Annotated in this window: 83 protein-coding genes and 2 pseudogenes; 44 read left to right on the plus strand and 41 right to left on the minus strand. The window is 71.8% G+C overall.

All coding sequences use genetic code 11. The features are described from left to right. A pseudogene (locus ACIBZJ_RS00005) lies at window positions 1-119 on the minus strand (ABC transporter ATP-binding protein); the annotation flags it as partial. Window positions 120-450: 331 nt separating this feature from the next. Between ACIBZJ_RS00005 and ACIBZJ_RS00010 the strand changes: the two are divergent. From ACIBZJ_RS00010 to ACIBZJ_RS00070, 13 genes are all read left to right on the plus strand, one after another. Continuing rightward, complete coding sequence (locus ACIBZJ_RS00010; RefSeq protein ID WP_395923711.1) at window positions 451-1,506, plus strand: Rieske 2Fe-2S domain-containing protein; 1,056 nt, start codon at window positions 451-453, stop codon at window positions 1,504-1,506. A gap of 5 nt (window positions 1,507-1,511) precedes the next feature. After that, entirely contained in the window at window positions 1,512-1,691 is a 180-nt protein-coding gene (locus ACIBZJ_RS00015; RefSeq protein WP_395923713.1) for a hypothetical protein, read from the plus strand. Then, window positions 1,684-2,625 (plus strand): PDR/VanB family oxidoreductase, encoded by a 942-nt coding sequence (locus tag ACIBZJ_RS00020; protein WP_395923715.1) that lies wholly within the window; start codon window positions 1,684-1,686, stop codon window positions 2,623-2,625. Before ACIBZJ_RS00015 ends, ACIBZJ_RS00020 begins: the two co-directional genes overlap by 8 nt. Next, window positions 2,622-3,398: an IclR family transcriptional regulator gene (locus ACIBZJ_RS00025; protein ID WP_395923717.1), complete on the plus strand. Its 777-nt coding sequence runs from the start codon at window positions 2,622-2,624 to the stop codon at window positions 3,396-3,398. The genes ACIBZJ_RS00020 and ACIBZJ_RS00025 overlap by 4 nt, the downstream gene beginning before the upstream one ends. 150 nt (window positions 3,399-3,548) lie before the next feature. Next, window positions 3,549-4,538, plus strand: coding sequence for a LacI family DNA-binding transcriptional regulator (locus ACIBZJ_RS00030; RefSeq protein ID WP_395923719.1), 990 nt, complete (start codon window positions 3,549-3,551; stop codon window positions 4,536-4,538). A gap of 128 nt (window positions 4,539-4,666) precedes the next feature. Beyond that, entirely contained in the window at window positions 4,667-6,022 is a 1,356-nt protein-coding gene (locus tag ACIBZJ_RS00035; protein ID WP_395923721.1) for an ABC transporter substrate-binding protein, read from the plus strand. Further along, a complete protein-coding gene (locus tag ACIBZJ_RS00040; RefSeq protein WP_395923723.1) occupies window positions 6,022-6,933 on the plus strand; it encodes a carbohydrate ABC transporter permease in 912 nt (303 codons plus the stop codon). Before ACIBZJ_RS00035 ends, ACIBZJ_RS00040 begins: the two co-directional genes overlap by 1 nt. Continuing rightward, complete coding sequence (locus ACIBZJ_RS00045) at window positions 6,930-7,754, plus strand: carbohydrate ABC transporter permease (RefSeq protein WP_395923725.1); 825 nt, start codon at window positions 6,930-6,932, stop codon at window positions 7,752-7,754. The genes ACIBZJ_RS00040 and ACIBZJ_RS00045 overlap by 4 nt, the downstream gene beginning before the upstream one ends. Further along, a complete protein-coding gene (locus ACIBZJ_RS00050; RefSeq protein WP_395923727.1) occupies window positions 7,751-8,644 on the plus strand; it encodes an SGNH/GDSL hydrolase family protein in 894 nt (297 codons plus the stop codon). Before ACIBZJ_RS00045 ends, ACIBZJ_RS00050 begins: the two co-directional genes overlap by 4 nt. Window positions 8,645-8,762: 118 nt before the next feature. Further along, entirely contained in the window at window positions 8,763-9,017 is a 255-nt protein-coding gene (locus tag ACIBZJ_RS00055; RefSeq protein WP_395923729.1) for a hypothetical protein, read from the plus strand. Window positions 9,018-9,030: 13 nt separating this feature from the next. Continuing rightward, window positions 9,031-10,557 carry a sensor histidine kinase gene (locus tag ACIBZJ_RS00060; RefSeq protein WP_395923731.1) on the plus strand — a complete coding sequence of 509 codons (1,527 nt, stop codon included), beginning with the start codon at window positions 9,031-9,033 and terminating at the stop codon, window positions 10,555-10,557. A gap of 39 nt (window positions 10,558-10,596) precedes the next feature. Then, on the plus strand, window positions 10,597-11,256 hold the full coding sequence (locus tag ACIBZJ_RS00065; RefSeq protein WP_395925952.1) for a response regulator: 660 nt from the start codon (window positions 10,597-10,599) through the stop codon (window positions 11,254-11,256). 87 nt (window positions 11,257-11,343) lie between these two features. Next, on the plus strand, window positions 11,344-12,021 hold the full coding sequence (locus tag ACIBZJ_RS00070; RefSeq protein ID WP_395923733.1) for a FadR/GntR family transcriptional regulator: 678 nt from the start codon (window positions 11,344-11,346) through the stop codon (window positions 12,019-12,021). Here ACIBZJ_RS00070 and ACIBZJ_RS00075 read toward each other — a convergent pair. The 18 genes from ACIBZJ_RS00075 to ACIBZJ_RS00160 form a co-directional block, all read right to left on the minus strand. Further along, on the minus strand, window positions 12,008-13,000 hold the full coding sequence (locus ACIBZJ_RS00075; RefSeq protein WP_395923735.1) for an aldo/keto reductase: 993 nt from the start codon (window positions 12,998-13,000) through the stop codon (window positions 12,008-12,010). The two genes, ACIBZJ_RS00070 and ACIBZJ_RS00075, sit on opposite strands and share 14 nt — an antisense overlap. Beyond that, entirely contained in the window at window positions 12,997-13,821 is an 825-nt protein-coding gene (locus ACIBZJ_RS00080; RefSeq protein WP_395923737.1) for an amidohydrolase family protein, read from the minus strand. Before ACIBZJ_RS00080 ends, ACIBZJ_RS00075 begins: the two co-directional genes overlap by 4 nt. Continuing rightward, the gene (locus ACIBZJ_RS00085) at window positions 13,818-14,150 is read right to left on the minus strand and encodes an L-rhamnose mutarotase (RefSeq protein ID WP_395923739.1); all 333 of its coding nucleotides are present in this window, start codon (window positions 14,148-14,150) and stop codon (window positions 13,818-13,820) included. The genes ACIBZJ_RS00080 and ACIBZJ_RS00085 overlap by 4 nt, the downstream gene beginning before the upstream one ends. Further along, on the minus strand, window positions 14,147-15,334 hold the full coding sequence (locus ACIBZJ_RS00090; protein ID WP_395923741.1) for a mandelate racemase/muconate lactonizing enzyme family protein: 1,188 nt from the start codon (window positions 15,332-15,334) through the stop codon (window positions 14,147-14,149). The genes ACIBZJ_RS00085 and ACIBZJ_RS00090 overlap by 4 nt, the downstream gene beginning before the upstream one ends. Before the next feature lie 19 nt (window positions 15,335-15,353). Next, window positions 15,354-16,232: a carbohydrate ABC transporter permease gene (locus ACIBZJ_RS00095; RefSeq protein ID WP_395923743.1), complete on the minus strand. Its 879-nt coding sequence runs from the start codon at window positions 16,230-16,232 to the stop codon at window positions 15,354-15,356. Between the two features lie 3 nt (window positions 16,233-16,235). After that, window positions 16,236-17,168 (minus strand): carbohydrate ABC transporter permease, encoded by a 933-nt coding sequence (locus tag ACIBZJ_RS00100; protein ID WP_395923745.1) that lies wholly within the window; start codon window positions 17,166-17,168, stop codon window positions 16,236-16,238. After that, window positions 17,165-18,532, minus strand: coding sequence for an ABC transporter substrate-binding protein (locus ACIBZJ_RS00105; RefSeq protein WP_395923747.1), 1,368 nt, complete (start codon window positions 18,530-18,532; stop codon window positions 17,165-17,167). Before ACIBZJ_RS00105 ends, ACIBZJ_RS00100 begins: the two co-directional genes overlap by 4 nt. Window positions 18,533-19,819: 1,287 nt before the next feature. After that, window positions 19,820-21,325 (minus strand): MFS transporter, encoded by a 1,506-nt coding sequence (locus ACIBZJ_RS00110; protein ID WP_395923749.1) that lies wholly within the window; start codon window positions 21,323-21,325, stop codon window positions 19,820-19,822. 34 nt (window positions 21,326-21,359) lie between these two features. Next, window positions 21,360-22,088, minus strand: coding sequence for an SDR family NAD(P)-dependent oxidoreductase (locus ACIBZJ_RS00115; RefSeq protein ID WP_395923751.1), 729 nt, complete (start codon window positions 22,086-22,088; stop codon window positions 21,360-21,362). 88 nt (window positions 22,089-22,176) lie between these two features. Continuing rightward, window positions 22,177-22,335, minus strand: coding sequence for a hypothetical protein (locus tag ACIBZJ_RS00120; protein WP_395923753.1), 159 nt, complete (start codon window positions 22,333-22,335; stop codon window positions 22,177-22,179). Between the two features lie 53 nt (window positions 22,336-22,388). After that, window positions 22,389-22,616 carry a hypothetical protein gene (locus ACIBZJ_RS00125; protein WP_395923755.1) on the minus strand — a complete coding sequence of 76 codons (228 nt, stop codon included), beginning with the start codon at window positions 22,614-22,616 and terminating at the stop codon, window positions 22,389-22,391. Between the two features lie 63 nt (window positions 22,617-22,679). After that, the gene (locus ACIBZJ_RS00130) at window positions 22,680-23,540 is read right to left on the minus strand and encodes an SMP-30/gluconolactonase/LRE family protein (protein WP_395923757.1); all 861 of its coding nucleotides are present in this window, start codon (window positions 23,538-23,540) and stop codon (window positions 22,680-22,682) included. Then, window positions 23,537-24,502, minus strand: a complete 966-nt coding sequence (locus tag ACIBZJ_RS00135) for a hypothetical protein (protein WP_395923759.1) — start codon at window positions 24,500-24,502, stop codon at window positions 23,537-23,539. The genes ACIBZJ_RS00130 and ACIBZJ_RS00135 overlap by 4 nt, the downstream gene beginning before the upstream one ends. Then, on the minus strand, window positions 24,499-25,464 hold the full coding sequence (locus ACIBZJ_RS00140; RefSeq protein ID WP_395923761.1) for an ABC transporter permease: 966 nt from the start codon (window positions 25,462-25,464) through the stop codon (window positions 24,499-24,501). The genes ACIBZJ_RS00135 and ACIBZJ_RS00140 overlap by 4 nt, the downstream gene beginning before the upstream one ends. After that, window positions 25,461-26,954, minus strand: coding sequence for a sugar ABC transporter ATP-binding protein (locus tag ACIBZJ_RS00145; protein ID WP_395923762.1), 1,494 nt, complete (start codon window positions 26,952-26,954; stop codon window positions 25,461-25,463). Before ACIBZJ_RS00145 ends, ACIBZJ_RS00140 begins: the two co-directional genes overlap by 4 nt. After that, a complete protein-coding gene (locus tag ACIBZJ_RS00150; RefSeq protein WP_395923763.1) occupies window positions 26,951-27,988 on the minus strand; it encodes a sugar ABC transporter substrate-binding protein in 1,038 nt (345 codons plus the stop codon). The genes ACIBZJ_RS00145 and ACIBZJ_RS00150 overlap by 4 nt, the downstream gene beginning before the upstream one ends. A gap of 10 nt (window positions 27,989-27,998) precedes the next feature. Then, entirely contained in the window at window positions 27,999-28,532 is a 534-nt protein-coding gene (locus tag ACIBZJ_RS00155; protein WP_395923765.1) for a cupin domain-containing protein, read from the minus strand. A 16-nt stretch (window positions 28,533-28,548) separates the two neighbouring features. Beyond that, window positions 28,549-30,150, minus strand: a complete 1,602-nt coding sequence (locus ACIBZJ_RS00160) for a long-chain fatty acid--CoA ligase (RefSeq protein WP_395925954.1) — start codon at window positions 30,148-30,150, stop codon at window positions 28,549-28,551. Between the two features lie 160 nt (window positions 30,151-30,310). Between ACIBZJ_RS00160 and ACIBZJ_RS00165 the strand changes: the two genes are divergently transcribed. The 8 genes from ACIBZJ_RS00165 (at window position 30,311) to ACIBZJ_RS00200 (ending at window position 39,216) form a co-directional block, all read left to right on the plus strand. After that, entirely contained in the window at window positions 30,311-32,137 is a 1,827-nt protein-coding gene (locus tag ACIBZJ_RS00165) for a helix-turn-helix domain-containing protein (protein ID WP_395923767.1), read from the plus strand. Window positions 32,138-32,329: 192 nt separating this feature from the next. Further along, a complete protein-coding gene (locus ACIBZJ_RS00170; protein WP_395923769.1) occupies window positions 32,330-33,952 on the plus strand; it encodes a tannase/feruloyl esterase family alpha/beta hydrolase in 1,623 nt (540 codons plus the stop codon). Beyond that, window positions 33,949-34,707, plus strand: coding sequence for an ABC transporter ATP-binding protein (locus tag ACIBZJ_RS00175; RefSeq protein WP_395923771.1), 759 nt, complete (start codon window positions 33,949-33,951; stop codon window positions 34,705-34,707). Before ACIBZJ_RS00170 ends, ACIBZJ_RS00175 begins: the two co-directional genes overlap by 4 nt. Beyond that, complete coding sequence (locus tag ACIBZJ_RS00180) at window positions 34,700-35,392, plus strand: ABC transporter ATP-binding protein (RefSeq protein WP_395923773.1); 693 nt, start codon at window positions 34,700-34,702, stop codon at window positions 35,390-35,392. The genes ACIBZJ_RS00175 and ACIBZJ_RS00180 overlap by 8 nt, the downstream gene beginning before the upstream one ends. A gap of 22 nt (window positions 35,393-35,414) precedes the next feature. Next, window positions 35,415-36,653 (plus strand): ABC transporter substrate-binding protein, encoded by a 1,239-nt coding sequence (locus ACIBZJ_RS00185; RefSeq protein WP_395923775.1) that lies wholly within the window; start codon window positions 35,415-35,417, stop codon window positions 36,651-36,653. After that, window positions 36,650-37,522, plus strand: a complete 873-nt coding sequence (locus ACIBZJ_RS00190; protein ID WP_395925956.1) for a branched-chain amino acid ABC transporter permease — start codon at window positions 36,650-36,652, stop codon at window positions 37,520-37,522. The genes ACIBZJ_RS00185 and ACIBZJ_RS00190 overlap by 4 nt, the downstream gene beginning before the upstream one ends. Next, on the plus strand, window positions 37,519-38,511 hold the full coding sequence (locus ACIBZJ_RS00195; protein ID WP_395923777.1) for a branched-chain amino acid ABC transporter permease: 993 nt from the start codon (window positions 37,519-37,521) through the stop codon (window positions 38,509-38,511). The genes ACIBZJ_RS00190 and ACIBZJ_RS00195 overlap by 4 nt, the downstream gene beginning before the upstream one ends. A 15-nt stretch (window positions 38,512-38,526) precedes the next feature. After that, window positions 38,527-39,216, plus strand: a complete 690-nt coding sequence (locus ACIBZJ_RS00200; RefSeq protein ID WP_395923779.1) for a TetR/AcrR family transcriptional regulator — start codon at window positions 38,527-38,529, stop codon at window positions 39,214-39,216. 45 nt (window positions 39,217-39,261) lie between these two features. Here ACIBZJ_RS00200 and ACIBZJ_RS00205 read toward each other — a convergent pair whose 3' ends face one another. Further along, complete coding sequence (locus ACIBZJ_RS00205; protein WP_395923781.1) at window positions 39,262-40,962, minus strand: IlvD/Edd family dehydratase; 1,701 nt, start codon at window positions 40,960-40,962, stop codon at window positions 39,262-39,264. Between the two features lie 16 nt (window positions 40,963-40,978). Here ACIBZJ_RS00205 and ACIBZJ_RS00210 point away from each other — a divergent pair, with 16 nt between their 5' ends. Further along, complete coding sequence (locus ACIBZJ_RS00210; protein ID WP_395923783.1) at window positions 40,979-42,013, plus strand: zinc-binding dehydrogenase; 1,035 nt, start codon at window positions 40,979-40,981, stop codon at window positions 42,011-42,013. On the opposite strand, the gene ACIBZJ_RS00215 is transcribed toward ACIBZJ_RS00210, so the two are convergent. Further along, a complete protein-coding gene (locus tag ACIBZJ_RS00215; protein ID WP_395923785.1) occupies window positions 42,010-42,831 on the minus strand; it encodes an SDR family NAD(P)-dependent oxidoreductase in 822 nt (273 codons plus the stop codon). The genes ACIBZJ_RS00210 and ACIBZJ_RS00215 overlap by 4 nt on opposite strands. A 65-nt stretch (window positions 42,832-42,896) precedes the next feature. Between ACIBZJ_RS00215 and ACIBZJ_RS00220 the strand changes: the two genes are divergently transcribed. Then, complete coding sequence (locus ACIBZJ_RS00220; RefSeq protein ID WP_395923787.1) at window positions 42,897-43,487, plus strand: TetR family transcriptional regulator; 591 nt, start codon at window positions 42,897-42,899, stop codon at window positions 43,485-43,487. 97 nt (window positions 43,488-43,584) lie between these two features. Here ACIBZJ_RS00220 and ACIBZJ_RS00225 read toward each other — a convergent pair whose 3' ends face one another. Continuing rightward, on the minus strand, window positions 43,585-44,271 hold the full coding sequence (locus ACIBZJ_RS00225; protein WP_395925958.1) for a FadR/GntR family transcriptional regulator: 687 nt from the start codon (window positions 44,269-44,271) through the stop codon (window positions 43,585-43,587). A gap of 145 nt (window positions 44,272-44,416) precedes the next feature. Here ACIBZJ_RS00225 and ACIBZJ_RS00230 point away from each other — a divergent pair, with 145 nt between their 5' ends. The 6 genes from ACIBZJ_RS00230 (at window position 44,417) to ACIBZJ_RS00255 (ending at window position 52,600) form a co-directional block, all read left to right on the plus strand. Beyond that, the gene (locus ACIBZJ_RS00230; protein WP_395923788.1) at window positions 44,417-45,712 is read left to right on the plus strand and encodes an enolase C-terminal domain-like protein; all 1,296 of its coding nucleotides are present in this window, start codon (window positions 44,417-44,419) and stop codon (window positions 45,710-45,712) included. 61 nt (window positions 45,713-45,773) lie between these two features. Beyond that, entirely contained in the window at window positions 45,774-46,823 is a 1,050-nt protein-coding gene (locus tag ACIBZJ_RS00235; RefSeq protein ID WP_395925960.1) for a sugar ABC transporter substrate-binding protein, read from the plus strand. Beyond that, window positions 46,813-48,318, plus strand: a complete 1,506-nt coding sequence (locus tag ACIBZJ_RS00240) for a sugar ABC transporter ATP-binding protein (protein ID WP_395923790.1) — start codon at window positions 46,813-46,815, stop codon at window positions 48,316-48,318. The genes ACIBZJ_RS00235 and ACIBZJ_RS00240 overlap by 11 nt, the downstream gene beginning before the upstream one ends. Then, entirely contained in the window at window positions 48,308-49,456 is a 1,149-nt protein-coding gene (locus tag ACIBZJ_RS00245; RefSeq protein WP_395923792.1) for an ABC transporter permease, read from the plus strand. The genes ACIBZJ_RS00240 and ACIBZJ_RS00245 overlap by 11 nt, the downstream gene beginning before the upstream one ends. After that, window positions 49,453-50,403 carry an aldo/keto reductase gene (locus ACIBZJ_RS00250; RefSeq protein ID WP_395923794.1) on the plus strand — a complete coding sequence of 317 codons (951 nt, stop codon included), beginning with the start codon at window positions 49,453-49,455 and terminating at the stop codon, window positions 50,401-50,403. Before ACIBZJ_RS00245 ends, ACIBZJ_RS00250 begins: the two co-directional genes overlap by 4 nt. 10 nt (window positions 50,404-50,413) lie before the next feature. Continuing rightward, a complete protein-coding gene (locus ACIBZJ_RS00255) occupies window positions 50,414-52,600 on the plus strand; it encodes an acyl-CoA dehydrogenase family protein (RefSeq protein WP_395923796.1) in 2,187 nt (728 codons plus the stop codon). Window positions 52,601-52,674: 74 nt separating this feature from the next. Here the strand turns inward: ACIBZJ_RS00255 and ACIBZJ_RS00260 are convergent, their stop codons facing one another. Then, window positions 52,675-54,423, minus strand: a complete 1,749-nt coding sequence (locus ACIBZJ_RS00260; protein ID WP_395923798.1) for a sensor histidine kinase — start codon at window positions 54,421-54,423, stop codon at window positions 52,675-52,677. 64 nt (window positions 54,424-54,487) lie between these two features. Between ACIBZJ_RS00260 and ACIBZJ_RS00265 the strand changes: the two genes are divergently transcribed. After that, on the plus strand, window positions 54,488-56,257 hold the full coding sequence (locus tag ACIBZJ_RS00265) for an FtsX-like permease family protein (protein WP_395923800.1): 1,770 nt from the start codon (window positions 54,488-54,490) through the stop codon (window positions 56,255-56,257). Between the two features lie 7 nt (window positions 56,258-56,264). Here the strand turns inward: ACIBZJ_RS00265 and ACIBZJ_RS00270 are convergent, their stop codons facing one another. Genes ACIBZJ_RS00270 through ACIBZJ_RS00285 form a run of 4 tightly spaced genes read right to left on the minus strand, consistent with a single transcriptional unit; the run spans window position 56,265 to window position 60,055 of the window. Then, window positions 56,265-56,903, minus strand: coding sequence for a response regulator transcription factor (locus ACIBZJ_RS00270; RefSeq protein ID WP_395923802.1), 639 nt, complete (start codon window positions 56,901-56,903; stop codon window positions 56,265-56,267). Then, window positions 56,900-58,207, minus strand: coding sequence for a sensor histidine kinase (locus tag ACIBZJ_RS00275; protein WP_395923804.1), 1,308 nt, complete (start codon window positions 58,205-58,207; stop codon window positions 56,900-56,902). The genes ACIBZJ_RS00270 and ACIBZJ_RS00275 overlap by 4 nt, the downstream gene beginning before the upstream one ends. Before the next feature lie 13 nt (window positions 58,208-58,220). Then, window positions 58,221-58,895 (minus strand): response regulator, encoded by a 675-nt coding sequence (locus ACIBZJ_RS00280; RefSeq protein ID WP_395923806.1) that lies wholly within the window; start codon window positions 58,893-58,895, stop codon window positions 58,221-58,223. Then, window positions 58,892-60,055, minus strand: a complete 1,164-nt coding sequence (locus tag ACIBZJ_RS00285) for a sensor histidine kinase (protein ID WP_395923808.1) — start codon at window positions 60,053-60,055, stop codon at window positions 58,892-58,894. The genes ACIBZJ_RS00280 and ACIBZJ_RS00285 overlap by 4 nt, the downstream gene beginning before the upstream one ends. 104 nt (window positions 60,056-60,159) lie before the next feature. Between ACIBZJ_RS00285 and ACIBZJ_RS00290 the strand changes: the two genes are divergently transcribed. Next, window positions 60,160-60,822, plus strand: coding sequence for a class I SAM-dependent methyltransferase (locus tag ACIBZJ_RS00290; protein ID WP_395923810.1), 663 nt, complete (start codon window positions 60,160-60,162; stop codon window positions 60,820-60,822). 35 nt (window positions 60,823-60,857) lie between these two features. On the opposite strand, the pseudogene ACIBZJ_RS00295 reads toward ACIBZJ_RS00290, so the two are convergent. From ACIBZJ_RS00295 to ACIBZJ_RS00305, 3 genes and pseudogenes are all read right to left on the minus strand, one after another. Beyond that, window positions 60,858-61,034 (minus strand): annotated as a pseudogene (locus ACIBZJ_RS00295) (endonuclease/exonuclease/phosphatase family protein); the annotation flags it as partial. Between the two features lie 251 nt (window positions 61,035-61,285). Then, a complete protein-coding gene (locus ACIBZJ_RS00300; RefSeq protein WP_395923812.1) occupies window positions 61,286-61,963 on the minus strand; it encodes a hypothetical protein in 678 nt (225 codons plus the stop codon). A gap of 58 nt (window positions 61,964-62,021) precedes the next feature. After that, complete coding sequence (locus ACIBZJ_RS00305; RefSeq protein WP_395923814.1) at window positions 62,022-64,373, minus strand: HelD family protein; 2,352 nt, start codon at window positions 64,371-64,373, stop codon at window positions 62,022-62,024. 135 nt (window positions 64,374-64,508) lie between these two features. Between ACIBZJ_RS00305 and ACIBZJ_RS00310 the strand changes: the two genes are divergently transcribed. The 7 genes from ACIBZJ_RS00310 to ACIBZJ_RS00340 all read left to right on the plus strand — a co-directional run bounded on the left by ACIBZJ_RS00310 (window position 64,509) and on the right by ACIBZJ_RS00340 (window position 71,131). Continuing rightward, window positions 64,509-65,300 (plus strand): MerR family transcriptional regulator, encoded by a 792-nt coding sequence (locus ACIBZJ_RS00310; RefSeq protein WP_395923816.1) that lies wholly within the window; start codon window positions 64,509-64,511, stop codon window positions 65,298-65,300. After that, window positions 65,297-66,004 carry a hypothetical protein gene (locus tag ACIBZJ_RS00315; protein ID WP_395923818.1) on the plus strand — a complete coding sequence of 236 codons (708 nt, stop codon included), beginning with the start codon at window positions 65,297-65,299 and terminating at the stop codon, window positions 66,002-66,004. Before ACIBZJ_RS00310 ends, ACIBZJ_RS00315 begins: the two co-directional genes overlap by 4 nt. Before the next feature lie 183 nt (window positions 66,005-66,187). After that, on the plus strand, window positions 66,188-67,165 hold the full coding sequence (locus ACIBZJ_RS00320) for a glycosyltransferase family 2 protein (RefSeq protein WP_395923820.1): 978 nt from the start codon (window positions 66,188-66,190) through the stop codon (window positions 67,163-67,165). Continuing rightward, window positions 67,162-68,628, plus strand: a complete 1,467-nt coding sequence (locus tag ACIBZJ_RS00325; protein ID WP_395923822.1) for an O-antigen ligase family protein — start codon at window positions 67,162-67,164, stop codon at window positions 68,626-68,628. The genes ACIBZJ_RS00320 and ACIBZJ_RS00325 overlap by 4 nt, the downstream gene beginning before the upstream one ends. A 9-nt stretch (window positions 68,629-68,637) precedes the next feature. After that, complete coding sequence (locus ACIBZJ_RS00330; RefSeq protein WP_395923824.1) at window positions 68,638-68,787, plus strand: hypothetical protein; 150 nt, start codon at window positions 68,638-68,640, stop codon at window positions 68,785-68,787. Continuing rightward, window positions 68,784-70,001: an MFS transporter gene (locus ACIBZJ_RS00335; RefSeq protein ID WP_395923826.1), complete on the plus strand. Its 1,218-nt coding sequence runs from the start codon at window positions 68,784-68,786 to the stop codon at window positions 69,999-70,001. Before ACIBZJ_RS00330 ends, ACIBZJ_RS00335 begins: the two co-directional genes overlap by 4 nt. Window positions 70,002-70,123: 122 nt before the next feature. Continuing rightward, window positions 70,124-71,131 carry an RNA polymerase subunit sigma-70 gene (locus ACIBZJ_RS00340; RefSeq protein WP_395923828.1) on the plus strand — a complete coding sequence of 336 codons (1,008 nt, stop codon included), beginning with the start codon at window positions 70,124-70,126 and terminating at the stop codon, window positions 71,129-71,131. Window positions 71,132-71,179: 48 nt separating this feature from the next. Here the strand turns inward: ACIBZJ_RS00340 and ACIBZJ_RS00345 are convergent, their stop codons facing one another. Then, the gene (locus ACIBZJ_RS00345) at window positions 71,180-71,764 is read right to left on the minus strand and encodes a dihydrofolate reductase family protein (protein ID WP_395923830.1); all 585 of its coding nucleotides are present in this window, start codon (window positions 71,762-71,764) and stop codon (window positions 71,180-71,182) included. A 156-nt stretch (window positions 71,765-71,920) separates the two neighbouring features. On the opposite strand from ACIBZJ_RS00345, the gene ACIBZJ_RS00350 reads away from it, so the two are divergent. Continuing rightward, a complete protein-coding gene (locus tag ACIBZJ_RS00350; RefSeq protein WP_395923832.1) occupies window positions 71,921-73,123 on the plus strand; it encodes a CaiB/BaiF CoA transferase family protein in 1,203 nt (400 codons plus the stop codon). 152 nt (window positions 73,124-73,275) lie between these two features. After that, window positions 73,276-74,325 carry a dihydrodipicolinate reductase gene (locus tag ACIBZJ_RS00355; protein ID WP_395923834.1) on the plus strand — a complete coding sequence of 350 codons (1,050 nt, stop codon included), beginning with the start codon at window positions 73,276-73,278 and terminating at the stop codon, window positions 74,323-74,325. A gap of 40 nt (window positions 74,326-74,365) precedes the next feature. Here ACIBZJ_RS00355 and ACIBZJ_RS00360 read toward each other — a convergent pair whose 3' ends face one another. From ACIBZJ_RS00360 to ACIBZJ_RS00370, 3 genes are all read right to left on the minus strand, one after another. Continuing rightward, window positions 74,366-75,442, minus strand: a complete 1,077-nt coding sequence (locus tag ACIBZJ_RS00360) for a hypothetical protein (RefSeq protein WP_395923836.1) — start codon at window positions 75,440-75,442, stop codon at window positions 74,366-74,368. Window positions 75,443-75,569: 127 nt separating this feature from the next. Beyond that, window positions 75,570-76,400: a formate/nitrite transporter family protein gene (locus tag ACIBZJ_RS00365; RefSeq protein WP_395923838.1), complete on the minus strand. Its 831-nt coding sequence runs from the start codon at window positions 76,398-76,400 to the stop codon at window positions 75,570-75,572. An 80-nt stretch (window positions 76,401-76,480) separates the two neighbouring features. Beyond that, window positions 76,481-77,314 carry a hypothetical protein gene (locus tag ACIBZJ_RS00370; RefSeq protein ID WP_395923840.1) on the minus strand — a complete coding sequence of 278 codons (834 nt, stop codon included), beginning with the start codon at window positions 77,312-77,314 and terminating at the stop codon, window positions 76,481-76,483. A 228-nt stretch (window positions 77,315-77,542) separates the two neighbouring features. Here ACIBZJ_RS00370 and ACIBZJ_RS00375 point away from each other — a divergent pair, with 228 nt between their 5' ends. Next, window positions 77,543-80,182, plus strand: a complete 2,640-nt coding sequence (locus ACIBZJ_RS00375; protein ID WP_395923841.1) for a CHAT domain-containing protein — start codon at window positions 77,543-77,545, stop codon at window positions 80,180-80,182. Here ACIBZJ_RS00375 and ACIBZJ_RS00380 read toward each other — a convergent pair. Together ACIBZJ_RS00380 and ACIBZJ_RS00385 are read right to left on the minus strand one after the other, a co-directional pair. Next, window positions 80,171-80,413: a hypothetical protein gene (locus ACIBZJ_RS00380; protein WP_395923843.1), complete on the minus strand. Its 243-nt coding sequence runs from the start codon at window positions 80,411-80,413 to the stop codon at window positions 80,171-80,173. The genes ACIBZJ_RS00375 and ACIBZJ_RS00380 overlap by 12 nt on opposite strands. Before the next feature lie 55 nt (window positions 80,414-80,468). Continuing rightward, window positions 80,469-81,077, minus strand: coding sequence for a TetR/AcrR family transcriptional regulator (locus ACIBZJ_RS00385; protein ID WP_395923845.1), 609 nt, complete (start codon window positions 81,075-81,077; stop codon window positions 80,469-80,471). An 83-nt stretch (window positions 81,078-81,160) separates the two neighbouring features. On the opposite strand from ACIBZJ_RS00385, the gene ACIBZJ_RS00390 reads away from it, so the two are divergent. Beyond that, the gene (locus ACIBZJ_RS00390; RefSeq protein ID WP_395923847.1) at window positions 81,161-81,892 is read left to right on the plus strand and encodes an SDR family NAD(P)-dependent oxidoreductase; all 732 of its coding nucleotides are present in this window, start codon (window positions 81,161-81,163) and stop codon (window positions 81,890-81,892) included. Here the strand turns inward: ACIBZJ_RS00390 and ACIBZJ_RS00395 are convergent. Next, complete coding sequence (locus ACIBZJ_RS00395) at window positions 81,881-82,468, minus strand: DedA family protein (RefSeq protein WP_395923849.1); 588 nt, start codon at window positions 82,466-82,468, stop codon at window positions 81,881-81,883. The genes ACIBZJ_RS00390 and ACIBZJ_RS00395 overlap by 12 nt on opposite strands. A 9-nt stretch (window positions 82,469-82,477) precedes the next feature. Then, entirely contained in the window at window positions 82,478-83,887 is a 1,410-nt protein-coding gene (locus tag ACIBZJ_RS00400) for a diguanylate cyclase (protein WP_395923851.1), read from the minus strand. A 101-nt stretch (window positions 83,888-83,988) separates the two neighbouring features. Between ACIBZJ_RS00400 and lexA the strand changes: the two genes are divergently transcribed. Then, window positions 83,989-84,606: a transcriptional repressor LexA gene (gene lexA, locus ACIBZJ_RS00405; protein WP_395925962.1), complete on the plus strand. Its 618-nt coding sequence runs from the start codon at window positions 83,989-83,991 to the stop codon at window positions 84,604-84,606. On the opposite strand, the gene ACIBZJ_RS00410 is transcribed toward lexA, so the two are convergent. Then, a complete protein-coding gene (locus ACIBZJ_RS00410) occupies window positions 84,563-85,963 on the minus strand; it encodes a pyridoxal phosphate-dependent decarboxylase family protein (RefSeq protein ID WP_395923853.1) in 1,401 nt (466 codons plus the stop codon). The genes lexA and ACIBZJ_RS00410 overlap by 44 nt on opposite strands. Continuing rightward, window positions 85,963-86,229 (minus strand): helix-turn-helix transcriptional regulator, encoded by a 267-nt coding sequence (locus tag ACIBZJ_RS00415; protein ID WP_395923855.1) that lies wholly within the window; start codon window positions 86,227-86,229, stop codon window positions 85,963-85,965. The genes ACIBZJ_RS00410 and ACIBZJ_RS00415 overlap by 1 nt, the downstream gene beginning before the upstream one ends. Before the next feature lie 65 nt (window positions 86,230-86,294). Here ACIBZJ_RS00415 and map point away from each other — a divergent pair, with 65 nt between their 5' ends. After that, window positions 86,295-87,065 (plus strand): type I methionyl aminopeptidase, encoded by a 771-nt coding sequence (gene map / locus ACIBZJ_RS00420; protein ID WP_395923857.1) that lies wholly within the window; start codon window positions 86,295-86,297, stop codon window positions 87,063-87,065. 129 nt (window positions 87,066-87,194) lie between these two features. On the opposite strand, the gene ACIBZJ_RS00425 is transcribed toward map, so the two are convergent. Further along, complete coding sequence (locus tag ACIBZJ_RS00425) at window positions 87,195-88,142, minus strand: DUF3500 domain-containing protein (protein WP_395925964.1); 948 nt, start codon at window positions 88,140-88,142, stop codon at window positions 87,195-87,197. Window positions 88,143-88,400 lie beyond the last annotated feature (258 nt).

Consider the following 88,400-nt stretch of genomic DNA (forward strand, 5'->3'; position numbering starts at 1 on the left):
CCTTGGAGGGCTTGTACCTCGATGGGTCCGGTTTGGTAGATCCGGACGAGGCTTTCGCAGACGATCAGCGAGTCGGCGCCGAATTCGGGCGCCCGGGGCGGCGGAGCAGGTAGCGCGATCGGGGCCGTCACCGGGCAACCTCCGAGGCAGGTAGGGGTATGACGGGTCTCATCCGCGGCTGCGGCATCCGAGGTGTACACCCACCGGCGGGCGGTGGGGAGTGAGCACACGATCACGAAGACGTAACATTGCTCGGATGGTTAGAGCGCTCTCCCGTCATATTGGCCGCGAAATATTTCGATCGCAGCCCGATTCCTAGGAGGTTTCCCGGCACCCGGGCTCTTGATCGAGCAAGCCTGCCCACCGCTTCCGCATCGTGGAAGTGCCCGCCCGCCGGCCCGGGCCGGCGCCCACACTGGCGGCGTCCGGGACGTGGGCGGAGGGCTGACGATGACGTCGATCGTGCGAAACCAGTGGTACGTGGCCGCCTACGGCCGGGAGATCGGGCGGGACCTGTTCTCCCGGACGATCTGCGGCGAGTCGATCCTGTTCTGGCGGACGGAGGCCGGGGCGGTGACCGCGATGTCGGATCGGTGCGTGCACCGTCGCTTCCCACTCGCCGAGAAGCCCAGCCATCTCGTCGGCGACACCGTCGTCTGCGGTTACCACGGCTTCACCTACGGCGCCGACGGGGTGTGCGTCGCCGTCCCGGGCCAGACCCGGGTGCCGCGGACGGCCCGGTTACGTTCCTATCCGGTCGTCGAGCAGGACTCGTTCGTCTGGGTGTTCATCGGCGATACCGTGCTGTCGTCGTCCGTGCCGGTACCGCGCGCCCCGTGGCTGGCCCGGGACGGCTGGACGACGGTCTCGGGCCGGGAGCCGCTGGCCGCCCGGGCGAGCCTGCTGGTCGACAACCTGATGGATCTGTCCCACGAGACCTATCTCCACGGTGGCTACATCGGGACGCCGGAGGTAGCCGAGACGCCGATCACCACCGAGGTGGACGACGAGGCCGGTGTCGTCCGGGTGTCCCGGCGGATGGCCGACGCCGCCTGCCCACCGTTCTACGCGAACTCCACCGGCCTCACCGGGCGGATCACTCGCTGGCAGGACATCGAGTACCGGCCGCCGTGCCTCTACACGCTTCACTCGCGCATCGCCCCGGCCGGCGTGCTCCCGAACGACGACGGAACCGACCCGGACGCCTTCCACGTGGAGGTCGTCTACGCGATCACCCCGGAGACCGAACACTCGACCCACGACTTCTGGGCCGTCGCCCGTGACTTCGCCCTGGACGACCAGGGGGTGTCGGACTTCCTCGCCGAGAGCAACCGGACCGTGGTGCTGCAGGACGTGACCGCGTTGGACGTCCTCGAACGGGTGATCGCCGCGGAGTCCGACGGCTACCAGGAGTTGTCGATCAACATCGACACCGGCGGCCTCGCCGCCCGGCGGATGATCGCGCGCCTGGCCGCGGCGGCGGATCCGGCCCCGGCCGGCCGATGAGCCCGGTGCGCCGGCCCCTCCGGGTGAGCTGGGTACCCGGCTCGGACCTGCTCCACGGGCGATGCCACTGCGGAGCCGAGACGACCGGCGACGAGCCGGGCGCACTCTGGGACTGGCTGCTCGGCCATCCCGACCATCCCGCGGACGGTCCGGCCGGCGCCCGTCCGGAGGACGCACGTGCCTGACGAGATCGATCTGCGCCTCCGCATCGGGCGCCGGGAGGCCGCGGCCGACGGCGTCGTGCTGCTCGACCTCCACGATCCCGATGGCGCGAGGCTTCCGGACTGGGCCCCGGGCGCACATGTCGACCTCGTGCTCGGGGAGTACACCCGGCAGTACTCGCTCTGCGGCGACCCGGCAGACCGGTCGCGCTGGCGGATCGCGATTCTCCGGGACGCGGCCGGCCGCGGCGGATCGGTCTTCGCCCACGACCGGCTCGCGACCGGGGACGTCGTCGGAGTGCGCGGACCCCGCAACCACTTTCCCCTCGACCGCTCGCCGCGCTACCTGTTCGTCGCGGGCGGTATCGGTATCACACCGATCGTCCCGATGGTCGCGGCCGCGGCCGCGGCGAACGCCGACTGGGAACTGCACTACGGCGGCCGGTCCCGCGCCTCGATGGCCTTCCAGTCCCGCCTCACCGAGGAGTACGGCCCCCGGGTCCGGGTCCGCGCGGAGGACGAGACCGGTCCGCTCGACCTGGACAGCATCCTGTCCGAGCCCCGCTCCGACACGCTGATCTACTGCTGCGGGCCGGAGTCCCTGCTGCGGGCGGTCGAGGAGCGGTGCACGTCCGGAGTTCTGCGGGTCGAGCGGTTCTCGCCCCGGGCCCGGCCGGAAACCCTGGGGGACGGGTCGTTCGAGGTGGTGCTGCGCCGCAGCGGGCTCACGCTGACCGTCGCACCCGGCCGGTCGATCCTCGACGTCGTCGAGGCGGCCGGCCTGCCCGTCCTCTCGTCCTGTCGTGAGGGCACCTGCGGGACGTGTGAGACCACGGTGCTGGCGGGCCGGGTCGACCATCGCGACAGCCTGCTCACGCCGGAGGAGCAGGCAGCCGACGACACGATGTTCATTTGCGTGTCGCGCGCGGCGTCGTCGCCGCTGATACTCGATCTGTGACGCGAGGATCGGCCGGTCGGAGCGCCCACGGCCTCGCGGTCCGGCGAGCGACCCAGCTCCTCGCGGCTTTCGGCCCGGAGCGGCGCACGATGACGCTCACCCAGCTGGCCCACCGCACCGGCCTCCCGCTCACCACCGCACATCGGCTGGTCGGCGTCCTGGCCGAGTGCGGTCTGCTGGAACGCGACGACGCCGGCGCGTACCACGTCGGCCTGCGCCTGTGGGAGATCGCCTCGCTCGCGCCGCGCGGCCTCGGGCTGCGCGAGGTCGCCCTGCCGTTCATGGAGGACCTGTACGCGGTCACCCAGGAGAACGTGCAGCTGAGCATCCGGGACGGGCTGGAATCGGTGTTCGTCGAACGCCTGGCCGGACGCACGGCGGTGCCGGTACTGACCCGGGTGGGGGGCCGGTTCCCGCTGCACCCGACGGCGGTGGGCCGGGTGCTCCTCGCCTACGCGCCGCCGGACGTGCAGGACGCGGTGCTGGCTCGACCGCTGGCGGCGTACACGCCGAAGACCGTCACCGATCCGCGCACGCTGCGAAGGATCCTGGCGGAGGTGCGGGCGCTCGGCTGGGCGGTCAACGATCGCCAGGTGACGCTGGATTCGCTCTCGGTCGCCGCACCCGTGCGGGCGGCCGACGGCAGCGTCGTCGCCGCGGTCTCGGTCGTCGTCTCCGCCGGGTCGGCCACGGCGAACGCGCTCGCGCCCATGGTGCGGGCCGCGGCGCGCGGCATCTCCCGGTCGCTGGGCAGCGACGCCCGGTCCGACTGATGGTCCCCCTGACGACATCGGGGCCGAGGAGACTCCGTGCGGGTGACCCGCTCTCCGGACGGCTGCCGTGGTGCGGCCTAGAGTGCTTCTGGTAAAACACTTTTAGGCCGGTTGGCGAATCGCCGGCACGCGCGAAGCGAGGTGACGGTGGTGGAGGATCACCGGGTCACGATCTACGAGGTCGCCGAGCGCGCGCAGGTGAGCATCTCGACGGTGTCGAACGTGCTGAACAAGCCCGACCGGGTCAGCCCCGCGACCAGGGCACGGGTGCTCGCCGCCGCCGACGAGCTGGGATTCGTCCCGAAAGCGCAGGCCGTCAGCCTGGCCCGGCGCGCGACCGGCCGGATCGGGGTGATGGCGCCGTTCACGTCGTACGGGTCCTACCTGCGCCGGCTGGCCGGGGTGCTGTCCGCCGCGGCCGAACTGGAGATCGACGTCGTCGTCTTCGACCACGAGTCGGCCGCCTCGGCGTCGTCGCCGGTCCTGGCCAGCATGCCCATCCACGGCAGGCTCGACGGGCTGATCGTGATGGGCCTGCCGATCGAGGACGCCATCGCCGAGCGTTTCCGCGAGCGGAAGCTGCCGACGGTGGCGGTCGACGCGAACAGTGCCCTGTTCAGCCGCATCGTGGTCGACGACCACGAGGGTGGCCGGCTGGCGGCGGCGCATCTGCGTGACCGCGGCCACCGGCGCGTCGGGTACCTGCTGGAACGCCAGGCCACCGACTACGAGTCCCAGGCGATCACCCGGCTGGCCGGATTCGAGCAGGTCATGGAGGCGGCCGGGGGGTCGATCGTGGTGGCGACCAGCGAGAACTCGGTCGACGGCGCCCGCCGGGCGGCGTCCGCGCTGCTGGAGACCGAGCATCGGCCGACCGCGATCATGGCGCACCACGACCTGCTCGCCGTCGGCGTACTGCTGGCCGCCCGCGACCGAGGCTTGCGCGTGCCCGCGGACGTCGCCGTCATGGGGTTCGACGACGGGGAGGTCGCGACGGCGGCCGACCTGACGACCGTCCGGCAGCCGTTCGAGGAATCGGGCAGCGCCGCGCTGAACATTCTCCTCGGCCACATCGAGGGCTCCCGGGTGCGCTCGACCACCGTGCTGGACGTGCAGGTGGTCGAGCGCTCCACCACCTGACCACCGGCGCGTCGCCGTCAATAAAAGTGCTTTTATGGAAACACTTGACAGGCGCTCGCGCGATGCGGTTTCGTGCTTGTTACGCGAGCGTGGCGTGGCTCCCGCTCCCCCTTTCCTGGAGGCCTGACGTGGCTTACAGATCCATCCGCCGACCCCTGCTCGCCGCGCTCACCCTCACCGGTCTGCTGGCCGCCTCCGCGTGCAGCGGGCCGGGTAGCGACGCCGGAAACACCGGGTCGAGCGCCAGTGCGGCTCCGGTGACCAACGCGTCCTGCGGCACCGAACCGGTCACCATGAAGGCGTACTTCGAGACCGGCTTCCCGGTGCCCAAGGCGCTCACCACCGAGTTCACCAAGCAGTTCCCGAACGTCACCTGGGACATCCGCGAGGACCAGTTCGCGGTGATCACCCAGAACGCGCCGCGGGTGCTGGCGGACGACCCGCCGGACCTCATGCGCCTGCCTCAGGTCTCCGAGCTCACCAAGGACGGCCTGCTCAAGAACCTGGACGGGTACGCGAAGGCGTTCGGCTGGGACAAGTGGCCGGCCTCGCAGCTCGAACAGATGCGGGTGGCCGACAGCGGCGAGCGGGGAGACGGCCCGCTCTACGCGATGGGCCTGAACTTCAGCATGACGGGGGTCTTCTACAACAAGAAGCTCGCCGCTCAGGTCGGGATGACGCAGCCGCCGGCCACGCTCGCCGAGCTCGACGCGGTGCTGCAGAAGGCGAAGGCGGCCGGGCTCGTCCCGATCAACCAGTTCAACGGGGGCGCCACCGGGGGTCTCGCGTTCCCGCTGCAGAACCTGATGGCGGCGTACGGTGATCCGGCGGCCATCAACGACTGGATCTACCAGAAGTCGGGCGCGACCATCGACACCCCGACCAACCTGCAGGCCGCCCAGCACCTGGAGAAGTGGCTGAAGGCGGGCTACTTCGCCCCGGACATCAACTCGCAGGACTACGCGACGATGATGAGCCGCTTCATCGGAGGCAAGAACCTGTTCATCTTCGACGGCGACTGGGAGTCGGGCAACCTCGACAAGCAGATGGCCGGCAACGTCGGGTTCTTCCTGATGCCGTCGGCGACGGCCGGGGGCAAGCAGGCCGCCATGTCCGCACCGTTGACGTTCGGGATCGGCAGCAAGTCCAAGCACGCCGACTGTGCCGCGTTCTTCCTCAACTGGGTCGCCACCAACCAGCAGGCCCGCGACATCGACGTGAAGGTCGGCGGATCCCACCCGATGGGGCCGGCGGACGCCTTCATGCCCGAGATCGCCAAGGACACGGTCACCGCGGCCACGCTGACCGCCGGCGCCACGATCGGTGAGGACAACGGCGCGATGGACTTCATCGCCAACGCGACCGGCGCGATCTACGCCAAGAGCTGGACCCCGCAGCTGCAGAAGCTGGCCGCCGGTCAGCAGAAGCCGGCCGACCTGCTGAAGTCGGTGCAGAAAGACTACGAGAGCCAGGTCAAGCGCTGATGTCGCACGGTGCTCCCGGGCGGCGCGCGCCTCGCGCGCGCCGCCCGCGGCGCTCGTGGGTCGGCTGGTTGTTCGCCGCACCCGCGGTACTCGTGTACGCGACGTTCGTGCTGCGCCCGCTGCTGCTCACCGTGCAGTACTCGTTCTACGACTGGAACGGCATCGGCGCGAGCACCTGGGTGGGGCTGGACAACTACCGGCGCCTGGTGACCGATCCGGAGCTGTACACGACGATCCTGCACGCGCTCGAGCTGATCGTGTTCTTCAGCTTCGTTCCGGTGCTGCTCGGGCTGTTCGTCGCGGCCACGATCCGGGGCATCGCGACGAGCCGGCTGGCGACGGTGGCCCGTACGGTGTTGTTCCTGCCCCAGGTCATCCCGCTGGTCGCGGCCGGCATCATGTGGAGCTGGCTGCTGTCGACCACCGGCCTGGTGAACGAACTGCTCTCCGCCGTCGGGCTCGGGAGCCTGACCCGGGCCTGGCTGGGGGAGTTCGACACCGCGCTGCCCGCGGTCGGCGTCATCGGGGCCTGGGTCCTCGTCGGCCTGTGCACGCTGTTGCTGCTGGCCGGCATGAGCAAGATCGATCCCGCGCTGTACGAGGCCGCCCGCCTGGACGGCGCCGGCCCGGTCCGCGAGTTCGTGTCGATCACCCTGCCGAGCCTGCGCCAGGAGATCGGGGTGTGCGTCACGGTCACGGTGATCGCAGCGCTCGCCAGCTTCGACATCATCTTCGTGTCCACCCAGGGCGGCCCCGGCGGCTCCACGTCGGTTCCCGGCCTGGAGATCTACTACCTCGCGTTCTCCGAGCGGGAGGTCGGCATGGCCTCCGCCCTCGCCGTCGCCCTGGTGGTGCTCGTGCTCGCCTGTGTCCTGCCCATCCAGCGCTTCACCCGGGACGGTTCGCGTTGATCGTCAAACGTGGGGAGACGGTGACCGGGCGCGTCCTGCTCGTGCTGCTGATGGCGGTCACCATCGTGCCCTTCCTCAGCCTCTTCGTCACCGCGCTGCACCCCGCCGGCACGTACCCGTCCGGCCTGTCGTGGCCGGAGAGCCCGCAGTGGGGCAACTTCGTCGACGCGTTCCGCGTCGCGAACATGGGCGTGCTCCTGGTGTCCAGCGGCCTGATCGTGCTCGGCGTCGTACCGATCTCGCTCGTGCTGGGCACGATGGCGGGCTTCGCCTTCGGGCACCTGCGGATGCCCGGCCACCGGGTCGGATTCCTGGCCTTCGTGCTCGGCCTGACGCTGCCGTTCGAAGGCATCATCACGCCGCTGTACTACCAGGTCCGCGACCTCGGGCTGCTCAACACCCGCTGGGCGATCATCCTCCCGCTCATCGGTCTGTTCATGCCGTTCTCGGTGGTGTGGATGCGGGCCCACTTCGTCACGATGCCCGACGAGCTCTCGGAGGCCGCGCGCATCGACGGCGCCAGTACCTGGCAGTTGTTCTGGCGCGTGCACGTGCCGCTGGCCATGCCCGCCCTCTCGTCGCTGGCGATCCTGCTGTTCCTCTGGACGTGGAATCAGTTCCTGCTGGCCATCGTGCTCGTCGACGATCCGGCGAAACGGACGATGGCCGGTGCGCTCGGCGCGTTCCAGGGACAGTGGGGCACCGACGTCCCGCTGCTCTGCGCCGGCGCGCTGCTGATCCTCGTGCCGACGCTCGCCGTCTTTCTCGTCTTCCAGCGGCGCTTCGTCGCCGCGCTGCTCCAGGGCTCGAGCAAGGGGTGATCAACACCAGCGTCTACAGCGACGAGGAGCGTCGGCACTTCCTGCGTTACACCCGGACCCGGCAGTGGCCGATGCTCGGGCGCTTCCCGGTGGCGGACGCCGCACACACCGGGCTGCTCGCCGAGATGCTGGCCTGTGCGCCGGGCGTCGTCGACGAGCTGATCTCGTCGCTGGAGGACGAGCTTCGCACGGTGGCCTCCCAGCTCCTGGACGACGAGGCCTACCGCGACGCGATCCGGTCCCTGCCGTGGAGACCGGAGGAGCGGGTCGTCGCGGTCGGCGATTCGATCACCGCCGATCGGCTCGGCTGGTTCGAGCTGCTCGCGGCGACGCTCACCCGCGGCGACCGGCCGACGCCCACGCTCGTCAACCTCAGCGTCAGCGGAAACACGACCGCGGACGTGATCGAGCGATTCGACCTGCTGGAAGCGGCCGCGCCGAGCCGGGTGCTGCTCATGCTCGGCACCAACGACGCCCGCGCGCACGGCCGGGCCGGTGGCCATCGGATGGCGACCCCGGGGGAGACCGGGCGCAACCTGCTGGCCCTTCGCCGGCTCCTCGGCGACGACCTCGGCGCGGAGGTCACGATGATCACCCCGACCGCGGTCGACCAGGGCCGGGTCGACGAGTTCTTCGCCGACGCCCCAGTGCACTGGAGCGCCTCCGCGGTGGCCGAGGTCGCGGCCGTCGTCCGGCAGGCCGATCCGGACGCCATCGACCTGCACGACGCCACCCGCGGTGCGGCGACGAGCAACCTCGAGGCGGACGGGGTGCACCCGACGGTGGCGGGCCAGCGTTTCATCCTGACCCGCGTTCTCGAGCGGCTCTCCGTCCGGCCCGGTGCTCCCCGCACCGGCGGCGGCCGGCAGGTTCCCGCCCCGTCTTCCTGAACCGGTCTCGACCGCGGCCCGCGCCGGACGCACGTCAACCAAAGTGGTAGTGGCCGCGGGCCGATGTCAGTCTTCCGCCAGAAGCGCGGAACGGGTGTTCGTCGGCATGCTTCCGGCCATGACACTTCCCGTTATTCTCGCCATCGGCGCCGTCGGCGTCGGCATGATTCTCATCGCGGTCGTCCTCGACCGGCGCGCGCGGCGCGCCCGGATCGGCCGGCCGATCGACCGGGAGGTCCTGCGCGTCGATGTCCTGGCGGCGATCGACCGCAACGACTTCGTCGAGGGCGTCCGCATCTACCGCCGCGCGACCGGGGCGGGGCTGGTGGAGGCCAAGGAGGCCGTGGAGGGACTCGCCCTCAACCGCCGCTGACGAACGGGGAGTCGTGAAGCGCGACCTGCTTCGCACCGCCGGTGCCTGGCGCCTGACCTACGAGGTCGCTCTGGCGTTGCTCCTGACCGGCGGTGCGACGTACGGGGCGGCGGCCGACCCGGTCTACCCGCTCGCACCCTGGCTGCTCGGCCCGACCGTCCCGATCGTCTGGCTGCTGCGTCTGACCAGGCCCACTACCGCCTACGTCGCGGCGGCGCTGATCGGCCTGGGCACCGGCGGCGAGAGCATGCTGCTGCTCGCGGTGTTCAGCGCCACCTTCGGCTACCGCGCCGGGACTGCGCGGCACCTGTCGGCCGGGCTGGCCGGAGCCTGGATCTGCTGGGTGGGGTCGGGCTGGTGGTGGAGCGAACCGGACGCCCTCTTCCTGTCGGGGATCTTCGTCGTCGTCGCGCTGTTACCGGCCGGTGTCGCCCGGCTCGTGCGCCGGCAGCGCGCCCTGGTCACGACCATGCATCGCCGCAACGAGCAACTGCACCGCCAGCGCAGTGAGATCGCCCGGCGGGCGCAGGCCCGCGAGCGGACCCGCATCGCGCGGGACCTGCACGACTCCCTCGGACACAAGCTCACGTTGATCTCGCTCTACGCCGCGATGCCGCGGGGCACGGAGCAGGAGGCCCGCGATCACGCGGACCTGCTCCGGGAGACGTCGTCGTCGGCGATGACCGAGCTGCGCCAGATCCTCGGCATCCTCCGGCAGGACGACGAACAGCCGTCGGTGCGTCCGCTCAGCGGTCTGGACGAGCTGGCCGCGAACGCTCGTGCCTCCGGCGCCCAAGTCCGGTTCGAGCCCGCGGTCCAGGCCCGTCCGCTCTCGTCGCTGACCGAACACGCGGCGTACCGGGTGATCCAGGAGGGCCTGACGAACGCGCTCCGGCACGCCCACGGCGGGGAGATCGTGCTGACGCTGCGGTACGAGCCCGACGCGCTCATCGCCGCGGTCGTCAACTCGGCCGGCCGGCGCGTCGCGGGGACGACGTCCGGGCAGGGGTTGCTGGGCCTGGCCGAACGGGTCCGGGTGGCCGGCGGCGTGCTGCACCACGGTCCCACCCCGGACGGTGGCTTCCGGCTGGCGGCGACGCTGCCCTATCCGGTGCCGGACGGCGCCGCCGGAGAACCGGAACCTCTGCCGCCCGGTTCGGACTTCGCCGACGTGATGGACCGCACCCGCCGCAGATCCCGGCTCGCGCTCATCGCCACCGCGCTCGGCATCTGTGGTCTGCTGGCGTTCTGCGTCGCCGGAGCCTGGATTTCCACGGCGCTGGTGACCGTGGACCGGCACACCTATGACTCCGTGCACCTGGGTCAACCGGAAGACGACGTCCGGTCGGTGCTGCCCGACGAGGACGCCGGCGATCCCGGTGTCACCGGTGGCCGTCCGGTGCCGGGCGCCACCTGCATCGACTACCAGGCGTCCCTGCGGGAGCAGCTCGACGCGGCGGTCGGCGGAGGACTCGTCTACCGCTTTTGCTACCGCGGTGGCCGGCTGGTAGATAAGCAGGCCTTCCGGGCGTCGCGGTGACGACTGCGCCCACACGCTGAAGGGCGACGCATGAACGACGTGATTCGGGTGGTGCTCGCCGACGACGACGGCCTGGTCCGCGCGGCGATCGGTACGATCCTGCGGTCGGCGGACGGGATCGAGCTCGTCGCGCAGGCCGTCGACGGCCGGGAGGCGGTCGGCCTCGTGCTGCGCCACCGGCCGGACGTCGTCCTGCTGGACGTGCGGATGCCGACGCTCGACGGCCTGGCCGCGCTGCGAGAGATCCGGCGGTTCGCACCCGGCGTCGGGGTCGTGATGCTGACGACGTTCGGCGAGGACGAGTACGTCGCCCGGGCGCTGCGCGACGGGGCGTCGGGATTCCTGCTGAAGGAGTCGGCGGTCGACGAACTGGCTCCGGCCATCCGGGCGGCCGCCGCCGGTGAGGCGTTCCTGTCGCCCAAGGTCACCCGGCAGGTGCTCGACCGCCTGCCCGCGACGTCCGCCGGGCCGGGTTCCGCTCTGGCCGCACTCGAGTCGCTGAGCCCCCGGGAGCGGGAGATCCTGGTGCTGTTGAGCCAGGGACTGTCCAACGCGGAGATCGCCGACCGGCTCACCGTCACCGAGGGGACGGTGAAAACCCACGTCTACCGGGTCTTCGGAAAGCTGGACTGCGACAACCGGGTGAAGGCGGCCATGATCGCGCAGCGTGCCGGCCTCCTGGACGACTTCCACCCCTGACCGCGCACGTATATTGCGTTCATGGTTGCCCGACCCGATGCGTTCGGATTCCCCCCTCGCGGCCGAGCGGAACGGCTCGGAGTTGCGGTGACGAGCGAACTCGTCGAGATGATCGTCACCGGTGAGATCGCCGAGGGCGAGCTGTTGCCGCCGGAGGCCCCGCTCAGCGAACACTTCGGCGTGAGCCGCACGGTGATCCGGGAGTCGGTCAAACGGCTCGAGGAGAAGGGCCTCGTCGTCGTGACCCAGGGTCGCGGCACTCAGGTGAGCCGATCCGGCTCGTGGAACATGCTGGATCCGATCATCCTGTCGGCGCTGATCGACAACGACGAGTCGCTGGGCATCCTCGACGAGCTGACGATCGTGCGCGGTCATCTGGAGTCGGCGATGGCCGGTTCGGTGGCCGCGCGGCACACGCCCGAGGAGCTCGAACGCATCACGCACGTACTCGACACCATGCGCGCGATGCAGCAGGAGAGCGACGCGTCCCGGCAGGAGGACGTGGTCTTCCACCTCACGATCATGGAGATCTCCGGCAACCGGCTGGCGGAGAACATCGCGAAGCGCCTCTACCGGCGTGCGCTGGAGAGCAACCGGTATCAGGGGGCCGGTTACCAGGGCGCGTTCGAGTCGACGATCGAGGAGCACACGAGGGTGGTGGAGGCGATCGGCCGCAACGACGTCGAAGGGGCGGAGCGGGCGATGCGTGACCACATCGTCAGTTCGTGGCAGCGCCGGCGCCTCGCCGACCCTACGGCCGGCTGACCTCCCGTTCCGGCGGCACCGCGCCCGCCGGCAGCAGCCCGGCCGAGACCAGATCGCGCCAGAGCCCGGCCGGGACGTCGGTGGCGAACCGGCGCACGTCCTCGTCGACCTCCTCCGGTGAGCGCATCCCGACCGCGACCGCGGTGACGGCCGGGTGCAGCAGCGGGAACGCGAGAGCGGCCGTGGGGAGCTCGACGCCGTGGTCCTCGCAGATCGACGCGATCCGCCGGGTCCGTTCGAGCACGGCGGCATCCGCGGGCCGGTAGTCGAACGTCGCCCCGGCGGCCGGTCGGACCGTCGACAACAGGCCGGTGGCGAAAACTCCCACCGCCACGACCGCGACGCCGGCGTCCCGGGCCGGCCCGAGCACGGTCTCCAGCGCGCTGTGGTCGAGAAGCGAGTAGCGGTTGGCCAGCATGATCACGTCGATCAGGCCTTCGCTGATCAGCGCCGGAAGGCCCGCGGTCGAGTTCGTCCCGATGCCGATCGCCGAGACGAGGCCCGCCTTCTTCAGTTCCGCCAGCGACGCCAGCGCTTCCCGGGCGGCGGAATCCCACGCCTGGTCGGGGTCGTGCGCGTAGAGGATGTCGACCCGGTCGAGCCCGAGCCGGCCGAGGCTCTCGGTGAGCGAGCGCTCGACACCGGCGGCGGAGAAGTCCCACTGCCGCCGCACGTCGCCGGGGACCAGAAAGCCGTCGTCGTCCCATTCGCGCGGCGGTACCTGCGGGACCAGCAGCCGGCCGACCTTCGTCGAGACGACGAACTCCTCGCGCGGCCGTCGACGCAGTGCGGCGCCGAGGCGGCGTTCGGAGAGCCCGAGCCCGTAGTGCGGGGCGGTGTCGAAGTACCGGACGCCGCGGTCGACGGCCCGGTTCACCGTGCGGGCGGCCTGCTCGTCGTCCATCGCGGTGACGAAGTTGCCCAGCGGAGCACCGCCCAGGCCGAGCGCTCCGGCCCGGCCGGACAACTCGGGGGTCATCCGTCCACCCCGTACCACGCCGAGGCGGTTCCCGCCCCGATCGCCGCCTGCTCGCCGGGGCTCAGATCGCTGATCAGGTCGTCGACCGCGGCGCGCCAGGCGACCGGCCCGGCGCCGAGGTGCGCCAGCGGCCAGTCCGACCCGTACAGGAGCCGGTGCGGCCCGAACGCGTCCACGGCGACGCCGACCACCCGCTGCAGCCGGGCGGCATCGGGCACCATCCGGGCCAGGCCGGAGATCTTCGCGGCGACGTTCGGAAGCGCGGCGAGCGCGCGGAGGCCGCGTTCCCACCCGGCGTCGTCGTCGCACTCGGCGACGCCGCCGAGGTGGTCGAGGACGAAGCGCACGTCGGGATGCGCGCCGGCGACGATCGCCGCCGGCTCCTGTTGCCACCAGCGCACGACCAGGTCGACGGTGAGGTCCTGGGCACCCAGCTCGTCCAGGGCCTCGCCGACGTCGGCCCGGCCGAGCCACTGCGGGTCGGGATCCACGTGGACCAGGTGCCGGATCCCCACCAACCGGCCGGGCACGCCGGGCCGGAGCGCGTCGACCTGCTTGCGGACGTCGGCGGTGAGGTCGACCCAGCCGACGACTCCGGCGACGGCGGGCGTCGAGTGGCTCAGGAGCCGCCTCGTCTCACCGAGGTCGTTGCGGGTCTGGACGACGATCGCGGTGCCGATGCCGGTCTCCGCGAGCATCCGCGCGAGGTCGCCGGTCGCGAAGTCACGATCGATCGCCGGCATGGTGATCGGATCGATCCAGCTCTGCGGGTCGGTGGCCCGGTCCCACAGGTGCACGTGGGCGTCGATCCGGCCGCTCACGGCAGGTGCCAGATCTCGTCGAGGGGCTGCCACAACGCGCCCGGGATCCGTTCCTCGACGATGCGTTCCTGACAGGGGTCGGTGTGGGTCCACCACTCGCGGGTGACCGGGTCCTCCGCGATCCGGGCCAGGTCGGCGTCGTGGTCGTCGCCGACGTACTCGTAGTAGGCGAACAGGGTGTCGCCGGTCACGAAGATCGAGTAGTTGGTGACGTTCGCGTCCCGCAACGTCTGCTCGACCTGGGGCCAGACCGTGCGGTGCAACGTCAGGTACTCCTCGCGTCGCTCGGGACGGAGACCGACGACCAGCGCGTGCCGCTCCACCGTCATGCCGTCCGGCCCGACGTGGCGGCCGCACCGACGGGCGCCGGCCGGGCCGGATCCGGAATCAGGCGCAGCCCGGCCCGCTCCGGACGCACGTGCGGTCCGGCGGTCCCGGCGATCGGCGGCGCGGTCTTCGCCGCGTGGATGCGCGCTTCGTCGACCTCGATGCCGAGGCCGGGCGTGTCCCCGAGCACGATGCCGCCGTCGGCGAACTCCTGATCGATGACGAGTCCGACCGGCGAGTGCAGTTGCTGGACCTCGAACGACAGGTGGTTCGGGAGCGCGGCGGCGGCGTGCGCCAGCGGGTTGCCGTGGTACGCGACCGGGCTCACCGGCAGATCACGGCTGTGGGCCACCGCCGCGACCCGGAGGAAGTGCGTGATGCCCCAGACGTTGCCGACCTGGACGACGTCGACGGCGTCGGCGTCGAACAGTGGCCGGTACTGCTCCAGTCCGGTGAGGTTCTCGCCCGTCGCCACCGCGGTCTTGACGTGCTGGCGCACCGACGCGAGGCCGGCCGAGTCCCACCGGCGTACCGGCTCTTCGATCCAGGCGAGGTCGATCGTGCGCTCCAGTTCGCTCACGTAGCGGACCGCCTGCGTGCGGTTCCAGGACTCGTTGGCGTCGAGCATCAGGGCGGGGCGGGCCGAATTGCGGGCCAGGACGTCGCGGACCGCCAGGAGCCGGCGCAGGTCGTGCGTGACGTCGTGGCCGCCCTTGAGCTTGGCCGCGCCGAAGCCGCGCTCGGCGTAACGCTCGTACAGTTCGACCAGCGTGTCGTCGTCGAGGGAGATGTCGATCCCGGACGCGTAGCCCGGCACGTGGCGGTCGAGCGCCCCCAGCGTTCGCCACAGGGGCTCTCCGGCCGCTTTCGCCTTCAGGTCCCAGAGCGCCATGTCGATCGCGCCGATCGCGCCGAAGACGGACCCCGCGTGCCCGGACTTGAAGACCCGGTTCAGCATGCGGTCGTAGAGCGCGGTGACGGCCCGCGGATCCTCGCCCTCGACGGCGTCGAACACCCGGCCGATGTCGGAGTGCGCGCCGACGCCGACTCCCTCGAGACCGCTGTCGGTCTCGAGGATCAGCACGTGGACGTCGGTCCGCGGCTCGGGCATCACCCCGTTGGCGTCACCGGTCGTCCTGCCCCACTCGTGTGTGGTCAGCAGACTGCGATAGCCGGTGACCTTCATCGTGACTCCTTAGTGAAACTCACTCTTTGGTTCCGCCCGCGGTCATGCCGGCGACCAGAAAACGTTGCGAGACGAGGAAGACGATCAGCACCGGGAGAACCGACACGACGGTCGCCAGCGCGAGCGTCGGCAACTGCACGGACTGCGCACCGGCCGAACTCGGGTTGAACGCCGGCGTCGAGGCGAGGAGGGACGTCAGCCCCACCTGCACCGGATAGCCGTCGCTCGAGGGCAGCATCACGAAGGGCAGGAAGAAGTTGTTCCAGTTCTGCACGAAACTGAAGAACGCGACCAGGGCCACGACCGGCGCGGCCAGGGGGAGTGCGACCTTCGTGAAGACCTGGAACTCCCGGCAGCCGTCGATGCGCGCCGCCGCGAGCAGATCCCGCGGAATGCTCGTCGAGAAGTAGATATAGGTGAGGTATACCCCGAACGGGAAGAACGACATCGGGAGAATCACCGAGAGCGGGCTGCCGATCAGACCCACGACGTTCAGTTCGAGGAAGATCGGCAGGACCAGCGCGGTGTTCGGGATCAGCATGACGATCAGCGTCAGCACGAGCAGGAGCCGCCGGCCCCGGAACTCGGTGAGCGCCAGCGCGTAGCCGGCCGGGATGCTGGCGACGAGCGTGATGACCAGCGCGCCGGCCGAGTACATCGCCGAATTCGCCATCCAGGTGGTCACCGCGCCGTCCTGGAACGCGAACAGCTGGCTCCAGTTCGTCGACAGGTCGCCGATGCCGCCGGGCGCGAACGGGTTGCCGACGATCAGCCCTCGGGGCGTCTTGGCGGTGGCCAGTAACAGCCAGACGATCGGGATCGCGAAGAACAGGACGAACACCGCCACCATGACGGTGACGATCGTCCGTCCGCTCCAGCCGCTGATGCTGGTTCTCATGATTCAGTCCCGCTCGAACAGGCCGCCGCGCGTCACGAAGACGGCCGACAGCGCGAGGGCGATGACGAGCAACAGCAGCGAGATCGCCGCCGCGCCGTTGAAATCGTTCTGCTGGAACGCGTACTGGTAGGCGAGCTGGTTGAGCGAGTAGTCGTTCGGCACGATCGCGTTGCTCGCCTGTGAGAGCAGCTGCGGCTCGACGAAGAGCTGGGTGCCGGCGGCCAGCGACATGATGCCCATGTACGAGATCCACTTGCGCAGCATCGGCAGCTGGATGTTCCAGGCGATCTGCACCGGGCTCGCGCCGTCCATCCGCGCGGCCTCCATCACCTCGTCGCTGATGTTGTTCAGAGCGCCGTACATGATGACGATCCAGCCGCCGGCCCCGGTCCAGAACGCGACGATCGCGAAGATCACCGGCAAGTTGCCCGGGTTGATGACCTCCACGAAACTCTCGAAGCCGAACAGGTGCAGCAGGCCGGCGACCGGACTGACCGTCGGGTCGAGCACGAACAGCCACAGCAACACGCTCGACGCACCGGCCAGGGCGCCGGGCAGGTAGAAGACGAACCGCAGCGTCCGGCTCAGCCAGCGGACCGCGATCGCGTGCACCACGATCGCCAGCAGCGTCACCAGCACCACCAGCGAGACGAGCCAGATGAGCAGGTAGAACGCCACGTGGGTGACCGCGGGCCAGAAGCGGAAGTCGTCGACCACCTTGGAGAAGTTGGCGAGCCCGGCGAAGCCTCCCTCGGCGTCGGTGAAGGCCAGGAAGATCGCGTAGGTCGCGGGCAGCACGCCGAACGCCAGCGCGAGGATCGCGTAGATCGAGATGAAGCCGTAACTCATCGTGTTGCGGCGCCGGGCGGGCGGCCGGCCGGCCACCCGCCCCGTCGCCGCGGCGACCCCGTGGGCCGCCTCGTCGACTACCGTCATTTGACCGTGTAGCCGTTCACCTGCGCCTGGTTCTTGATCGCCGTCTCCCACTCGGGGAGCAGCGAGACCAGGGACTTGCCGTCCGCGATCGCCGGCGTGATCGTCTTCGCCCAGACGGCTTCCTGGCTGAAGACCCCGGATCCCCAGCCGTCCCAGATCGACGTCCCGGCCGTGACCACGGCCTGCAGGTCGGTGGCGTAGTAGCCACTGGTCTCCTGCTTCTGCACCCACTTCGCCGCGGCCGGTGCGTACGCCGGGTAGCCCGGAGCCACGTTCACCTGGTAGTCGTCGGCTGTCGTCACGAACCGGACGAAGGACTCGGCGGCCTTCAGGTTCTTCGAGTGGCTGCTGACGAACCAGGTGCCGCCGCCGACGTTGCCGGTCACGGCCTTCTCGCTGCCCCAGGCGGGCGGGGCGGCCACGCCGAGCTCGCCCTTGGGCACGTTGAGCGACTCGGGGTTGTTGAAGATCGCACCCGCGTACCAGGCCGGGCCAGGCATGAGGAGCACCTTGCCGGAGTACTTCTGCACGAACTCCGGAGTGAACACGCTGACGTTCGGCGTCGTGCCGTTCTTGATCAGCATGTCGAGCATCGTGGCCGCGCGCTTGCACTGCTCACTGCTGGTGTCGACGGTGACCGACTTCGGACCGGTGATGCCGTTCGCCTGGCACTTGCTGGCCCAGAAGAAGACCTCGGGCGTCCAGGCGTCGCCGACCGTGCCGACGATGTATCCGGGGTGGTCCTTGGCGACCTTCTCGCCCAGCGCCTGGTACTCCTCCCAGGTCTTCGGAACCTGGTAGCCGAACTGGTCGAGCAGCTTCTTGTTGTACCAGAGCACGGCCTGGGCGAGGTCGTTGCGCAGGCAGTACACCTTGCCTTCGACGGTGCACGGGTTCAGGGCGCCGGTCGTGAACTGGTCGAGCGTCTCCTTCTTGACGAGCCCGTCGTTCAGCACGGCGGCGAAGGCCTGCTTGCCGTTGCTCTTCTGGCTGGCCCAGGCCGCGTCGTTGTTCTGCGACGAGAAGACGACGTCGGGCCACCCGCTCTGCGCGCGGTCGAAAAGCTGCACCTTCGTGCGGAACGAGTTCGAGCCGTTCGCGGACCCGTCGTAGGTGACGACCTTGATCGGGGTGCCGGGGTTGGCTTTCGTGAAGGCGTCGGCGGCCTTCGTGCGGTCGGCGTCGACCCAGACCGTGATCGTGGCCTTGTCGTCCTGCTTGACCTGCGGGAAGCCGTAGGTCCCCTCGGTGGCACCGCCGCCGCTGTTGCACGCGGTGAGCCCGAGGACGAGAGCGAGCGCTCCGGCGCTGCCGAGGGTCGCTAACCGGGAACGGGAACGCTGAGCGGCTCTGAGCCGAACCATGTCGCTGTCCTTTTCTGATCGTCGTCCTTGACGCCAAGATCGCGGGGCCGAAATATAAGGTCACACGTATGATGTTTGCAAGTAGGGGGAGGTGGGGGCGGTGCGAAACCGGTTTGCGGCCGTGTCGGGGGCTCGGGAACGCCGGGGTCCTCGGGATCGCCGGGATCCTCGGGATCGCCGGGATCCCCGCCGTTCGTGGGGCCCCCGCCGTTCGTGGGCCCTCGCCGTCCTTGGGTCCGGCTCCGGCGGCGAGGCGCCCGTGATCCGGCCCGCACGCCGTGGACCGACCTGGCCGGGCGCGCCGCCTGGGCGCGGTTCGAGGGAAGGCGTCCGGGGAAGGCCCGGGCGCGTGCCCGGCGTCCTCCGCAGCCGGCGGGTCTCGACCCGACGCCGGGCCGGTGCCTGCCGCGCCGCTCCTGGCGGCTCCGCGGGGTCGTCGGCCCCGGCGCCGCGATGCTGATCCACCCGGGTGGCGCGGGGTGACCTCGTAGGCGGCGATCCGGACGAGATCGGGTCTGACGTGCCGCCGGTCGGGCCGGACCGACCCACCCGCCCGACGTCGTCCGGGCCCGCGACCCCACCGGCCGCCCGGGTATCCAGGCGGCGGGCGGGTGCCTGCGGAGCCCGAGTCGCTAGCGCCGGGTGACCTACGCCCCGCGGTCCACCCCGGCAGGCTGCGGGTTCGGTGGCGGCGGGCGGGTGCCTGCGGAGCCCGAGCCGCTAACGTCGCCGGGCGCTCCGCGGCCTGCCTCCGCGGCCTGCGGTCCGCTGGCGGGAGGCGGGTGCCTGCAGGGGTCTGAGCCGCCGACGTCGACGGCGGCCCACGGTCTGCGTCCGTCGGCGACGCTCCGCGGTCAGCGCCCCGCGCGGCCGACGACCCGTGACCGGTGGCCCCGCTGCCCGCGCCCTGCGGCCGGTCGGCCCACGGCCCGCTGCCCGATGCCGGCGGCCCGCAGCCGGCGGCCCGCAGCCGGTGGCCGGTGCCCCCGCCCGTGACCTGCGGCCGGTGGCCCTACTGCGCGCTGCGCGGCCCGCTGTCCGCGACCTGCGACCCCGCGACCCGCGTCCCCCGAAGAATGCGCGGCTCGTTGCCGTCGGGACGACGGCGGCGGTGGGGTGTCCGCGACGGCCGCGTCCGGGCCGCGCCGACCGGCGGCTGCTACGTCCGACAGCCGGTCGCGCCGGTGGCGCCGCAGCCCACGGTGACGACCACGGCGGAGCGCACGGGCCACCACCCGCCGTAGGCACCGGCCCACGCGGGCCGGAACCGACGGCGGGTGGCGCTTGTCAGGCGATCCCGGCCACGGACTGCGGCTCGGCCACGCCGTCGGCCGCGGCGCCGGCACCCGCGGCGCCGGCACCCGCCTCGCCGTCGGCCGCCTCGGCCGCCTCGGCCGGGTCGGTGCGGTCACGCGGAACGAGGAACGCGACCGGGACCGACAGCACGGCGATCGCGCTGCAGACCCACCAGGCGTAGTGGAATCCTTGCGTCAACGCGAACGGCAACGCGGCTCCGCCGGCCAGCACCGTGGCGGTGTGCGTCGTGGCCACGGTGCTGGCGATCGCGACTCCGAGAGCACCCCCGATCTGCTGAGCCGTGTTGAGCAGACCGGACGCGACTCCGGCCTGCGGTTCGGCGACTCCGGCGAGACCGGCGACCGAGATCGGGATGAATCCGAACGCGGTCCCGGCGCCCGTGAGGACGAGCGGCCCGGCGAGGTCCGGCCAGAAGTGGCCGTCGACGGGAACGCGGGTGATCCAGGCGATGCCGCCGGCGATCATTCCCATTCCGACGGCCATGACGGCTCCGGCGCCGATCCTGGTCGTGAGGAACTGGGAGACCCCCGCCAGCGCGATCGACATGAGCGACGTCGCCAGCCACGCCAGACCCGTCTGCAGCGCGGTGAAGCCCAGCACCTGCTGCAGGTAGAGCGTCCCGATGAAGAGGAAGGCGTAGAAGCTGCCACCCAGCGCGAGCCCGACGAGGTTGGCGCCGCCGACGGAGCGGTTCGCGAGCAGGCGCAGCGGCAGCAACGGCTCGGCCACGCGGGCTTCGATCACGAAGAACGCGAGCAGGAGGAGCCCGGACACCGCGAGCAGGCCGAGGGTGCGTGCCGTCGCCCAGCCCTCGTCCGGTGCGGTGGAAATCGCGTACACCCCCAGGAGGAGACCGGCGGTGACGGTAGCGGCGCCGCGCAGGTCGTAGTGACGGGTCGCGGTCTCCCGCCGGGACTCGGGCACGACCCGGAAGGCCAGTGCGATGGCGGCGAGCCCGATGGGGACGTTGAGGTAGAAGATGTACTCCCAGCTGCCGTAGCGGGTCAGGGCGCCACCCGCGAGCAGACCGACGGTGGCACCGGCAGCGGCCAGCGCCCCCCAGACGCCGAGCGCCCGGTTCCGCTCCGCGCCCTCGCGGAAGATCGTGAGGACGAGGGAGAGCCCGGCCGGGAGGACGACGGCCGCACCGGCGCCCTGGACCGCCCGGAAGACGACGAGAAGCAGCGAGTCCTCACTGAGTGCGCAGGCCAGCGAGGCCGCGGTGAACAGGGCCATCCCGGCGATGAACATGCGGCGCCGGCCGAGGAGGTCGGCGGCGCGGCCTCCTAGGAGGAGCAGCCCACCGAAGGAGAGCCCGTACGCGGTGACGACCCACTGGAGGCCGGACTCGGAGAACTCGAGGTCGTGGCCGATGGTGGGCAGGGCGACGTTGACGATCGTCAGGTCGACGATCGTCATGAAATATCCGAGGGCGAGTACGCCGAACGCACGCCAGCGGTGAACCGAGGTGGTCATGGGAGGTTCCTCCGCGTCCGGCGCGGGCGCGGCGTCATCGACCGGCCCCGGCGAACAGGGCGAGGTTCGCTCGCTCCAGGTTCTTGACCTGACCGGCGTCCCACCCGGCGGTCGCGCCCGCGGAGAGGGGGTCGGGAAAGATGTCTTCCGCACCGGCTTCGAATCCGTTGAGGATCGCGCGGGCGACCTCGTCGGCGGGGGTCTTGGGCAGGTCGAGATCCCTGATCATGTCGGTGTCGATGGGGCCGGCGTAGACGCCGTGCACGGACACCCCCGACGCCAGGAGCAGCGCGCGCTGCGACTGGGTGAGCGAGGCGGCGGCGGCCTTCGAGACGGCGTAGGACGGCATGACGGGAACCGGTGCGATCGCTCCCAGCGACAGCACGTTCACGATCGAACCCTCGGCGCGGATCAGGTGCGGGAGGAACGCCGAGGTCACGGCGTACGGACCGTAGAGATTGACGGCGAGGTGAGCGTCGAGTGCCCGTCGATCCTCGAGCTGATCGGTCACGGAGACGCCGGCGTTGTTGACGAGGACGTCGAGGTCGTCGATCCGTGCCGCGGCCGCCGCGATGTCGGTGGGGTCGGTGACGTCGAGCTGGACGGCGGTGACCCGTGGGTCGGCGTGGGGCAGCGGACTGCGCATCCCCGCGTATACCTTGCTCGCCCCGCGTCGCAGGGCTTCGTCGACGAGGCTGAGCCCCAGCCCGCGATTCGCTCCGGTGACGAGGAAGATCTTGTCGGCAGTCGTGCGGCCGGTCATGGTGGACTCCTGCTCCTGGCGGTGTCTGACAACGAGGTAGACACCGCGTCCGCGCGGGAGTGGTCCGTCGGCCGCCGACGGAATGGGTCTAAGCGATGAGGTCGGTGTCGATCTCGTTGATCTTGACCAGGACCCCGTCGGGTGTGCGCAATTGGAGTTGCCGGCCGAATCCTTCCGCGGCCGTCGCCCGGGCGATGTCGACGCCCTCCGCACGGGCGACGTCTTCCACGGTCTCCAGGCGGGTCATCGACTGGAAGTTCAGTCCTCTCTCGTCGCGGACGCCCGGGCCCGTCCGAAGGGTCAGCCGCTGCGCCGGTTCGCCCACTGACGCTGGCCGGCGACCGGTCCCCGGTTGCCGACCTTGCTCCCGCCGGAGCCGGGCGGACTCGCGGGGGCGCCGCGCTTGCCCTTCGCCCGGCGCGCCGCCCGGTTCAGGAACTCCTCCTCCGGTTCCGCCTCGGCGTCGTCGGCCACGGCCGCCACGTCCGGGGCGTCCGGCACGTCCTGGGGCTCGACATCGTCAGCCATCGCATGCTCCTACGGAAATCGCTCGAATGTGCCGATCAGACCCTACAACCGGCCCTCCCGACGTCAGCATCGCGGCTGGTCGGCCCCCGGCACGTCGACGTCGACCGCCTCGACCCGACCGGCGCGGACTCCGGTCTCGGACGGCTGCCAGCTGTTGGCCGTGAGCAGGTACAGGGTCCGTCCGTCGGCGCCGCCCAGCGTGCAGTCGGCCGGTGCCCGGTCGCCGACCTCGATCCGGTCGGTGACGTCGCCTCCCTCGGTCACGCGCAGGAACCGCCCGTTGCTGATGTCCGCCACCCAGACGCCGCTCTCGACGTCGACGCACAGGCCGTCCGGGGTGGCGCCGGCCGGCAGCGGTGCCCAGACCCGTTTGTCGAGCAGGTCCCCGGCGTCCGCGATCGTGAACGCCGTCAGCCGTGCCGCCCACGTTTCGGCGACGACGAGAGTGCGCGATCCGGGCAGCACCACCGAGCCGTTCGGGAACACCAGATCGTCGCGCACGATCCGCGCGTCACCGTTGGGCTCCAGCACGAAGATCGGACCGGGGCGCTGCGGAGCGTCCGCATAGAGGTCGTAACCGAAACCACCGACGTAGGCGCGGCCGTCGCCGTCGACGACCATGTCGTTGATCGGGGCATCGGTGTAGCCGGACAGATCGGCGAAGACGCTCTGGGTTCCGGCCGGGTCGACCCGGATCACCAGCCGGCGGGTCATCGAACTGACGAGCAGGGAGCCGTCGGAAGCCCAGCCGAGGCCGGACGGCTGGTCGTCGATGCGGGCGACGATCTCCGGCGGCTTCCCGGAGACCGGGTCGGCCCGGAAGATCTCGCCGGTGTGCATGTCGGAGAACCAGAGCCGTCCGTCCCTCCAGCGGGCGCCCTCGGGGAACCGGAGTCCGTCGTACACCACCGTGGGAGCGCTCAACGCAAGGCCTTTCCGAGTCGGACCACGCCGCGACGCAGGCCGGGCGCGTCGACGGCGACCACCCCCGCGAGCAGCAGGGCATAGAACAGCTGACTGACGTACGTGGGCAGCGCGGCCACCGTCACGATCTGGGCCAGGAACGCGATCGTCAGCGCCCCGGCGAGCAGGCCCAGGACGCTTCCCCGCCCGCCGGCCAGCGAGACGCCGCCGAGCAGGGCCGCCACGGCCGCGAGGATCAGCGGCTGGACCCCCGGGTCGGGGTTGGCCGAGCCGAGGCTGAAGTTCAGCAGCGCACCGCCACCGGCCGCGAGCAGACCGGAGAGCGCGAACAGGCCGACGAGCAACCGGTCGTCGCGTACGCCGGAGACCCGGCTCGCCCGCCGGTCGCCGCCGATCGCCCGGATCTCCCGTCCCCAGCGGGTACCGGCCAGAACAACGGCCAACAGCACGAAGACGACGAGGACGAGCAGGCTGCGCGGGGAGAACACCTGGAGGATCGGCCGGTCCACCCAGAGCGTGACGCCGGCGTTGTCGAACGTCTTGCTCAAGCCTCCCGACAGGGAGCTGGTCAGCCCCAGCAGGCTGATGTAGGTCGCCAGCGTCACCGGCATCGACGAGATGCGGAACCGCGCGATGATGACGCCCTGCACGACGCCGACGGCGACTCCGGCGGCCAGTGCCAGGGCCAGACCGAGCGTCCAGTGCCCCTGCCCGTAGGTCACCGCGAGCATCCCGCCGAACGCGTAGGTGCCGACGACGGAGAGGTCGAACTCGCCGGCGATCATCGTCAGCCCGAGCGCCAGGATCAGCGGCCCCAGCCGGGCCAGCACCTGCAGCGCGTTGTAGGCGTCGAACGGCGTCAGCAGCTGGCCGGTACGCAGCGGGAGGGCCAGGAAGAGGACGATCGTGACGCCGAGCGCGACGCCGGGAACGAGCACTTCGGGCCGGGAATGCCGGATCATGGGCGGCCTCTCGTCGTGCGAAGGTGCACCACGAGGATCACGGCCAGGACGATCAGGCCCTTCACCATGATCTGGGCGCCCGTGCTGTATCCGCGGAGCAGCAGGATGTCGGAGACCGTCGCGATCAGGAGCACGCCGGCCAGCGTCCGCCACGCCGAACCCTTGCCTCCCGCGATCGGCGTCCCACCGGCGAGAACCGCGGCGATGGCGTCGAACGTGAGCGTCCCGCCGAGGTTGATGTTCGCGCTGGTGTTGAACGCGCCGCTGAACGCGGCGGCGACCGCGAACAGCACGCCGGCCAGGACCCAGGCGACCGTCACCACCCGGCCGACCGGCAGGCCCGCGGCGCGGGCCGCCGGCCGGTTCTCCCCGACGAGGTAGAGCAGGCGGCCGAAGACGCTGCGGTCGAGGATCGCCTGCAGTGCGACGGTGAGCAGCACCATCGCGCAGACGCTGAGCGGGATACCTCCGGGTGTCGCGTTCAGCACGGTGTAGCCGGTGCCGGTGGGGTATACCGAGGTGCCGCCGCCGATCCAGGTGGCCAGGCCGGTCAGCGCGAAGCTGGCGGCGATGGTCAGGACGATCGGGTTGGCCGCTCCGTACCCCACGACCAGACCCTGGACCCCGCTGATCACCGCGCCCACGACGAGCGTCGCGATCAGGGCGACGACCAGGCCGGACGACTGCGTGGCCAGGAAGACCATGGCGCTGACCGCCACGGACTGCGAGATGGCCAGCGAGACCGACGTGCCCCCGATCACGATCAGGGTCAGTCCCAGCCCGGCGATGCCGATCAGGCTGGCCGAGTTGAGGATGGCCTTGAGGTTGTCGAAGCTCAGGAAGCGGTGGGTCGACGCCCCGGCGAGGAGGAGCGCGACGAGCGCCGCGACGGCGAGGACGCCGGACCAGTGCGGACGGCCGACGCGGCGGCGGCCGGCCGGCTCGGCGGTGACCGCGCTCATCCGGGCTCCGTGCCGTGGGTCATCTCGTAGAGGAGGACGTCGCCCGGCACGGCCTCGTCGTGCCGCCGCACGATCCGGCCCTGGTACATCGTGAGCACGACGTCGGCCAGGTCGACCAGCTCGTCCAGCTCGGTGGAGGAGAACACGACCGCCACACCCCGGTCGGCGGCGTCCCGGATCAGGCGGTGCACGGCGGCCCGGCCACCGACGTCGACGCCGCGGGTCGGATCGTCGAGCAGGAGGACCCGGGTACCGGGCCGCTCCAGGGAGCGGCCCACGAACGCCTTCTGCTGGTTGCCCCCACTGAGGTTGCGGACCGGCAGACCGAGCCGGCGCACCGGAAAACCGCACAGCTCGGCCATCCGGCTTTCGGTCTCCTTCCAGCGGCGCGTGCTGACCAGACCGAACCGGCTGAGCGCCGGGATCCGGGTCACGAGCAGATTCACCGCAGTGGAGCGGTCGAGGAACAGGCCCTCGGACTTGCGGTCGTTGGACGCGAACGCGACACCGGAGCGGGCCGCGGCGACCGGGTCGGCCGGCCGCAGCCGTCCGTTGCCCACCGTGACCGTGCCCGCCATCGCCGGAAGCAGGCCGGCCACCCCCCGGAGCACGTCCGAGGCGCCGGACCCCAGCTGACCGGCGATCGCGTAGATGGTGCCGGAGCGCACCTGGAGCGAGAGCTCGCCGAAGCGGCCCGGCACGGCGACCGACGTGAGCTCCAGTACCGCGTCCCCGGACCCGGCTTCCGGCCGGATCCGCGGCGCCGCTTCCGGCGTCTCGCCGAGCATGTGCCGGATCAGCACGGGCACGGTCAGCGCGGCGGCGTCGCTCGTCGTGACGACCGCACCGTCGCGCATGACGGTCACCCGGTCGCACAGTTCGAGGACCTCACCCAGGCGGTGCGAGACGAACAGCACCGCGCAGCCGGCCGCGGCCACGCTGCGCACCGCGGCGTAGACGTGCTCGCTCTCGACGTCCGTGAGCGTGGCGGTCGGCTCGTCGAGGATGACCAGCCGGGCGCGCTGGCCCAGCGCCCGGGCGATCTCGACGAGCTGCCGCTCGCCCAGGCCGAGCGTCGAGAGCCGCTGTTCCGGCCGCACGTGGGAGAGCCCGAGATCGTCCAGCATCTGCCGGGCGCGGCGGCGCTGCGCCCGGCGCCGGTTCAGCCAGCCCGCGTCGCGATCGCCCAGGAACAGGTTCTCGCCCACGGTCAGCGACGGAACGACGCTCAGCTCCTGGTCGACCAGCGCGACCCCGGCGGTCTGGGCGTCGCGCCGGGTCTTCAGCTCGACCGGCGTGCCGTCGATCGCGATCGATCCGCCGTCCGGGCTCTGCTGTCCGGAGAGGAGCCGGACCACGGTGCTCTTGCCCGCTCCGTTGTGGCCGCAGAGCGCGTGGACCTCCCCGGCCCGGATGTCCAGGTCCACCCCCCGGATCGCGACCGTGCCGGCGTAGGACTTCGACAACCCTTCGACCTGGATCAGGCTCATGCCTTGCTGCACTGGGCCGCGAACTGATCGACGTTCTTGGCCGTCACCCGCTCCTCGCGGACGGTCTCCTTCTTGGACGGGTTCTCGCCGTTGAAGTACCGGAGGACGTAGTCGGCGGTCTGCTCCGCGATCGTGCCCGGGTCTTCGGTCGCGGTGCCGTAGAGCGTGCCGGCCTTGATCGCGTCGATACCGGCCTTGAAGCAGTTGCTGCTCGTCACGACTAGGCCGTTCTGGCCGGCGACCGGGCAGCCGGCCTGCTTGGCCGACGCGATGATCGGCAGCGCCATGTAGTCGGCCATCCCGTACGCGGCCTGGATGCCGGAGCAGCCGTACTTCGCCAGGAGCTGGGTGGCGATCTGGCCCGACCGGGTCGGGTCCCAGTTGCCGTCCTGGGTTTCCACCACCTGGAACTGCGGCGCGGAGGCCATTTCGGCCTTGAAGCCCTTCATCCGGTCCTGCGTGACCAGCGACGAGGCCGTGCCGGTGATCACGAAGATCTTGCCGGTCTTCTTCCCCTGCGCGGTGAGGCCTTCGACGATGTTCTGCGCGGCGGCCGTTCCCAGCGCGACGTTGTCCGACACGACCTGCATGACGTCGCCGTCGACCTTGGGGTCCGGGCGTCCGTCGAAGACGAGGACCGGGACGCCCGCCTGCTTGGCCTTCTGGATCGGGACCGCCATCGACGTGGTGTCGAGCAGGGCCGTCACGATCAGGTCGGGCTTCTCGGCGATGGCCTGGTTGAAGTTCTGCACGGCAGTACCGGGGTCCATCGTCGTCAGATCCTTGACCTTGACGCCCTTCGCCACCAGCTTCTTGGTGAACACGCCGTTGAAGTAGGCGGCCCACTGGTTGGTGCTGCCGTATCCCACGAAAGCGACGGTCTTCCCCTTCGGGCCGCCCCCGGAGCCGGCGGTCGTGCTCTGCGGGGAACTGGCGCATCCGGCCGCCGCCAGCAGCGCCCCGGTGAGGCCTAAAGCGGTGACGACGCGGCGCCAGGATCTGTGCGCGCTCCGTTGCGCGGTTTCGTGCGGCATGCCGGACTCCCTAAGCACGTGTGGCTCCGATTTGGACGTAACACATCAGCGCCGGCCGATCGCTCTTGTTCTTCCAGGCGTGCCTGGTACCGAGCTGGACCACGCAGGTTCCAGGGGTGAGCGTCACTTCGGCGCCGTGGTCGAGTTCGAGGGACAGTTCGCCCTCGAGGCAGATCGCGTAGTCGACGGTGTCGGTCGTGTGCATCCCGTCGCCGTTCTCCTCGAACGGGTCGAGCAGACCGGGAAGTTTCTCCGCGACCTCGCTCCGGACGCTGTCGGCGTCGGCCGAGGGCTCGTCGGAGTACGGGGCCCAGCGGAGGAACAGCGCCCGGCTGCCCCCGAGACCGGGAAAGTACGGCCGCAGGACCGGCGCCGGGTCCTTCTCGCCGACCGTGGCGACTCCGTCCTGGGTACCCCACAGCAGGTAGAAGTCGGCGCCGGGCAGCGCCTGGACCGAGACGGCCTCGGGGCGGCGATCCTCCACGAAGACGGCATCGCCGTCGTCGTTGTGCCCGGTGACGATCAAGCGCGGTTCAATCGGCATGGCAGACTCTTTTCGATCACTCGGCTAGCCGGCGGCGTAACGCTTGTTTCGACCATTTGCCCGTGGCGGTCTTGGGGATCTCGTCGAGCAGCTCGATGCGCTCGGGGATCCACCACGAGGCCACCCGGCCGCGTAAATGGGCGCGGACGTCGTCCCCGGTGAGGACCACCCCCGCGGCGGGAACGACGCAGGCCACCGGCCGCTCGCCCCACCGCGGATCGGCGACGCCCACCACGGCCGCCTCCCTGACCCGGGGATCGGCCATGATCGCGTTCTCGAGCGCGACCGAGGAGATCCACTCGCCGCCCGACTTCACCAGGTCTTTGGTGCGGTCGACGATGCGGAGATAGCCCCACTCGTCGATCGTGGCCACGTCGCCGGTGCGCAACCAGCCGTCGCCGGTGAAGGAGTCCGCGCCCGGGTCCGCGCCGAAATACGCGCTCGCGATCGTCGCTCCGGCGACCTGCAACTCGCCCGGGGTGCTCCCGTCGCGCGGCTGCAGCGTGCCTTCGTCGGAGACGACACGCATCTCGGTCAGCGGCACCGCCGGACCGGGGGTGCCGAGCAGGAGCCGCCGTTCGTCGCCGGTCAGGCCGTCGTGATGCGTCGCCAGGCGGGAGGTCGTGACGACGGGACTGGTCTCCGTCATCCCCCAGGCGTTGGTCAGCGGGATCCCGATGATCCGCTCGTAGGTGCTCGACAGGGCGTCGTCGACGGCGCCGCCACCGCACGCGATGTGGCGGAGGCTGCCCAGGTCGTGGGCGGCCAGCACCGGAATCAGATCCCGCCAGACCGTCGCGACGGCGGCGGAGAACGTGACCCGGTGACGGGAGAGCAGCGTGACCAGCTCTTCCGGACCGGTGGCCGGCCCGGGCAGGACGAGATCGGCACCGCACTGCATCGCGGCGTAGGGGAGCCCCCACGCGTTCACGTGGAACATCGGCACGATCGGCGCGACGACGTCCTTCTCGCTCAGCGCGAAGACGTCGGCACCGAGCAGCAGCAGGCTGTGCAGGACGACCGACCGGTGGCTGTAGAGGACCCCTTTGGGATTGCCGGTCGTTCCCGAGGTGTAGCAGAGCGACGCGGCCGCGTTCTCGTCATCGAGGGCGGGGGCGGGCGAGTCGTCGCTCTGTTCGGCGAGAAGGTCCTCGTAGTCGAGGATGCGGGGGTCGTCCGGGAGCGGGAAATCTCCGCCGTCGTCCATGACGACGATGTGCCGGATCGAGGTGAACGACGAGACCAACGGCCAGACCACCGGCAGGATCGTCCGGTCGACGAAGAGCACGTCGTCGGCGGCGTCGTTGACGATGAACGTGACCTGCTCGCCGTAGAGACGGTGATTGATCGTGTGCAGGATCCGTCCCGAGCCGGGGATTCCGAGGTAGAGCTCGAGATGACGCTGGCTGTTCCAGGCGAACGTGCCCACGCACGCCCCGACCGGCACCTCGAGGCGGTCGAGTACTCGCATCAGCCGGCGGACGCGCGGCGCGACCTCGCTCCACGTCGAGACGGTTCCGGAGGCGCCGGTGATGATCCGCTTGTGGCCGAAGTTGGTCTCGACGCGCGACAACAGCGTCGGAATCGTCAGCGGGCGGTCCTGCATCAGGCCGCGCATCACGTGTGTCAACTGCATGCCTCCGAGCGCGTTGTGGCGCGGGTCACACCCGTGTCTCGCTGAACTCTAGGTGTGTCACGACGTCCCGGTGAGGGAAGATCTCTCCACTTCCGTAGCCATGGCAGTAGAAGAATCTCCCACCTCGGAGGCGGGTCGAGTGATGAGCGAGGCACCCGGTCGCCGGACGTCGAGCCCGGATCTCGCGTCCTACCGTCTCCGGCGTGAGCGCGAACTCGGCGCCCTCTACGCCACCGCGCGATCGCTGACCGCGCTGGGGGAGATCGACGCCGTGCTGGAGTCGATCGTGCGCGAGGCGCACGAACTGGTCGGTACGGATTTCACGTACCTCTCGCTCGTCGGCGCCGACGGCAAGCTGACGCTGAAGGCCTCCCAGGGCACGATCTCGTCGACGTTCAACGACGCCAGCGTGCCCCCGGGCACCGGCGTGGGAGGCCGGGTCATCGCCACGGGTGCGCCGGCTTGGGTGAGCAACTACCTCAAGACCCGCGACGTCCCGCACGACCAGACGTTCGACGGTCTCGTCGTTCCGGAAGGCATGGTCGCGCTGCTCGGCGTTCCCCTGCTGGTGGGCGAGAACGTGATCGGCGTGCTGTTCGCCGCCGACCGCACCGAGCGGCCCTTCGAGCACGACGAGGTGGCGCTGCTCAGCGCGTTCGCCGATCACGCGGCCGTCGCGCTCAACAACGCGCGGCTGTACGACGAGAGCCGCTCCGCCCTCAAGCAGTTGCAGGCGGCTTTCGTCACCATCGAACAGCAGGTCGCGGTGACCGAACGGGCCCAGGCCGTCCACGAAGCCCTCACCGGCGTGGTGCTGAAGGGGGGCGGCGCCGACGAGATCGCCCGGCTGCTGGTCGAGCACCTGCGGGGCGAGGTCACGGTCCTCGACCGGGCCGGCGCGATCGTCGCCGGCTGCGCGGTCGGTGCGGCGATCGAGCGCCCCACGCCCTTGACCTCGGCCGGCCCCTTGACCTCGGCTTACCCCTCGACCTCGGCCGACGTCGTCGAGCAGGCGCGCCGGACCGGGCGGTGGGCCACCGCCACCGACGGTGCCGGGACGTGGCACAGCGCCGCCACGGTCCAAGCGGGCGACACCTACCTCGGGGCGCTCCTGCTGGCCCGCGCCGAAGAGCCCACCGCGGTCGACATGCGCACGCTGGAGCGGGCCGCCCAGATCATGGGGCTGCTCATCCTCAAGGAGACCGCGGTCGCCGAAGCCGAGGAACGGGTCAGCGGCGGTCTGCTGTCGGAACTCCTGGTCTCCGGCGCGCCGGTCGGCCCGGCCCAGCGTGCGCGGGCGCACGCCCGGGGTGTGGACATCACCGCGCTGAACGTCGTCGTGGTCGCGAAGTCGGAGACCAGGCCGGCCTCCGATCTCGGCCGCCGGCTGCACGCGATGTCGGCGGAGTGGAAGGGCCTGGCCGGTGAGCACCTGGGCCGCGCGACCCTGCTCGCGGCTTCGCCGGATGCCGCGGGACTCGCCGACGTCATCCACGGTCGCCTCCGCCGGGAACTGGGCTCGGCGGTCCGGGTCGTCGCGGAAACGGCGGAGGCCGGCAACTGGGGCCGGGCGTTCGAGATCGCCGGCCGGTGCTGCGACCTCATGCAGCGGCTGGGCGTGACGGACCGGGGATCGACGGCCGCGCCGTACGCCATGTTCGCCCTGTTGTTCGACGCGAACCGCGCGCCGGACCTCGACCGGTTCCTCGCCGACGCGCTGACCGCGCTCCTGGCCCACGACGCGCAGAAGTCGACGCGGCTCGTGGCCACCCTGTCGTCGTACTTCGAGAACTCCGGCAACCTCACCCGCACGGCCGCGGCGCTGCACATCCACCTGAACACGTTGCTGAAGCGGCTGGAGCGCGTCGAGAGCCTCCTGGGGACGGATTGGCGCGCCCCGGACCGGGCGCTGCAACTGCAGGTGGCACTGCGGCTGCACGGTCTGCGCACTCAGCTCGACCGGCCCTGACCGGTCTCCGGCCGACCTCGGCCGGCCGTCCGATCCGGACTCCTTTTCCTCTGTGGAGGCTTGCGGAGAGTTGTGACGGCTGACACAGTGTCTGGCACCCAGTGTCGCCTATGGACGAAACCATGGCACGGGGTGCTTACCTGGAGGTGCCCAATGAGGACGCTGATACCAGTTCGTCGGCAATTAACCCGAATGACTCTCGGTGCCATCCTGGTCACCGCAGTGGTCGGCGCGACAGCGGTCGTCGGCCCCGTCTCCGCTACCGCGGCGGCGAGCCGGGACCCGAGATGTGCGGAGCTGGCGGCGAGCGCGATCCCGGCGTCGGCGATCAGCTTGCCGACCCGGGGTGGCCGGGTCGAGTCGGCGTCCGCGGCGACCAAGGTCGTGAACGGCACGACGATCGAGTACTGCAGCGTCCGCGCGTCGCTCTTCCCGATCGACCGGTCCGCTCCCGACATCCGGTTGCAACTCGGGCTTCCGGACGGCTGGAACGGCAACTCGATGATGTTCGGCGGCGGCGGGTACGACGGCACGATTCCCGACGTCACCCAGAACGTGCCGTTCGGCCGTCCCGATCAGCCGACGCCGCTGGCCCGGGGGTATGCGACGTACGGGAGCGACTCGGGCCATCAGGCCGGTCCGACCGGGTCGCTGGACGGATCGTTCGGCACGAACGACGAGGCGCTGCGGAATTTCGCGGCCGGTGACGCGCTCAAGAAGACCCACGACGCGGCGAGGTACCTGATCCGTCTCGGCTACGGCACGGGACCGGGCCGGGCGTTCTTCGCCGGCGGCTCGACCGGCGGCCGCGAGGCGCTGGTCGTCGCGCAACGATGGCCGGACGCGTTCGACGGCGTCATCTCCGCCTATCCGGCCTGGAACAACGCGGCCGAGATTCTGTATCTCGGCTACCTGGCGCGCCTCATGGCCCGCCCCGGTGCGTTTCCCGGGCCGGACAAGCAGACCCTCGTCTACAACAGCGTCATGGCGGCCTGTGACGGGCGCGACGGGGTCAAGGACACCATCATTTCCGACGAGGAAGGCTGCCATTTCGATCCCCGGGTCCTGCGCTGCCCCACGGGTGCCGACACCGGACCGACCTGCCTTTCCGATCTGCAGATCACCTCGGTGATCGCGGCGTCCACACCGTTCCGCTGGCCGTACCGCCTCGCCAGCGGCGAGCGGCAGTACCCCGGCTTCCCCGTTCTCTCGGGCGCCGACATGCGGACGCCCTATCTGGGATTCGGCATCACCGCGCCCGCCGACCCGATGCCGGCGACCAGCGGGTACGGATTCCAGTTCTGGGATCAATGGGTGAAGTATTCCGTGACCAGGAATCCCGGCTACCACTCACTCGACCTCGATCCGGCGCGGCCGGGGAAATGGCTTTCCCGAATCAGCGATCTCTCCACGATCCAGGATCGCAACAATGCCGACCTGCGTCCGTTCGCGCGTTCCGGCGGCCGGTTGCTCGTTCTCCACGGCGCCGCGGACGAACTGGTCTCGCACCGTTCGACGAACGACTACTACGAGCGGGTACTCGATACGGTAGGCGCCGGGCAGACCGAGAAATTCCTCCGGTACTACCTCGTACCGGGGGCGAATCACGCCAACTTCGGTGCCCCGGCGTTCGCCGCCGGTTGGGACTCGCTGTCCGCACTCGAGCAATGGGTCGGGAACGGACGGGCGCCGGTCGCGCCGGTGGCCGCCGACACCAGGAACGGCCGGACGCGCCCGCTCTGCGAGTACCCGCGCTGGCCGAAGTACCGCTCGGGCGATCCGGAGAGCGCCCAGAGCTTCGTGTGCGCGCGATGACGTCTCCGGTGGCGGTGCGTGCGCGTGCCCTGACCAAGGAGTTCCGGGGCTTCCGCGCGGTCGACTCGGTGGACCTGGAGGTTCGCGAGGGCAGCGTGCACGCGCTGGTGGGCCCCAACGGCGCGGGCAAGACCACGTTGTTCAACCTCTTGACCGGCTTCCTCTCGCCGACGTCCGGAACGATCGCGGTCTTCGGCGAGGACGTCACCGGCCGGCCGCCCGAGCAGGTCGCGCGCCGGGGCGTGGCCCGCTCGTTCCAGATCACCAGCCTGTTCGAGACGCTGACGAGCCGCGAGCACGTGGAGCTGGCTCTGCAGGGCCTCACCGGGCAGGGGTTCCGATTCTGGCGGTCGGAGAAGCTGCTGGGCCGCAACCGGGCCCGGGTGGAGGAACTGCTCGCGCAGGTGGGGCTCGCGACGCTGGCCGACAAGCCGGTCGGAGTGCTCGCCTACGGACAGAAGCGCGCGCTCGAGCTGTCACTGGTGCTGGCGCTGGATCCCTCCGTGATGCTCCTCGACGAGCCCACGGCCGGAATGGGGATCGAGGACGTCGACCGCACGATCGAGCTGATCCGGCGCATCGCCGACGGCCGCACCGTGGTCTTCGTCGACCACAACATGCACGTCGTCGGCAGCCTGGCGGACCGGGTCACGGTGCTGCAGCAGGGCCGGATCCTGGCGGAGGGTGACTACGACGAGGTCCGCAACGACGAGCGGGTCATCACCGCCTACCTGGGCGAGGCCGACCATGCTTGAGGTCACCGGCCTGACCGCGTGGTACGGCCAGGCCCAGGCGCTGCACGGGGTGGACCTCCGGGTGGGCGAGGGCGAGGTCGTCGCGCTCGCCGGACGCAACGGCGCCGGGAAGACCACCCTGGTGCGGTGCCTGATCGGACTGCACCGGCAGGCCGGCGGCACCGTGGGCTTCCTCGGCCGCGACGTCACCCGCCTGCCGGCCCACCAGCGGGCCCGGGCCGGCCTGGGCTGGGTCCAGGACGACCGCGGCATCTACGGCGGCCTGACGGTCGAGGAGAACCTGCTCCTGCCGCCCGCGGTCTCCGACCGGGCCTGGACGCTCGAGCGGGTCTACCAGGAGTTCCCCGCGCTCGCCGCCCGCCGCAGGTCCTGGGGCACCACGTTGTCGGGCGGGGAGCAGCAGATGCTGGCCATCGCCAGAGTGCTGCGGACCGGCGCCCGGCTGCTGCTGATGGACGAACCCTCCGAGGGTCTGGCGCCGGTGATCGTGGCCCGGATCGGGGCGATCATCCGCGAGATCAAGGCGACCGGCGTCGGCGTGCTGCTGATCGAGCAGAACGTCAAGTTCGCCGCCACGGTCGCCGACCGGCACTACCTGCTCAGCCAGGGCCGCATCGTCGAAAGTCTCGACAACTCCGAATTCCAGCGCCGCGAGGGCGAGCTACTCAAGCACCTCGGCATCTGACCTCTCGATGTGGAGAACCACGATGAAGAGCAAACGACTCCTGGCCGGGGCCGTGTCGGCCGTACTCCTGCTCGGCGCCTGCGGCGAAGGCGGTCCCGGTGCGTCCGGTGGTGATTTCACCGGGAACAAACTGGTGCTGGCGGTGCTCAACGACCAGTCCGGGATCTACAAGGACGCGTCGGGGCCCAACTCCGTCAAGGCGGTCGAGATGGCCGTGGCCGACTACCGGAAGAAGTACGGCGACAAGGCGGTCGTCGACAAGATCGAGGTGACGTCGGCCGACCACCAGAACAAGCCCGACATCGCGAACACCAAGGCGTCGGAGCTGTACGAGCGCGGGGGAGCGGACGTCATCCTCGACGTGCCGACCTCGTCCGCCGCTCTGGCCGTCGCCACGCAAGCCAAGAACCACAAGAAGCTCTTTCTGGACGTGAGCGCGGCGACGACCGCGCTGACCGGCGTCCAGTGCAACAAGTACACGTTCCAGTGGGCCTACAACACGTACATGCTCGCGAACGGCACCGGAACCACGGTGACCCGGAACGGAGGCAAGAACTGGACGATCATCTACCCCGACTACGAGTTCGGTCAGAACATGACCAAGTCGTTCACCGCCGCGATCAAGAAGGCGGGCGGCGCGGTGCAGGGCAGCATCCCGACGCCGTTCCCGAACGAGAACTTCGCGACGTTCCTCACCAAGGCCGGCAGCACCAACCCCGACGTGATCGGCACGATGCACGCGGGCGGTGACCTGATCAACCTGGTCAAGCAGTTCAACGAGTCCGGGCTGAAGGAGAAGGGCGTCGAGCTGGCGGTCGGGCTGATGCTCATCAACGACATCCACTCGCTGGGCGTCGAGCAGTTCGCCGGCACGATGTTCACCGACGCCTGGTACTGGAACATGGACGCCGAATCGCGTGCGTGGGCAGACCGGTTCCTCAAGGAGACGGGTGCCCGCCCGAGCTTCGAACACGCCGGCAACTACTCCGCGGCGCTCCAGTACCTGGAGGCGGTCCAGGCGGCGGGCACCGACGACGCCGACGCGGTCGTCGGCAAGCTCGAGGGCAAGAAGATCAACGACGTGTTCCTGCGCAACGGCGAAGTCCGGGCCAAGGACCACTCCGTCGTCCACGACGCGTACCTCGTCCGGGTGAAGAAGCCGTCGGAGGTCACGGAGGACTGGGACTACGAGGAGATCGTCACCACGATTCCAGCCGCGAAAGCATTCGCCCCCGCCGACGCGTCCGCGTGCTCGAGGTGAACGAAGTACTGCAGTACGTGGTACAGGGCCTGGCGGCCGGCAGCTTCTACGCGCTGGCCGCCCTCGGGCTGGCGATCATCTTCGGCGTCCTGGGCGTGGTGAACTTCGCCCACGGCGCGTTCTACATGCTCGGCGCGGTCACGGCGGCCGTGCTGCTCGACTCCTTCGACCTCTCGCTGTGGTGGTCGCTGGTGCTGGTGCCGGTGCTGATGTTCGCGTTCGGCGTCGTCGTGGAGCGGTTGCTGGTGCAGTGGCTGCTCCGGCTCGACCCGCTCTACAACTTCCTGCTGACGTTCGGCCTGACGCTGGTCCTCGTCGAGGTGGTCAAGCAGAGATACGGCGTCTCCGGGCTGCCGTACGAACTCCCCGGCGCGCTCCGGGGACGCGTCGATCTGGCCGGCGTCGTGCTGCCGCGCTACCAGCTGTTCGTGCTGCTGGCCTCCGCGGTGATCTGCGTGCTGGTCTGGCTGGTGATGACGCGCACCCGGGTCGGCATGATCGTCCGGGCGTCGACCGAGAAACCCGAGCTCGCCCGCGCGCTGGGGATCGACGTGGGCCGCTGGGTGACGCCGGTCTTCGGCTTCGGCGTCGCGCTGGCCGGGCTGGCCGGTGTGCTCGCGGCACCGTTCCGGGCGATCACCGCCGACATGGGCAACAACTTCGCGATCATCCTGTTCGCGGTCGTGGTCATCGGCGGGCTCGGGTCGATCGTCGGCGCGGTCGTCGCCGGCTACCTGGTGGGCCTGGTCGAGGCGTTCGGCCAGGCGTACGCCCCGACGTTCGCGCAGATCCTGATCTTCGTCCTGATGGCCCTGGTCATCCTGATCCGGCCCGCCGGGCTGTTCGGACGCCGGGAGGCAACGGCATGACGGTTACCGAGGCGCCGGTCACCCGGGCGGACGCCCCCGCCGCGGGGCGAAGTCCACGGCTGCGGTGGGCCCTGCTGGCCGTGGGCCTGGTGGCCGCGCTGGCGCTGCCCTGGTTCGTGTATCCACCGGTGGCGATGGACATCGTGGCGATGGCGCTGTTCGCGATCGCCCTCGACATCCTGCTCGGCTACACCGGCCTGCTCTCCTTCGGACACGCTGCGTTCTGGGGCAGCTCGGCGTACGTGACCGGGCTGATCGCCACGCACTACGGGGTGCCGTTCCCGCTGGCCGTGCTCGGCGGCGCGGTGTTCGCGATGGTGCTCGCCCTACCTCTCGGATATCTGTCGGTGCGCCGGTCCGGGATCTACTTCGCGATGGTGACGCTCGCGTTCGCGCAGATGGTCTACTTCGTCGGCTACCAGTGGAGCGGCCTGACCGGCGGCGAGAACGGGCTGCAGGGCGTGCCCCGGAGCTTCTTCGGCATCGAGCCGGTGGAGACCGAGTCGTTCTACTTCTACTACGCGGCCCTGCCGATCCTGCTGCTCGGCATGTGGCTGGCCTGGCGGATCGTGCACTCGCCGTTCGGCCGGGTCCTGGTGTCTATCCGCGACAACACCGCGCGGGCCCGTGCGCTCGGCTACGAGGTGGAGAAGTACAAGCTCCTCGCGTTCGTGCTCTCCGCCGGGCTGACCGGCCTGGCCGGCGGGGTGTTCGCCATCAACCACGGTTTCGTCGCGCTGACCGAGCTGCACTGGAGCACCTCGGGCGAGGTCGTGCTGATGACCGTGCTGGGCGGCATCGGCACGCTGTGGGGAGGAATCCTGGGTGCGCTCCTGGTCGTGATGCTCGCCGACTACCTCGCGTCGTCCGGCTTCCACGGCATCGACCTGGTCACCGGCTCGGTCTTCGTCCTCGTCGTGCTGCTCTTCCGCCGTGGGATCTGGGGTACCGTTCGGCACCAATGGCTGACCCGCCGCAGCCGTGACTGAGGAGAGGGCCTGCCGGTGGTGACCTCGCGCAAGATCCTCGAGATCAAGTACCGGATCTCGGAGACGGCGATGGCCCTGTTCCTCGACGAGGGATACGCGAACGTCACGGTGGAAGCCGTCGCGGAGGCCTCCGACGTGTCCCGTCGCACCGTCTTCCGGCATTTCGAGAGCAAAGACGAACTCGTGTTTCCCGACCACGCCGAGCGGCTCGGGCTGGTCGAGCGTTGCCTGGTCGAGTCCGCCCCCGACGCGGATCCGGTGGAGGTCGTCATCGCCGCTACCGAGGAGTCGCTGCGCGAGTTCATCAGCCGGCCCGACCTCGTCCTGCGCCGATACCAGCTGACGCGGGTGGTGCCCGAGTTACGCAAGCGCGAGGTGATCGAGCACGAGCGGTACGTGGCGCTGACGAGGTCGTTCCTGCGGGACCACCTGGCGCCCGACGCACCGCCGTTCCAGCCGATGGGTCTCGCCGCCCTCATCGACGCGATCCACCGTTCCGCGCTCGGCAACTGGGTGCGCACCGGCGGCACGACCGACCCGCTCGCCGAGCTGGCGGCGGGCATGGAGTGGGTTCGCCGTCTCGTCGACCACCAGTCGACGTTCTCGGCCACGCCGTTGCTGCTCGCGGTGATTCCCGATTCGCCGCACGCCCGCCGCGTCCTGACGTCGTTGACCGGCGAAGGGGAGGAACTGCGTCCGCCGTGACGCACCCGGCGTGAGGACTCTCGGTCCGGGCTCGCGGGCCCGGCGTCAGTGGGACTCGCGGGTGACCTCGGAGCCGCTCGACCCCACCAGGAAGTCCATATCCGCACCCTGGTCGGCCTGCTGTACGTGGTCCACGTACAGGCGCTCCCAGCCCCGGCGCGGCGCCGCGAAACCGTCGGTCTTCGGCTGCCGCCGGGCCAGCTCGTCCGCCGGCACCTCGACGTCGATCCGCCGCTGCTCGACGTCCAGGACGATGTAGTCACTGGTCCGCACGAGGGCGAGCGGACCGCCGGCGGCGGCCTCCGGGGCGACGTGCAGGACGACGGTGCCGTAGGCGGTGCCGCTCATGCGGCCGTCGCAGACCCGCACCATGTCGCGGACGCCCTGCTCGAGCAGCTTCCTCGGCAGCGGCATGTTCGAGACCTCGGGCATTCCCGGGTAGCCACGAGGCCCGCACCCGCGCAGGACCAGCACCGACGAGGCGTCCACGTCGAGCGAGGGGTCGTCGATGCGGGCGTGGAAGTCTTCGATGGAGTCGAACACCACCGCGCGGCCGCGGTGTTTCAGCAGGTGCGGTGAGGCCGCGGCCGGCTTGATCAGCGCGCCGGACGGCGCGAGGTTGCCGCGCAGCACGGCGATGCCGCCCTCGGCGACGAGCGGTTCGCCCCGGGACCGGATCACCTCGGCGTCCCAGATCGGGGCGTCGTCCAGATACTCGACCAGCGGCCGGCCGGTGACGGTGAGCGCGTCCGGGTCCAGCAGGTCGCGGACCTCGCGCAGCACGGCGGACAGGCCACCGGCGCGGTGGAAGTCCTCCATCAGGAAGCGTCCGGCCGGAAGCAGGTCGACCAGCACCGGGACGCGGGACCCGATCCGGTCGAAGTCGTCGAGGGTCAGCGGGACGCCGAGGCGGCCGGCGATCGCGAGCAGGTGCACGACCGCGTTGGTGGAGCCCCCGATCGCGGCAAGGGCCACGATCGCGTTGTGGAAGTTCGCCCGGCCCAGGAACGTCGACGGGCGGCGGTCGTCCTCCACCAGTGAGACGGCGAGACGGCCGGTGCCGTGGGCGGCTTCCCGCAGGCGGCTGTCGGGCGCGGGCGTGCCCGCCACGCCCGGCACGATGACGCCGAGCGCCTCGGCGACCAGCGCCATCGTCGACGCGGTACCCATCGTGTTGCAGTGGCCGCGGCTGCGGATCATCGCCGACTCCGACCGGATGAAGTCCGTCTGCGAGAGCGTCCCGGCGCGGACCTCTTCCGACAGGCGCCAGACGTCGGTACCGCAGCCGAGCGGCACACCGCGGAACGTGCCGCTGAGCATCGGGCCGCCGGGGACGACGACGGCGGGGATGTCGACCGAGGCGGCGGCCATCAGCAGCGAGGGGATGGTCTTGTCGCAGCCGCCGAGCAGCACGACCCCGTCGATCGGGTTGGCGCGGAGCATCTCCTCGGTGGCCATCGCGGCCATGTTCCGCCAGAGCATCGCGGTCGGGCGGACGTTCGTCTCGCCGAGCGACACCACCGGCAGCTCGAGCGGGATGCCACCCGCGGCGAACACCCCGTCGCGTACCGACGCGGCGATCTCGGTGAGGTGCGCGTTGCACGGGGTCAGGTCGGACGCGGTGTTGGCGATCGCGATCTGCGGCCGGTGGAAGCCGTCGGACGGGTTGCCCCGCCGCATCCAGGCGCGGTGGATGTAGGCGTTGCGGCTTTCCCCGGCATACCAGTCAGCGCTGCGGAGCTTCATCGACGAAGATTATCGAGTGCGAGCGTTCGTGCTGGTGGAACCAGGCAAATCCGAAGTGTGGGACGTCGAGCCGCCGGTGGCGGGCCCGGGCGAGGCGGTGATCGACGTCGAGCGGGCCGGGGTGTGCGGCACCGACGTCGAGTTCTTCACCGGCGAGATGGCGTACCTGCACCAGGGCCACGCGGGCTACCCGATGCGGTTGGGGCACGAGTGGTGCGGGGTCGTGTCGGCGGTCGGCTCCGGGGTCGACCCGGCCTGGGCCGGGCGGCGGGTCATGGGCGACACGATGCTCGGGTGCGGCGCCTGCCGTCGGTGCGAGCGCGGGCATCAGCACGTGTGCGAGGAGCGGCAGGAGGTCGGGATCCGGGGTGGACGCGCGGGCGCGCTGGCGGAGCGGCTCGCGGTGCCGGTGAGCTCGTTGCACGTCCTGCCGGACGGGGTGGATCCGGTCCGGGGGGCACTGGTCGAGCCGGGCGGGAACGCGCTGCGGGCCGCCCGGGCGACGGAGGCCGGCCCGGGTGACCGGGTGCTGGTGCTGGGCCCGGGGGCGATCGGACTGCTCGTCGCGATGTTCGTGCGGGCCGCCGGCGCGGAGGTCCATCTCCTCGGCCCCGAGCCCGCAGGCGGCCCCGGGTCCGCCGCCGGCGGGGGGTTCCCGGGCACGCTGGGGTTCGAGTACGTCTGGACCGAGCGCACGCTCCCGCGGATCCCGTTCGACGCGGTGGTCGACGCTTCCAACGCGGCGCACCTGCCCGCTCTCGCGCTGGAACTGGTGGAGCCCAGCGGCCGGGTCGTGTACATCGGGCTGTCCGGTGCCCCCAGCCTGCTCGACACCCGCACGCTGGTGCTCAAGGACGTGACCGCGGTCGGCATCCTCTCGGCGTCACCCGGGCTCGACGCGGCGATCGAGGCCTACGCGGACGGCCTGGTCGACCCGCGGCCGCTGGTCGCCGCCACGGTCGGCCTCGACGGCGTCGCTGCCGTGCTCGCCGGGCGCCGGCCGCCCGCTGCGGGCCCCGGCCCGAAGATCCACGTCGACCCGCGTCTCTAGGACCGCACGAGTTCCTCCGAACGCTCCCACAGCCCGTGGGCCAGCGCGGTGTCGTTGACCTGAGGGTTCACGGCCTTCGAGAGTTTGTGCTTGACGTAGTACCCACCGGGCTGCCACCCGGTGGTCTCCGAGAGCCAGACGATCTGCTCCGCGCCCTTCTCCGGCGCGACCAGCAGCGCCGCCCGGGTGAGCGGGTTCGTCGTGATGAACCGCATGAGCCGGCTCTCGGAGTTCCGCCCGAAACTCGACGCCACGTTCCCGGGATGGATCGCCACCGCCGAGATGCCCCGGTCGTGGTAGCGCCGGTGCAGTTCCTTCGTGAACAGGATGTTCTCGAGTTTCGCGGCACCATAGACCCGGATCGTGTCGTACTTCCGGTCGTGATCGAGGTCGTCGAGATCGAGTTTCCCGGACGTCCGGTTCGCGACGCTCGCGGTCTGGATCACGGTCGCCCGCGACGCGATCAGCTTCTCGAGCAGCAGCCGGGTGAGCAGGAACGGCGCCAGGTGGTTGATCTGGAACGTCTGCTCGAACCCGTCGACGGTCTTGGTGCGGTCTCCGAAGACGCCGCCGGCGTTGTTCGCCAGCACGTCGATGCGCGGGTACTTCGCGTCCAGCGCGGCGGCCAGCGAACGCACCTGGCCGAGGTCGGTGAAGTCGGCCAGGAAGGAGTCCGCGCCGAGCGCGTCCGCCACCGCCCGCGTCTTCTGCGGGGAGCGCCCGACGACGACCACCTGGTGTCCGTTGCGGTGCAGTTGCCGGGCGGCGGCCGCTCCGATGCCGTCGCTGGCTCCGGTGATGACGATCGTTTTGCTCATGGCAACACCGTACGCCGAACCTGTCAGTGACTGTCAATCAAGGCTGGCGCTGCTACTATCGCCGCATGAGACAGCTCGGACTCCGGGAGCGCACCCGCCTGGCCGTCCGGCGCGAGATCGCCGTCACCGCCGAAGCGCTGTTCGTCGAGCGCGGGTTCGAGGCGACGACGATCGACGACATCGCCGCCGCCGTCGGCATGTCCCAGCGCAGCGTGTTCCGGTACTTCGCGTCCAAGGAGGCGATCGTCCTCGGCAAGTTCGACCTGGTCGCCGAGCAGATGATCGGGGTCCTGCGGGCCCGGCCGGCGGGCGAGCCGGTCTGGACGTCGCTGCACCACGTCCTCGGCGTGCTGACCGCGGTCGCGGCCGAGCCCGGCCGCGACGAACTCGTGGAGCCCATCCACCGGATGATCTTCGAAAGCCCCGATCTGTTCGCCGGCTACCTGCAGAAACTGCAGGTCCTGCAGGACGCGCTGGTGCAGGTCCTGCTCGAGCGCGCGCCGGTCGCGGCCGACGACCCGGCCCCGCGCGCACTCACCGGCGCGGCCTTCGCCTGCCTGGTCGCCGCTCAGCGAACGTGGCTCGCCTCCGGCGCGCAAAGCTCCTTCGCGGACGCGGTGGAGCGGGCGCTGGCCACGGTCGGCCCGCTCGGCTGAGCGGCGGATCGTCGCGCCCGTGGCCCACCGGCGATCTCGGCGTGGAGCGCGCGCTGCCCGGCGGTGAGACGGTCCGGCCGGCGGCGGGGAATCCTGCTCACGTGCTCTCGGCCAGCGTGTGCCGCAGCCACCGGGCCGACGAGCTGACGTGGAGTAACGCGGCCGCTCGGGCCAGCTCGGGGTCGCCGCCGGCCAGCGCGTCGTAGATCGCCTGGTGCTCGGCGAGCGTGTTCGCCGCGGCGTCCGCAGAGAGCAGGCCTCGCCAGACCCGGGCGCGTGCCGTCCGGCCGGACAGTCCGTCGAGGACCGAAATGAGCGACTGGTTGCCGGTGGCGGCCACCACCGTCCGGTGGAAGTCCATGTCGTAGCGGACGAGCTCCTCGGCGTCGGACGCGGCCGCCCGCATCCGGCCGAGCAGGAACTCCAGCTCGGCGAGGCCGTCCGCGGTGATGCGGAGCGCCGCGACCGAGGTCGCGGCGGGCTCGAGCATCGAGCGGATCTCCATGACCTCGAGCAGCGTGTCGTCGCGCAGCAGGTCGACGGCGGAGCCGAGACCGGCCAGCAGCAGGCCGGGCGCGAGGCTCGTGACGTACGTGCCGTCACCCGGGCGGGCGTCGAGCACGCGGGCGAACTGCAGCGCCTTCACGGCCTCGCGCATCGAGTTGCGGGAGATGCCGAGCTGAGCGGCGAGCTGGTTCTCCGGGGGCAGGCGGCTGCCGGGGGCGAGCTCGCCGGATTGGATCAGCTCGCGGATCCGGGTGATCGCGTCATCGGTCAGCGACAGGTGAACCACCTCCTCGTAACGAAAACATCCTAGGTCTAGCGACGCCCCCTGCGGTGGGTGTAAACATCGGATGTCTCGCCGCCGAGTGAGACGCCGGTCACGGCAATTGACCGGAGTTTCCTCAGATCGCTCGGAGGGTTGTGGAGTGACGAGCTCGATCGTCGGCCTGGAAACGCATGACGTGCGGTTTCCGACCTCCAAGTTCCTCGACGGTTCGGACGCGATGAACCCGTTCCCGGACTACTCCGCGGCCTACGTGGTGCTCCGGACCAGCGACGGCGACGAGGGCCACGCGCTGGTGTTCACCGTGGGCCGGGGGAACGACGTGCAGGTCGCGGCCATCGAGGCGCTGGCCTCCCTGGTGGTGGGGCTCCCGACCGACGAGGTGCTGACAGACCTCGGAGGGTTCGCCAGGCGGATGTCCGGTGACAGCCAGTTCCGCTGGCTCGGGCCCGACAAAGGCGTCATCGCGATGGCCGCGGGCGCGATCGTCAACGCGGCCTGGGACCTACGGGCCCGGCGCGAGCACAAGCCGCTCTGGCAGCTGCTGGCCGATCTCTCCCCGGAGGAGATCGTCGGCCTGGTCGACTTCCGGTACCTGAGCGATGCGCTGACGCCGGCCGAGGCGCTGGATCTCCTGCGTGCGGCCGAGGCCGGCCGGGGCGACCGCGCGGCCAGCCTCCGGACCGACGGCTACCCCGCCTACACGACGACGCCGGGCTGGCTCGGCTACGACGACGAGAAGCTCGCCCGCCTCTCGAAGGAGGCGGTCGCCGACGGCTTCGGGATGATCAAGCTCAAGGTCGGCGGCGACCGCGACGACGACCTGCGGCGCCTGCGCGTCGCCCGGGACGCGGTCGGACCCGACACCCCGATCGCGGTCGACGCCAACCAGGTCTGGGGCGTCGACGAGGCGATCGAGTGGATGGGCGTGCTCGCGCCCTACCGTCCGTACTGGATCGAGGAGCCGACCTCGCCGGACGACATCCTCGGCCACGCCCGGATCCGAGCCGCGGTGAGCCCGGTCAAGGTCGCGACCGGAGAGCACGGCGCGAACCCGGTGCTGTTCAAGCAACTGCTGCAAGCCGGTGCGATCGACGTCGTCCAGATCGACGCCACCCGGGTCGCCGGGATCAACGACAACATCGCGATCCTGCTGCTGGCCGCGAAGTTCGGCGTCCCGGTCTGTCCGCACGCCGGCGGGGTGGGGCTGTGCGAGATGGTGCAGCACCTGGCGATGTTCGACTACGTGGCGGTCACCGGCACCCAGGACGACCGGATGATCGAGTACGTCGACCACCTGCACCAGCACTTCGTCGACCCGGTCGAGGTGCGCGGCGGACGGTACCGCGCCCCGGCTTCCCCCGGCATCGGCGCACGCATCCACGACGCGTCGCTCACCGAATTCACGTATCCCAACGGGCCCGCCTGGGCCCGGTAGCCAGAACCGCATTCGGAGAACTGCCCCCCGCACCGACGAAGGAGTCCCCGTGCGTCCGAGAATGCTCCGTCTATTAGCCGTGGCCGCCGCGGCGGTTGTGCTCGCGGCCTGTAATTCCAACTCCACCACCGGCGGCTCGGGAGGATCCGATCCGGTGATCGGGTCGGACTACCCGCGGTCGGACACCGACTTCTGGAACGCCTATGTGCGCTACAGCCCGCAGGAGGCCAAGGAACTCGGCATCAAGAACCTGAAGACGACCAACTCCGAGAACGACATCGCGAAGCTCACCGCGAACGTCCAGACGCTGCTCAGCCAGGGCGCCAAGGGCATCGTGATGGCGCCGCAGGACACCGCGGCGGTGGCTCCGACGCTCCAGCAGCTCGAGTCGAAGAAGATCCCGGTCGTCACGATCGACACCCGTCCGGACACCGGGAACGTGTTCATGGTCGTCCGGGCCGACAACCGGGCCTACGGCGAGAAGGCCTGCCAGTTCCTCGGCACGAAGCTGCAGGGCAAGGGCAAGGTCGTCGAGCTGATGGGCGACGTCGCCTCGATCAACGGCCGGGACCGCACCGAGGCGTTCGCAGAGTGCATGAAGAAGAACTACCCCGGCATCCAGGTGTTCGCGGAACCGTCCAAGTGGGATGGTGCCACCGCGGCGAACCAGCTGCAGACCCGGCTGGCCGCGCACCCGGACATCAAGGGTGTGTACATGCAGTCGAGCTTCGCGCTCTCGGGCACCCTGCAGGTTCTCAAACAGCGCAAGCTGCTCGTCGCGCCGGAAGACCCGAAGCACGTGTTCATCGTGTCCAACGACGGCATCCCCGAGGAGCTCAAGGACATCGCGGCGGGCCAGATCGACGCGACGGTCTCCCAGCCGGCCGACCTGTACGCCAAGTACGGGCTGTACTACGTGCAGCAGGCCATCGCCGGGAAGACGTTCAAGCCCGGGCCGACCGACCACAACAGCACGATCATCAAGGTCCGTGACGGTCTGCTCGAAGACCAGCTGACCGCGCCCCTGGTCACCCGCGACGGCGCCACGATCGGGACGGAGAAGACCCTGAAGTTCGACGACAAGTCGCTCTGGGGAAACAGTGTTAGTTGAGGCCACCGGCATCACGAAGCGCTACGGGACCACCGTGGCGCTTCGTGATGCCGGGCTCGTCGTGCGGGCCGGTGTCACGCACGCCCTGGTCGGGCGCAACGGCGCGGGCAAATCGACACTGGTGAGCATCCTGACCGGACTGCAGGCCCCGGACGAGGGCACCGTGCGCTTCTCCGGCCGGAACGCCCCGCCGCTGCACGACCGCAACGCCTGGCGGCGCAACGTCGCCTGCGTGTACCAGAAGTCGACGATCATCCCGTCGCTGACCGTCGCGGAGAACCTGTTCCTCAACCGGCAGCCCGGACGGGTCATCCGCTGGGGAGAGCTGCGGCGCAACGCCGCCGAGCTGCTCGCCACCTGGGAGGTCGACGTCGACGTGACCCGGCCGGCCGGGGAACTCGCGGTCGAGCAGCGGCAACTCGTGGAGATCGCCAGGGCGCTCTCGTACGACGCCCGGTTCATCATTCTCGACGAGCCGACCGCCCAGCTCGACGGGCCCGCGATCAACCGGCTGTTCGACCGGATGCGGGGACTGCAGGAGCGGGGGATCACGTTCCTGTTCATCAGCCACCACCTGGAGGAGATCTACCGGGTCTGCGACGAGGTGACGGTGTTCCGCGACGCGCGGCACATCGTCACCGGTCCGGTGGCGTCGATGCCGTCGAGCGAGCTGGTGGCGGCGATGACCGGGGACGCGACCGCGCTCATCGAACGGGCCTCCCGGCCCCCGCTTCCGGCCGGGACCCCGGCCGTGCTGGACGTTCGGGACCTGCGGACCTCCGACGGCCCGCCGGTCTCGTTCCGGGTCGCGGCCGGGGAGGTCGTCGGGCTCGCCGGTGGCGGCGGGAGCGGCAAGCGGGAGATCGCCGAGACCGTCGTCGGGCTGCGGCGGCCCCAGGGCGGCACGGTGACGGTCGACGGCACGGTCCTGAAGCCCGGCAGCGTGCCGGCGTCGCTGGCGGCCGGGGTCGGGCTGGTGCCGCAGGACCGGCACGCCGAGGGCTTCGTGGCCGATCTGTCGATCGCCGAGAACCTCACGATGACGGTTCCCCGGCGACTCGGGCGGTTCGGGCTGATCTCCCGCCGGCGGCGGGACCGGCTGGCGTCCGGGCTGATCGAGGAACTCGCGGTGAAGACGCCGGGGCCGGACCTGGCGGTGTCGGCGCTGTCCGGCGGAAACCAGCAGAAGGTCGTGATGGGCCGGGCGCTGGCCAACGACCCGAAACTGCTGGTGCTGATCCAGCCCACGGCCGGGGTCGACGTCCGGTCGAAGGAGACGTTGCTCGGGGTCGTCGACCAGGTGCGGTCGGGAGGAACGGGCGTGCTGGTCGCGTCCGACGAACTGGACGACCTGCGGACCTGCGACCGGGTGCTGGTGCTGTTCCAGGGACGGCAGGTGGCCGAGTTCGGCAGTGAGTGGAGCGACCACGACCTGGTCGCGGCGATGGAAGGGCTGGGCCGCGATGAGCAAGGACGGCGCATCGATGACGAGTGACACTTCGCCCCCGGGACCGGCTCCGGAGTCGCCCGGCGCGGCCTCCGGCCCGCCGTCGGCGGCTTCGCGCGCGGCCTCCGCGGCCTCCGCGGCCTCCGCGGCCTCCGCGGCCTCCGGGCCGCCGGACGCGGACGGCGTGGACGCCCAGCCCCCGGACGCGGAGGGCAGGGGGCGGCGGTTGCGGATCGGGCGGCTGCGCGACCTCGCGCTCGTGCCCGCGATCATCGCGATCGCGATCGTCGGGTACTTCGTGAACCCGGTCTTCCTCAGCTCCGACAACCTGATCAACATCCTCCAGACGATGGCCGAGATCGGCCTGCTGGTGCTGGCCCAGTCGCTGGTGCTGATCGCCGGGAAGATGGACCTCTCGCTCGAGTCGACGTTCGGCCTCGCACCGGGGCTGGCCGCCTGGCTGATCGTCGAGCCCGGCGTCACCCACGGGCTCGGCGCGGTGCCGGGCTGGGCCGGTATCCCGATCACGCTCGCCGCCGGTGCGGTGATCGGCCTGATCAACGGGCTGCTGATCGTCCGGTTCCGGCTGCACGGGTTCGTCGTCACGCTCGGCATGCTGATCGTCCTGCGGGGGCTGCTGACCGGCATCTCCGGCGGCCAGACGTTCTTCGGCCTGCCGCCGTCGATGATGTACCTGGGCTCGACGATCTGGCTGGGCGTCCCGGTCAGCGTCTACGTGTGCTTCGCGTTGTTCGCACTGGGGATCGTCGCGCTCGGTTACACCCGGGTCGGGCGGTCGCTGTACGCGATCGGCGGCAACCCGGACGCGGCCAGGGCCGCCGGAATCCGGACCGACCGGGTGCTGTGGGCCGTGCTGGTCATCGCCAGCGTGCTGGCCGCGCTGGGCGGGCTGATGCTCTCCGGGCGGCTCGCGTCGGTAGCCGCGGCCCAGGGCAACGGGGCGATCTTCACGGTGTTCGCGGCCGCGGTGATCGGCGGAGTGAGCCTCAACGGCGGCAAGGGCACGGTGTTCGGCGCGTTCACCGGCATCCTGCTGCTGTACGTGATCCAGAACGTGCTGACGCTCGCGGGCGTCCCGGCCCAGTGGATCGCCGCGCTCAACGGCGCGATCATCCTCTGCGCGCTGATCATCTCCCGGATCACGAGCGGACGGGCCCAGGAGTGAGCGCGCTGGCGTTGGGCGCGGCCGCGCTCGGGGGCGAGTACGGGCCGATCGCGCCGGAAACCGCCCGGGCGACCGTCCGGACCGCGCTCGACGCCGGGATCACGCTGATCGACGTCTCGCCGTACTACGGCCGTACGGCCGCCGAGACCGTGCTCGGTGACGCGCTGCGCGGGGTACCCCGCGGTTCGTACCGGCTCGCGTCCAAGGTCGGGCGGTACGACGTCGACGTGTTCGACTTCTCGGCCGACCGGGTGGTCCGCAGCGTCGAAGAGAGCCTGCGGCGCCTGCGCACCGACCACCTCGACCTGATCCAGTGCCACGACATCGAGTTCGGCTCGCTGGACCAGATCGTCGAGGAGACGCTTCCCGCGTTGCGCGGGCTGCAGGAGAAGGGACTGGTCGGGGCCGTCGGCATCACCGGCTTCCCGCTGCCCGCGCTGGTTTCGGTCGCGCGGCGCGCACCGGTCGACACCGTCCTCTCCTACTGCCACTACACGCTGCAGAACCGGACGCTCGGCGAGCGCATGCCGTTCATCGGTGAGCGGGGCATCGAGGTGCTGAACGCATCGCCGCTGGGGATGGGGCTGCTCACCGACTCCGGTCCGCCGGGCTGGCACCCGGCCCCGGCCGCGCTGCGGGAGGCGTGCGGCCGCGCGGCCGAGTTCTGTCGTCAGCAGGGCACGTCGATCGTCCGCCTGGCCCTGCAGTTCGCGGTCACGCTGCCCGGCGTGGCCGCCACGATCGTGGGCGCGGCCGACCCGGAGTCGGTGCGCCGCAACGCGGAGTGGGCGGCCGAGCCGCTCGACACCGGTCTGCTCGCGGCGGTCGACGAGATCCTCGCCGACGTCCGCGACGAGGAGTGGCCGGTGGGCCGGCCGGAGAACCGCGTCGAGGCCGGTCCCGGCACCGGTCCGGAATCCTGGACGGGAAAACAGAACGCGTTCTAATGTGCGTGGCATGCCTCTCGCGTTGACCGAAGACCACCGGCAACTGGCCGACGTCGTTCGCTCGTTCGGGGAGGCGCAGGGATTGCGCCGCGCGACCCGGGAGGCGCTGACCGCGACGGCGGCGCCGAACACCGCGTGGAAGCAGATGGCCGATCTGGGGTGGATCGGCCTGCACCTGCCGGACGCCTACGGCGGGTCGGACGCCGGGTTGCCCGAGCTGGCGGTGGTCGCCGAGCAGCTCGGGGCGGTGCCGGCGCCGGGGCCGTTCCTGGCCGCGGTGGCGGCGGGCGCGGTGCTCGACGCGGTGGGCCCGGACCCGGTCCGGGCGCAGGTGCTGCCGTCGCTGGCCGACGGGTCGCGGGTGATCGTGCTCGGCCTGGCCGGTGCGCTGTCGTCCGACCGCGGGACGCTCTCCGGCTCGGTGGGTCCGGTGCCGGGCGCGCGCTGGGCCGACGCGCTGCTGGTGCGGGCCGGTGCCGACGACCTCGTGCTGGTGCCGGTCGCCGACGCGACGCTCGAACCCACCCCGGGCCTCGACCCGGCGCTCGGCGCCGCCCGCCTCCACGTCGCCGGCCTCACCGCGTCCCCGGCCGCCGGGGAAGCGCCGGCCGGGGCTTCGCCGGGCGTGCTCCTGTTCCCGGGGGCGGCGCGGATCGCGGTGCGGGTGGGGCGCGCGCTCGCGGCGGCCGAGGCCGCCGGGGGAGCGCACGCCACCCTCGCGATGGCGCTCGAGTACGCCAAGGTCCGCGAGCAGTTCGGCCGGATCATCGGCAGCTTCCAGGCGGTCAAGCACCACCTCGCGAACATGCTGGTCGACGCCGAGACCGCCACCGCCACGGCCTGGGACGCCGCTCGGGCCGCCACCGGAGACCCCGCGCAAGCCGACCAGGCCGCCGCCGTGGCCGCCGCCACCGCTCTGCGCGCCTACCAGTCGAACGCCCAGAAAGCGATCCAGATCCTCGGCGGCATCGGCTTCACCTACGAGCACGACGCCCACCTCTTCCTGCGCCGGGCGATCACGCTCGCCGCGCTCTGGGGCCCGGTGGCCGGGGCCGAGGACGATGTCGCTGCCGCCGCCCGCGACGGCGTGCGCCGCGTCCACGCTGTGGACCTGCCGCCCGAGGCCGAGGCGTTCCGCGCCGAAGCCCGGACGTTCCTCGAGACGTTCCACGCCGCACCGGCCGACGGCAGGCGCCGGCTGCTCGTCGACTCCGGGTACCTCGTCCCGCACTGGCCGAAGCCCTGGGGGCGGGCCGCCCGCGCGGTCGAGCAGCTGGTCATCGAGCAGGAGTTCGCCGACGTCGACGTCCCGCAACTGGGCATCGGCGGCTGGGTCACGCTGACGATCAGCCAGCACGCCGACCCCGAGCAGGTCGAGCGCTGGATCCCGGCGAGCCTGTCCGGCGAACTGATCTGGTGCCAGCTGTTCAGCGAGCCCGGCGCCGGCTCCGACGCCGCCGCCGTGCAGACGCGTGGCCGCAAGGTCGAGGGCGGCTGGCGCGTCACCGGCCAGAAGGTCTGGACCAGCGGCGCCCAGTACTGCAACCGGGGCCTCGCGACCGTCCGCACGGATCCGGAGGCGCCGAAACACCAGGGCATCACCGCGATGGTCGTCGACCTCAAGGGCCCGGGCGTCGAGGTACGCCCGCTGCGCGAGATCACCGGCGCGGCGATGTTCAACGAGGTCTTCTTCGACGACGTGTTCGTGCCCGACGAGGACGTCGTCGGCGAGGTGAACGCGGGCTGGACGGTGGCCCGCGCCACCCTCGGCAACGAGCGGGTGTCGATCGGCAGCGAGCGCAGCATCAGTGCGGGCGCGGCGTCGCTGGTCCGGGTGATCGAGAAGTACGGGGTCACCGACGTCGCGGCGGTGCGCGAGCTGGGGCGGCTGGTCGCGGTCGAGCAGGCCGCGCGGCTGCTCAACCTCCGGATGGTCGTGCGCGCGGTGTCCGGGAGCAACGAGCCGAACATCGAAGGCGCGCTCACCAAACTCATCGCGGCCGAACTGGCCCAGTCGATCGGTGAGCTCGGCCTCCGCCTGGCCGGCCCGGCCGGCGTCGACGGTTCGAACGCGGCCGTCTCGACCGGCTACCTCTACTCCCGCGCGATGACGATCGCCGGCGGCACGTCCGAGATCAGCCGCAACGTCATCAGCGAACGTCTCCTCGGCCTCCCGCGGGATCCGCTCAACCGCTGACTCGGCCGGCCCCCGGTACTCGGGCGGCTAGCTCGCCTTTGGTGGCCCGGGCCGTCCCGGTCACCCGCCCGCGGTCACTGCGCCGCGGCCATTTCCAGCGGCACCCGCACGCACACCCGCGTCCCGCTGCGCGGGGTGCTGTCAAGCTCCACCAGCCCACCCACCAGCTCGATGCGATCCCGGATCCCCGCCAGCCCACCGGTGGGCGACCACTGCGCGGTTCCGCTGCCGTCGTCAGAGACGCTGCCGGTCAGCCAGGCCGACTCCGCGCCCACCCGCACCACGATCCTGGACGCCCCGGCGTGCCGGACCGCGTTGGCCAGCGCCTCGTTGAGCGTGAAGAACAGCGCCTGCTCGACCTGCGGCCGGTAGCGCACGTCGTCGGCCTCGACGTCCACCAGGCCGGGGAAACGTTCCGCGACGGCCCGCAGGGCACCACCGAGCCCGTCGGACTCGAGGACGGCCGGGTTGATGCCGCGGACGAACATCCGCAGGTCGCCGAGCACCGTGTCGAGCAGGTCCCGGCAGGTCTGGAGTGCGTCGTCGCCGCTGATCGCCTGCGCGGCGGCCAGTTGCATGGCCAGCGCCGACAGGCCGGTCTGGACGCCGTCGTGCAGGTCGCGCTCCATCTGCCGCCTGGCCCGGGCCTCGGCGACGAGCGTCGCGGCCTGCGCGACGCGGGTCTGCTCGAGCTGGGCCTGGACGACGGCCTGCAACTGGGCCGTCTCCAGCGCGGGCGTGCCGGCGATGATTGCGGCCCGGACCAGCGGCTCGTGCAGGCGCTGCGTCGGGTGCGCGTCGACGACGGCCAGCGGACGCCCGGACGCGGACGTCACCGGGACCAGCCACCGGTCGTCGCCGGACGGTCGCGGGGGAGCGCCGGTCAGCGACGGGACCCGCACCCGGCCCTCGGCGTCGACCCAGCGCTGCGGACCGGGGGCCCAGAGCAGCAGGTCGAGCGTCGGGTCCTCGAGCACGGTGCGTAACGCGGCCCGTACCTGCGCGACCGAGGCGGGCCGGGTCAGCCGGACCAGCCGGTGCGCGACCTGCGCGACCAGCCACTGCCGGTAGACCCCGACGCCGAGGAGCGCGAACGGGATGATCAGCGTCGCGGTGCCCTGCAGGATCCCGGCGAGGACCGCGGTCTGCGTGTCGTTGACCGCGGCGTCCAGCTCGACGAGCGCGGCGACGACCCCCATCGCGGCGACGCCCACCAGCGCCGGGATGATCACGCGCTGCGGGCCGCGGGTGGTGCGCCGGGCGCGCAGGATCAGCACACCCGCGAATCCGGCGGCCAGCACGACGTACGCCACCGCGATGACGTTTTTGGCGACGTCGAACGCGGCGCGATCGGCCAGGAATGTAGGCCAGACCACGTCCGGCCGGTAACCGATCCACTCCGGGCGCGACAGCAGCGTGAAGACCAGCTCACCGCCCCCGAGCACGACCACGGCCGCCGGGACCCAGAGCCGTTCGGCGCGAGTCTGCAGCTGGCCGGTCGGGTACAGCAGCACCCCGACGCTCAGCAGCAGGAAGAACGAGGCCTGGGCGAAGTCGGCGATCAGCGGGAACCACCCGGCGTCCCATCCGCTCGACCAGTTCAACGCCCAGGCGAACCCGGCCAGCGTGATCAGATCACCGCTGGAGGCGCTGGCCGACGAGGTGCGCAGGACCATTCCGGCACCCGCGGTCACCGCGCATTCGAGCGCGACGAGCACGCCGGAGAACTGGTGGCCGGTCCAGTACGGATGGCCGAACGCGTACGCGAGCAGCCCGGCGAGCAGTCCGGTGAGGACCGCCTTGAGAGCCGGGTGTCCGCGCATGACTCTGATTCTGTCCCGATCGGGCCGGTTGACACCATCAGGGGATAACCGTTATCCATGTGTCGTGATCGGACGCCTGGTGCTCGTGAGTCGGTTGCTGATGCGCGATTTGCGCCGTCGTCGCACCGAAAGCCTGTTACTGCTGACGGCGATCACGGCCGCGACCGCCACCCTCACGCTCGGCATCGCGTCCGACACCGTGATCGACGACGCCTACGCCCAGACCCGGGCCGCGACCGCGGGCCCGGACGTCGTCGCGCGTACGCAGGGTTACGGTCCCGGCGCGCTGGAAGCACTGGACCAGGTGGCGACCGCTGACGGCGTCACCGGACACAGCGGACCGTTCCCGTCCGTCTTCCTCACGCTCAGCGCCCACGGCAAGACCGTGAACGTCGTCGTCGAGGGCCGTGATCGCGGCCCGGCGGCGATCGACCGGCCCGCGGTGACCGGGGGAACCTGGATCCGCCCTGGCGGCGCGGTCGTCGAGCGGGCCTTCGCCGACGCGCTGAATCTGCGGGTCGGCGATCGGGTGGCGATCGGCCACCACGAGCTGCGGGTCGACGGAATCGCGATCACCGCGGCCCGGCCACCGTTCCCCAACGCCGGGTGGCACCAGCCGGGCACCGTCCAGGGCGAGTCCGGCGGGCTGATCTGGGTCGACCGCGAGGAGATCGGCACGCTCGCCGACGGCCAGCCGCCCTCGTACTCGATGAATCTGACCGTCACCGGCCCGTCGGTCCTCGAGACGCTGCCGCGCCCGGACCCGTTCCGGGTCGACTACTTCTCCGCCCGGTTCTTCTCCGACCGCATCCAGCGGGTGGCCGAGCCGGTCCGGCAGGCGCTGCTGATCGGCAGCTGGCTGCTCGCCGGGCTCGCGGTGGCCGGCGTCGCCGGGATCGTCGCCGGCCGGGTGGCCGGCCGGCGCCGCCGGGTGGGCCTGCTCAAGGCCGTCGGCGCGGGGCCGGGCACGGTCGCGGCGGTGCACCTGGCCGAATACCTGCTGGTCAGCCTCGCGGCCGCCGGCCTCGGACTGCTGATCGGCTGGTTCGCCGCGCCCTCGCTGACCGCCCCCGGCGCCGGGGTCGTGGGCACGGTCGGCATCCACCCGCCGCCGCTGCGCGCGGCGATCGCCGCGCTGGCGCTGGCCCTGGCGATCACGATCGCCGCGACCCTGGCCCCGGTGGTGCGGGCCGCGTCCACCAGCACCCTGCACGCGTTGGCGGACGCCCCGGCGCCGCCCCGCCGTCGCCGCTGGCGGGTCCGGCTGTCGCGGCGGTTGCCGACGCCGGTGCTGCTCGGCGTCCGGATCAACGCGCGCCGCCCGCGCCGGGCCCGCCTGGTCACGATCAACACGTTCCTCACGACGACCGGGCTGGCGGCGGTCCTCGTCGTCCACGCGCAGAGCCCGGAACTCGACCACCTCGGCGGAACCGTCATGGCGAATCCGGTCGAAGCGCGGATGCACCAGGCGCTGCTCGTCGTCGCGGTCGTGCTGTGCGGGCTCGCGCTGCTCAACGCCGTCGTCAGTACCTGGAGCGCGGTGCTCGACGCCCGTCAGCCGCTGGCCGTCGCCCGGACGCTCGGGGTGACGCCGCAGCAGGCCGGGCTGGGGATGGCGGTGGCCCAGCTGCTGCCCGCGGTTCCCGGGGTGGTGGCCGGGCTGCTGGCCGGGCAGGTGCTGTACCTGCTGAACACCGAGGGAGCGGTGCGGTATCCCTCGTCGGCGTCGCTGGTCTGCACCGGGCTCGGGGTGCTGCTCGTCCTGGCCGGGCTGACGGCGGTGCCCGCGGTGGCGGCGGCCCGGCGTCCGGTGGCCGACTCGCTCACCCGTTGAGGCGCGCTCACCCGTTGAGGTAGGCCAGCACCGCCCGGACGCGGCGGTGCTGGGCGTCGTCCGGGGGCAGGCCGAGTTTGGCGAAGATGTTGCCGATGTGCTTCTCGACCGCACTGGCGCTGAGCACGAGCCGGTCGGCGATCGCGGCGTTGGAGTGGCCCTCGGCCATCAGCCCCAGCAGCTCCCGCTCGCGGCCGGTGAGCGCGTCGAGCGGGTTGGTGTGCAGCAGCTGGGCGACGACCTGCGGATCGAGCACGGTGCCCCCGCCGGCGACCCGGCGCACGGCGTCCAGGAACTCGGCCACCTTCGCGACCCGGTCCTTGAGCAGGTAGCCGACCGCGCCGGATCCGTCCGCGAGCAGATCCTTCGCGTACGAGGCCTCGACGTACTGGCTCAGCACGAGCACGGGCGAGCCGGGTACCCGGGCCCGGGCGGCCAGGGCGGCGCGCAGGCCTTCGTCCGTATGGGTCGGAGGCATGCGCACGTCGACCACCGAGACGTCCGGACGATGTTCGACCACGGCCTCGACCAGCGACGGGCCGTCGCCGACCGCGGCGAGAACCTGGTGCCCGTCCTCCGCCAGCAGGCGGACCAGCCCCTCGCGGAGCAGCACCGCGTCGTCGGCGACCACGATCCGGAGCGTCACGGCAGTTCCGCGGTGATCGTCGTCGGGCCGCCGGCCGGGCTGACGATCAGCAGCCGGCCACCGACCGCCCGGACCCGGTCGTCGAGGCCGCGGAGGCCGTGGCCCTTGTCCAGAGCCGCACCACCGGCGCCGTCGTCGGTGACCGCGACGTGGGTCCGCCGCAGGGTGATCGTGGCCCGGCGCGCACCGCTGTGCTTGGCCACGTTCGTCAGCGCCTCCGCGACCACGAAGTACGCGGCGGTCTCGACCGCGGGGTCCAGGCGGTCGGCGCCGGCGTCGATCTCCACCGGGACGGTCGAGCGTGCGGCCAGCGCGGTCAGGGCTTCCCGTAGCCCGCGGTCGACCAGGATCGGCGGGGCGATGCCCCGGGAGAGCGCACGGAGCTCCTCCAGCGCCTCCTGCGCCTGCACGGCGGCGTCGGCCAGCGCCTCCCGGACCGTCTCCGGCCGGGTGTCGAGGTGGTGCCGCGCCCGTCCGAGCTCCAACGCCAGGCGGACGAGACGCTGCTGCGGCCCGTCGTGAATGTCGCGTTCGAGGCGGCGCAGGGCCGAGGCCTCGGCCGACACCGCGGCGACGGTCTGCGCGCGGGCCGTGTCGCGCTCCAGTTCGAGGCCGCGGATGCGGCGGTGCAGCGCGGAGGCGTCGGAGAGGAGAGCCTGGCCGAGGCGGGCCTGCGCCGCGACGCAGGCGCGGGTCAGCAGCGGGAGCGTGCAGAACAGGGCGAGCCCGACGAGGGTTCCGAAGAGCATCCGAGCGGAGGGGGAGGCGAGCCCCAGGCTCAGGTCGATGTGCGACCCGGCACTACCGGCGGTGAGCGTCATCGGGGGCAGCGGCCCGGCGGCGTAGTCGTTGCGGAGCCGCGCGGTCGTGCCGCCGACCGCGACGAACCACCAGAGCGCGGTGATCGTCCCGGTGATCAGCGAGACCGGCAGCACGATCGCCGGGTGCGCGGCGTCGAGCCAGGCCCCGGGGTCGGCCGCGCCTGAGCGGTCCGACGGGCCGGTGCGGTCGGTCGGGGGGCGCTCGGTTGTGGGGCGCTTGGTTGCGGGGCGCACGCGTTCGATCCGCCAGCGTTCCACGTCGGCGGCCCAGTGGGCCGGTGCCAGGAACCCCGGTCCGACCGGCCTCCCCCCGCGCAGCAGCGACACGACCGTGCCGGCGCACAGACTCACCAGCACGACCAGCGCTCCGGCCGCCGCGACCGGCGGCCCGGTCACCAGGTACAGCGACTCCACGACCGTGCGCCGCGCGGTCCGGACGACGAAGCCCACCCCCGGCACGGCGAAGAGACTGGTCGCGGACACGGATCGACGATAGTCACCGGGCGCGAACCCGGAAGTCGTCGTCCACCAGCCCCATCCGATGGGCCACCACCGCGGCCTGCACGCGGTTGCGTAGCGCGAGCTTCTCCATCGCCGCGGAGACGTGCGTCTTCACCGTCGTGACGCCCAGATGCAGCGCGCTCGCGATCTCGGCGTTCGACCGCCCCGCTCCCACCAGCGCCAGCACCTCGGCTTCGCGTTCGGTGAGCCTCCCGGCCCCGCGCGGCCGGGCCGCTTCGGACGTGTGGGCGTCCACCGCCCTGGCCATCACTCGCGCCAGCACCGGCGGCGCCAGCAACGGCTCTCCGCGCGCCGCGCGCCGCACCGCGTCGATCATCTCCTCCGGCGGACCGTCCTTGACCAGGTACCCGATCGCTCCGGCGCCGAGCGCGCCGTACAGGTCCGCGTCTTCGGCGAACGTCGTCAGCACCAGCACCCGCGTGGACGGGTGGGCGTCGACGATCCGCCGGGTGGACTCGACCCCGTCGAGCCGGGGCATCCGCAGATCCATCAGCACGACGTCGGGTCGCAGCCGCGCCGCCGCGCTCACCGCCTCGGCACCGTCCGCTGCCTCGCCGACGAGCGCGAAGCCGCCGGCCGCATTCAGCAGCAGCGCGACCCCGGCCCGCACGACCGGCTGGTCGTCCACCACGAGCACCCGGATCGTCACGCGGCCTCCCGCAGCGGTAAGCGCGCGTCCAGACGCCAGCCGGCGCCGTCCGGCCCGGCGGTGAGCGTCCCGCCGAGCAGCGCGACCCGCTCGCGCAAGCCGAGCAGCCCGTGCCCGGCCCCCGGCAACCCCGGCGGCGCTCCCGGCGGCCCGGAGTCGGAGACCTCGACGTGCACCGCGCCCGCGACGAGCCCGACCCGTACCCGGGCCCTCGCGCCCGGACCCGCGTGTTTCAGGCTGTTCGTCAACCCCTCCTGCACGACCCGGACCGCGGTCGTCCGCAGCACCAGCGGCGCCCCGGCGACGTCCGCGATCTCGTCCGCGACGATCAGCCCGGCCGAGCGGACCCGGCTGACCGCGTCGCCGAGCGCCTGTTCGGGATCGGTCGCCGGGATCCCGGCCGCGTCCGGGTCGCGGAGCACCCCGAGCAGCGTCCGGAGCTCGTTGAGGACTTGCACCGACGTGCCCCGGACCGTGTCGAGAGCCGCGATCGCCCCGTCGGTGCTGCCGGTGCGCCGCACCGCGTAGAGCGCCGCTCCGGACTGCAGCGCCATCGCTCCGATGTGGTGCGCCAGAATGTCGTGCAGGTCGCGTGCGAGTGCGGTGCGCTCGGCCTGCCGGGCGGCACTGGTCTCGACCTCCCGTGCAGCTTCAGCCTCGAGGGCCCGTTCCCGGGCAACGTCGGCGGCGTCGCGGAGTCCGCGGAGGTAGCGTCCGATCGCGATCGGCGCGCTCGAGATCGTGATCAGCGCGGCGATCCGGACGAGGCCGGGGGGACCGGCCAGCGTGTCGAGGTGGGCCGAGTCGGCGGCGTCGGCCGCGTTCACGATCGTCGCGACCAGCGTGAGCGCCGCGCCACCGGCCGAGGCGGGCCAGCCCGCACGGTAGGCGACGAAGCCGAGCGCGACCAGGATCGCGCCCTGCGCGGTGTCGGCGTTGAACGGCGAGACCGTGTCGGTGACCACCAGCAGCAGCGCCTCGGAGGCGAGCACCGGCCACGGGAGGCGCCAGACCACCGCGAGCAGCAGCCCGGCCGCGAGGGCCAGCGCGTACGCGACTCTCGGATCGTCGTCGGCGTACGGGGGCCGCAGCGCGACGCTCGCCACCGCGTAACCCGCGGCGACGAGTCCGAGCACCAGGCCGAGCCACCACCTCCGCATGCTCCCAACCTACGCAGGCCGGAGCGGGCCGCCTCCTCCAAGTGGCCGAAGGTCGGACCGGCGGCAGGATCCCGGGCGACCGGCCGGTTCCTAGCGTCGGCCGCATGACCTCCGACGTGCTGTCGTTCCTGACCGAGTTCGTCCGCCACCCGCTCACGACCGGCGCGGTGGCGCCGAGCGGCCGCACGCTGGCCGGGCGGATCACCACCCCGGTCCCGCGCACGGGCTCGCCGTGCGTCGTCGAACTGGGGCCGGGGACCGGCGCGTTCACCGCCCCGATCCACCGCCTGCTGGCCGACGGCGGGCGGCACGTGGCGGTCGAGGTCAACGCCCGCTTCGTGCGACGGCTGGCCCGCCGGTACCCGTCCCTCGAACTGCACCACGCCGACGCCACCGAGCTGGGCGCTCTGGACCTGCCGCCCGCCGACGCGGTGATCAGCGGGTTGCCCTGGACGGTCTTCCCGGCGGCCCGGCAGGACACGATCCTGGACGCCGTCCGCGACCTGCTCACCGACGCCGGCACGTTCACGACGTTCGCCTACGTCCACGCCGCCTGGACGCCACCCGGCCGGCGACTGCGTACCGCCCTGCACGCGCGCTTCGAGGAGGTGGTCCCGGGCCGGACCGTCTGGTCGAACCTGCCACCGGCCTTCGTCTACCACGCCCGCCGGCCGATCCGGCGGTCACTCGAAGGGGTGCCGGTGGGTGCGGCGCCGGGCGATGCGGGCCGCGGTCTCGTCCGGGAGACCGGACCGCGGCCAGGCTAGAGGCGGCTGCATCCCGTCGGCGGGTTCTCGGTGAGCTCGGCCCAGAACCGGATCTCGTCGTGGTTGCGCCGGCCGTTGCGGTCCTCGGGGCCGTCGAACGTGGGTGGCGTCGGGTGCGAGACCAGGAAGTGCACGGTCTTGCGTCCGAGCTTGATCGGCAGGTCCCAGTGGCTCTTCGACGACAGCCGCAGGACCGCCTGCTCCTCGGCGGAACAGGCCGGTCGCCACCGGGTCGTAGTCGAATTCGTTGATCAGCACGACGTCCGGGTGGGCGCATTGGATGACCTCGGCGACGTTGTGGGCCTGGCGGCGGTAGACGTCGTCGACGTCGGGGTTCGCCAGGTGCTCGCGCAGCACAACAGCCGCCACCCACTCGTCACGGACCGTTCAATTCACCCGAGGGCGAGCGGGTCACGGACCCCACGCGCGGGGCGGGGATCCGGCCCCCGCCCCGCGCACGGGCTCAGCGAGGCGCGCGGTCCGCCTCGGGGTGGTAGGGCAGCGGGCGGCCGGCGATCAGACCGTGCCGGGCGGTCCACCGGAACGTCCGGTCGACCGTCACCGGCCGCTTCCCGCGTACGTACTGGGTGACGTCGACCGCGCCGGTGCGCGGGTGGATGTCCAGCACGACCCACTTCGCGTTCGCCGCGAAGTCCGCCGACGTCACGAAGTCGCGGACGACCGGCCGGAACGTGTAGTGCGTCCGGTACACGTGCTTGCCGCGGAAGCTGTAGACGAAGTAGTAGACGAACCCGACGTCCGTGCCGGTCTTCTGGCAGATGAACTGCACCAGCTGGTCCTTCGGCCCGTCGCGGTTCACGTCCGCGAACTCCAGCCCGCGCACCAGGTAGGTGTACCGGCCGCGCGTCGCCGTGCCCCAGTCGCTCTCGCCTTCCGCGACCGGCGCGAACGTCAGCCGGCCACCGCCGCAGTGGCTGCCGTCGGGCAGCCGGGCCGCGGTCCACGGCAGGTCGATCGTGGCCTTGGTCCAGTCGAAGTTGGTCGGTCGCGACGAGCTCGACAACGGCGGCTGGGCCGCCGCCGGAGTGCTGGGCCGGGCGGCGTCCGCGGCCGGAGCGGCGACCGCACCGAGAGCGGTGGCCACGAGCGCGGCCGCGGCGAGTCGTGTCCTGAGTGCCATGAGATGCGATCCCCGTTCTCACCGGCCGATCCGGTGGCGGGGAACAGAGTGTTCACACTCACGGTCCACTTGCTCCTCGTCGTCCTTTAGCCGACAAGGGTGCAACCGTTCGTGTGCTTCCGGACACCAGGCCCTCCGGCAGCGGCTTCCGGTGCAGTACGACCAGGCTCGCGACGGCCCGGGTGAGCACCACGTACAGCCGGTTCAGGCCACGCGGTTCGGCCGCCACGATGTCGGCCGGTTCGACGACGATCACGTGGTCGTACTCCAGGCCCTTCACCAGGCTCGCCGGCACCACGTCGACCCCCGGCGCCTCGAACCCGTCGGCCGCGACGACCGCGACCGATTTGTCGCCGGGTGCCTCGCGCCTCGCGTCCGCCAGGGAAACGAGCAGGTCGTCGACGTGCCGGACCGACAGCGACCCTCCCGGTCGATAGGACCGGGTCGGCGGCAGGCCGGGCGCGAGGATCCGCGCGGCGTAGTCCGCGATGACCTCCGGCACGCGGTAGCCGGTGTGCAGCTCGAGCGTACGGACGTCGCGCTTGCCGAGCCGCTCGACCAGCTCGGACCAGGTCGCGGAGGCGAGCGGGTGGGTGGCCTGGCCGAGGTCGCCGACGACGGTCATCGAGGCGTACTCCGCGCGGCGCGCGATCAGGCGGCACTCCATCGGGGAGAGGTCCTGGGCCTCGTCGAGGATGACGTGCCGGTACGGGTCGGGCACGGTGTCGTCCTCCTCCTCGATCGGGAGGGGTTCCTCGAGGTCGGGGACGTAGCCCTCCTCGCCGTGCGGATCGAACCCGTCGGTCCAGCCGACGACCGTGTGGCCCTCCCGCAGGATGACGGCCACCGCCCACTGCTTCGCGCTGCCGACGGCCTGGCTGTCGATCTGCTGCGCGCCCGCCGACGCGAACGGCGTGGGGTGGCCGGGTGCGTAGATCTCCCAGCCGTTGTGCATGCCGTAGCTGAGCACGAACGTGCTCACGGTCCGGGTTCCGGTCGTCAGTTCGCGCGCCCGCCATTCCGGCTCGGGCACCGGCGGTGCCGGTGGCCGCTCGCCGAGCACCTGCTCCAGTTCGTCCAGCAGGGGGACGTCGTCCGACGACCAATCCGGGGCCGGACGCTCGACGGCGGGGCGATAGGACGCGGAGAGCAGATCGGCCTCGCCGGAGGTGAGGCCGGTGGCGCGGGCGGGGTCGGTGAGCCAGAGAAGCACGGCGGCCGGGGTCAGGGCGGGCCACCAGGTGTGGAGGAAGCGCCGGAGCTCCGGACGGTCGGCGACGTCGTCGGTGAACGTGGCCCGGTCGAGCCCGGTGCCGGTGCGGGTGGCCTCGGCCCGGAGAGCCTCGACGAGGATCTCGGCGGCGATCGGGCGGGCGCTGTTCACGGTGCCGCCGCCGGACGCGAGGCCGGTCTGTTCGCAGCGGGAGCGGATCCGGCGGCGGGCCGTGGCCAGAACGTCGGGGCCGAGCGTGAGGACCTGACCGGCGTAGGTGAGCCGGAGGCGGCCGGGAGCGCCGGGAGGGGTCTGCCAGGCCAGGTCCCGGAGCAGGTCGACCATCCGCTCGCTGCCCTTGATCACGGCGACCTCGGCCCGGTCGCGGCGGGTAGCGGTGACCCCGTCGACGAGTTCGCCGAGCGCCCGCAGGTGGACGCTGTCTTCGCCGAGCGACGGCAGGACGCGCCCGATGTAGCTCGTGAACACCGTGGACGGTCCGACCACCAGGATCCGTCCCTCGGCGAACCGGCCCCGGTCGGTGTAGAGCAGGTACGCGGCGCGGTGCAGCGCCACCTGGGTCTTGCCGGTCCCGGGCCCCCCGCTGATCAGCGTGAAGCCCCGGGCCGGTGCCCGGATCGCCTCGTCCTGCTCGCGCTGGATCGTCGTGACGATGTCGCGCATGTGCGGCCCGCGTGAGCGCCGCAACGCCGCCAGTAGCGCCCCTTCGCCGAGCACCCGCAGGCCACCGGCCTTGTCCGGGGTCAGTACGTCGTCATCGAGGTCGACGACCGTCCGGCCCCGGGAGAGGATCACCCGACGGCGGACGACTCCCAGCGGGTCACCGGCGGTGGCCCGGTAGAACGGTGCGGCGGCCGGCGCGCGCCAGTCGAGGAGCAGCGGCTCGAGCCCGTCCCGGACGCCGAGGCGGCCGACGTGGTAGCTGTCGCCGTCGTCGAAGTCGAGGCGGCCGAAGACCAGTCCTTCCTCCTCGGCATCGAGCGTGTTCAGGCGGGTGGCGGCGGCCCGGACCAGCACGTCGCGTTCGACGAGCCCGGCGGCGGAACCGCCGGCGGCGCGGCCGTGGCCCTCGCGTTCGAGGACTCTCGCTTGTTCCCGGGCCTTCTCGACGTGTTCGTGGACCCGGTCGACGATCTGTTGTTCTGCGGCAATTTCCTGGCTGCGGGGGTCTGGCACAGCGTGAGCGTAGGCGCAGGTCAAGCGACATAAATCGGCATCTGCGCCGATGTGTGAGGGCTTGACCCGGCCCTATAGTCGAGGTGGCGGACAAAGCATTGACCTTGTCGCAGCGTCAACGTTTCTACTGGTGTCATGCGAATCGGAGAACTCGCGAGCCTGGTCGGCATCACGACCCGCGCCGTCCGGCACTACCACCGCATCCGGCTGCTTCCGGAGCCCGCGCGGCAGCCGAACGGCTACCGCGAGTACTCGCTGCGCGATGCGGTCGAGCTGGCCCGGATCCGGCGCCTGTCCGAGCTGGGGCTGAGCCTCGACGAGGTGCGTGACGTGCTGGCCGAGGACGCCGGGCGGGACCTCGTCGAAGTGCTCGAAGAGCTGGACAGCGACCTCGCGCGGCAGGCGGAGGCGATCCGGCAGCGACGGGCGCGGCTGGCCCAGCTGCTGTCGTCGGCCGGCGGCCTGTCGGCTCAGGCGCCGGTCTCACCGGAGCTCGCCGCCGTGTTCGAGGAGATGGCGCGGGCCGCGGCCCGGTTGCCCGGGCCGGAGCCGGCGATGGCGGTGAAGGAACGCGAGCTGCTCGCGCTGCTGGAGACGAGTGCTCCGGCCGGTCACCGGGAGTGGTCGGCCGGGCTGATGCGGACGCTGAGCGCGTCGCCGGACGCGGTGGGCCGGGCGTACGAGGTCTACGGGCTGCTCGACGCGCTGGCGTCGGCGCAACCGGAGGACCCGCGGGTGGAGGAGGCCGCGGTGGCGATCGCGGAGTCGATGCCGCCGGACGTGCTGGAGTCGATGGGCATCGCGCCGGACCTGGACGTGGCCGCGATCGACGACGGGTTCGCCCGGGTGTTCTTCGCGGACTTCGCTCCGGCCCAGGTGGCGGCGGTGCGGCGGGCGCTGCGCCTGATCAGGGAGGCGCAGTCATGAGGAGGATCCCGGCGGCGGCGCGCAGGCTGCTCGTGCACGAGGTCACGCTCGGGACGAGTTTCGTCCGGTGGGTGACGCGCCGGGGCCCGCACGGCGCGCGGCCGGGGGAGACGACGGTGGCCTACGCCGCGGGGCAGACCGCGATCCTGTTCGGGTTGCTGTTCGCGTCGGTCGTCGAGACCGTGGTGCTGGCGCTGATCATTCCGTGGCCGATCGTGCACGCGGTGACGCTGGTGCTCGACGTGTGGGGCGTGTACTTCGTGATCGCGCTGCACGCGTCGTGCGTGGTGCGGCCGCACGTGGTGGCGGGCGGCTCGTTGCGGCTGCGGTACGGCGCGCTGCTGGACGTGCGGATCCCGGCCGGATCGATCGCGGCGGTGCGGGCCCAGCGCAAGTACGTCGGGAGCAAGTTCGGTGCACCGGACGACGACGGCGTGGCCTGCGTCGCGGTGGCGGGGGAGACCACGGTGCTGGTCGAGCTGAGCACGCCGGTGCGGTTCGTGCGGGTGCTGGGGGCGCCGGCCGAGGCGAGCGCGTTCCGCTTCTACGCCGACGATTCGTCCGCGGCGGTCGCGGCGATCACGGCGGTCATGGCGGCGGCCGATCGGCGCGTGACGGCCGAGGCCCTGGACGCGACGAACCCGGAGGCGGCCGCGCGGCTGAGGGACGAGGCCGCTCTGCTCGACGGGGTCGTCCACCCGTGACGCTTCGGTCACCGCTGGCCGACCACCTGACGCTGCCGCGGGCGGCGAATTCGCGCTAGCGGGCATCGCAGAGTCCCGCTGCTGTTCACCTGCTGCCCATCTCCGCGTGGCGATTCCGACCCCTTGATTCACGACGGTGGCGGAGTTACCGCCAGCTCTCCGGCTCGATCGAGATTGGGCGTCGTGCGTAGTCCCCAGGTAAGTGTCGTCATCCCTACCCGCAACCGGCCCGGCCTCGTTCTGCGAGCGGTTCGAAGCGCGTTGGCACAGACCCTGCGGGACCTCGAGGTTCTGGTCGTCGTCGACGGCCCCGACCCCGCGACCCGCGAGGCGCTCGCCCCGGTCGAGGACGCCCGGTTGACGGTGGTCGAGCTGGAGGAGCCGGGCGGCGCCCAGAACGCCCGCAACGCCGGTGCGCGGAAGGCCGCCGGCGCCTGGACCGCGTTCCTCGACGACGACGACGAGTGGCTTCCCGCGAAGCTGGAGCTGCAGCTGCGCGCGGCCGAGGACTCGCCGTACGCACTGCCGGTCGTCGCCTGCCGCCTGTACCTGCGGACCCCGCGCGCCGACACGGTGCTGCCGCGCCGGCTGCCCCGCGAGGCCGAGCCGCCGAGCGAGTACCTGACGGTCCGCCGAGGGCTCTTCCACGGCGAGGGCTTCATCCAGACGTCGACGATCATGGCGCCGACGTCGTTACTGCTGACGGTTCCGTTCACCCCCGGCGTGCGGAGGGCCCAGGAGCTCGATTGGGCGCTGCGCTGCCTGGAGCTTCCCGACAGCGGTCTGGTGTACGCCGATCAACCGCTGGTCGTCTGGTATGCGGACGAGAACCGGCGGCGCGTCAGTTCCGAGGCTCCGTGGCGGCAGTCGATCGAGTGGCTCAAGGACACCCGTCAGCGGGTGACGCCCCGCGCGTACGCCGCGCTGGCGATGAGCGTCGTCGCGTCGATGGCCGCCACGAGCCGGAGCCCACGGGTGTTCTTCGGCCTGCTCGGTGAGGCGATACGGCACGGAAGGCCCGGAGTGATCGACTTCGTCACGTATTTTCAGGTATGGCTGCTGCCGGCCGGGGTCCGGCGGGTCCTCCGCGACCGTGCGATCGGCAAACCCCTGCCGGAACCGGAATCCCCGGCGGCGGAAGAGCGGGCCACCGCCCGATGAACCGTCTGCTCGGGGCCCGGATCGGGGCCGTGATCCTCGTCGTGGCCGCCGCCGTCGTGGAGTACGTCCGCGTGGAGAGCGTCACCGAAGCGCTCGAAGCGGCCGTGGCCGCGGCGATCGCGGTCGGAGTCGGCTACCTGGCGCTCTCGCTCCCGGGCTCGACGGCGCGCGGCGCGGCCGTCGGCGGCACGTTCGTCGCGGCCGGCATCCTCACCTGGACGTCGACCGGCAGACCGATCGTGATCTGGGGCGTGCTCGCGATCGGCGGGGTGCTGTTCGTGCTCTGGAGCCGGCCGTGGGTCTCCGGGTCGAGAGACCTGGTGCGGGCCGGCGCGGCCTGGACCGGCATCGCGTACTGGCCGCTCGGCGTGATCGGCGCGCTGCTGGTCGGACATTGGACCGTGGGCATCCAGCGGATCGCCTACGCGGGAATCTTCGTGCTCGCCGCGCTCGTGCTGATCGCCCTGGTGCGGACGTCCGGCCGCGACCCGAGCGTCGGCATCGCGGCCGCGGTGCTCGTCGCGATCGCGGTGCTGATGCTGGCCGGTTCCGGTTCGCTGTTCGACTCGGTGCGGCAGGTCCCGCCCGGCAGCGGTTCCGCCCAGCTCATGCGCGACCGCTTCTGGGGCGGTCTGGGCGTCTACTACCAGCCGAACGCGCTGGCCGGCCTCGCGGTGGTCTCCGCGATCCGGATCGCGCCCGACCGCGCGTTCGCGCTCTGGCAACGCCTCTCCGTGCTGGTCCTGGCGGGCGCGCTGCTCGGGCTGAGCAACTCACGAACCGGGCTGGTCTTCGCGTTCGGTGCCGCCTGCCTGCACGGGCTGCTGACGCTCTGGCGCCTGCGTCCCGACCTGCCCGAGTACCGGCGCAAGTGGCTCGCGGTGCTGACGCCGTTCCTGGTCATCGGGCTGGTCGTCGTCTGGTCGCAGGCGTCGGGGAACCTGACCCGCAACCGCTTCGAGGACTCGGCCAAGCCCCCGACCAGCGCGGTGTCGGCCGCGACCAGTGGCCGGACCGACACCTGGCGGCAGGTCTGGGTCGACTGGGAAAACGCCGGCCTCGCCGAGAAGCTGTTCGGTGACGCCCGGACGTCCCGCGCGGTCGTCACCCGGCTCGACGACGGGCTACCGGCCGACGGGCCGCGGGCGCAGCTCAACACCGACAACGCGGCCGTCGGCGCGTTCCGCCGCGGGGGAGTGCTCGGCGCGCTCGCGTTCGTGTTCGGAGTGCTGCTGATGCTCTGGCACGCGCTGCGCCGCCGCTCGGACGCCGCGCTGCCTCCGGCCTGGTGGACGATCGGCGCGCTCGCCGTGATCCCGACGATCATGAGCGAGGACTGGCTGCTCGGCGGGACGAACGGCGCCGTGTGGCTCACGCTCCTGGCCGGCGAGATCTCCGTGGTCTTCCGGGCCGCCGGACGCCCGGCCCCGGTGGCCGAGCCGGAACCCGCGGTCACCGCGTAACTTGGCGGGATGTCCCAGGTAGCAGCATTGTTGCGGGAGTACGACCGGGCGCGCGCCCACACCGACGACCTGTGGAAGGACCTCCGCGACACGGTGGCCGAACGCGTCCACGCCCGGATCGGCGCGATCGCCGCGGGCGAGGCAGGCGCCCTTCGATGACGCCGGACGTCCAGCGGCGCACGCTCGCCGTCCTCGTCGGATCCCAGGTTCTCAGCGGTGCGGGCCTGGCGGCGGGCATCACGGTCGGTGCCCTGCTCGCGCAGGACATGCTCGGGTCCACCGACCTCGCCGGCCTCCCGACTGCGCTGTTCACGGCCGGCTCCGCGCTGGCCGCCGTCGCCGTGGGACGCATCTCGCAGACCCGCGGACGCCGCCCCGGCCTCGCCGCCGGTTACCTGGCCGGTGCCGTCGGCAGCGCCGGGGTGATCGTCGCCGCGGTCGCCGGGCTCCCGGTGCTGCTGTTCGCCGCCCTGTTCGTCTACGGCGCCGGCACCGCGACGAACTTGCAGGCCCGGTACGCCGGAGCCGACCTCGCCGCGCCCGCACACCGGGCCCGGGCCGTCTCCACCGTGCTGGTCGCCACCACGTTCGGCGGCGTGGTCGGCCCGAACCTGGCCGCGCCCACCGGAGACCTCGCGGTCGCGCTCGGCCTGCCGGCGCTGGCCGGGCCGTTCCTGCTGGCCGGGGCCGCCTACGCGCTCGCCGCGCTCGGGCTGTTCGTCGGCCTGCGTCCCGACCCGCTGCTGGTGGCCCGGGAGCTGGACCTCCGTCAGCCGGCCCCGGACACGTCGACCGGCGGACCTCGTCACGGTCTCGCGCTCGGCGCGCTCACGATGATCCTCACCCAGGTCGTGATGGTCGCGATCATGACGATGACCCCGATCCACATGCACGACCACGGCCACGGCACCGCCGCTGCCGGGCTCGTCATCGCGATCCACGTCGGTGCGATGTACCTGCCGTCGCCGGTGACCGGCTGGCTCGTCGACCGCTACGGCGGCGTACCGGTCGCGGCCGCGTCCGGCTTCACGCTGCTCGCCGCGGGCACGCTCGCCGCGTTCGCGCCGGTCGACTCCGTCGTGCTGCTCGCCGTCGCGCTCGCCCTGCTCGGCCTCGGCTGGAACTTCGGTCTGGTGTCGGGCACCGCGTTGCTCACCGACGCCGTCCCGCTCGCGTCCCGCGCGAAGGTCCAAGGCACGGTCGACGTCTCGATCGCGATCGCCGGTGCGGTCGGTGGACTCGCGTCCGGGGTGGTGGTCGCGGCCGCGAGTTTCCCGGTGCTGGCCCTGGTCGGCGGTCTGCTCGCGCTCGCGGTGCTCCCGGCGATCGTCGCGCTGGCGAGCGACCGGGCCTACGCCCTGCCGCCCGAGTAGCGGTCCCGGGAACGGCGGGGCGGTCGTCGGCTTCTCGCGCCGGGTGGCCGCACCGATCAGAAACCCTCCGCCGCGTCGTCAATTCTGAGAGCCCTCTCGCACCGGTGGAAGGATCGACGACCATGACCGACGCCAGACTGCCGGACGCCGACGAAGCCGCGTTCCTCGCGGCGGCCCACTCGGGCGACACGGTCGGGTTCGCGCACGTCACCGAGCACCACCGGCGTGAACTGCAGGTCCACTGCTACCGGATGCTCGCGAACTACGAGGACGCCCGGGACATGACCCAGGAGACGTTCCTGCGAGCGTGGCACAAGCGGGAGTCGTTCCGGGGCGACGCGGCGCTGCGGACCTGGCTGTACCGGATCGCGACGAACGCCTGCCTCGACTTCCTGGCGAAACGCAACGACCGGACACCTGTGCCGTCCGGGCTGCCGGACCCCGGCGCCGAGCTGCCGTACCTGCAGCCCTACCCCGACCGGATGCTGCCGGAAGACCCGCAGGAAGCGGTGGTGGCGCGGGAGACGATCGAGCTGGCGTTCGTCGTCGCCGTCCAGCACCTGCCGCCGCGGCAACGGGCGGTGTTCATCGTGCGCGACGTCCTCGGCTGGCCGGCGTCGACGGCGGCCGACGCTCTCGAGCTGAGCGTCGCATCGGTGACCAGCGCACTGCAGCGGGCGCGCGTGACGATGCGCGAGCAGTTGCCCGATCGTCGCCTCGACTGGCGCAGCCCCGCCACCCACGAGTTGTCGGAGGACGAGCGCGGCGTGCTGAAGTCGTACATCGACGCCCACGAGCGCAACGACCTCGTCGGGCTGACGTCCCTGCTGCGCGACGACCTGCGCTTCGCGATGCTGCCCGATCCGGGCACCGTGACCACGGGGGCCGCCGACGCGGTCGACGGCTGGGTCGCCGGTGGGCTCTTCCGGCGCGGCTACGACGACTGGCGCTGCCTCGCCACGACGGTCAACCGCATGCCCGCCGCCGCGCTGTACCGCCGCACCGCCGACGACCCGGCGTACCGGTTGCTGAACCTCGCGGTCCTGCACGTCGTCGACGGGACGATCGCCGAGCTCACCGGATTCGACGTGACCGGCAAACCCTGGCTGGGCCTGCCCACGACGCTGTGACCGGGCCGGCCCTCTCGCCGACCGGTCCGGCGCCACGGGGGCCCGCGCTCATCGCCGGGTTTCGTACCGGGTCAGCACCACGCCGCCGGGAAATGTCCGGGTCTCTACCAGGGTCAGGTTCACCCAGCTGTCCAGGGCCGTGAAGAACGGCGTGCCGCCGCCCACCAAGACCGGCACGGTGACCAGCACGTACTCGTCGATCAACCCGGCTCGCATCGCCGCTGCGGCGAGCGTGGCGCCGCCGATGTCCATGGGGCCGCCGTCGTCGGCCTTGAGCCGGGTGATCTCGGTGACCGCGTCGCCGGTCACCAGGCGAGCGTTCCCGTCGACCGTGCTGATCGTGGACGAGAACACCGCCTTCGGCATGGCCCGCCAGCGGCGGGCGTACTCGATCTCCGCCGGGGTGGCACCGGGCTGCTGATCGGCGGTCGGCCAGTGGGCACTCATCGCCTCCCACAGCTTGCGCCCGTACAGCGCCAGGTCCGTCGCCGCCACCCGGTCGGACCACCACTGGAACAGCTCGTCGCTCGGCGGCGAGTCCGGTCCGTCCCCGCCACTCCAGCCGAGTTCGCCGCCGGTCGCGGCGGTGTAGCCGTCCAGGGTCACGTTCATGCCGAAGATCAGTTTCCGCATCGTGCCAGCCTTTCGTGTATCGATCGCGTAGATACGGACGGCCCCGACGCGAAAACCTCATCGGTCGGCGACGCGCCCCGTCCTGGGCCGAGTAGCGGACGTCGATCGCGCCACTCAGCGCGGCAGGCGCAACCCGGGGTCGTAGATCATCGGAGGATGAACCAACCCCTGGACGGCGTCACGGTCGTCGCACTGGAGCAGGCGGTGGCGGCTCCGATGGCCACCCGCAACCTGGCCGACCTCGGGGCCCGGGTGATCAAAGTCGAACGGATCGGGCGCGGTGACTTCGCCCGGGAGTACGACCACGTCGTGCACGGCACCGGGGCGCATTTCGTCTGGCTCAACCGGGGCAAGGAGTCGCTCGCGGTGGACCTCAAGACGAACGAGGGCTTGTCCCTCGTCCGCACATTGGTCGGGAAAGCCGATGTGTTCGTGCAGAACCTCGCGCCCGGCGCGGCCGCGCGCCTGGGGCTCGGCGCGGCCGAGCTGCGGGCGGAGCGGCCGGAGCTGATCGCGGTCAGCCTGTCGGGCTACGGGACCGGAGGGCCGTTCGAGCAGCGGAAGGCGTACGACATGCTGGTGCAGGCCGAGGCCGGCCTGGTGTCGATCACCGGAACGGCGCAGACAGCGGTCAAGACCGGGATCCCGACGTCCGACATCGCGGCCGGCATGTACTGCGCGCAGTCGGTGCTGGCGGCGCTGGTCCGGCGGGCGCGGACAGGCGAAGGCGCCACCGTGGACGTGTCGATGCTGGAAGCGACGGTCGAGTGGATGGGGTATCCGCTGTACACGTCGCTGTACACCGGGGCGCAGCCGGCGCGGATGGGGCTGAGCCACCCGGCGATCGCACCGTACGACGCGTACCCGACGAAGGACGGGCAGATCCTGATCGGGGTGCAGAACGACTCCGGGTGGCGCGCGCTCGTGACCCGGGTGCTCGGGGTGCCGGAACTGGCCGGCGATCCGCGGTTCGTGACGAACGTCGACCGGGTGGCGCATCGGGCCGAGTGCGACGCGGCGGTCGCGGAGCAGACGCGGCGGTGGTCGACCGCGGACCTGGACGACCGGCTGGCGGCGGCCGGGGTCCCGGCGGCGGAGGTCCGGGAGCTGGCCGACGTGGTGACGCACCCGCAGTTGCGCGAGCGTGGCCGCTGGCGGACGGTCGGCACCGAGCACGCCGCGGTGGAAGCGCTGCTGCCGCCGGCGACGTTCGCGGACGTCGAGGCGCCGATGGGGGACGTACCGGCGCTGGGGCAGCACACCCGGGCGCTGCTGCGGGAGTCCGGCCTGAGCGACGAGGCGGTCGACGACCTGCTCGCCCGGGGCATCGCGGCGGATTCCGCGAGCGCGGTGTCGTAACCGGCCGGTCGGCTTCGCAGCACCAGGAAAGCGGATGCGGAACCTGCCGGTGCCGCTGCGGTCGCACGGCAGCCTCGCGCTCGACGCAGCCTGATGGCGGCATGAGCTGATCTACCGGCCGGCCGGGCACCCGTGAGTCCACAATCGAGGCCATGACCTCTCGTGTGATCCAGTGGGCAACCGGTGGCGTCGGCCGTGCGGCGATCGAGCACGTCGTCCGGCATCCCGATCTGGAGCTGGTCGGCTGCTGGGTGCACGGCCCGGAGAAATCCGGTCTGGACGCGGGGGAACTCGCCGGGATGCCGGCGCCGCTGGGCGTGACGGCCACGAACGACGTCGCCGAGATCCTGGCGACGGACGCCGACTGCGTGCTCTACGCGCCGCTGCTGCCGAACGCGGACGAGGTCGCGGCGATCCTGCGGTCGGGGAAGAACGTCGTCACGCCGGTCGGGTGGTTCTGGACGAAGGACCCGGCGCTGGCGGCGGCCGCGATCGAGGGCGGGGTCAGCTTGCACGGCACCGGCATCGATCCCGGCGGGGTCACCGACCATCACCCGCTGTTCTTCGCCGGGCTCTCGTCCGCGGTGACGTTCGTGCGCGGTGAGGAGTACTCCGACATCCGCACCTACGGCGCTCCGGACGTCGTGCGGTACTTCATGGGGTTCGGCGGGAGTCCGGAGGAAGCCCGGTCCGGGTCGCTGCTCAAGCTGCTCAGCGGCGGGTTCGAGCAGTCGGTGCAGATGTGCCTGGACGGACTCGGTTTCGCGGAGACCGAGATCCGGCGGAGTCACGAGATCGCGGTCGCGACCGGGCCGATCGAAGGGCCGGCGGGGACGATCAGGCCCGGCGAGGTCGCGGCGCAGCGGTTCGCCTGGGAGGCGTTCGTGGGTTCCGACAAGGTCGTGCGGGTCGCGGTGAACTGGTTCATGGGCGACGAGAACCTCGACCCGCCCTGGACGTTCGGTCCGGCCGGGGAGCGTTACGAGGTGGAGGTGCACGGGGATCCCGGCTGCAGCGTCGTGATCAGCGGGTGGACGTCGTCCGACGTGGAGTCGGGGTTGCGGCGCAATCCCGGGGTGGTGGCGACGGCGGCGCACTGCGTGAACTCGATTCCGTACGTGTGCGCGGCGGCTCCTGGCTTCGTGACGTTCCTGGACCTGCCGGTGGTGACCGGCCGGGCCCACCCGCGACTCGGACGGTGACCGGCCGCGACGGCTCGGCGCGGACGCGGGCCCGGATCGGCTACGCGGGGAAGGCCGGTCGCTCGGAGCGCGGCCGCAGGACCTGGTAATCGGCGTGGCCGGCCCGGACCCCGACGACCGTCCAGTCGAATCGGTAGCTCCCGCTACCGCCACCGATTTCCTCGACCGTGAGTTCGGCGGGGGATCTGCTGGTCACGGCGAGCCCGCGCGAATCGGCGGACCAGGGGGTGACCTGAACCGTGAGCCCGGCTTCGGCGACGACATGGGTGAAATGCTCCGGGAGCCGCACCGTCGCGCGTCCGCCGACGAGATCGGCGGTGCCGCGCACGTAGGCGGCCGCCTCGGGGCCTTCGACGCACGCGTAGACGATGTCGACGTCCGCGTCGGCGGGGTGTTCCAGGCGGAAGTTCTTCACGTCGGCAGCGACGAAGCTGCTTCCGGACGGGTCGACGCCGAGGGCGCCTTTGATCACGTTCGCCTGATCGGTGACGGCAACGATTCCGGCCCGGGGCGCGGCGCTGTTGGGGCCCATCGCCGTCAGCGGATGGCCGTCCGCGGCCAGGGTGCGGACCTGGCCCCCACCGGTGGTGTCCGTGAAGACGAGGACGGTCGGAGGCAACGCGCCGGCGGGTCCCTGCGGTCCTTGGGGGCCCTGGGGTCCTCGCGGCCCCTGAGCCTGAGCCGTGCGTTGGACCGACCCGTCCGGGAACTGGAAGCCCGCCGCGCTGCTGACCAGGCCGTCACCGCGGACGCTGAACATCAGCTTTCCGGCGGGAGGCGCGGCGCCGATGTCCCGGGCGGCGAAGAAGTGGCTCTGCTGCGAGTTCTGCACGGTGCCGAACGTGCCCGCGTTGAGCTCCACCAGGTCGAAATGACTGGCGCCGCCGGGATTCTCGATCGCCAGCGATCGCGCACCTATCCGGCCGTCGCCGCGGACGCTGAACACCGTCACGCCATTGGGCGGCGCGGCCTGAATGTCCTTGGCGACGATGAAATTGCTCTGGAGTACGTTGGCGATGGTCGAGAACGTCTCCGTGTTGACGGTCAGCACGGTGAAGGGCGTCGCCGCTCCCGGATGTTCCACGTCGAGCCGGCCCTGGATCGTTTCGTCTGCCACTGCGTCTCCTACTCGGCCGTGCCGCGAGGTACTGACGCCGTCAGCCTCTCGGCCGGCCGTGGCCCGCTCAATACGAAGAAGTCCGTACACGGATCTCTTGACGGTGGGGCCGCGGACGTGGTCCGGCTCAGGACGCCTTCGCGCGTTCGTCGGCGACGCGGCCCGGCACCCGGGCCAGCCGGAGGAACGCGACCAGACCGACGCCGCCGACGAGGTTGCCCAGCGCGGACCATCCGAGCGCGCCCAGCCAGTCCAGGTACCCGAACGGGGCCCGGCCCGTGTGCAGCGCGGCGAACATCAGAATCGAGTCGAGGACGCAGTGGAACAGCTGTCCTCCGGCGAGCAGCGCGCCGAAGAGCAGAGCGGGGACGAGCTGGACGCCGATGCTGTCGGTCGCGTGCTGCATCCGCGTCATCAGAGTGATCACCATGCCGGCGAGGACCGCGAGCGCGAACGAGGTGAGCGTGACGCCCAGCGCGGCGTAGTGCTCGCCGGCCGTGAGGGCGGTGGGGCGCAGGCTCGGAAAAGCCCGGACGATCAGCCAAGCCACGAGGAACCCGCCGACCAGGTTCCCGGCCAGCGTCACGACCCACAGCCGGGCCAGCGCCCGGAGGGAACCGTGGCGGCCGACCACGGCGGTCACCGGCACCAGGAAGTTCTCGGTGAACAGCTCGCTGCGGGCCAGTAGGAGCGCGACGAACCCGATGCTGAAGGCGGCGCCCGCCAGCAGCGTCGAGCCGGTGTAGTGCTCGACGAGCAGATACGCGAGCACACCGGTGCCGACGTCGATGCCGCCGAGCAGGCCGGTGACGATCAGCGTCGGCCAGGGACGGTGCAGGCGGATCTCGCCCTCGGACACCAGCCGGTCGAACGCGTCGTCGAGTTCGGGCTCGCCGTCGGAGGGCGAGCCCCGCCCGCTGTCGGTGTCGCCCTGGTGCGCGTCGCCGGTCCGGGCCATGGGGGTGTCCTCCGCTCGTGGGGTGGCTGACGCCGACTACCCACCGAGGACCGGCCCACACGGCCGGCGATCCGCCGTGCTCAGACGATTCCGTCCTGCTCGCTCTCGAGCGGATCGCGGAACACGAGCGGGGTCAGCAGCGGATCCGGGTACCGCGCGGCCCGGCGGCGCCGGACGACGACGCTCACCGCGCCGGCGAGCACGAGCGCGGCGACTCCTCCGGCCAGCCACCACGGCCACACTGCCGCCGTGTGCCCGCTGACGACGACGAGGTCACCTGCGCCGGGCACGGAGGTGACGTCCCGCAGCGTCAGCACGGTGTCGTCGTGGTCGAGCACGTCGTTGCGGGAGCGGAAGTCCTCCAGATCCGTGTACGTGTCACCGTTCTGGTCGATCAGCCGGGCCGCGCCGCCGGCCTTCCGCACGACGTACACCGTGACCAGTTCGAGCGTGCCGTCGTCGTGCTTGACCAGAAGGGAGCGGCCCAGGGGCTTCGCTCCGGCGCCGGCGAAGCCCGTCGCGGCCCGGCCGACCGGGCCGCTCAGGTCGCACGGGTTCGGCGCGGTAGCACTCGACGAGTCGCCTTCGCCGCAGTCGTAGGTCCGCATCAGCGCACCGGCCAGCTGGTCGGGAGTGCCCATCGACAGGAAGTTGGCCAGCCGGTCCGCGCTCGAATCACCGGCCCGCGGGAGTCTGTCGTGGCGTACCTCGCTCGCTTGCAGGTACTCCTGGAAGAGTTCGCCCGGCGAGGCCGACGGCTCGGCCGAGGCGCATCCGGCGACCGAGGTCAGCGCGGCGAGCGCCATCACCAGGGCCACGAGCCCCGTTACCCCGAGCCGCAGACGCGGAACGGTAGGGCCCGCGCCGGAGCGGCCCACGGACGATGGCTTCAGCGCGGCCGCCTCGAGCACCATCGGCGCACCTCCACGGTGGAAGGGCTGCACTCTCGCGCCAGGCCCTACACGCCTGCTATACACGGGCGGCCCGGCCCGGCCCGGCCCGGCCCGGCCCGCGTCGGGCGTGCGGAGGGATCGGGGTGCCGAAATAGGCCACCGATCGGCGGTCAACAGTGGACTCCGGGCACCCGCCTCTCCGCGATACCGTGACCACGGGGTGGGGCGGCAATTCTCGGGGGCCGAAGCATGCAGACGAACGACAGCATCAGACTGATCGAGGGGCTCACTCGGTTATCCGACGTCGACCTCGCGCGAGTGCTCGAGTCGCTCGAGCGCACCGATCCGCCGTTGGCCGCCGAGGATCTCGCGGCCCGGTCCGTGTGCCGTCTGCTCCGCTACGAGCGATCGTCGGACGTGTCGGACCTGGCCGGGGCGCTGGACGATCTGCACGCGATCGTCCGGCTCGAGCAAGTGGACTACGCGCTCACGCTCTGGTCGATTCCCCGGCAGGTCAACGGCGCGATGAACGGCCACGCGGTCGACGTCGCCCGGCTGCAGGAGGTGCTCGACAATTCGGGCGAGGACCCGTACGACAAGCATTCCAAGGCCGGGCTGCGCGCGATGGCGCTGGCCGCCGGAGCGCTGACCGAAGACCCCCGGCACGAGGCGACGGCGGCGCTCGCCGAGATCGACCGATTGATGGCGCCGATCCCGCCCGGCAACCAGTTCGTGCCGACGATCCGGCGGCTGCGGCACATGATCGCGATGAAGCGGGCGAGTGATCGCCGGGAGTTCGGTGTCGCCGATCTGACCGGCGAATTCTTCGACGATCCGGCCACGTTCGCGGACGGCCCCGAACCCGGCGCGGCCCGGATCATGACGCTGATGGCGCAGGCGCTCGCCGCCGCCCAGCGGGGGGACACGGCGGAAGCGATCCGGCTCTACGACGAGCTGAGGCCGCTGCTCAACCGGTTGCCGGCCGACACGCCCGGCCTGGCGCATTCGCAGGGCCTGATGCAGATGCTCGACGGGCTGCTGGCGATCCACCGGCCGGGAGGCGGCGCGGCGTCGACGTTGCGCGTGGCGGCCGACCGCTCCGATCTGCTCGGCGCCGGCGTGCGTCCTCAGCTCCGGGCCATGCAGTTGCTCGCCCGGGCGCGGGCGCGCTATGCCGACGGGGTGGCCCGCGACGACCTGGCCGCGATCCGCGAGGCCGTCTCGCTCACGCGCGACGCGGTCGAGCGGCTGGAGCCGGGCAGCCCGCAGCTCGCCGACTACCACGGTCATCTCGGCACGACGCTCATGTCGCTGTATGCCCGGCGGCCCGACCAGCCGACGCTGGCCGAGTGCACCGCAGCGTTCGAGAAGGCCGTGGAGCTCGCCGGGAGCGCGGCGCACTCGTCCTGGGCGTCGTTCTGTCTGGGCCTGTTCAAGGTGTACCGCGCCGCGGGCCGGTCCGACGAGGCGCGGACGTGGGGCCGGCGCGGGCTGGCCGGGCACGGCTGGAGCGTCCTGTTGCAGTCGGGCGCGGACAACGCCACCGCGGCGAGCACCAGCGCGGCCGACGACGCGATCGAGATCGCGCGGGCGTTCCTGGAGGTCGACGACACCGACGGCGCGGTCGAGATCCTCGACGCCGGGCGGGGCCTGCTGCTGCACTCGGCCGCGGTCCGCACCTCGGTTCCCGACCGCCTGCGGGCGCAGGGCGCCGAGGAGCTCGCGGCCGAGTGGGAGGCGGTCGGCGGTACGCCGACCGACGTGGCCTCTGACCTGCGGTATCAGGTGCTCACCCGGCTGGCCGGCGTCGACTCGATCGACGGCGTTGCCCCCGGAGGTCTGCTGTCGTCGCCGAGCCTGGACGAGATCCGGGCCGCGCTCGCCACGCTCGGCGCGGACGCGCTCGTGTATCTCGTGCCTCAGGATCTGATCGGGCCGGGAACGGCGGTCGTGGTGCCGCGGACCGAGCCCACCTTCGGGCTGCGGTTGCCGTTGCTGACTCAGCCACCGGCCGTGGACGACCCGGCGGATCTGTCCGGCTGGGCCTGGTCAGCGGCGATGGGTCCGCTGCTCGACGCGATCGGCGGGACGCCGCGGCTGGTGCTGATCCCGAGCGGGCCGCTGGCGACCGTTCCGTGGCACGCGGCGCGCTCACCCGGCGGCGACTACGCGGTGGAGCGGGCGATCCTGAGCTACGCGGTCTCGGCCCGGCTGCTGTGCGGCACGACCTGGCGCGCGACGCTCGCCGACGACCAGGGCGGGCTGGTCATCGCGAACCCGACCGGTGACCTGGCCCGGGCCGGCATCGAGGCGCACGAGGTGCGAGAGGCGTTCTACCCGCGTGCGGCGCTACTCGATGAGGACGCCGCCCCGGAACGCGTCCTCGAATGGCTTCGGAACGGGACGTCGGGTCGCGCGGCGTTGCACCTGAGCTGTCACGCGGTGACGGGTCAGGGCGGAGGGGACGCGTCCTACCTGTCGCTGGCCGGCGGGGCGACGCTCACCGCGCGGGCCATTCTCGAGGCGCAGGACGTCGCGCCGGTCGGGGTCGTGACGCTGTCGGCGTGCACGACGGTCGTGCCGACCGGCGCCTACGACGAGGCGTTCAGCCTCGCGACCGCGTTCCTGGTGTCGGGAGCGCGGACGGTGTTCGGGTCGCTGTGGGAGGTGCCGGACGGGGCGACGTCGTTGCTCGTCTACATGACGCACCACTACTTGCGCCGGGAGCGACTCGGGCCGGCCGAGGCGTTGCGGGAGGCGCAACTGTGGATGCTGTCGCCGGGGCGGGCGGCGCCGGAGGATCTGCCGAAGGCCCTCGCCCGCAGCGCCCGCAACCGCCAGCGCGACCACGTCGTCGCCTGGGCCGCCTTCATGCACCTAGGCCGATGAACCCCCGGGGCGCCGGTTCCGGGGGTGGTTCCTCGCGGCCCGCTCGTTTCCGTGCTTGTAGTTGCCGGTGAGGCGGGCCATCAGCTCCTGGGCGTCCTCGCGGTCGACGTCGGTCCGGAAGCGGGCGGCGGCGGCGCCCCGGAGCACGGCGGCAGGGCGCCCGTGATGGAGCAGTTCCACGTCTCCGTTCTTGCGGACACGGTAGGTGAATCCCTCCGGCGTGCCTGGCATCGTCGCATCGTCCTCGCGAGACCACCCGCGGGGCGAACGTTTTTCCGGCCGTCGATCAGGCCGGGCCGAACGACCGGACGTACGCGAGGGCCGCGTTCAGTGCGGCCCTCATCGGTGCGGTGTCCCGCAGCGTCTGGCCGAGCACGGCTCCTCCCTGCAGAGCGGCGAGGAGCGCGAGCGACAGTTCGCCGAGGTCGGCGTCGGCGCGCAGTTCGCCGCGGTCGCGCATCGCCAGCAGGCTGTCTTCGAGCAGCCCCTGCCAGCGCAGAAAACCGTTGCTGAGGTCCTCGCGCGACTGCTCGTCGGAGGCGCTGAGCTCACCGGCGAGCGATCCGAGCGTGCATTCGCCCTGCCCGTCGTTCTGCGCCTGGCGCTCGATCGCCGCGTCGGCCCAGGCCCGGAGAGCCTCGAAGCTGTCGAGGGACCCCATCATCGGCTGGTCGGGCACCGGAGCCGCGTCGGCCTGACGGGTGATGACGGCCCGGATCAGCGCCTGCTTGCTGTCGAAGTAGTGGTAGAGCTGCGAGCCGCTGACGCCGGCCGCCTTGCGCACGTCCTCCGTGCCGGTTCCGGCGACGCCCCTCCGCGCGATGAGGTCGGTCGCGGCCTGCAGGATGCGCTCCCTGGTTGCCTGCCCCTTCCGGGTCAGCCGCTGCTCGCTCATGCCTCGACCCTACCGGAATGGGTTGCGCAACCCAAAAAGCGCCGCTACAAATTGGGGAGACCAACCCAGAAAGAGGTGTTCCGATGTCCGAACTCGCAGGCCGCACCGCCTTGGTGACCGGCGCCACCGCTGGTATCGGCCGCGCGGTCGCGCTCCGTCTGGCGGCGCGCGGCGCCGACGTCGTCGTGCACGGGCGCGACCCCGAGCGGGGCGCCGACGTGGTGGCCGAGATCGAGCGCCACGGCGGCACCGCGCGCTTCCTCACCGCCGACCTCACCGATGCCGACGAGGTCGTGCAGCTCGCGGCCGACGCCGGCGAGGTGGACATCCTGGTGAACAACGCCGGGATCTACGAGTTCACCAGCACGCCCGACACCACCGCGCAGAGCTTCGACCGGCACGTCGCGATCAATACCCGAGCGCCATTTCTGCTGGTCGGCGCGCTGGCGCCGGACATGGCCACGCGCGGGCACGGGTCGATCGTCAACATCAGTTCGACCGCGGCCACCATGGTCGCGCCGATCGGCGCGGCCTACGGAGCGTCGAAAGCCGCGGTGGAGCTGCTCACCCGATCCTGGGCCACCGAGTTCGGCGCCGCCGGCGTGCGGGTCAACGGCGTGTCGCCCGGCCCGGTACACACTTCCGGCACCGAGGCGATGCTCGGCCTGCTGGGGCAGGTCAACGTCCGCAACCGGGTGGGCGAGCCGGACGAGATCGCCGAGGTCGTGCTGTTCCTCGTCGACGACCGCAGCAGCTACATCAACGGAACCGTCGTGGTCGCCAACGGCGGCGAGCGCAGCGCGCTACCGGCTTAGCCGCCGTCGCCGCCGGTGCAGCACCAGCCACCCCACCCCGGCCGTCACCACCACACCGGCGGCCCACCACTGGTACCGGTGCAGCGTCGCCTCGAGCGCCGGGAGATGGTTCCCGACCAGGAAACCCGCGGCCGTCCACACGGCCGCCCAGAGCGCCGCCCCCAGCACCTTGAACCCGGCGAACTGCCGCCACGGCATCTCGGTGGCCCCGGCTACCACCCCGTTGAGCTGCCGCAACCCGTCGACGAAGCGGGAAATCGTCACCACGAACGGCCCGCGCCGGGCCATGAACCGCTCGACCCGCCGGAACCGCGGCTCGGTCAGCCGCACGTACCTCCCGTACCGCAGCACCAGCGGCCGCCCACCGGACCGGCCGATCCAGTACCCGATGCTGTCGCCGGCCACCGCGGCCGCGAACGCCACCAGCACGACCAGCGTGACGCTCAGCTGACCACTGCCGGCCAGCCCGGCCGCCAGCACGACCGCGGTCTGCCCCGGCGCCGGCACCCCGAACCCCTCGACCAGCACCAGCACGCAGAGACCCAGGTAGCCGTAGTCCCCGACGAACGTGTCCATCGGGCGACCCTAAGCGCTGACCACGAGATTCCGGCCATCGGCCTTGGCCTTGTAGAGCCGCCGGTCGGCCTCGCGCAGCAGATCGGTCGGCGCGTCCGCACCGGGGCCGGCGTCCCAGATCGCGATCCCGATCGAGATCGTGACCGGCAACTCGAACCCGCCCTCGACGACGAACGGACGATCGGCCACCGCGGAACGGGTGCGCTCGGCGATCGCGGTCGCGGTCGCCAGGTCGGTGGCTCCCATCAGCACCGCGAACTCCTCCCCGCCGTAGCGCGCGACCAGGTCACCGGCCCGGACGGAGGTCGCGAGCCGGTTCGCCAGCTCGCTCAGGACGGCGTCACCGGCCTGGTGCCCGTAGACGTCGTTGACCTGCTTGAAGTGGTCGACGTCCAGAAGCATCACCCCGACGCTGCGGGAGCGGTCGCACTGCGTGGTCAGCTCCTCCTCGAAGCGGCGGCGGGTGCGCAGCCCGGTCAGCCCGTCGGTCACCGCGATGCGCCGCTGCTCGATGACCAGCAGCCACATCCGCGCCAGCACCAGTGACGTCAGCACCGTGCAGGCGGCGACGGTCGACGGCACGTGCAGGTCCGCACCGCGCCCGTACTGCACGAGCAGCACCCCCGGTGGCACCGCCGCGACCACGGCCAGCACGAACAGCCGCAGCCCCGACACCGAGCGGGGGTTCTCCGGCACCCGCTCGCTCAGCCGGGCCATCGACGGATGCAGGGCCGCGGCGGCGGTCAGCGGGCCCGGGATCAGGAACACCAGGTTCCAGAGGTCGGACACCTGCGCCTGCCCGGCCACCGTGAACACCGAGTAGAGAATGTCGGCGGCCAGGTAGACGACGAGCGTCGCACCGAGGAGGGAGAGCGCCGGGGTGCGGTCGCGGGCGCCGACCCAGATCCGCAGCCCGAGCGAGATCAGCACCAGCTGGATCACCGGATAGCCGATCGTCGTCCCGGCCGTCCAGCCGCGCAATTCGCTGCCCGCGAGCTGCGGCGAGATCAGGAACACCCAGGACAGCAGACCCAGCGCGACCGCGACGACGGCCAGGTCGATCCAGGTGGCGGCGTCCCGGCCCGGATGTCGCCGCCGGCCCCAGAGCAGCAACGCCAGCGCGAACAACGGATACCGGGGGAGGAACAGCACGCCGGCGGCGTCGATCATCCCGCCGACCGTGATCAGGAGGTCCCCGGTCACCTGCGTCACGCCGACCGCGGCGACGCACAGCCACGGGGCCAGGTAGCGGGGCCGGTAGCGCACGATTCCGACCAGCAGACCGACCAGCCCGATCGAGTCCGCGACCGCGAACGTCAGCATCTCGAGCGTCGAGAAGTGGCTTCGGTCGAGGTAGGGAAGCGCGAGGAACGGCACGGCAAGCAACGGCGCGCCCACGATCAGACGCGTTCTGTCCATGCCCGCTCCTGCTCACCGGCGTCACCAACCCATCGTCGGGATGCGGACCGAGCTGAGCGTTCTGGCACACTGCAGGCGTGCATGAGGACTTCGACACGTCGATGCTGAGCGAGCGGCAGCGTCAGATCCTCGGGGTGATCCAGAAGTCCGCGCTGCGCCGCGGCTATTCGCCGTCGACCCGCGAGATCGCCGACGCGCTCGGCCTGGCCTCGACGTCCACCGTCTCCCGGCACCTGCGCCGGCTGGAAGACCTCGGGTTCCTGCGCCGCGGCCGGGCCACCCGCCCGGTCGACGTCCGGATGTTTCTGGAACCGACGGTGGAGAGCCGGCCGGAGACGGCGGGCACGATCGGGGTCCCGGTCCTCGGCGACATCGCCGCCGGCACGCCGATCCCGGCCCAGGAGACGTCGGACGAGGTGCTGCCCCTGCCGCGCGAGCTGGTCGGCAAGGGCACGCTGTTCGGCTTGCGCGTCCGCGGCGACTCGATGGTCGACGCCGCGATCTGCGACGGCGACATCGTCGTCGTCAAACAGCAGCCGGAGGCCTGCAACGGCGACATCGTCGCGGCGATGATCGACGACGAGGCCACGGTCAAGGTCTTCCGCCGCCGCGGCGGCCACGTGATCCTCGAGCCGAGGAACGCGGCCTACGCCGACCTCGACGGCGACCACGCCGTCATCCTGGGGAAGGTCGTGTCGGTGCTGCGCCGCACAGGCTGAGCACCTGCCGGTGCAGGTCGTGCACCCACCCCTCCGTCTCAGGCTTCATGAGGACGCTACGCAGCAGGCGAGCCGCCGGTACGTCCGGCGCCGCCCAGTGGCCCCTGGCCGCGAACGCCGCCGCGTCAGCCGTGTACGTGGCGACGAAAAGCGCCTGGCCGGGAGGTAGCCGCATCCCGTCGTCGAGTACCCGGGCGCTGGCCGCGTCGATGGCGCTCAGCGTCTCGCGGGCCGGGAAGTACGTCAGGATGTCGAGCTCCGGGCGCTGGTAGAGCGCGAGCCCGTCGCTGCTCTCGATGAGGTCGGCCCAGGCCAGGGCCGCACGCCGCCCCGGCCGGAGCGCCGCGCCGAGCCCGTCGGGGGTCAGCGGCAGCAGCTCCAGCGTCAGCCAGAGGGCCGCCGCCGCGGCACCGGCGCGCGAGCACTCCAGCGAGATCTCACCCAGGTGCAGCTCGTCCGACGTGAAGTACGTGTACGGCGAGTCGTGCAGGTAGTGCCGGCTGGCGGCCGGGTCGCGGAACAGGACGGCGCCGCACCCGTAGGGCTGCAGGCCGTGCTTGTGCGGGTCGACCACGACGGAATCGGCGTCGGCGATGGCCCGGAACGGCGCCGCGGCCACTCCGTCGGCAGCGTCGTCGGCGATCAGGCGGAAGAACCCGCCGTACGCCGCGTCGACGTGGACCCGGGCGCCGTACCGCCGGCACAGCGGGACGATCTCGTGGACGGCGTCGATCGCGCCGAGCCCGGTCGTGCCGGTGGTCGCCACGACCGTGCCGATGCGCCCGGTCTTCAGCTCCCGCTCCAGCGCGTCGAGGTCGAGGCACCCGTCGGCGGTCGTCGCAACCGCGACCGTCCGGACGCCGAGCAGATGGCACATCCGCGCGTGGGTGTAGTGGGCATCGGCGCTGTACGCGATCGCCCGGCCCGGGTGGGTCTCGCGCGCGACGAACAGCGCTTCCAGGTTCGCGATCGTCCCGCTGCTGGTCAGGTGCCCGATGTGGGGGTCGAAACCGAACATCGCGGCGAGCCGGGCCACGACGTCCTTCTCCATCGCGGCGGTCGCGGGCCCACCGTCCAGTGCATGGTTGTTGGGGTTGATCAGCATCGCGCTGACGTAGCCGACGACCGCCGCCGGATGCGGCGGCTTCAACATCTGGCCGACGTAGCGCGGATGGAAGAACGGGTAGTTGTCGCGCAGACGCGCGTGGAGCTCGTCGGTCGCGCGCGTCATCCGCTCCGCGGAGACGTCGAGCGACGGGTGCGGCTGGTAGGGGCCGAACTCGTCCATCCAGTCGGTGACGCGCTCGACGGCGAGCTGCAGGTAGGCCCCGAGCTCAGGCACCCCGAGCTCGGGCATCAGGACGCCAGCCGCTCACCGTCGGACCGGTTGATCTCGGCCCAGAGCGCGTCGAGCGAGAGGCCGACGACGTCGGCGATCGCCGCGATCGTGGGGAAGGCCGGGGTGGCGACGCGGCCGGACTCGATCTTGCGGAGCGTCTCGGGGGAGACGCCCGCGTCGAGCGCGGTGTGGAGCATCGATCTCTCGCCCCGGGCGCGCCGCAGCAGCACGCCGAGGCGCTGACCGCGTTCGACCTCTTCGGGAGTGAGCGGCAACCGGACCATGGTCGGATTCTAATACCGGGATACTATGGCCGGGATAGTTATTGGTTCCGCGAGTAAGGCGCCGCATGATCGAGATCCTGAACCTCAGCGACCTGCCCAAGGCCAGGGCGGTGGGTGCGCTGGTGGCCGGCATTCTGCAGTCGATGAAGAGCCGGTCCGCGGTGGGCACGAACCTGCTGGAGATCGACCAGTGGACCAAGGCCCTGATCGAAGAGGCCGGCGCCGAGTCCTGCTACGTCGACTACGCCCCGTCGTTCGGGCGGGGTCCGTTCGGGCACTACATCTGCACGTCGGTCAACGACGCGGTGCTGCACGGCCTGCCGTTCGACTACGCGCTCGCCGACGGCGACCTGCTCTCGCTCGATCTCGCCGTCTCGCTCGACGGCGTGGTGGCCGACTCGGCGATCAGCTTCGTGGTCGGTGAGGCGACGTCCCCGCACGACGGTGCGCTGATCAGCGCCACCGAACGCGCGTTGACGGCCGGCATAGCCGCGGCCGGGCCGGGCGCCAAGATCGGCGACCTCTCGTACGCGATCGGCACGGTCCTGAGCGGTGCCGGCTACACGATCAACACCGAGTTCGGTGGCCACGGCGTGGGGTCGACCATGCATCAGGACCCACACGTCTCGAACACCGGACGGCCCGGGCGCGGCTACAAGCTGCGCCCGGGGCTGCTGCTCGCGCTGGAGCCCTGGGTGATGGCCGACACGAACGAACTCGTCACCGACGACGACGGCTGGACGCTCCGGAGCGCGACCGGCTGCCGGACCGCGCACAGCGAGCACACGATCGCGATCACCGAGGACGGCGCCGAGATCATGACCCTGCCCAGGTAGGTCGTCTGGTCTGGCCTGGCCTGGCTCATCGGTGGGCGCCGCTGGTCCTCCGAGTCCACGAGGGCGCACTGGGGGAGCGGGGGAGCGGAAGTCTCCGCGAACGGCCCGGGCAATGGGGGCGGGGCCGGACTAGTGGAAAAGGGCTCGGTGGTGGGCGAGGGCGTCTTCGCCGAAGTCGTTCTCCGGGTCGCGCCAGACCGTGTGGATGTGGTTGGCGTCGCGCTGGGAGTTGTCGTACTCGGCCAGCAGCCGCGGGCCCTGCAGACGGTAGTAGTGCGGCTCGCCGCGCTCCAGGCCCCCGGCCCAGGCGAAGCGCACCTCGAGCAGGCGGTCGCCCGCGAACCTCGCCGTCTCGCGGGCGGCCAGCTCCTCGGGGATGCGCCCGAGGAACACGTCCAGCAGCGCGCGGAGCTGCTCGCGCTGCCCGGGATCGAGCTCCGCGGCCGGGAGCCCCTCGACCGGGACCAGCGCGCGGGGCTGCTCCCCGCTGAGGATGTCGTTCGGCGCGTGCGGGCTGAGCACCACGACGGCCCGCTGCGCCGCGTCCAGCGACCGCACCAGGTCGCGGGCCAGGTCCTCGGCCGCGCCGAGCGGCCGGAGCAGATGCCCGCCGAGCAGCGGCGCCTGCGCCGGGTCGGCCCCGAGGAAGCACGGCGAGCTCGCCCGCACCTCTCCGTCCGCGACGACGTGGTGGACGGAGAGGTGGTGACCGCCGAACCGCCAGGACCACGGCCCGGCGGACGCCGGGTCGCCGAAGACGCGCATCCAGTACAGTTCCGGGTCGCGGCCGCGCTCGCGATCCCAGGTCACCCGCCACTCCTCGAGGTGGTCGAGGATGTTCTCCAGCCCGATCACCGTCGCGGCGGTGACGTACCCGGCGCGGGACAGACCGGTGGCGAGCAACTGGTGGGCCAGGCTCTGCTGCCGCGGACGCATCCGGCCGAGGTGCAGCCCGCCGTGGTCGACGGGCGTGTAGTGCCAGCGCAGGCGTTCGGGGTTCGACGGCCACGGCAGCACGGCGTCGGCCCGCTGGGCGTCGTCGAGGCTGTCCAGCCACGCGAGGGCGGCATCGGTCATGCGCGAGGCGGCGGGCACGTCCCCAGGCTACGGCCCGGCGCGCGCCGTCGGCCGAGGCCGAGTCGCCCGCCGCCCGGACCGCACGCCCGCACCGACCGGGTCGCCGAGACAGCCGGGGCCGCCAAGGCTGCCCGGCGGGCACGCTGCGCGATCTCCCGGCCGATCGGCACGACCGGCGCAAGCCACCGGTTCCGGCCGTCGCCCGCCGCCCAGCCACCCGGCGTCTATGGTCTGCGCCCTGCCACCCGGCGCCTGCGG

Origin of the sequence: Cryptosporangium sp. NPDC051539 (assembly GCF_044454545.1) — a bacterium.
Classification (GTDB): domain Bacteria; phylum Actinomycetota; class Actinomycetes; order Mycobacteriales; family Cryptosporangiaceae; genus Cryptosporangium.

What these genes read in the sequence shown, in the direction of transcription:
- ACIBZJ_RS00205 (WP_395923781.1), bottom strand. Translation starts at nt 40,962, where the DNA reads ATGAAGCTCCGCAGCGCTGACTGGTATGCCGGGGAAAGCCGCAACGCC.
- ACIBZJ_RS00090 (WP_395923741.1), bottom strand. Translation starts at nt 15,334, where the DNA reads ATGAAGGTCACCGGCTATCGCAGTCTGCTGACCACACACGAGTGGGGC.
- ACIBZJ_RS00105 (WP_395923747.1), bottom strand. Translation starts at nt 18,532, where the DNA reads ATGGTTCGGCTCAGAGCCGCTCAGCGTTCCCGTTCCCGGTTAGCGACC.
- ACIBZJ_RS00220 (WP_395923787.1), top strand. Translation starts at nt 42,897, where the DNA reads ATGAGACAGCTCGGACTCCGGGAGCGCACCCGCCTGGCCGTCCGGCGC.
- ACIBZJ_RS00170 (WP_395923769.1), top strand. Translation starts at nt 32,330, where the DNA reads ATGACTCTCGGTGCCATCCTGGTCACCGCAGTGGTCGGCGCGACAGCG.
- ACIBZJ_RS00180 (WP_395923773.1), top strand. Translation starts at nt 34,700, where the DNA reads ATGCTTGAGGTCACCGGCCTGACCGCGTGGTACGGCCAGGCCCAGGCG.
- ACIBZJ_RS00120 (WP_395923753.1), bottom strand. Translation starts at nt 22,335, where the DNA reads ATGACCCGCCTGGAGACCGTGGAAGACGTCGCCCGTGCGGAGGGCGTC.
- ACIBZJ_RS00175 (WP_395923771.1), top strand. Translation starts at nt 33,949, where the DNA reads ATGACGTCTCCGGTGGCGGTGCGTGCGCGTGCCCTGACCAAGGAGTTC.
- ACIBZJ_RS00385 (WP_395923845.1), bottom strand. Translation starts at nt 81,077, where the DNA reads ATGAGCGAGCAGCGGCTGACCCGGAAGGGGCAGGCAACCAGGGAGCGC.
- ACIBZJ_RS00075 (WP_395923735.1), bottom strand. Translation starts at nt 13,000, where the DNA reads ATGACCCCCGAGTTGTCCGGCCGGGCCGGAGCGCTCGGCCTGGGCGGT.
- ACIBZJ_RS00125 (WP_395923755.1), bottom strand. Translation starts at nt 22,616, where the DNA reads ATGGCTGACGATGTCGAGCCCCAGGACGTGCCGGACGCCCCGGACGTG.
- ACIBZJ_RS00235 (WP_395925960.1), top strand. Translation starts at nt 45,774, where the DNA reads ATGCTCCGTCTATTAGCCGTGGCCGCCGCGGCGGTTGTGCTCGCGGCC.
- ACIBZJ_RS00350 (WP_395923832.1), top strand. Translation starts at nt 71,921, where the DNA reads ATGAACCAACCCCTGGACGGCGTCACGGTCGTCGCACTGGAGCAGGCG.
- ACIBZJ_RS00315 (WP_395923818.1), top strand. Translation starts at nt 65,297, where the DNA reads ATGAGGAGGATCCCGGCGGCGGCGCGCAGGCTGCTCGTGCACGAGGTC.
- ACIBZJ_RS00165 (WP_395923767.1), top strand. Translation starts at nt 30,311, where the DNA reads ATGAGCGAGGCACCCGGTCGCCGGACGTCGAGCCCGGATCTCGCGTCC.
- ACIBZJ_RS00375 (WP_395923841.1), top strand. Translation starts at nt 77,543, where the DNA reads ATGCAGACGAACGACAGCATCAGACTGATCGAGGGGCTCACTCGGTTA.
- ACIBZJ_RS00140 (WP_395923761.1), bottom strand. Translation starts at nt 25,464, where the DNA reads ATGAGCGCGGTCACCGCCGAGCCGGCCGGCCGCCGCCGCGTCGGCCGT.
- ACIBZJ_RS00300 (WP_395923812.1), bottom strand. Translation starts at nt 61,963, where the DNA reads ATGGCACTCAGGACACGACTCGCCGCGGCCGCGCTCGTGGCCACCGCT.
- ACIBZJ_RS00400 (WP_395923851.1), bottom strand. Translation starts at nt 83,887, where the DNA reads ATGGACAGAACGCGTCTGATCGTGGGCGCGCCGTTGCTTGCCGTGCCG.
- ACIBZJ_RS00380 (WP_395923843.1), bottom strand. Translation starts at nt 80,413, where the DNA reads ATGCCAGGCACGCCGGAGGGATTCACCTACCGTGTCCGCAAGAACGGA.
- ACIBZJ_RS00355 (WP_395923834.1), top strand. Translation starts at nt 73,276, where the DNA reads ATGACCTCTCGTGTGATCCAGTGGGCAACCGGTGGCGTCGGCCGTGCG.
- ACIBZJ_RS00260 (WP_395923798.1), bottom strand. Translation starts at nt 54,423, where the DNA reads ATGCGCGGACACCCGGCTCTCAAGGCGGTCCTCACCGGACTGCTCGCC.
- ACIBZJ_RS00145 (WP_395923762.1), bottom strand. Translation starts at nt 26,954, where the DNA reads ATGAGCCTGATCCAGGTCGAAGGGTTGTCGAAGTCCTACGCCGGCACG.
- ACIBZJ_RS00155 (WP_395923765.1), bottom strand. Translation starts at nt 28,532, where the DNA reads ATGCCGATTGAACCGCGCTTGATCGTCACCGGGCACAACGACGACGGC.
- ACIBZJ_RS00365 (WP_395923838.1), bottom strand. Translation starts at nt 76,400, where the DNA reads ATGGCCCGGACCGGCGACGCGCACCAGGGCGACACCGACAGCGGGCGG.
- ACIBZJ_RS00095 (WP_395923743.1), bottom strand. Translation starts at nt 16,232, where the DNA reads ATGAGAACCAGCATCAGCGGCTGGAGCGGACGGACGATCGTCACCGTC.
- ACIBZJ_RS00370 (WP_395923840.1), bottom strand. Translation starts at nt 77,314, where the DNA reads ATGGTGCTCGAGGCGGCCGCGCTGAAGCCATCGTCCGTGGGCCGCTCC.
- ACIBZJ_RS00150 (WP_395923763.1), bottom strand. Translation starts at nt 27,988, where the DNA reads ATGCCGCACGAAACCGCGCAACGGAGCGCGCACAGATCCTGGCGCCGC.
- ACIBZJ_RS00410 (WP_395923853.1), bottom strand. Translation starts at nt 85,963, where the DNA reads ATGCCCGAGCTCGGGGTGCCTGAGCTCGGGGCCTACCTGCAGCTCGCC.
- ACIBZJ_RS00245 (WP_395923792.1), top strand. Translation starts at nt 48,308, where the DNA reads ATGACGAGTGACACTTCGCCCCCGGGACCGGCTCCGGAGTCGCCCGGC.
- ACIBZJ_RS00325 (WP_395923822.1), top strand. Translation starts at nt 67,162, where the DNA reads ATGAACCGTCTGCTCGGGGCCCGGATCGGGGCCGTGATCCTCGTCGTG.
- ACIBZJ_RS00290 (WP_395923810.1), top strand. Translation starts at nt 60,160, where the DNA reads ATGACCTCCGACGTGCTGTCGTTCCTGACCGAGTTCGTCCGCCACCCG.
- ACIBZJ_RS00135 (WP_395923759.1), bottom strand. Translation starts at nt 24,502, where the DNA reads ATGATCCGGCATTCCCGGCCCGAAGTGCTCGTTCCCGGCGTCGCGCTC.
- ACIBZJ_RS00160 (WP_395925954.1), bottom strand. Translation starts at nt 30,150, where the DNA reads ATGCGCGGCCTGATGCAGGACCGCCCGCTGACGATTCCGACGCTGTTG.
- ACIBZJ_RS00345 (WP_395923830.1), bottom strand. Translation starts at nt 71,764, where the DNA reads ATGCGGAAACTGATCTTCGGCATGAACGTGACCCTGGACGGCTACACC.
- ACIBZJ_RS00255 (WP_395923796.1), top strand. Translation starts at nt 50,414, where the DNA reads ATGCCTCTCGCGTTGACCGAAGACCACCGGCAACTGGCCGACGTCGTT.
- ACIBZJ_RS00310 (WP_395923816.1), top strand. Translation starts at nt 64,509, where the DNA reads ATGCGAATCGGAGAACTCGCGAGCCTGGTCGGCATCACGACCCGCGCC.
- ACIBZJ_RS00395 (WP_395923849.1), bottom strand. Translation starts at nt 82,468, where the DNA reads ATGGACACGTTCGTCGGGGACTACGGCTACCTGGGTCTCTGCGTGCTG.
- ACIBZJ_RS00195 (WP_395923777.1), top strand. Translation starts at nt 37,519, where the DNA reads ATGACGGTTACCGAGGCGCCGGTCACCCGGGCGGACGCCCCCGCCGCG.
- ACIBZJ_RS00100 (WP_395923745.1), bottom strand. Translation starts at nt 17,168, where the DNA reads ATGACGGTAGTCGACGAGGCGGCCCACGGGGTCGCCGCGGCGACGGGG.
- ACIBZJ_RS00415 (WP_395923855.1), bottom strand. Translation starts at nt 86,229, where the DNA reads ATGGTCCGGTTGCCGCTCACTCCCGAAGAGGTCGAACGCGGTCAGCGC.
- ACIBZJ_RS00340 (WP_395923828.1), top strand. Translation starts at nt 70,124, where the DNA reads ATGACCGACGCCAGACTGCCGGACGCCGACGAAGCCGCGTTCCTCGCG.
- lexA (WP_395925962.1), top strand. Translation starts at nt 83,989, where the DNA reads ATGCTGAGCGAGCGGCAGCGTCAGATCCTCGGGGTGATCCAGAAGTCC.
- ACIBZJ_RS00110 (WP_395923749.1), bottom strand. Translation starts at nt 21,325, where the DNA reads ATGACCACCTCGGTTCACCGCTGGCGTGCGTTCGGCGTACTCGCCCTC.
- ACIBZJ_RS00215 (WP_395923785.1), bottom strand. Translation starts at nt 42,831, where the DNA reads ATGAGCAAAACGATCGTCATCACCGGAGCCAGCGACGGCATCGGAGCG.
- ACIBZJ_RS00085 (WP_395923739.1), bottom strand. Translation starts at nt 14,150, where the DNA reads ATGACGGTGGAGCGGCACGCGCTGGTCGTCGGTCTCCGTCCCGAGCGA.
- ACIBZJ_RS00390 (WP_395923847.1), top strand. Translation starts at nt 81,161, where the DNA reads ATGTCCGAACTCGCAGGCCGCACCGCCTTGGTGACCGGCGCCACCGCT.
- ACIBZJ_RS00010 (WP_395923711.1), top strand. Translation starts at nt 451, where the DNA reads ATGACGTCGATCGTGCGAAACCAGTGGTACGTGGCCGCCTACGGCCGG.
- ACIBZJ_RS00425 (WP_395925964.1), bottom strand. Translation starts at nt 88,142, where the DNA reads ATGACCGATGCCGCCCTCGCGTGGCTGGACAGCCTCGACGACGCCCAG.
- ACIBZJ_RS00040 (WP_395923723.1), top strand. Translation starts at nt 6,022, where the DNA reads ATGTCGCACGGTGCTCCCGGGCGGCGCGCGCCTCGCGCGCGCCGCCCG.
- ACIBZJ_RS00115 (WP_395923751.1), bottom strand. Translation starts at nt 22,088, where the DNA reads ATGACCGGCCGCACGACTGCCGACAAGATCTTCCTCGTCACCGGAGCG.
- map (WP_395923857.1), top strand. Translation starts at nt 86,295, where the DNA reads ATGATCGAGATCCTGAACCTCAGCGACCTGCCCAAGGCCAGGGCGGTG.
- ACIBZJ_RS00335 (WP_395923826.1), top strand. Translation starts at nt 68,784, where the DNA reads ATGACGCCGGACGTCCAGCGGCGCACGCTCGCCGTCCTCGTCGGATCC.
- ACIBZJ_RS00285 (WP_395923808.1), bottom strand. Translation starts at nt 60,055, where the DNA reads ATGCGGAGGTGGTGGCTCGGCCTGGTGCTCGGACTCGTCGCCGCGGGT.
- ACIBZJ_RS00185 (WP_395923775.1), top strand. Translation starts at nt 35,415, where the DNA reads ATGAAGAGCAAACGACTCCTGGCCGGGGCCGTGTCGGCCGTACTCCTG.
- ACIBZJ_RS00330 (WP_395923824.1), top strand. Translation starts at nt 68,638, where the DNA reads ATGTCCCAGGTAGCAGCATTGTTGCGGGAGTACGACCGGGCGCGCGCC.
- ACIBZJ_RS00055 (WP_395923729.1), top strand. Translation starts at nt 8,763, where the DNA reads ATGACACTTCCCGTTATTCTCGCCATCGGCGCCGTCGGCGTCGGCATG.